Origin of the sequence: Izhakiella australiensis (assembly GCF_002006995.1) — a bacterium.
GTDB classification, from domain to species: domain Bacteria; phylum Pseudomonadota; class Gammaproteobacteria; order Enterobacterales; family Enterobacteriaceae; genus Izhakiella; species Izhakiella australiensis.
Genome location: NZ_MRUL01000012.1, coordinates 56,465 through 146,326, shown reverse-complemented (window position 1 = coordinate 146,326; position 89,862 = coordinate 56,465). Strand labels below are relative to the sequence as shown.

Here is an 89,862-nt window from a genome sequence, read left to right as displayed (position 1 = left end):
CGTAGCGCCGATGGTAGTGTGGGGTCTCCCCATGCGAGAGTAGGGAACTGCCAGGCATCATATAAAGAAGAAGCCCCGTGCGAAAGCGCGGGGCTTTTTTGCGTCTGCGGCGGAGCCTCCCCGGCGCGTATTACCCTTCGGGCAAATCCGCCGGGGTATTTATGTTGGCAAAACAGCGCTCTTCATCTTCCAGTAATACCCCATGGCCGCCGGCCTCCGTCAGAAACTGCATTAAACGACGTTTGCCGCCGGCAAGACAGGCTTATAAATCCGGGCGTAAAGCGGAGCTGAACGATAAATTTCTTTTACCTGTCTATCCGCTAATCTGGCTATTTTTTGCTGCCAGTAAGGGGATTACAACCGGCTGAAAATGAACAGAACCACGCCGGGTTCACAAAAATCGCTGCTGCTGAAATAAAGTATTTCCTTGATATTGTGAAGCCAGGCTTTACTGAACGCTTCATATTCATCTGGCTGATTATCGGCAGGGAACGATCAGAGGTATTACCATGGCGGAAGTGACTAATATAAAGCCCAAACCTGAAACCCCGGGAGCGGATAACATCGAACATATGAGCGTGCGACAACGTATCTGGGCAATCTTTGGCGCATCGTCAGGCAATTTGGTTGAGTGGTTTGATTTTTACGTCTATTCCTTTTTCTCTCTCTATTTCGCGCAGGCGTTTTTTCCTACCGGCGACAGCACGACACAGCTATTAAAAACAGCGGGGGTATTTGCCGCAGGATTTTTGATGCGTCCGATCGGCGGCTGGCTATTCGGCTTTATCGCGGATAAATATGGCCGTAAAAAATCAATGCTGATCTCGGTATTTATGATGTGCTTCGGCTCGCTGGTCATTGCCTGCCTGCCGGGCTACGCGACAATCGGCGTGGCGGCTCCGGTGCTCCTGCTGCTGGCGCGGATGTTTCAGGGACTGTCGGTTGGCGGCGAATACGGCACCAGCGCAACCTATATGAGCGAAGTGGCAGAGGAAGGTAAAAAAGGATTTTATGCGGCTTTTCAGTATGTCACGCTCATCGGCGGCCAATTGCTGGCGGTACTGACGGTTGTCATTCTACAGTTTATCCTTGATGACAATGAGCTGAAAAGCTGGGGATGGCGCATCCCTTTTTTCATGGGGGCGGTACTCGCGGTAGTGGCGGTGCTATTGCGTCGATCGCTTAATGAAACCTCTGATAGCCAAATCCGGGCGCGCAAAGATGCCGGAACGCTGAGCGGTCTATGGAAGCACCGTCGGGCATTTTTGATGGTATTAGGCTTTACCGCCGGAGGCTCCCTGAGCTTTTATACCTTTACTACCTATATGCAAAAATATCTGGTCAACACCTCAGGGATGGATGCCAGAACCGCCAGCGGCCTGATGACCGGGGCGCTATTTATTTTTATGATGTTGCAGCCGATTATTGGCGGATTATCCGATAAGATCGGTCGCCGCAGCTCTATGCTGTTGTTTGGCGGCTTGTCGGCGATATGTACGGTTCCAATTCTGACGCTGCTACAAAGCGTTACCAATCCGTGGATTGCGTTTGCGCTGGTTATGCTGGCGCTGGTGATTACCAGCTTCTACACCGCTATCAGCGGCATTCTGAAAGCCGAAATGTTCCCCCCTGAAGTGCGGGCGCTCGGTGTGGGGCTGTCTTATGCTCTGGCAAATGCGATATTTGGTGGATCAGCGGAGTACGTTGCGCTTTCGCTGAAGGCGGCGGGCAGCGAAACCAGCTTCTTCTGGTACGTGTCGGCAATGGGCGCTCTGGCTTTCCTGGTATCACTTCTGCTTCATCGCCGGGGGAAGGGGCTTAAGCTGTAGTTAGTGGCTAAGCGTCCATAATGTGTAGCCGGTGGCAGCGCCGGCTACGTCCCAGCTAAAATCCTTCCAGCTCCAGCCTGAACCTAAGGGACGGCTGTCATAAGCTTCTTTTCCTGCACCGATACTTAACGAAAAAAGCAAACCAATGCCCGCACTGTGACTGTCGCTTATATGCTGGCGTCTGGCATATTCGCTGCCTGCTGCGGCGAGCAGGCCTGAAGCGACAAAGTGCTCCGCTTTATCCTTGCCGGTCCAGCCGTCGCTAGCCATATGGCTACAGCCGCAGCAGCTGAGAATTAAAAGCAGGCAGTAAAGACGCATGGCAGCTCCATAAAAAAAAGCCCCGCCAGAGCAGGACTTTATCAGTTACAGAATACGGCTGATTAGCTTATCAATACGAATGCGCCGCAGCCGGCGTATCAGCTTACGCACTTTAACCGGATAATCTGCGATGCTTTCCAGATCGCGGAAATGTTGCACGATGGTGGTATGGGTGCGAATTAGCGCCAGCTCGCTGGTACGCTGTTCGCTCAGCTGATGCTGCGGATCGTGAATAAGAATGGCATTTTCCAGGTCGAGCCGCCAGGCGCGCGGATTCAGGTTATTACCGGTGACCATCATCCATTCTTCATCCACCCAGACACCTTTAAGGTGATAGCTGTTTTCCCCGTCCTTCCACAAGCGCACCGTGAGCTGCTGGTTATTAATAAAATATTGTAAACGACTGAGGAAGCGGCGCAGGTTAATTTCATAAAGATAGGGCAGTGCGCCGATAATTTTAAACGGCCGGTCGGGGGGGAGATAAAAATCATTAGCGGTTTTATCACCGACAATGATTTCAACCTGTTTGCCCTGGCGCAGCAGACCGATGATATTGCGCACCAGAATGGCGGGCAGATTGAAATAAGGCGTGCAGATAGTGAGCCTGTTGGTGGTACAGGGCATCAGATGATAGATCGTCTTATTCAATAAGCTGCGTTTGCCAAGGCCGACCAGCGGGGTTACCGATAGCTGGTTATTATCGGCGTCGGATTGATAACGATAGTCGATACCGCGCAGGTCCTGGCGAAACTGCCGGGTTTCATTTTTAATTTCAGGACTTTTAGGCCGTTCCGTACGGTCCAGGCGGTGAACGGCATCGGCTTCGATGAGGTGCTGACGGACCCAGGAAACCATGGAGTCGGCCAGCGCCGGGTTAGCGATGAGCTGGTAACGATCGTAGCGGTATTTATCGTGCTGATGAAGATAGACATCGTTCAGGCTGGCCCCGGTATAAATCACCGTATCATCGACAATCGACCCTTTAAGATGCAGTACGCCCAGCGCCTCGCGGGTGTTAACCGGCACGCCGTAAACGGGGATTTCAGTATCCGGATGCTGGCGCGCCATCCCGCAATACCAGTCAGCATTGGTGGCGCCCTGTTTGTCACCAATACGCCCGCGCTGCGCCCGGTGCCAGTCAACCAGCACGCAGATATCAAGCTCGGGGCGCGCCTGCTTAGCAGCATAGAGTGCAGACAGAACGGCTCGTCCGCCGTCATCATTTTCCAGATAGAGAGCGACAATACAGATACGCAGTCTGGCGCTGGCGATCTTATCCAGCAAAGCCTGACGAAAATCGGCAGCGGTATAAAGCGTGGTGAAATCTGCTGCGGATTGAGCCAGTTTAGGCAACTGAGCAAGGTGCTGTTGGTGTTTATTACGCTTGAGCTTGGTCAACATCACAGTACGCTTCTTCTCTGTTCATAATGGCCTCTTTTGCCATAAAATCATAAGCCTGACTGCAAATAATATCATTAGTATGAAGCAATGGCGTGTGATTTACGTTTCAAAAGATCCTCTTCCCGCTTCTGGTAATGACAGCGACAGGCCGACGATTCCGTCATTGAGCTGAATATCGACGCTGAAACCCAGCTTACGGGCGAGGGCGATCATTCCCTGATTGTGGGGCATGGTGATGCCATTTAGCTGCTTCAGACCATGCTCGCGGGTGTAGGCAATCATCTTTTCCAGTAGCCTGCGTCCCATTCCCAGGCCTTTGAGATCGGAGCGAACCAGCACGGAGAATTCAGCATCAATGTTGTCCGCATCGGAGATTGCTCTGGTTACGCCGATGATCTCTTGCCGATTATTTAACTCTCTCACTGCGACGATCGCCATTTCCCGATCGTAGTCGATTTGCGTCATATTAGCCAAATCATCATGGGTGAACTCATTGATCTCGCTGAAATAGCGATAATAGAGATCCTCTTTGGTGACCTGGCTGATAAAGCGCTGCAGCAGCGGTTCATCTTCAGGCAAAATTGGCCTGAACAGACAGCTGAGCCCGTTTTTTAGCGTGACGGGTTCTTCCAGGTGGTGCGGATAAGGACGGATTGCCAGGCGAGCTTCGGCATCGCCGCTGAATGGCGCCAGCGTCATGGTTACATCCAGCATTGTGAACGTCTCGCCACCGGCCAGCAGCGGATGAATATCCAGCCGGCGAACTTCCGGACAGTCGATAATCAGGTTTGAGACTTTTACCAGAACCTGACTAAGCTGGGTGATATCTAAAGGTTGCAGCGCCCCCCGGCTGCGCAGCTTGCCGCCGTTAATCGCCTGAATAACCAGGTAGCGGGCGAGCGTCATATTCAACGGCGGCAGGGCCACGACCGCCTGGCGGTCCGGCTGCCAGTCAGATCCGCCTTCGCCCAGCAGGATCAGCGGGCCAAACACCGGGTCGTGTTCGACCTGAATGCGCAGCTCCTGAGCGCCGGCGCGGTTTGCCATACTCTGAACCAGCAATCCTTCAATTCGGGCCGCAGGCCAGGCTTGCCTGACGCGGTCAAGAATCGCATCGGCTGCGCGCTGAACCTCCTCTGCGGTACGCAAATAGAGCATGACGCCCTGAACCTCTGATTTATGCGCAATATCAGCGGAGCGCAGCTTAAGTGCAACCGGATAGCCAATCTGATTCGCAATTTGCACGGCTTCGACGCTATCGCTGGCAATCCAGGTCGGCAGTACGCTCAGGCCATAAGCCTGAAAAATATCCCGCACCTCATGGGTATCAAGAGAGAGATCGCCAGCGCTGAGCGCCTGTTGAATTAGCTGATGCGCCTGGGCCGAGTCCTGGGTAAGCGAGGGAGGAAGCGCTGGCGTTTCGCGCAGCAGCTGCTGATTGCGGCGATATTCCACCATATGCATAAAGGCGCTGATGGTCCCCTCAGGCGTACGGTAGGTTGGCATATGCGCTTCACTGAACAGGCGACGTGATTCCTGTGATGAATATTCGCCGCACCAATTAGTCAATAACGTTACCTGGGCGGCGCGCGGATGCTTATTAATCTGCTCGATAAGCTGCTTTGCGGTGGGCGTTGCCGGCGCGGCGGCGCTGGGCGCATGGATAATCATCAATGCATCAAAGCTGTGGCTGTCGAGCAGGGTGTTAATCACGCAGAGGTAGCGCTCAGGGCTGGCATCGTCCTGAAGATCCAGCGGATTGGCAATGTTGAACTCAGCCGGTAAAACCGCCTTTAATGCAGCGCACAGCGGTTCATCGGGCTGGGCAAGCTGACCGCTGCGGGCATAGAGAGCATCCAGCGCCAGCGCCGCCGGCGCTGCACCGTTACTGACGATCATCAGCCGATCGCCGCGCAGCGGGCGCATATGACTGAGGGTTTCCACGGCGGAAAACAGCTCGTGGGTATCCCGCACGCGCAGCAGCCCGGCCCGCTGGATAGCGGCATCCCAGGCGGCATCCATCCCTGATGGCGTTCGCAGTAGCTGCTGTGCTTGCGGACTACTGCCGCTTTTTATCACCAGAATAGGCTTATTACGTGAGGCGCTGCGTGCTGCAGAGACGAAACGTCTCGCATCGCTGAGGCTTTCAAGGTGCAATAAAATAGCGGCGGTTTTACCGTCCCTGGCGAGAAAATCGAGCAGGTCATCGACGTCAATATCCAGGCTGTCGCCAAGGGCAATAAACCATGAAAAACCCAGCTGGCGCTGCTGCGCCCAGTCAAGGATAGTGTTGGAAACCGCTGCCGATTGGGAAATAAAAGCGACTTTACCCGGCAGGATAGGAACCGGCGAGAAGCTGGCGTTCAGTCCCTGCCAGGGCGCCAGCAAACCCAGACTGTTTGGCCCCAGCAGACGCATCTGGAAGCGGGCGGCGCAGGCGCGAAGATCCTCCTGTTGCGCCGCCGGCGCGGAAAGAATAATCGCCGCTTTACACCCCCGCTCGCCAAGTGCTTCAAGCAGGGCGAGGTTGCGGCTGGCGTTGGTGCATATGATTGCCAGGTCCGGCGCCAGAGGCAGGCTGGCGATATCCGGCCAGGCCAGCACGCCGCAAACGGCTTTATAGCGTGGGGTGACGGGCAGCACCGGCCCCTGAAAGCCACCATCAAGCAAGTTGCGCATCATCAGCCAGCCCGCACGCTGCGGCCTGGCCGAAGCGCCGATGACGGCGATTGATTTTGGTCTGAGTAGTGCTTCCAGCCCGCGTTGGCTCATAGTGCGCTCCTGGCAGTGAGAATCAGAATGATTTTAAACTTTTTCTCTGTCTTTTGCCGTGATATGCACAGGACGAAACGGTTTTCCGGCGAGGTAGCGATCGCGAAATAGCAGAAAATGTTGCGAAAGTGCCTGGGCTGCGTGGTGGTCGCCTGCCTGCGCCAGCAGCGTCGCTGCGACTTCAGCGGTACAATGCTGGCCGGGAGCATGGGCCTGGCGCAGGGAGTAAGCTGAAGGGGTCGTCACGTCAACTGACATGACGGGAAATTTATCCAGCCAGGGACTTTTGCGAAACATTTTCCGCGCTTCGGTCCAGGTGCCATCCAGCATAATAAACAGCGGCGGTTTGCCCTGCACCGGGGGGGTATTTTCCACCTGTCTGCCCGGGGAGGCATAGCTGGCGGGAAACACGACAAAGGGTTGATAGCGGGCGTCGTTGACCGCGCTGAGCAGGGCCGGACTTATCCCGGTTCGTGACCAGCCGAAGGCGAGGGTATCGGGGAGAATATCGGCAATTAAACGCCCGGTATTGCTGGGCTTCATCGGTTCGGTATCGAACATCACCAGGCAAAACCGGCTGCGTGCCTGCTGTACGGCCACGGCTGAGCACAGACAGTTTATCTGCGGCAGCAGGCAGCGCTGACAGCGGCGCACGCGATTGCCTCTGGCAAGAAAGGGGCGGGTGGCGCGGGCCAGGCGCTCGGCACGCAGGCGAAGAACGGCGTTTTCAGTCATCATCAATAGTGGCTAAAAACCCCATTCTATCCTGGCTGGCGTAAAGAGACAGTATTAAACCGTCTCGTCCAGCCACTCGCTGAAAGGCGCCTTCGGCATTGCGCCGTTGAGCATATCCACCATCTGCCCGTCTTTGAAGGCCATAATGGTTGGAATGCTGCGAATACCAAAGCGGCTACTTAGCGCCGGCTCTGCTTCCGTATTCACTTTAAGAAAGCGTATTTTACCGCTGCGCTCCGATGCCAGCTCTTCATAGACTGGCGCAAAGTTTACGCAGGGGCCGCACCAGGGCGCCCAGAAGTCAATCACCACCGGCAGCTCATCCTGTAAATATTTATCCAGCGTGGCGGCAGTCGCGTTGATGACGTCTTTAGCGAACAGCTCAGCGCTGCATCGGCCGCATTTTACCCCTTGATTGACGCGTTCAGCAGGCAGGCGATTGGTTGTCTGGCAGGAAGGACAGACTGTATTCATTTTTTACCTCGTCAGCGCAGAAAATCACTGCGAAAAGCTGATTTTGTAAACTACAGGTTGCTCAGTATGTTCATTGAGCGTTCGGGCAACAATGTGATTCGCTCAATGGTTATAATAGCTGATAGCTTTTAGCTAAAGGTGATAGCTAACTCAGGGAACATCAGGTAATCTGCGCGCTTCGCGCTCAGCCAGGGGGAGAAATCGATGAACGACGAGCTGAAGGGTAAAAGTGGCAAGGTTAAAGTGATGTATGTCCGCGGTGATGAAGAAAAAGAAAACCGGGGACAGAATCCGCGCACCGGTAAGGGAGGCGCCCGCCCGCCAAAAGAAAGCGGCCGGCGTTCCGATCGCCATGAAAGCAAAGGTCGCGGCCCGCGTGAGCACAGCGATACCTATGAATCCTCACCGTGGCGTACCGTCAGTCGCGCGCCAGCTGATGACAATAAACCCGACCATCGGGGGATCAGCGGCAAAAGTTTTATCGATCCGGAACAGCTGCGCCGTCAGCGTCTGGAAGAAACCCGCGTATATGGCGAAAATGCCTGTCAGGCGCTATTTAACAGCCGGCCTGAAGCTATCGTCCGCGCCTGGTTTATACAGAGTGTCACGCCGCGTTTTCGCAATGCGCTCAAGTGGCTGGCCGCTAACCGCAAGGCGTACCACGTTGTCGATGATGCGGAGCTGACCAAGGCTTCGGGCACTGAGCACCACGGCGGCGTTTGCTTCCTGATTAAAAAACGCATGGGAATGCCGGTTGCCGACTGGCTGGCGCAGGCGGCAGAGCAGGATTGCGTGCTGGCGCTGGAAGATATTGGCAATCCGCACAACGTTGGCGGCATCATGCGCAGCTGTGCGCATTTTGGCATAAAAGGCGTGCTGGTTGATGATGCGGCGGTGCTGGAATCCGGCGCGGCAGTGCGTACCGCAGAAGGCGGCGCTGAACATATTCAGGCCATCGGCGCCGACGATTTTGCCAACGGACTTGATGCCTTCCGTAAAGCGGGTTACACCATCGTGACGACCTCAAGCCATAAAGGCGTGACGCTAAATAGCGCGACGCTGCCGCAGAAAATGGTGTTAGTGCTGGGCCAGGAGCGTGACGGTCTGTCCGACAGCGCTTTCCAGCGTGGCGATCTGGCCGTTTCGATAGGCGGTACCGGCAATGTTGAAAGCCTGAATGTCTCGGTTGCTACCGGTATTCTGCTGGCTGAATGGTGGCGTCAGAATAACTGATAGCGCGTGGCGCCATCGATAAAGCGAGATAAAAAAAACCGGATGTTTTCAGCATCCGGTTTTTTTTCGTCACCAGCTAGTGGGCGCCGCCGCCGCCGCCGCCCGAACCGAAAGGCGGACGGGCAAACCAGATAAGCACCAGCAGAACCAGGAAAACCCCGGCCGAGGCCCAGAATATCTCGTTTGCTGAGATTATCAGGCCCTGGTTGGTTATCTGCTGTGCAATCCAGGCAGAGGCCTGATCGTGCGTCATACCCAGCGACTGCAGCTTATCGTACATTTGCTGTGCGTTGGGATTATACGGCGTGACCGATTCTGTTAGCTGCGCGTGATGCATTGATTCGCGATCTGTCCACATTGTGGTGGTGATCGAGGTTCCGATGGAGCCCGCCAGCGTACGCACAAAGTTAGACAGGCTGGAGGCCGCCGCCATTCGTTCGCGGGGTAAACCGGAGAGCGTGATGGTCGTCAGCGGCATAAAAAAGCAGGCGACGGCGAAGCCCTGAATAAACTGCGGCCAGGCCGAGGCGCCAAAGTCCATGCCAGGTTCGAAGGTATAAGCGCGCCAGTAAAAGCAGACGGCATACATAATGAAGCTGAAGGTGACCAGCCGGCGCATATCCAGCTTGTGGGCAAAGCGGCCGATAATCGGCGACAGTATGACCGGGATGATGCCAACCGGTGCTGACGCCAGACCGGCCCAGGTGGCCGTGTAGCCGTATACCTCCTGTAGCAGCTGAGGCAGCAGCACGATCGAGCCAAAGTAAAGCATATAGGCGAGGCTGATCGAAAGGCAGCCGATGGTGAAGTTTCGCCCGGTAAACAGCGACAGATCGACGATAGGGTGCTTATCGGTTAGCTCCCATACCAACAGCACTATCAGCGCGACGACCGCCACCGCCGTCAGAACGATAATCTCCGTAGAGCTAAACCAGTCGAGTTCTTTACCGCGATCGAGCATCACCTGCAGCGAACCAACGCCGATCACCAGCAGTACCAGACCGACCATATCGATAGGCGCAATGCTGATTGGCGTTTCGCGACCGCGCAAGGTTTGCAGCGTAAGAAGTACCACAACGACGCCAATCGGCACGTTAATAAAGAAGATCCAGCCCCAGTGATAATTGTCGCTGATCCAGCCTCCGAGAATCGGACCGCAGATCGGCGCAACGATGACGGTCATTGCCCACAGCGACAGCGCAATGCTGCGTTTAGCCGGCGGGTAGTTATTCAGTAGCAAGCTTTGCGACAGCGGGATCAAGGGGCCGGCGACGATCCCCTGAATAACGCGAAAGAAAATCAGGGTAGTCAGACTTTCCGATATGCCGCATAGCCAGGAAGCAACGGCGAAGGCGCCGGTCGCCCAGATAAACAGCTTCACCTCGCCCACGCGGCGGGCAAGCCAGCCGGTAATAGGAATTGAAATAGCATTCGCTACCCCAAACGAGGTGATAACCCAGGTTCCCTGGGAGTTAGACGCGCCGAGGTTACCTGAGATGGTTGGGATCGCAACGTTGGCGATGGTGGAGTCCAGTACCTGCATAAAGGTCGCCAGCGACAGCGCGATCGTCATCAGAACCAGCGGCATCCCCTCAAGCGGTTTTTGTTGCATGACAACCTCTCGCGTGATTAACCCGCATTGGCTTTAATGATCTCGCTTATCAGCTGGTTCACCGGCGCCAGATTGAGCGCCAGCGCATTGCTGACGTAAGCCGGCGTACTGCGCACCTTGGTGGCCAGCACCGCGCCTTGCATATCGGTGGTATCCACGTTTACCAGCGCGGAAAGTCCAATACGCAGCGGATGCTGTTTCAGTTCCTGAGGGTCCAGCTCGATGCGCACCGGCAGGCGCTGAACCACTTTGATCCAGTTACCGGTGGCATTCTGCGCCGGCAGCAGTGAGAAGGCGCTGCCGGTTCCCATATCCAGGCCCACCACCTTGCCGTGATAAACGACATCATCGCCGTAAATATCGCTGACCACCGTGGCCGCCTGGCCGATGCGAACTTTCGCCAACTGGGTTTCTTTGAAGTTTGCATCAACCCATAGCCCCGTAGAAGGCACGATAGCCATCAGCGGTGTGGACGGAGAGATCTGCGAGCCAACCTGAACGCTACGACGCGAAACGTAGCCGTCCACCGGACTGACGATTTGCGTGCGCTGCAGCGCCAGCCATGCGTCGCGCAGTTCGGCTGAGGCCTGTTGAACCGCGGGCTGATTTGCCAGAGAGGTGTTGAGGATCATTGCCTGATTAGCGTTATATTGCTGAATTGCTACGTCGAGCTGTGCTTTGGCGCTGGCAACCGCATCGCGGGCATGCTGCAGCTCTTCGCGACCAATCAGGTTAGCGCTGCCAAGAGGGACGCGACGGCGCAAATCAGACTCAGCCTGATCCAGTGCGGTTTTTTGCAGTTCGATATTGGCCTGATACTGTTTACCGTTAATCATCAGCTGATGAGTCTGACGTACGCTGGTAGCCAGCGCGGTTTTTGCTTTCTCAAATGCCTGCTGCGCATCGGTTTGGTCGAGTGTAACCAGCACATCGCCTTTTTTAACGAAGTCAGTATCGTCAAACACCACTTTATCGACGCTGCCGGAGACCTGGGCCATAACCTGAACCTGGTTACCCGCGACATAGGCATCGTCAGTTTCTTCAAAGTGGCGCAGCACCAGAAACCAGTAAACTAACCAGGCAACGCCAATCACGATAAACAGCACAGTCAGTAAAACCAGCGTGCGCTTACGTTTATTTTTATTAGCCTTGGACTGCTGTGGTGTCTGCATCTCCGCATTCACACTCATCGTACTCTCCTGTTTGCCTAATCATCCGGAGAGAACATCCTTATTCAAATATCCGGCGCGAAAAATGCCAGCGCGAATGCGCTGGCATAAGACATGAAATCTGGGCGCTTAACATAGCGACTTACTGGTAAAAATATGTCGCACAATATGCTATTAGTGGCAGGCGTTATTGCTGTATTGAGGCGATATTAACGCGACAAATTGCTGATAACTTCTTCTTCGTCCATTTTATCTAGCCGATTCAAAAGCTTGCGGGTGATCGTCTCCAGCTGCGTTTTTTCGCTGCCGTTCAGTGAATCCCACAGTAGCTGCAGGCACTGATGCTGAGGCGGCAGAACCTGCTGCAGGAATTCATTACCCTTTGCGGTGAGGCTAAGGTGCAGACAGCGGCGATCGTTATCGCTTTCGCGGCGTTCAATCCAGCCGCGTTTTTCCAGCTCATCGGCGATGCGCGTAGCATTGGTGCGAGAGGAGCCGAGGGCGGAGCTCAGTTCAGAAGGCTGAATACTTTGATCTTCCTGCGCGTCCAGGGTGATTAATGCCATAAACAGGGTTTCGTTAATCCCTTGAGCTTTCAGCATTTTATTACGATTTTCTAGCAGTTTTCCCTGCATGTGCATGCACAGACGGGTCAGCATAATTTCTTGCAGAGGAAAATCTTTGTGGCGACTGGCGCGAAAATTTAGCATTTGCTCAATGGGCGTAAACGAGCTTTCCATTATAAGGGGACCTCACTTGTTGCAACGGGTAGTAACAATGGTGTAATCCGAGGTGTTTTCAGATTGCATGCCGCGCAAACTGTTTGCGTTACGCATTTCACCATCCTGATAACCGAGTCACTCCCTAACCCAGTGGCAATGCAGCCTGAGTCCTGGCTGCGGGTTAAAAAAACAAAAAACTGAATGGGCTTTTTCAGCGGCTTTAACCGCAACTTTTCGCCGTCAATACGTTGACGAGATTTCTCGTTAGCAGCTAAATAATTTCCTGTGAAAAAATAACCAGCATGAATAAGTGTCTGCATAACAATACCAGACACCACCAGCGGATAACAGTTCAGAGAGCCTGATAAGTCTGACTTTTACGCGGTCTGCGCCGCTTTTTGCGCACAAGGTTATCTGTAATGCGAACCCTGCACCGGGTTTTACGGCGCCGGGCTCCGGCATTAAGGGCATAAAAAAAGCGACCTTGCGGTCGCTTAGGTGATCGGATGATATCAGCGTCAGTGAATTATTTTGCCGCTGCCTGCGCGTCGCTAATCCACTTATCAAACATTACCTGATGGGCTTTGATCCAGCCATCGACCTGAGCATTGATCGCATCTTCCGATGACTGGCCGTCGTGCATGCGTGCGTTCTGGGCGTTGATATCCGCCAGCGGCAGCTTCATTTCAGCAAACAGTTTCGCTGCGGCCGGGTTTTTCGCCGCCCACTCCTTGTTAGCCACGATATGCATGGTATTCACCGGGAAGCCGTAGTTAGCGCCGTTTGGCAACTTGGTTTCTACGCCGCTCTGTTTACCCGGCAGCGATGAGAAGGGCACCTGCAGCCACACAACGTCACGTCCAGGTTTTAACACGTCGCTTACCCAGTAAGGTGTCCATGTGTAATAAAGGACAGGCTTACCCTGTTTGAAGCGGGTGATGGTATCGGCAATCATCGCGGAATAGTTGCCCTGGTTATGCTCTACGGTATCGGTCAGACCGTACGCTTTAACCTGGTGATTAATCACGGCCTCGCAGCCCCAGCCGGGTGTGCAGCCGGTCAGGTCGGCTTTGCCATCGCCATTGGTATCAAACAGCTTCGCAATCTTAGGATCTTTAAGCTGAGCGATATTGGTAATGTGGTATTTTTCGGCGGTTTTCTTATCAATCAGATAGCCCTGCGCCGCGCCCTGTACGAAGGTTCCCTGACGATAAAACTTGTTATCGCCGCCTGCGGAGGCGTACATATCGTCATGCAGCGGCTTCCAGTTGGTAGCGATATAGGTTGCATCGCCGGCTGCAATGGTCGTGTAGGCGACGTTGTAATCCACTTCGCTGGGCTTCTCTACGCTATAGCCCAGCTTTTCCAGCGCCCGGCTGACCAGCAGTGTCTGAAAAGTTTCTTCCGCGATGGCGCTTTGCACCGGTTTTACCGTAATGCCTTTACCTGGTTGGTCGGCGGCGGAAACATGTAAGGTGGCCAGCGAAGTAAACGCGGCAGCAATTAAAGCAGTCTTGCGCATAACGTATCCTTTTATTAATGATTGTCAGTGCATGGGACGCTGGCGGCGCAGGTTTCTACGCCGCCGGAAAATTAACGTTTAAAGGGGCGAACCAGCAGGCCAATCGGCCCGGTGGTGTACCAATGGCGATTACCGCGGCTGCGTCCATCCCGACCTAACGACTGCGTCAGACGGTCAAGAATGATGGCGAGAATCACGATGCCTACGCCACCTACAGTTGCCAGCCCCATATCGAGACGACCAATACCGCGCAGCACCATCTGACCAAGGCCGCCGACGGCAATCATCGAGGCAATAACCACCATCGAGAGCGCCAGCATCAGCGTCTGGTTTATACCGGCCATAATGGTCGGCATCGCCAGCGGCAGCTGCACTTTAAACAGCAGCTGGCGTGAATTGGCGCCGAAGGCTTCCGCCGCCTCGATAAGGTCTGCGGGAACCTGTTTAATACCCAGAATCGTCAGGCGCACCACCGGCGGCAGAGCAAAGATAATGGTGACGACGACGCCGGGTACGTTACCGATGCCAAACAGCATCACGATAGGCACCAGGTAGACGAATGCAGGCGTGGTTTGCATCGCATCGAGCAGCGGGCGAATAAAGCGCGCCGCGCGTTCACTGCGCGCCAGCCAGATGCCGAGGGGCAGGCCGATGACGATGCAAAACAGCAGGGCGGTCAGCACCAGCGCCAGCGTCACCATCGCCTGTGACCAGGCGCCGATGGCGCCGATAGCAATCAGTGAAATCAGGGTGGCAACGCCCATTGCCGGACTGGCCAGCTGCCAGGCGATCAGCGCAAAAATGACGATCGCCACCGGCGCAGGCATCCCCATCAGCAGGTGCTGGAAAGCGCTAAGAATATAATCTACCGGTACGCGGATCCCCTGAAATAGCGGGCGGAAGTGCGACACTATCCAGTCGATACCTTCGGTAACCCAATGGTCGAGCGGGATCAGTTTTTTATGGAACGGGTCCATAAAACTAAAGTGCTCCGCCTGCGGTGCCGGTGCGCTGTTCAGCCAGTCGCTACCGCCGCCGCTGCCGCCGGTCGGATCGCTCCAGGTATTACCGGCCTGATGGGCTGCGCTATCGCCGCCATGCTGGCTGGCGCTATCAGCGCCGGAAGAACCGGCGCCGGACCAGGGATCGCTGCTCTGGCTGTTAGCGGCTGCGCTATCGCCGCCTTGCTGGCTGGCGTTATCAGCGCCGGAAGAACCGGCACTGGACCAGGGATCGCTGCTCTGGCTGTTAGCGGCTGCGCTATCACCGCCTTGCTGGCTGGCGTTATCAGCGCCGCTTTGCGCGGCGTTCTGGCTATCGGCAGAGGCCGTTTGCCACGGATTTGCATCTTGTTTACTCATTGGTCGCCCCCTCACGGTCCAGCGCCTGCAGCAGCATGCCTTTGGAAATAATGCCGACGTAACGATTATCCTCATCAACCACCGGTACCGCGCAGGGCGCCTGGGCAACATGAGAAAGCAGATCGTTCAGTGAGGTATCTGCCGGAACCGGAGCCGGCTCCGGCAGCATGGCGTGCTCAAGTCCTGCGCCGGCGGCGAGGGCTGATTTCAACGATTCGATGGAAACCACACCGAGGAATTTCTGGCGCTCCAGGATATAGCCAAATTCGCGATCCTCATCCTGCAACACTTTTATTGCCGAACGCGGACCAAAGCCGGGCGATTTTCTCATCAGCGCCGAGGCGCTGCGTCGGGCAATATCCCTGGCGCTGAATACGTGGCTGATATCCACGCCGCGGAAGAAGGTGCGAACATAATCGTTGGCAGGATTATTGAGTATTTCATCGGGCGTACCAACCTGCACCACTTCACCGCCTTGCATAATGGCAATTCGATCGCCGATGCGCATTGCTTCATCAAGGTCATGGGAAATAAATACGATGGTGCGCTGATGACGGGACTGCAAATTAATTAATTCATCCTGCATTTCTGTACGAATTAATGGGTCGAGGGCAGAAAAGGCCTCATCCATTAATAATATATCAGGATTGATTGCCAGTGCGCGTGCCAGGCCAACGCGCTGACGCATACCGCCGGAAAGTTCATCAGGATAAGCGTTGGCATAATTTTCCAGCCCGACCTGACGCAGCGCATCTAATGCTTTTTGCTGTCTTTCTTCAAGCGGCACGCCGGCTAATTCCATACCGAAGGCGGTATTATTCAGCACTGTCATATGCGGCATCAGCGCAAATGACTGGAATACCATGCTGATTTTATTTCGTCTTACCTGGCGCAGTTCCCGGTCAGATATTTTGGCGATATCGACGCCATCAATAATCACCTGACCACGGGTAGGTTCTATCAGACGATTGAGAAGGCGAACCATAGTGGATTTCCCTGAACCGGATAATCCCATGATGACAAATATCTCGCCTTCTTCAATGGCCAGACTGGCGTCTTTTACGCCGAGCGATAGCCCGGTTTTTTCCAGTAATGCCTCCTTGCTGATTCCTTTCTCTATGTGCTTAAAAGCACGCTCCGGATGATCTCCAAATACTTTATATAAATTTTTAACTTCAAGTTTAATCGTCATTCGATAATTAAATCCTGGTTAAGGGTGATAATTCGTTGTTTTGTACATTTCTCTGGTGGAAATTAACAGCCTATAACCGTAGCACATTGAGGTCCGATGACAACCCTTGACATTTGCCTGATTTTCACTGAGCCGAAGTGAAAATGCGACATAACGCCAGTAATGATAAGGCTTAACAGGGCATTAAATTATTTCAGAGAAGATTGAATAATTTTTTTGGGAAAAGTCTTAATTGACGGTGAATGGCTGTAATAATAAGGAAATAATGAAAGTAATTCCCCCTGAAATACGACGTAGTTTTGTCAGGAATTATTGGTCTTTATCGACTGAAATTTATCAAAATAATTTGGCTTAAGTTTGAAAGCGGCGGTTTGCGTCAACCGCCGTGCCGATAAGTTTAAAATGCCCAGTCTTCGTCCTGCGTTTCTTCTACTTTCCCCATTACATAGGAAGAGCCGGAGCCGGAGAAGAAATCGTGATTTTCATCGGCATTTGGCGATAGCGCAGCCAGGATTGCCGGATTAACGTCGGCCATATCCGCCGGGAACAGTGGATCGTAGCCGAGGTTCATCAAGGCTTTGTTGGCGTTATAATGCAGAAACTTCTTCACGTCTTCAGCCCAGGGAACGTCGGCGTAAAGTTCATCGGTGTAGATCAGCTCATTTTCATACAGCGACATCAGCAGCGTAATGGCAAACTGCTGCAGCTCTTCACGGCGTTCAGCGGAGACCTTCTGCAACGCCCGCTGATATTTATAGCCAATGTAATAGCCGTGTACCGCTTCATCTTTGATGATCAGGCGTATCAGGTCGGCGGTATTGGTCAGCTTGCCGCGGCTGGAGAAGTACATCGGCAGCCAGAAACCAGAATAAAACAGAAATGATTCCAGAAAGACGCTGGCGATTTTCTTCTTCAGCGGGTCGTCTGCGTGGTAATGGGCCAGCACGATCCCGGCTTTGCGCTGCAACGCCTCATTGGCCTCACTCCAGGCATAGGCGGCGTCTACGTCCGGCGTCTGGCATAAGGTTGAAAAGATCGAGCTGTAAGAGCGGGCGTGAACCGCTTCCATAAAGCTGATATTAGAAAATACCGCCTCCTCATGAGGCGTAATGGCATCGGCCATCAGCGCAGGCGCGCCGACGGTATTTTGCAGCGTATCAAGCAGCGTCAGGCCGGTAAACACCCGGATAGTTAGCTGCTGTTCATCGCGACTCAGGCTCTGCCATGCCGGGATATCATTCGACAACGGCACCTTTTCCGGCAGCCAGAAGTTAGCGGTCAGCCGGTTCCATACCTCCAGATCTTTTTCATCTTCAATCTGGTTCCAGTTCACCGCCCGCAGGCGGTGGTGTGTACTGTTCATATTATCACTCCGGATTCATAGTGCGCAGGAGACACAGCCTTCCACTTCGGTGCCTTCCAACGCCAGCTGGCGCAGGCGGATGTAGTAAAGGGTTTTAATGCCTTTTTTCCAGGCGTAAATCTGCGCCTTGTTAATATCGCGGGTGGTGGCGGTATCGCGGAAAAATAGCGTCAGTGACAGCCCCTGATCGACGTGGCGCGTGGCCTCGGCATAGGTGTCAATAATGGCCTGCGGCCCAATCTCATAGGCATCCTGGTAGAGATGAAGATTATCATTGGTCATATAGGGGGCAGGGTAATAGACGCGGCCGGTTTTGCCCTCTTTACGTATTTCAATACGGGAAACGATCGGGTGAATGCTGGAGGTCGCATGATTAATGTAAGAGATGGAGCCGGTCGGCGGGATCGCCTGCAAATTCTGGTTATACAGCCCGTCACGCATCACCTCTTCACGCAAGGTTTGCCACTGTTCGCGGGTGGGCAGATGAAAATTGAAGCGCTCAAACAGCGCGCTAACCTCAGGCGTGCGTGGCGTCCAGTTCTGCTCAATATAGCGCTCAAAATATTCGCCGCTGGCATAGCGGGAATGGCTAAAACCGGCAAAACGCTCACCGCGCTCGCGCGCCAGGCGATTTGAGGTGCGTAGCGCCAAATAAGTGATGGTGCAGAAATAGAGGTTGGTAAAATCCAGCGCTGCCGGCGAACCGTAAGCAATCCCTTCGCGCGCCAGAAAGCCGTGCAGGTTCATCTGACCAAGCCCGATGGCGTGTGATTTCGCATTGCCTTCCGCCACGGACGGCACCGAGCCGATATGACTCATATCAGAGACGGCGCTCAATCCGCGTACCGCCATTTCAACCGTGCGGGCAAAGTCGCTTGAGTCCATGGCACGCGCAATGTTCAGCGAGCCAAGGTTGCAGGAAATATCTTTACCAACCCGGCGATAGCTCAGGTCATCGTTAAATTCCGACGGCGAATTAACCTGCAGGATTTCAGAGCAAAGGTTGCTCATGTTTATCCGCCCGGCGATCGGATTCGCGCGGTTAACGTTGTCTTCAAACATGATATAGGGATAGCCGGATTCAAACTGAATCTCCGCCAGCGTCTGGAAAAAATCGCGGGCGTTAATATAGCGGCGGCTGACGCGATCGTCTGTCAGCAGCTGATCATAGTGTTCATTAATGCTGATATCGGCAAAGGGCATGCCGTACAGGCGCTCAACGTCATAGGGGGAGAACAGCGCCATCTGCTGGTTATCCTTCGCCAGCTGGAAGGTGATGTCGGGGATCACCACGCCAAGCGAGAGGGTTTTGATACGAATTTTTTCGTCAGCGTTTTCCCGCTTGGTATCTAAAAAGCGCAGAATATCAGGATGATGAGCATGCAGATAGACCGCGCCGGCACCCTGACGCGCGCCCAGCTGATTGGCATAAGAGAAGGCATCTTCCAGCATTTTCATCACCGGAATAACGCCCGATGATTGATTTTCTATACGCTTAATCGGCGCGCCTGATTCGCGCAGATTTGACAACAAAAATGCCACGCCGCCGCCGCGTTTGGACAGCTGAAGCGCCGAGTTAACCGAACGGCCAATCGACTCCATATTATCTTCAATGCGCAGCAGGAAGCAGGATACCAGCTCGCCGCGCTGCTGCTTGCCGCAGTTAAGAAAGGTCGGCGTCGCCGGCTGAAAGCGGCCGCTGAGCATCTCCTCCATGAGCGATAAAGCGAACGCGGCGTCGCCCTGCGCCAGGGTGAGCGCGACCATGCAGACCCGGTCAGCAAACGTTTCCAGATAGCGCTTGCCGTCAAAGGTTTTCAGGGTATAGCTGGTGTAAAACTTCCAGGCGCCGAGAAAGGTCTGGAAGTGAAAATCATAATCATATGCCTGCTGAAAAAGCTGACAGATAAAGGTGAAATCATAGGCATTCAGCACCGAGGCTTCGTAGTAGCCTTCATCAACCAGATACTGCAGACGTTCAGCGATGCTGCCAAAGTTGACGCTATTCGGGATCACATGCTGATGAAAATAGTGGCGTATCGCCTCGCGATCTTTTTCGAACTGAATATTGCCATCGTCATCATACAGATTCAGCAAAGCGTTCAGCGCGTGATAATCGCCGCTATCGGTGACGCTGCGGTTCAGCGCCTGGGTTGTCGTTGCCAAAATGTTTTCACTCCCCGGTGAATATTAACGAGGTCGGTTTCGCTGCCCATCAGTTCAAAACGATACAGCCAGGGAACCTGACACTTGCGCGCTATAATGTCGCCGGCAAGGCCAAACGCCGCACCGAAATTACGGTTGCCGGCAGCGATCACGCCCCGTAGCCGCGTACGGTTGTGCTCATCATTGAGAAACTGAATGACTTGTTTTGGCACCGCGCCTTTGACGGTGCCGCCACCATAGCTGGGCACCACCAGGATAAAAGGGTGGTCGACCTGCAGCTGTTGATCTCCGGCCAGCGGAATGCGCGCTGCCGGTAATCCCAGTCTTTCAATAAAACGCTGGGTGTTACCGGACTGACTGGAGAAATAAACCAGCGGGTGCATGGGATTATCCTGCAAGCGCCAGCTGTGCCTGAAGGGCGGCAATTTTATCCGGGCGGAATCCGCTCCAGTGTTCTTCATTGGCCATTACCACCGGCGCCTGGCGATAACCAAGGTTACGTAAGGATTCTACCGCCTGCGGATCGTTATCGAGATGAATCAGTTCATAGGGCAGGCCTTTACTGTCCATGGCGTTTTTTGTCGCGTTGCACTGGACACAGTTGTCTTTAGTGTAAATAATAATGCGCATGATTCGTATTTCCCTCTCGCAGCGAAGTTGTGATCTGAATGTGCGATAAAGACACTATCAGATCGCCTCTGTCATCAATATGTAGCGTGGTTCCTCTGGAAAAGATACTAGATGTAGTTTTTATCGAATGCAACCACGCAATATATAGTGGTATGCGAATTTTCTTAGAGAAGCCCCGTAGGCTGCGGTTTGCGGCAACAATAAAAAAAATCCCCGCCGAAGCGGGGATTTTTACAAACTGTCAGCCTGAGCTGTCGGAGGTTAGTTACGTCCGGTGGTGCTGACCAGCAGGGCGCCAACGAATACACCCAACGCGGTGCCGATGCCAATACCATGCCAGGGCTTATCGTGTACGTAGGTGTCAACGTGACCGCCTGCGTCTTTCGCCGCTTGAGTGACCCGGTTATTGCCGTTTAAACGCGCCCGCGTTTGCTTGAGAAGCTTCTCAGCACGCGAGCGTGCGGCATCCATTTCGTCCTGCGTTTTACTGCCGTATGATTTCAGTAAATCGTCCAGGCTATCAGCCAGTGCCGTGACGTCCTGGTTAATATCAATGTCTTCGTTTTTGTTCGTTCGGTTAAACATTTTTCTCTCCGTTACGTGTAAAACGTATTATTAACTATAGAACATTCTGCGGGCGATCGGCGTAAAGCCCCGGCTTCAGAGCGGTTTATGGATTAATCCGAAAGCCCTGGGGCCTGGCGCTGTTATAGGCTTACAGCGATTTTGAAGAACCTGGCATTGAGGACTGAGCATGTATTTACGACCTGATGAGGTAGCACGAGTATTGGAAAGGGCCGGATTTGAGGTCGATACCATTACGCAAAAAACCTATGGCTATCGCCGTGGCGATGATTATGTCTATGTTAACCGTGAAGCCCGCATGGGGCGGACCGCGCTGATTATTCATCCGACGTTAAAAGAAAGAAGCCTTAATTTCGCCGACCCGTCGTCAGACATTAAAACCTGCGATCACTATACCCGCTTCCCCCTCTATCTGGTTGGCGACAGCAACAACCACTACGGCATTCCACACGGTTTTAGCTCCCGCATGGCCCTTGAGCGCTATCTCGAACATATGTTTGGTTGATTAAGCACCCGGTGATATCGCGAAATTGATTCAGTGACTCCCTCTGAGGCGGGCAGGGCGGATAATCGACTACAAATTTGTTTTACTTTGCAGGTCGATCGCGAACGTATTTGGTGAAAAGCTGGCGTCCAGCGCTTAGACTTAACGGATAAACCCGCAACGGAAATAATTATGAAAGCGCTGATTCTGGCTCTGGGATCCCTCTGGTTTTTAAGCGGCTGCGCGACCATTGTCGGCAATGAGTCGCAAAACGTGACGATCAATACTCAACCGCCCGGTGCGCGCTTTGTGGTTCAGGATGAAACCGGGCGGATTGTCGCCCAGGGCATCACGCCAAAAACGGTGGTTCTGGCGAAGTCTAACGGCAGCTATTTCGGCAAAAAAAGCTATCAGGTCATGCTTGAGCGTCCGGGCTATGTTCCGCAGACGTTACCGCTGACGGCGCGCGTGAACCTGTGGTACGTACTCGGCAATATTCCGCTGGGCGGCATCCCGGGCTGGCTGCTGGTCGATCCGTTCTACGGCGGCATGTACGATATTCAGCCGGAGCTATTGCAACGCACTATGAGCCCGGTAGGCGCCCGCGGTTAGGGGAGAGCTGAAGCTTGATCATGGCGAACGGCTAACAGGTGGGATGCGGCGCATCCCGCCTGTTTGTTACTGGGCGGTTGGTTTTAATAAGTTTTTGCCAGGCGCCGGCTTATGTTTTTCCATATAGCGATCCTGAAAAATACACATGCGGATGGTGTTGCGGTATTCACCATTAATAAAGAATTCGTGCCTTAGCTCACCTTCAACTTCAAATCCCAGCTTGGTGTAAATATGGATGGCCTTGGCGTTTTCTTTATCAACGATCAGATAAAGTTTGTAGAGGTTTAATACCGAGAAACCATAATCCATAGCCAGTTTAACCGCCCGGCTTGCCAGTCCTTTACCTTGATGTTCGGGGGCGATAATTATCTGAAATTCAGCGCGGCGATGAATGTGGTTAATCTCAACCAGCTCGACCAGACCCGCCTTATCGCCATCATGCTCCAGCACAAAGCGGCGTTCGCTTTGGTCATGAATATGCTTGTCATAAAGATCTGATAGCTCGACAAAAGCCTCATAGGGCTCTTCAAACCAGTAACGCATGACATTTGCGTTATTGTCTAACTGATGGACAAAAGTCAGATCCTCGCGCTCCAGCGGGCGAAGCTTAATATTCAGATCTGTCAGTTGGGCAGGCATAAAAATTCCTTTCAAAGCAGGCGTATTGCTGCTTTTCCAGTATAGCGGCTGGTGGAGGAAGATATAAATAGCTATTGCAGGAAATAAATCAGGGCGTCTGCCAGATACGCCCTGATTAACAGTCAGTATGACGATTAGAAGTTATAACCTACGACCAGGTAATAACCGAAGCCGGTAGATTTAACCTCAAACGGACCTTTGCCGAAGTTCAGGTTCGCACCGTCATCCCATTGTCCGCCATTGTGGAAATAACGGGCAACCAGTGAATAATGCCAGTGATCGTAACCTAACGAAAGAATATGGCTTGAGGCGATGGAGTTGCTGGTGCGGTTCGCGCTATCGCCCAGATCAGATCCCCAGTCAAAGTTCGTAAAGCCGATATAGCTCAGATGACCGCCCCACAGTTCGGTAATCGGCACCATATATTTAATTTTGAAACGGTAACCATCCCAGCTGTTTTCATTGGCGGCACCGTAGTTTTCCCACTGATATTTCGCATAGACGTTCAACGACAGGCCGACGTCGCTGTGGGTATCAATATCGGTACCGAGACCCATATACCAGGTATTCTGGCGGCTGCCGCGGTTATCGCCCATGTCATAGATGTAGTTGTTAGCAAAATACCACTCTTTGAACGGGCCAAATGCCAGGCTGGTGCCCGTCAGCTTATCGATAGAGAAGCGCGGTTCAATTTCCATAAACAGCGGGGAGCCGTCATCCCAAATTCCTTTATCATTGCCGTTACCAGCGCCGAAGAATTTTGGTACGTCGACATAGCCGTAAAAATCAAACCAGTCTTTGTGGGCAAAGGCTTCATATTCCAGATAAACGTCATTATTCAGCTGCGGCCCGAAGCGGGTGTGATAGCTGCCAACCACGTTGACGCTCTGGTGCCACCAGTCGGAAAGATATTCCGGGTTACTGTCTGCAGTCGCGCTCCAGGAAGCCGCCGCAAGTACGCTCGCCATGATGATTTTATATTTCATTCTATTACCACATGCTTAATATGCCTGGCGTAGGTCTCTGTCAGACAGAACCGATCGCCTGGAAGGTTAACAGAGGTGAATTAAACCGCGTTTTCACCTCTCAAGATCGCTGCGGCAGTGTGCCTGCAGACGTGCTTAAGAAAATAGATTTTCCTCACACTTGTCAATTTTTGTTTCATTTATTTTTATATTTTTAGTGATTAAAATCACGCTTTATCCTGGTTGTAAATACCGTGTAAGGAATAGCCTTGACGTTGCCCGGTAAACGGTTGCGTAGGTGCCGATCGCGGCAGAGGCTGTTAAGCGGGCTGGGGGAGACAGAGAAAAGCGCGGGATATGGCCGGCGCTGGCCTGCACTGCCAGATTTTAGCGGGGGATAGCTGGCCGCGCGGGATGTGTCGGCGCTAGCCTGTACTGGCAGATTTTAGTGGGAGATCGCTGGCGCTCAGGCGGCTTTAGCCAGCCGGATGCCAAACAGACGGCGACAAAAGTCGAGGAAGTAGCCATAAACACCGCCCAGCAGCATCGAAGCCAGCAGATTGGCGCTGACGGCGGCAATAATTTGCTGCAGGCTCGCACCGATGCTGAGCAGTATCAGTGCATAAACCGGCGACTGAAAGCTGACGTAAGCAATGACGTCCGCCAGCGAGCGCAGCCAGCTTGCCGGACTGGCCTGACGCGCTTTTGCCAACAGCGCATCGCGCCACACGCCGTAAGGCCAGGCAATAACAACGTTGACCGGGATAGCAAACAGGCGCGATGAAAGAGAACGATCAAAACTCATTCCGCTAATAAAGATCTCGGTGATCATGCCGGTAACAAAGCAATAAACGACCATTGCCACGATATCGGCCACGGCATGACGCATACGGAAAGGAGAGATCATAAACTGCACCTTGCAATTTTAACCAGTATTTAACAATGCGACCAACCAATAATGCAGTGTTTATTACTGGGTTTTCAGCTTAGTTGTAAAATATATCGCTGGGTGTTTTCTGGCAATTGGCGAAAGATCTTTATTTTCAGGCATTTTGTCGATGAAATGCTGTACGAGGGGGGAATGTGATATAGATCGCGCGATTTAATAAGCGGTTTTATATAAAATTCATATAAATCATTATGATAACAAAGTTACTTTTATCAGCCCGGATAACGTTCAGCGACTACCGCGCGCGGTTAAAAGTGGGCATAGTAAAAAGCGTTTTTAAGGGATGCCAGAAATGACAAACAACAGATTAGATGGAATGGGACTGCGCAGGCTGGGTGCTGCGGCGCTAGTTTTGGCGGGAACGCTGCTGGCTGGCTGTGCCCAACAGCAGGCGGGGCAATCAGAAGTTTACCGGACCTATGCCAAAATCGTAGCGAATAAAGTGTGTATTACCCTGCCGCATTTGCGTAGTGAAGAGAAGCTGTTCAGCATCTACATCAGCGAACGCGGTAATCCGAACCGATTTATCATCCGCCAGTACCCCTGGCAAAAAGGCAAGTACCTGGCGGCGGTGCCGGGTAAATGCGTTAACGACTTTAATTTCCCTTACGTCATCGGCCGTGGTTATGATGTGGCGATTCAGGTCGCCGATCCGGCCGTTGCCACCGCGAGTGGCGCAACGCAAGGACGCGTATACAGCGGCGCATTTGCCCTGTGGCGCGCCGGGACAAAACTGCATGTGGTGCCGGTGATATAACGCGTTCCGCCGCAATGCGACTTTCACCGGCGGCGGGGCCGGACGGGCGGCGACGCCACGGCTCCGGCCTGCGTCGCCAGCACAATGCGGCTACCAGCTGGAAGTATCGGGCCTTTGGCCAAAACCGGTCCCTGAATCGGTGCTGTTATCAACCCTGCCACGATCGCGCAGCCGCTGTTCGCGAAGCTGCTGGTGTACCCAGTGGCGGTATTCCGGGGTCGGATAGCCGACGTCGCGATAGAGGTTATCACCATAGGGCGGCGGTGCATGGTTTAGCTGTGGATTTTGCCGCCAGTCGGATGCCTCCCGCCCGGAAGTGATGCCGCCGTCCGCGCAGGATGCGCACAGCAGCACAGCGCTAATGCAAAATGCCTTATTCAGAACGCTCAAGTTTCCTCCTTGAAGGTCATGCTGGTTAACGATTCTGGCAGCCAAAAGCCATATTATAAAATCATCCCTGAAAATCGGTGGGAAGATTAAAACAATGTCATCAGGCTCACCCGGACATAATGATATTACGCGAAACAGGCGGACTTGAATAAATAAGCTTACTTAAAGATAAATCCCTGGTCGGCCAGCGTACTGGCAATCTTGTAATAGCGGTTGGTAGTGTAGGTTTCGGCCAGCGATGCGCTATAGCTTTTCATTTTCTCCAGTCCCTGATTGTCCCACCATGCCCGCAGCTGGCGATCGTAAGTATCAACGCCGTCTTTCACTTTCTGGCTATCGTAGCGTTCTCGCATGGCAAAACTTTCAACGGGAACCCTTGGCTTAGTCTTTGGTAGATGATCCCGGTCAATCACGCCGATCGTCATGCCGGCGATAGGATAAGTTTTGGCCGGTAATTCAAGTAACCTAACCATCTTTTCAGGATAGTAGCGAATGCCGCCAATCGCCGTCGTACCATAGCCAAGGCTGATCGTCGCCGTTTGTAACGCGTTCAGCATAATGCCGGCGTCGAAGGAGCCGACGATAATACCCTCCGCCGCTTGTTCGACAATCTGCTGAGCGTCGCCGCGAGAAACGGCGTAGGCGGTACGGTTGAAATCAATCAGTAAGGTAATGAAAACGTCCGCACAGGCCACCTGAGACTAGCCGCCGGCTAGCTCAGCAATCTTTTTAATTTTTCCTTTATCCCGAACAACGATCAATGAAATCTGCTGACCATTAACTGAAGATGGCGCCTGCTGCGCAGCCTGAATAATATTACATAAATCATCGTCGCTGATCTTTTCCCCGGTAAAGCGCCGAATTGATCGACGCTGGCGCATTAATTCTAACGTGCTGTTCAGACTGGTCATGATAATGTCCTCCGATTATTCGCTTATTTTTTTGGTTGCTGTAAAACGTCATTTCAAACGCCTCTGGAAAGGGCTCAACGTTCAGTCGTGTCATTACAGTCTGATTAACGTTCCGGTGGAATAAGATTGAGCGTTATAACTATCTTAACTAAAGGTTAACGACATGATTCCCAGGCAGCTGCCTCATTTTATTGCCGTGGTTAATACCGGGAGCTTTTCCGGCGCCGCGCGCGAAATGGGGATTTCTCCGGCGGCGCTTAGCAAAGCGATAACGGCGCTGGAGAGCTCGCTGAACAGCCGGCTTTTTTCCCGCTCGACCCATGCGGTAAAACTGACCGCCGACGGGCAGGAGTTCTATGACAATATTGCACCGCTGTTTCAGGCGATTAGCGAGCAGATAGACCATACCCGCCAGCGAAAAGAGCAGGCTTCCGGCGTGATAAGGGTTAATTTGCCTAATGAAATGGGGTTGAACGTTATTTATCCGCAGCTGCTGGCGTTTCAGTCAGCCTATCCCGATATTATTCTTGATCTGCACTTCAACGACCGCGTTATCGATCTTCTTGAGCATCGCTTTGACTTAGGGATCGGTAATAACATTAATCAGGACAGCCGCCTGATTGCCCGACCGCTGTATAAAATGAGGATGGTGACCGTCGCCAGCCGGGATTATCTTGACGGTCGCCCCACACCACGCAGTCCGCAAGCGCTTTCCGGTCACAACTGCATTGCCTATCGCTCCCCCAGCTCGGGCAGGCTATTACCCTGGATTTTTTCGCAGGGTGATAACAACCTGCAGTTTGTGCCGGCCGGTAATCTCATCGTTAACTCGTCCAGCGCTATCGTTCAGTCCGTTTTACGCGGGCAGGGCATTGCCACGCTGCCCTGGGATTACGTCAGTGCCGCCGTGGCCGAAGGGCGCTGCATCCGGCTGCTGGCCGGATACGAACCCGCGCCTGTCGTGCTGTGGCTCTATTATCCGTCGAAAACCTTTCTACCGGCGCGAATAAGGCTGCTCATTAACTGGCTGAACGACAATATTGGCGCCGCTGATACGAGGACTTAGTGCGGCCTCAGGCCTTGCAGGGTTGCCTGCGCGCCCTGCGCCAGCAGCTGCTGATAGGCATCGGTAAGCGCATTGACAAAATCCTGGTTGCCGGACAGGTCATGAGCAAAAATAGCCTCAATAGCCAACAGGGCGCCAACGCGCTCCGGCGCGCTGGCATACTGCTGGTGGATCGCCTTAAACTGCGGCGCCAGCGGGTCGATCACCTCGATGGCGCCGCCTTGCTGGTCAGTGCCGCTGATGTAGCGCATCCAGCCGGCAACGCCAAGGATTAGCAGGGGAGGCAGCTGTCCCTGCGCCAGATGCTGACGAAGTGAATCCAGCAGGCGCTGCGGCAACTTCTGACTGCCATCCATTGCTATTTGCCGGGTCAGATGCCTGAGGGAAGGGTTAGCGAAGCGTTCGATCAGCCGCTGCGCGTACGCGTTGAGATCGATACCCGGCGGCATGGTCAGGGTCGGCGCCTGCTCATCAAGCATCAGGCTCAGCGTCGCTGCGCGCCAGGCCGGATTAGCCATTGTCGCGGCAATGGTGTCATAGCCGCCCAGACAGCCGAGGTAGGCGAGAAAGGAGTGGCTGGCATTGAGCATGCGTAGCTTCATCAGTTCAAACGGCTTCACATCACTCACAAACTGCGCGCCCACCCGATCCCAGTCCGGCCGGCCGTTAACGAAATTATCCTCGATTACCCACTGACGAAACGGCTCGCAGGCGATAGCGCAGGGATCGTAAACGCCAAGTTGATCGGCGATTTGCTCAAGCGCTTGTTCCGTCGCGGCCGGCACTATGCGATCAACCATGGTGCAGGGAAAGGTCACGTTAGCGTCAATCCATTGCGCCAGCTGCTGGTCGCGGGCCGCGGCCAGCTGTAATACGGCGGTTCTGGCTACGTGGCCATTTTCCCGCACGTTGTCGCAGGACAGCACGCTAAACGCCTTCAGGCCGCGCTGGCGACGCCTGTTCAGCGCTTCAACGATATAACCAATGGCTGACTGCGGCTGCTGTGGATGCGACAGATCGTTTTTATCAGCGGGCTATTAAAATCCAGATTGCCGCTGGATGCTTCAGTGCAGTAGCCCTTTTCCGTAATGGTCAGCGAGACGATCGCCGTTTCTGTACGCGCCATCGCTTCCAGGATCCCTTCACAGCCATCAGCGCCGGGGTGTAACGCCTCCTTAATCGCGCCGATCACTTCCTGGCGGGTGTGCTCGGCTCCGCGCTCTGCGACGCAATACAGCAGGTTTTGCGCCTTAAGGTTTTCAATCAGCTGCGCACCGGCACCGCTGCGCAGGTTAACCTCGCAAATCCCCCAGTCGCCGTTGCCGCTCGCCAGCAGCAGATGGGTATACAGCGCCTGATGCGCCCGATGAAAGGCGCCGCATCCCAGATGCACGATGCGGGATACCAGGCGCGATGGATCCCACTGCGGCCGGGAAACGCTGATCGCGGCGTTGGCAATATTCTGTTGCATGCTGGCTCCTGTTATCGACAAGCCTGCTGGCCGTCGGGTCGGAAAATAAGCGCCAGCGCGCCCAAAAGACAATGGCAGCGCGCTGCTTCGTTTAGCTGTGACTAAATTTGTGCAATGTGCGATTTTTGTCAACCAGTTTATTGAAATTGGTTGACCAATATCGCTGCCGTACTTTGTAACGATAAAGACTGAAGGGAAGAGGCAGCCGCTGAGGCGGGCAGAAATGATTAGCGGGCGGTAACGCGAAGTAGGGCAGGTGGCCGAGCCGTAGAAACAAGAAAAGCCGCAATGGCGGCTTTTCTGCAAAGCGAGTCAGGCATTATTCACTGACTTTTTTCTTCAAAGACTGCGCACCTTCTTTGGTTTTGTTCCAGCCTTTTTCAGTACCTTCTTTGGTTGCATCCCAACCTTTTTCAGTGCCCTGCTTGGTTTTGTTCCAGGCTTTTTGCGAGCCTTCACTCACCTTGCTGCTGGTACTGTTGCTTTTACCTTCAGCCGCATGCTTGGATTTGAGCTTCAGCTCGCTTCCTTTATCCTGGGCTTGATGCAGCTTCTCCTTGGCGGTGTTTTCACCTTTGTGGGCAGCGGCAACGGTGTCATCAGTCGCATGTGTGGTAGCGGCAAAAACCGGGGCTGCCAGCAGAATTGCAGAAAGTGTCATCACTGTTTTTTTCATAATATCCTCATTAAACGGTATTCGCTTTATCAGCATAACAAGCGTAGTACAGCAAAAAGCTTCGTGCTTTAAGAATAAACCGTAAATGAATCATCGCGTTCCGTATAACGCCAACTTGCCTGCGTTTTTCCCTAAGGCAAATAAAGCCCGCCGGCAGCCGATCCGCCCGGCAAACCTTCGCGCCGGTCAGCGCTGGCGCTTTAGGTCCGGTGATAATTTAACTGCCATAAAGCAGGGCGATATCCTACAGCAAACAGTATAAGCCTGAAATATTGCTGCGAGTTGGGCAGATGCCTGGTGTGCAGCGCACCGGCCGAGCCGCCGTTTGTGCTTAGCGAACCCTGAGAACAATTTTTCCCTGAATATGGCCCTGCGCCGCGCGTTGATGCGCCTGTCGGGCGGCGCAGAGTGGATAGATACTGTCTACGATGACGCGCAGTTTTCCCGTCTCCAGCAAGCGACCTAGCTCGGCCAGCTGGGCCCCATTGGAACGTACCTGGGTTGCCGAAACCGTAACCGCCAACTTTTCGGCCTCGCTGGCCGCGGAAAATCCCAGTGGGAAAATGGGAAACAGGGCGCCGCCGGGTCTCAGCGTTGGCAAAAAGCGCGCCGTAGCCTGACCGCCTACCGCATCGAGTACCAGATCGGCATCGCGAATCACCTCTACCGGCTGGGTTGTTTGGTAATCAAAGAATTGATCGGCGCCGAGCTCTTTTAACAGCGCTTCATGCCTGCCTGAGGCAATAGCCAGGGTGCGCGCGCCCTTTAATTTCGCCACCTGAACGGCAAAGTGGCCTACGCCGCCAGCGGCGCCGTTAATCACCACCGTTTTACCCGCCAGCGGCACCGGCTGATGCTGAGCAGGCTGGAGTGGATTTTGTTCGCTATGTCCGATATCGACCAGAAACTGCCAGGCCGTAAGCAGCGACATCGGCGCGCCGGCGGCGTGAATATGATCGAGACTGGCGGGCTTATGGGCTATCTCCGTGGCCGGGACGTTAACATATTCGGCATAGGCGCTACTTTCGCCGGCAAGGCCTGTGGGAAAGCGCACCATGGCATAGACCTCGTCGCCGATATGAAAACCGTTAACATCGTCAGCAACTGCAACGATAACGCCCGATACATCCGTGCCCGGAATAAAGGGAAAAGTGACCCTGGGCTGCCATTCCGCCGGCAGCATGTTGTAGCCTTCGCGCAGATACCAGTCAGGGGGATTAATGCCTGCCGCATGAACCTCGATCAGCACTTCACCAGCTTTTATTTCTGGCCGGGGTGCATCTTCATAGCAAAGTACTTCAGGAGCACCGAATGCATGCTGGCGGATTGCTTTCATCGTTTTTACCCTCATGGCTTTCTCCACTAACTAAAAAAGTTTACTATGTTCGGAGCAGTGCTCCACAATATACGGAGCGCTGCTCCTTTTTGTCAAGGAGGCTTATGAGAGTCGACGCTAAAAAAAACTACGAGCATTTACTTATTACCGCGCGAGAAGTGTTTGCCCAGCAGGGGGCCGGGGCATCACTGCGCGATGTAGCCCGTAAAGCTGAGGTCGGTCTCGGTACGCTGTACCGGCATTTCCCCAACCGCGAAGCGTTGCTTGAAGCTTTGCTGCGCACCAGCTTTGATGCGCTGGCAGCGAAAGCAAGGGAGCTCGAGTCCGCCGCGCAAGCGGGAGAAGCCCTGACCTGTTGGCTACAGGAAATTATTCTGTTTACGCACCAGCATCGCGGCGTTATCGCTCTGATGATGAGTGCGATTGAAGATCATGACTCGGCGCTGCATAGCTCTTGCGTAACGCTGCGTGCGGCGGGGGCTTCGCTCCTTCTGCGTGCTCAGGAGCAGGGGCTGGCCCGGCAAGATCTTAACGGCTCGGAACTATTCGACCTGATTGCCGCGCTGGCCTGGCTGCGCGACCAGCCCTCCCACGCCCCGCGCAGTGACCGGCTGTTTCAGGTGATCGCTGACGCCATCCTGCCGGGCGCCAGCGCGCGATAATTTCACTTATGTGCAGGCGAACCGCCAGCCGTTCGCCTGCCTGCACAAATCTTCCAGATAATTAGCAAAACGCACGGCACAGTGGAGGGAATAAATAAAGGAGCCTGCTGTGAGCCTGATGCCGTTTTTGCTGTTCTCGTTTGTCGCCTCGATTACGCCGGGGCCGACCAATATCCTTATTCTCGCCAATAGCCAGCGCTATGGCGTCAAGCGGACCCTGCCGGCGGTATTCAGCGCCTGCCTGGCGGCAAGCCTGATTGTTCTGCTCTCCGGCGCCGGCGTCGGAGAAGTGCTGCAACACCACCCGCTGGTACGTAGGGTAATGAGCTGGGCAGGAGTGCTGTGGCTAAGCTGGATGAGCTGGCAACTCTTTAAGGCGCCGGCGGCAAATTTAACCACCCGCTCCCATAAACCGTTCTCCACACGCGCCGCCGCGCTGCTGCAGGCGGTTAACCCAAAAACGTGGATGATGACGCTGGCCGTGATCGGCGTATTTGCCCCTGGCGGAAACCATACGCTGCAGGATATTGCATTAATGGCGCTCTGGTTTTTCCTGATCTCGCTGGTTTGCCTGTCCTGCTGGGCCTGGTTGGGGAAAGTGGTAAATAAATTGTTCCGCACCGCCAGAACCCTGCTTATTTTTCAACGCCTGATGGCGCTGTGCCTGTTTATTTCAGCCTGGGCCGGCGTGCTGAGTTATTAGGTTTGGGGTGGTCGGCGGCGCTTTATTATTTACCGGCTGCCCGCCAGTGGTGGACGCGGCCTCGCTGCATGCCGGATGCAGCCTAACCCCTGCAGCGTTGTCTCGATGGCTTCATCCAGCGGAGTATGCGGCTCTGCGCCTAAGAACGTCACGAGCTTGGTGTTATCCATGCGTACCGGCTGACGCCACAGATAGCGCATTTCCAAAATCTCGCGCAGGGTTGTACTGAAAGGCGCGGCCAGATACGTGAGCCACCAGGGAAATGACTGTATTTTTGCCGCACCGCCATAACTGGCTACGGTGCGCTGAATCGCACGGGACATTGTGCTGCCGTCAGGATCCCAATGACCTTGCATTTGGAAGCAGGCAAAAGGTTCAAGCTCGTCGCGTCGGGCGAGCAGGGCCGCGACCGTTGCTGCCATATCAGGCAGATAGGCCCACTGATGGCCAATGCCGGGCGTACCTGGATTGTTAATCACAGTCGGCAGGCTGCCGGGCTTGACCAATCCTTGTGAAAACCAGTTATTGCCGGCATGGGGGCCAAAAAAATCACCCGCACGGACGATTAATACCCGCCCACCCCGCTGTGACCAGGCTGCCAGCTCCTGCTCCATTTCAACGCGTATCGCGCCTTTTCTTGTCAGCGGCCTTTGTCGGGCGTTTTCTCGTATCAGCGGAAAGGCGTCCGGACCATAGTTATACAGCGTGCCGGGAAGAACAATCAGGGCGTTATTTTGCTCGGCTGCCTTAATGGTGTTACGCACCATAGGCAACACCAAGCCTTTCCAGTTCCGGTAGCCTGGCGGGTTGACCGCATGAACAATCACATCACAGCCCGACGCCGCTGCCTTGACCTGTTCCGGATCGAGCACATCGCCCGGTGTCCATTGAATACCATTCCGCTGTTCACTGCCTTGTAACCCACGTTTTAGTGCCCGAACATCCCACTTTTCCTCTATCAGCCGGCGTGCAGTTTCGCTGCCAATGCCGCCCGTGGCGCCGAGAATTAAAACCTTGCCTTTGGTTTCCATCTTTATTAGCCCTGTGCTGATTGCGGCTTGACAGGCTACGTACAGCTAGTGCTAAATGGAATTGCATATCATAACCTATCATCTATACAAATTTGTATGTCAAAACCGATTCCCTGGGAGTGGTACCGAACATTTCTGGCTGTGCTAAGAGAGGGATCGCTCTCCGGCGCATCACGCGTGCTTGCAATTACACAACCCACCGCCGGACGTCATATCGCCGCGCTGGAGTCCGCGCTGGATCAGGTATTGTTTACCCGCTCTCAGACTGGCTTGCTGGCTACCGATGCAGCGCTGGCGTTACGGGGACTCGCTGAAACGATGGAAAGCACCGCCAGTGCATTGACGCGTACCGCCACCAACTTTAGTCGCAACGGCACAACCCTGCGTGGCGTCGTCCGTGTCGCTGCCAGCGAAGTTATTGGCATCGAGGTACTGCCGTCTCTTATCGCCCGAATCAGGGAAGCTTATCCGCAGATTGTGATTGAATTAGTTTTATCTAACCGACTGCAGGATTTGCTGCACAGGGAAGCCGATATTGCGATACGCATGACAGCGCCGCAGCAGGAGCAATTAATCGCGCGCCGTATTGGCAGTATTGAGCTTGGCATATACGCGTCGGCTGCATATCTTGCCCGGCATGGTTCGCCTGAAACGCCTGAAGATCTGCGGGCGCATTCACTGGTGGGATTTGATCAGGACACGCCCTATATCCGTGAGGCACAGCAGCGCTATCCCCTGTTAACCCGTGATATCTTTTCCCTGCACACCGACAGCGACGTGGCGCAATTGAATTTGATTCGCGCCGGTGCAGGTATTGGCATATGCCAGTTACAGCTTGCCAATCGATATATTCCGCTGCAGAGGCTACTCGCCGATTACTTCTCTTACTATCTTGATACGTGGGTGGTTATGCATGAAGACCTGCGCAATAGTCGTTGCTGCAAAGCCGTCTTCGATATTTTGGCTGAAGGAATGCAGCAGTATATTAGCCAGGTGGAGTGAGGATGGATTACTCGCAAGGGTTAGAAGCTACACTGAAGCGGTCAACAAAAACTGGCCACGGTTTTAGAGTTTTTCCAGTATCGGTTTTTCGATTCGTTTGGTGGTAACCCACCGTTATATTCATGCGGTCTGAGCGCGCTGTAATATCTAACGATATAGTTCGTTATGGCGTGAGTTGCATCGCTGAAGCTTACGTAACCCATCACTGGCACCCATTCGTTCTTCAGACTCCGGAAGAAGCGTTCCATTGGACTGTTATCCCAGCAGTTTCCGCGACGACTCATACTTTGTTTGATCCGCTATCGCCACAGTAACTGCCGGAACTGCCTGCTCGTATAATGACTGCCCTGGTCACTGTGGAACATCACTCCAACGGGCTTACCGCGCGTTTCCCATGCCATTTCCAGCGCCTTCATGGTGAGTCTGCTGTCCGGCGAGAACGACATTGCCCAGCCCACTGGTTTTCTTGCGAATAAGTCGAGAACAACGGCGAGGTACGCCCAACGCTTACCTGTCCAGATATAGGTCACATCACCGCACCACACCTGGTTTGGCTCTGTCACTGAGAACTGCCGCTCAGGGTGATTTGGGATAGCGACGTGCTCATAACCACCACGTTTATACCGATGAGCCGGCTGCTGACAACTGACCAGCCCCAACTCTTTCATTAGCCTGCCAGCAAGCCAGCGCCCCATCTGGTAGCCTCTGTGGGTTGCCATTGTGGCGATGCTTCTTGCTCCGGCCGAACCCTGACTGATGCTATGTAGCTCAAGTACCTGACTGCGCAATACTGCCCGTTTTCCGTCTGGTTTTTCAGGGCGTTTTTTCCAGTATTTGTCGCTGCTGCGATGAACCCCGAACACGTGGCAGAGAATGACCACAGGGTAACGCGCTCTGAGCTTCCCGATTAACGAGAACTGTTCAGGGAGTCTGACATCAAGAGCGCGGTAGCCTTTTTTAATATTTCGTTTTCCATTTCAATACGTTGCAGCTTTTTCTTCCGCTCGCGTATTTCGATTTGTTCCGGTGTTATCGGAGAGGCTTTTGGTGTTTTGCCCTGACGCTCTTCACGCAGTTGCTTGACCCATTTCGTCATCGTGGAAAGACCGACATCCATAGCCTTAGCGGCATCTGAGACAGTGTAGTTTTGATCGACAACCAGCTGAGCGGATTCACGTTTGAATTCAGGACTAAAATTTCTTCTTTTCATTGGGACACCTGTGTTGTTCTGAGGTGATCATATCACCTCTATTCAGGTGGCCAAATTCAGTAAACCACTTCATGGCGTCAAGTCTAAAAAATTCAGGGGTAATTTCACCGACAAGAAGTTGAGGCAGGCGGTTAGTTAGGCGTTACCGCTTTTCTCTCAGTCAAGATAGCCTCTTGGGGATTTTGCTACATTTCAGATAGGGGATTATTTAAACTCAAATTCATCTGTGAACCTAACTATATCGCCGTTTTTTTGTGGCTGATATTTACCATCATACGTTGTAAAGATTGTGCCTAAATTCTTGCTATTACTGACAGAGAAAACAGCATCTTTATCAATACAGTTTAGCGGTGGTGGCATATCATCAAAGCATAGCCTGTCATAACCATCTGTTTCTTTATAGCCATCGCCGAATAACCAGAAAATCACAGTAAAATTACCATCTTTTTTTGGTTGAGGGATGTCATATTTTTCTTTCAGTATATCTTTATTTTTTAGCCACCAGTTTATTTTCCCCTTATCTGTCAGAGGGAAACTCTTGACTAAAACATAGCTATGATTACCGTTGTCATGAACCGCAACAACCTTTACCGGGCGCAGTGATATCCAAAGCCAGTAACCCAGCAGAACACAGCCAGTCAGGAAAACCAAAATCAAGATTTTTTTATTTTTTACTGTCATCGCGTCCTCCAGCAATTTCTATGGTGGCTTCCATATTGGTCATGAACGGCTTAAAGGGAAGAGATCAATGCTGGTGTAGGCCGGACAGGAGAATGATTTTGTTGCAGTCTCTACGCGAGAGGTGAGGTAATTATTTGTCTTTGATTTTCACCATTTCACCATTTTCCTTTGTACGATAGAACCCATCATTAACGCCAAAAAGTATATGTTTACTCCTGTCATTCCAGACAGTGAAGGCCTTATCTTTTTCAATGCAATTTATCGGCGGCTTCATATCGCCAAAACATAAATAATCATAGCCATCGGTCTCTTTATATCCATCGCCAAAATACCAAAAAATAACTTCAAAAAAGCCATCGCTATCTGGTGTTGGGATGCCATATTTTTTTTTAAGCATGTCTTTGTTTTTAAACCACCATTCTATTTTTCCTTTGTCCGTAATCGGGAAATTCTTTACTAAAACAGAGCTATAGTTACCGTCTTTATGAACTTCCACAATTCTTACTGGACGTAATGTTAGCCAGAGAATGTAGCTCAGAGCTATACAAAAGAAGAGCAACAGATAAAAAATAACCTTCTTATTTTTACACATCGTGACGTCCTCCTGTTATTTCCACTGTCGCTTCCATATTGGTCATAAAAGGCTTGTAGCCAAATAACTTGTACCGCTGGAGCAAAAACCAGATGCGGAAGAAATTAAAAGTGCGAAATTTCTCTTTTAAAATGTCATCATCATCCAAACCAAAGTGGTCTTGTACTTTATAATGTACTACTGCCCGGTAGCGCTCATTATCGATCTGTAAAGTCTTTAAAGTAATGTGGGTTGCCCATGTATCGTGAACAGTTATGCCCATGCCGTTAAAATTATCTTTGAGCCTGTCAAATTTAGGGAGTTTCCCGAAAGCTATCGCTTTACGTAAGTCATCTTTATTTTTCATAGGGTAATTTTTATTATCCCAGTCAATAAACGTATTAAAGGCTTTATCTAATCGCAAACGTGTACTGTTTTCACTGGAAGTATCTCTAACTATTTGCTCCTTCAACGCTCTGTCCAGCGATATATCCCGGAAGGGTGCACCGTTGCGATACTGCATATGAGTGATCATCTTTTCGATCAAATATCGGTATGGCCCATACAGCGAAAACTGACGGGATAACATGCGGAATTCATCAAACAGGATAGTGGCGCACTGCTCTCGAGTAATCTTATCGCCTGCCGGACGCATACTACAGCAGAACATGGAGCGTGGATTATCAAAGGCAGAATGCTTGGTCAATGTCCAGGGATCAGCTCGATCAGAAATGTAATTCAACCCGTAATGTGTTTTTAACTGTATTTCAGTTAGATCCCCGTAGCGCATATCTCTGGCGCTATAATCGTCCATCCAGTTTTGGGTTTTGAATATGGTGCAGGGAAGCTGTAGTGCGGCCATCGTGATACATTCCTTGTCTTATCGTCCGTTGCTGCCTATACAGGGAATAATACATTTTGCCAGGGAGCGGGTAAACATAGCCATGTTTTATCCTATTTTATCCAGCTTCTCTGGCTGCATCCTGTTCATAAGGAGATTTTCGGTTTTTTTGATCTGATAACGCGAAGGCCAGATGTCGTCGGCATAGTCCTCTGTTACGCTGGCTTTCTTCACATTCCACCAACGTTCGGCAACTAACAAGAAAGTGTTGATTTTGGCCTCTTCTGAATTTCTGACCTGTTCTTTCTGATGTTCTTGGGGATCAATGTCTTTCGCCAATAAAACTTTAGATTCGGCTCTGAGTTTACGTGCATCAGAAAGCGAGACTGCAGGGGAGGCACCGAAGCTCTGTTTGGTTCGCTGCTTGGTTAGAGGCCGGTAGTAACGGAACTGCCAGAGCTTACTACCGCTGGACTTGATTAATAGAGTAAGCCCGTCGCCATCATACAGCTGGTAATCGGCATCTTTAGGTTTGGCGGCTTTGATTTCCGTATCGGTTAACGGCTTGGTTTTTCTTGCCATGGGGGAGTCTCCATGCGTTTAGGCCCAACGAAAACAATAGAGCTTTTCGTTGGGCCTATCAATGGGCCTAAAAGGTTCGGATTTAATTAGTTGGCATCAGACTTCGCGGGACAAATTGAGGGCACAAAAAAGCCCGCAGGGCTTGCGCCGTGCGGGCTTTCAGGACTTCATCGGATGACTCTGGTAATCACCGATGGAGAATTTTGGTGGAGCTGGCGGGAGTTGAACCCGCGTCCGAAATTACTACACCGTCGGCACTACATGCTTAGTCCAGTCTTTACATTTGCCGGTTAGCTGCGGACGGACACGCTACTAACTGACTAGCCTGATTGGATTTAACGCTTCAACCCCAGGCAGGGCATCCACGCGATCTCTTTTGGGTTTGACCTCTCTTGATCCCCGTCCTAAGAGCGGAGGCTAGGGAGAGAGGACACCTTCAGTTTCTTAGGCTGATTAAGCTGCGAGCGCAGCAGGTGCAAATTCGTCGTTATTTGCGACTATTTTTTTGCGGCTTTTTACGAGGCAAACCGCCCCTCGGCATGCTCCTTGGGCTTCGCAAATCCCGTCGAATCCAGAATCAGCCCCAAGTAGACGAGTAGTATAGCAAAAAACTATATGGCAACGCCAGCGACTTAGCGGTTGGCGTTCTTCATAATGCGTGCTTTATCCAGCTTCCACTCGCGATCTTTAATGTCATCGCGCTTATCGTGCTCTTTTTTACCGCGCGCTACGCCAATTTTCAGTTTGGCCCATGCATTTTTCCAGTACATGGACAGGGCGACGACGGTATAGCCTTCGCGGTTTACGCGGCCGTAAAGCGAATCCAGCTCGCGCTGCTTAAGCAGCAATTTACGGCTGCGGGTTGGGTCACAAACGATATGTGATGAGGCAACCGAAAGCGGCTGGAAGGTTGAGCCAAAAAGATAGGCTTCGCCTTCGCGCAGCAGGATGTAGCTGTCGCTAATATTTGCTTTGCCAGCGCGTAATGATTTTACTTCCCATCCTTGCAGCGAAAGCCCCGCTTCAAACTCTTCTTCGATGAAATATTCATGGCGGGCGCGTTTGTTCAGAGCAATGGTGGCTGAACCGGGTTTATGTGCTTTTTTCTTTGTCATAGTGAAACGTAGTCTACCTGAAGCAGGTTCAAATGGCATCCCCTGAACCAACCGGGGCGGGATAGCAGCGTATTCTAGCACGCTCCATCAGGTGCGGAATTTTTGTTTACATCGGGTCGATGGTATTATTTTACAATTAATGTTCAACAGGAATGGTTATGTCCCAGATTAGTCGTTCTGCACTGGTTCCTTACAGCGCTGAACAAATGTATAAACTGGTTAACGATGTGGGTTCCTATCCCCAGTTCCTTCCGGGCTGTACCGGAAGTCGCGTGCTTGATGCCAGTCAGCAGCAAATGACAGCGGCGGTGGACGTTTCAAAAGCCGGCATCAGTAAAACCTTCGTAACGCGCAACACGCTGGTAGATAATCAAAGTATTCAGATGCAGCTGGTCGATGGGCCTTTTCGCAAGCTCACCGGCGGCTGGCGTTTCGTTTCCCTGAGCGAGGATGCCTGCAAGGTGGAGCTCAATCTTGAGTTTGAATTCACCAATATGCTGGTCGAGCTGGCTTTCGGACGCATCTTTAAGGAGCTGGCAGGTAGCATGGTGCAGGCATTTACCCAGCGTGCCAAAGAGGTTTACAGTGTCTGATATTGCCGTTGAGGTGGTTTATGCCCTGCCGGAAAAACAGTATCTGTATACGGTAAAAGTGGCGCAGGGCGCCACCGTGGCCGAGGCAATCCAGCGCTCCGGCATCCTTGAACTACGGCCCGAGATTGACCTTAGTCAGAATAAAGTGGGCGTTTTTAGCCGCCCGGTGAAGCTGACTGATACGCTGGACGCCGGCGATCGGGTGGAGATTTACCGGCCGCTGCTTGCTGACCCGAAAGAGCTGCGCCGTCAGCGCGCCGAGCGCGCGGCTAAAAAATAAGGTGGCGCAGAGTTTAACGCGATAAAAAAAACCGGCCTGGGCCGGTTTTTTACACTGTGCAAAAAATTACTGATCGTGCAGCGATTCATCTTCGCGGCAGTCGCCTTCGGCGCAGTGGCCGTACAGATAAAGGCTGTGGTTGGTTAGCTTAATGCCATGGCGCGTAGCGATTTCACGCTGGCGCGATTCAATTGATTCATCGCTGAACTCAATCACCTTACCGCAGTCAAGGCAGATGAGGTGGTCATGGTGATGCTGCTGAGTCAGTTCAAAAACGGATTTGCCGCCTTCAAAATTATGGCGGGTGACGATTCCTGCGTCATCGAACTGGTTAAGCACGCGATAAACCGTTGCCAGTCCAATCTCTTCACCCATGTCAATCAGACGTTTATACAAGTCTTCCGCACTGACGTGATGGGACTCAGGTTCCTGAAGCACTTCCAGAATTTTCAGTCGCGGAAGTGTGACTTTCAGGCCGGCCTTCTTTAATGCGGTGTTGTTGTCAGTCATGCGGATATTGTCCTGTTACTTTTCAGTTCATTTTAGGGCTGTAAATTGGCATTACTGGTCCTGCCGAACGAAATTGCGTCTCATTATAGAACCGATGAGGTGAAATGAAAATGACCGGGGGGCAATTCCTCTGACAAGAGTAAGGTTTTTTTTGCGATGCCTTGACGCCGCGCCCGACCATGCTGCTTTGACATTTTGCTGCCTCATCAAGCGTGACCGGGGTAATAACGGGCGCTGAGAACACTTTTTTCCAGTATGGGTATTTTACAGTTATGCAGGTAAAAGTTACAAAAATGTATCTATTACTTCTATAGGAAAATCCAATAATGGGATGTGAGAGCGATCCCACATCCATACCTCTGAGCGGTCAGGCTTCGATAATAGACTGCAGCTGCAGTTCTTCATACAGCTGTTTGACCCACTTGTCGACACGCTCATTCGTCAGCTCCGGCTGGCGGTCTTCATCGATCGCCAGACCGATGAAATGATCGTCATCCGCCAGTCCCTTCGAGGCTTCAAAATGGTAGCCAGCGACAGGCCAGTGGCCGACAATGATTGCACCATTAGGTTCTATAATGTCGCGAATAGTTCCCATCGCATCGCAGAAATATTCTGCATAGTCTTCCTGATCGCCGCAGCCAAAGAGCGCGACGAGCTTGCCGGTGAAGTCAACTTCTTCCAGCGTGGGGAAGAAATCATCCCAGTCGCACTGGGCTTCGCCGTAGTACCAGGTGGGGATGCCCAGTAGCAGAATATCAAAGGCCTCCAGATCTTCTTTGCTGCTTTTAGCGATATCGTGAACCTCTGCAACCTCTTTACCCAGCTGCTTTTGGATCATTTTTGCAATGTTTTCAGTATTGCCTGTATCGCTGCCAAAGAAAATGCCTACGATTGCCATGTGTCTGATAACCTCTTGATACTCAATGATACGGCGACTGCCTTAAAAATAGATAAAGCCAATAATAGCAGAGCGCGTCAGGGGGATAAATCTGTAATGCGGCCAGGTTTGTCGCTTTGTGCCTTCTGCGCCGTCTATTTTTCGCTGTCAGCCAGCTGCGCCGTCAGCATTTCTTCAATCAATTCGCTGCGGCTGATCTGTCGGGATTCGGCCAGCTGGTTCAGCGCATCGACCGCTTCCGCCGTCAGTTTCAATTCGACGCGACGTAAACCACGCACCTTGTCGCGCTTGAGCTGATTACGTTTGTTAATGCGTAACTGCTCGTCGCGGGACAGCGGGTTAGTCTTCGGTCGTCCCGGACGGCGCTCATCTGCAAACAGATCGATTGTCGTGCGGTCAGTGTTTTCTTTTGCCATAGCGTTGTTCGGGGTTGGAAGTCATAACCACTAGCGGAGTCTGCCGCCGGGGCAGAAAAATTAGCGCGACATCATACCCCAGGCGGCGGAGAGAGAACAATCGGGAAATCGTTGTTTTTTAAAGCGCAAAAAAGCGTCGCAGCGCAGCTAATACCGCCTGCGGTTTTTCAGCGTGAACCCAGTGACCCGCCCCGGCGATGACATGCGCCCTGGCCGCTGGAAACTGCGCCAGCAGGGCATCGCGGTATTCATCTTTAAGGTAGTCTGAGCGTTCACCGCGAATGAAAAGCGCCGGGCCATGCCAGGCAGGCAGCGGCTGCCAGCCGATGAGGGTAGGGTAATTATTCCACAGCGCCTCGACATTAAAGCGCCACTCACCGCGCTCGAAAGATTTCAGCAGAAACTGGATAACGCCCTCTTCATTAACCGAGTGACGCATAATCGCGCTGGCTTCGCTGCGCGTGGTGACGCCGGCTTGAGTAACGGCGCGCAGCGCGGCGAATACGTCATCGTGATGACGCTGTTGATAAGCCACCGGCGCAATATCCATTACCGCCAGCTGGCCGATGCGCTCTGGCGCAAGGGCGGTCAGCGCCATGGCGATTTTTCCTCCCATTGAGTGGCCAACAACATCAACCTGCTCAAGGTTATGACGATCAAGCGTATCGATCAGATCGCCCGCCATCGCGGTATAGTCCATTTCGTCGCTGCGCGGCGAGAGGCCGTGATTGCGCACATCAACCATGATTACCGGGCGCTGGTGCTGTATGTCGCGCGCCAGAACGCCGAGGTTGTCGAGGTTGCCGAACAGGCCGTGGATAAGCACCAGCGGACGATGTTGGGCTGGGGATTGTTCAGTTAACAGGCGGGCGTTCAAATTCATAACAAAGTTCTTACGGCTAACGGGAGCGCTTAGGTTATCATGATTTCCATCTGCGCTGCCCGTTGGGAATCGGAAGTATTGTTCTGCTTTGCGGCATAGTCTGACTTTTGCCTGCAACGCGTTGTGATGCTACACCCCGGCAGGATTTAACTTTATAATCCTCACGTTAGCGCCGCTTTACGCTGAAGCATCGCTGTTGGCTTCAGCCGGGACTGGCGTTGAGCGAAGCAACAATCGTACTGGATAAAGATGAAAACGATAGAAGTCGACGAAGATCTATACCGCTATATTGCCAGCCACACCCAGCATATTGGCGAAAGCGCCTCGGATATTTTGCGGCGTATGCTGAAATTTACGCCCGGGAGCGCAAACGCGCCTGCTGCGGAGGTGGCGAATCTAAGCAAGGAGGCGGATAAGGCGGTTAGTCGTCCCCAGGATCGCGTTCGCGCTGTGCGTGAACTGCTGCTTTCTGATGAGTATGCCGAGCAGAAAAAAGCAGTAAATCGCTTTATGCTGGTCCTCTCGACGCTCTATTCGTTAGACGCCAGTGCGTTTAAAGCAGCGACTGAATCGCTGCATGGCCGTACGCGGACTTATTTTGCCGGCGATGAGCAAACGTTGCTTCAGAATGGAGCCCAGACCAAGCCGAAGCACGTTCCCGGCACGCCGTACTGGGTAATTACCAACACCAACACAGGTCGTAAACGCAGCATGGTCGAACATATTATGTCGGCGATGCAGCTACCGGCAGAGCTGGCAGAGCGCGTTTGCGGCACCATTTAATGAAGCGTCTCAGGGAGTCGTGTCAATGGCTAACCACCCACGCGCCGGTCAACCGACCCGGCAGAGCGATTTAATTAACGTTGCACAGTTAACGTCTCAGTACTACGTCCTGAAGCCGGAAACCGGCAATGCAGAGCACGCGGTAAAATTTGGCACTTCTGGCCATCGCGGCAGTGCGGCCCGTCATAGCTTTAATGAAGTGCATATTCTTGCTATCGCTCAGGCGATAGCCGAAGAGCGCAAAAAGAACGGCATTACCGGCCCGTGCTATGTCGGTAAAGATACCCATGCCCTTTCCGAGCCGGCGATTATTTCGGTGCTGGAAGTGCTGGCCGCCAACGGCGTCGATGTTATCGTGCAGCAGGAAAATGGCTACACGCCGACGCCCGCGATTTCAAATGCAATCCTTGAACACAATAAGCGCGGCGGTGCGCAGGCTGACGGGATTGTCATCACCCCATCTCATAACCCGCCGGATGATGGCGGGATTAAATACAATCCGCCAAACGGCGGCCCGGCAGATACCAACGTGACGAAAGTCGTGGAAGAGCGGGCGAATCAGCTGATTGCCGGCGGGCTGAAAGAGGTCAAACGCCTGCCGCTCGATCAGGCCTGGGCAAGTGGGCGTATCCTTGAGCAGGATCTTATTCAGCCCTACGTCGAGGGGTTGGCGCAGGTTATCGATTTTGCCGCGATTCAGAAAGCGAATCTGAACATTGGCGTCGATCCGCTTGGTGGTTCGGGTATGGCTTACTGGCAGCGTATCGCTGAGCATTACAAGCTGAACCTGACTATCGTAAACGACGCTATCGACCAGACTTTCCGCTTTATGCATCTGGATAAAGACGGCGCGGTGCGTATGGACTGCTCTTCAGAATGCGCCATGGCCGGCCTGCTGGCGCTGCGCGATAAGTTTGATCTGGCATTCGGTAATGACCCGGACTATGACCGCCACGGTATCGTTACCCCGGCGGGCCTGATGAATCCTAACCACTATCTTGCCGTGGCGATCAACTACCTTTTCCAGCATCGTCCGCAGTGGGGCAAAGAGGTTGCCGTAGGTAAAACCCTGGTCTCCAGCGCGATGATCGACCGGGTGGTTAATGATATTGGCCGCAAGCTGGTGGAAGTGCCGGTTGGCTTTAAATGGTTTGTTGATGGCCTGTTTGACGGCAGCTTCGGGTTTGGTGGCGAAGAGAGCGCCGGCGCTTCTTTCCTGCGCTTTGACGGCACGCCCTGGTCTACCGATAAAGACGGCATTATTCTCTGTCTGCTGGCGGCGGAAATTACGGCGGTAACCGGTAAAAATCCGCAGCAGCACTATGACGAGCTGGCCGCTCGCTTCGGCGCGCCGAGCTATAACCGCCTGCAGGCGGCGGCAACCTCCGCACAGAAAGCGGCATTGTCTAAGCTGTCGCCGGAAATGGTGAGCGCGGATACGCTGGCCGGCGATGCGATTACCGATCGTCTGACGGCGGCGCCGGGTAACGGCGCATCCATCGGCGGACTGAAAGTGATGACCAAAAACGGCTGGTTTGCTGCTCGTCCGTCCGGTACTGAAGATGCCTATAAAATCTATTGCGAAAGCTTCCTGGGCGAAGAACACCGCCTGCTTATTGAGAAAGAAGCGGTTGAAATCGTCAGTGAAGTGCTGAAAAACGCCTGATTTTATCGTCGCCGGAGTGAGATCTCTGGTTTGAGGCGATGAATAAAACCCCGGTCGGCGGTATGCCCGAGCGGGGTTTTTTTATGGCATAAAGCGATAGCCGACGCCGGTTTCGGTAAGCAGATAGCGCGGCTGCGCCGGGGTGATTTCCAGCTTTTGGCGCAGATGGCCCATATAGATACGCAAATAGTGATTATGTTCCACCGCGTTCGGCCCCCAGACTTCATTCAATAGCTGGCGCTGGGTAAGCACTTTTCCCGGATGGGTCATCAGCGCGGCCAGCAGGCGAAATTCAATCGGCGTCAGATGAAGATGCTCATTGCCCCGGGTTACCCGGCGTTCCGCAAGGTTCAGGGTAATTTCGCCAAGCTGAATCGTGCTGCCGACGGCGCCTTGTGCGCTATTTCTGTGGCGCAGCGCGACCCGTACCCTTGCCATTAGCTCACCGGTGCCAAAGGGTTTGGTGAGAAAGTCATTGGCGCCGGCATCCAGCGCGGTAATTTTATCCTGCTCATCGTTGCGCGCTGATAGCACGATAATCGGCACCGACGACCATTGACGCACGTCGCGAATAAACAGATTGCCGTCGCCGTCCGGCAGGCCGAGATCGAGAATCACTAAATCCGGTTGGCGGGTGGCGGTCTCAATTAATCCGCGCTGCAACGTTTCCGCTTCAAAAACCCGTAGTGACTCGGACTCAAGCGTAATACGCAGGAAGCGGCGGATCTCTTTTTCATCTTCGACGATAAGAATGCTGGTCTGGTTCTGGCTCATCTGGCATCTGCATAATCGTTAATTTAGCTGGCAATTAATCTAACAAAAAAACGCCTGCCGCGTTGTTAAAGGCGCAGTAAATAATATCGGATAAATCGTGATTTAGTTAACATTGAATTAACCTTTAAATTACCAAAGTGAAACTTAATTTCATCATGGGGCTAAAAAAGCACGATTTGGCTGTTTGATGTGGTCGGATGAGTAGTTTTTTTACACAAAAGACGGTATTATTTTACGCAATCAAGAGCCGTTCACAGCAGGAGGATATATGGCGCTCTATCAATCATATTCACCACTTCATATTTTTTTGCGCCGCCTGACTGCGGTGACCATCGGCGTGCTGGCGCTGCCTTTTATGCTGCGTCGCCGCGATCGCGCCCGCTTTTACAGCTATTTGCACCGCTACTGGATAAAAACCAGCAACAAACCGGTCTGGCTGTCACAGGCTGAATCTACCGGCGCCTATTACTATTAATTGCCGGTTTCAGTCGTTAGCAAAATAATCCCCAATCCCGCCGCTGGCGGGATTTTTTTTACCCCTCGTCATGCCGGCATGGCCATTATTTAACGCCAGCGGGGAGACTTTAGGCTACACTCTAACTTATACAGTTATGAAAAGGTTGTACAAGTATGAGTGAGAAAATCCCCGTAGGAATCAGTGCTTGCCTGCTCGGTAAAAATGTTCGCTTTGATGGCGGACACAAACGCTGTGACTTTGCCACCAACGAGCTGGCGCCTTACATGCGCTATGAACCCGTCTGCCCGGAAATTGCCATTGGGCTGGATACGCCGCGCCCGGCGCTGCGGCTTACTGAACAGCCAGAAGGGGAGGTGTCGCTAGTTTTTAGCAACGGCGAGGGCGAGCCGCTGACCGAACAAATGCGGGCTTTCTCGCAACAAAAGGCGGCCTCGCTGGGCCATCTTTGCGGCTACATTGTCTGCGCAAAATCGCCAAGTTGCGGCATGGAGCGGGTAAGACTTTATCAGCCTGACAGCAATATTAATCGTAAAGCCGGGCGCGGTTTATTCACCGCCGAACTGATGGCGGCGATGCCGTGGCTGCCGGTGGAAGAAGAGGGGCGCCTGAACGATGCCGCCATCCGGGAAAACTTCGTTGAGCGCGTCTACACGCTGCACGAGTTAAACCGCCTGTGGCGTAGCGGACTGACCCGGGCGAAGCTGATGGATTTTCACAGCCGCTACAAGCTGTCTTTACTGGCCCATAACCAGCAGGAGTATCGCGATCTTGGGCGCTTCGTCGCCGCCATGGACAGCTGGGATTCGCTGGAAGAGTACGCGGGTGAATACCGTCAGCGCCTGATGGATTTAATGAAAAATCAGGCCACCCGCAGCAACCATACCAACGTACTGATGCACGTGCAGGGCTATTTCCGCCGTGAGTTAAGCTCGCCGCAGCGTCAGGAGCTGGCTTCGCTCATCGATCACTACCGGCGCGGATTGCAGCCGCTATTGGCGCCGATCACCTTGCTGAAACACTATATGGCGGAGTATCCCAACAGCTGGCTGGCACAGCAGCGCTACTTCGAACCCTATCCGGAAGCCCTGCGGCTGCGTTACGGTCACTGATTAACGCGAAGGAGTTTTATGAAGACCCATCTGGTCTGGCTACGTAACGATCTGAGAATTCATGATAACTATGCGTTACACGCTGCATGTCGCGACGCTCAGGCAAAAGTTATCGCGCTATTTATTGCTACTCCCGGCCAGTGGCAAAAGCATGGAATGGCACCGAGGCAGGCGGAATTTCTCTGGCATAGCCTGCAGGATGTACAGGCGGCGCTGGCACAAAAAGGCATCGCCCTCTATCAGGAAACCAGCAGCGATTTTGCTGGCGCGGTGGAAAGCCTGATGGCTTTTTGTAAAAAGCACCATGTTGAGCGCGTGTTTTATAACTATCAGTATGAAGTCAATGAACGCGACCGCGACGTGCAGGCTGAACGCGAACTGAACAAGGCTGACATTGAGGTGCAGGGATTCGATGACAGCCTGCTGTTTGCGCCGGGAACCATACAGACCGGCGGCCAGGCAATGTACAAAGTGTTTACGCCGTTCTCCAAAGCGGTGATTAAACGTTTGCAGCAGGAGCTGCCTGTCTGCGTCAACGCGCCCGCTGCCCGTGAAGGGGCGCCGCTGGCGCGTAAACCGGCGCTGAAAAAATTTGATTATCCCTGCCAGGGTTACGACCAAACCCTGTTTCCTGCCGGCGAAGACGCGGCCCTTAAGCGACTGCGCCAGTTCTGCAAGACCCCTGTCGGCGAGTATCCCGACCGGCGTGATATCCCGGCGCAGGATGGCACCAGTCGGCTGTCGGTTTACCTGGCGCTGGGGGTGCTTTCTCCGCGTCAGTGTTTGCACCGGGTACTGGCCGAGCATCCGCAGGCGCTGGACGGCGATCGGGCTTTTGTCTGGCTGAATGAAATCATCTGGCGCGAATTTTACCGCCACCTGCTGGTGGCCTGGCCGGCTTTGTGTAAACACCAGCCGTTCGTTGACTGGACGCGTAATATCCGCTGGCAGAAAAACGATCGCCATCTGCAAGCCTGGCGTGAGGGGCAGACCGGTTATCCTATCGTTGATGCGGCGATGCGTCAGCTTAAAACCCTGGGATGGATGCATAACCGACTGCGCATGATCAGCGCCAGCTTTCTGGTTAAAGACCTGCTGCTCGACTGGCGCATCGGCGAGCGTCATTTTATTGAGCAGCTGATCGACGGCGATCTGGCGGCTAATAATGGCGGCTGGCAGTGGGCGGCATCAACCGGCACCGACGCCGCGCCCTATTTTCGTATTTTCAATCCAACCACCCAGAGCGAACGCTTTGATGCCGGCGGTGATTTTATCCGCCGCTGGGTTCCTGAGTTGAAAGACGTGCCGGACAACGGTATCCATGCACCTCATGAATGGGCGAAAAAAAATCAGCAAAAACTCGCATATCCGGCGCCAATTGTGGAACATAAAGCAGCAAGAAAACAAACGCTGGATGCCTTTGAGGCAGCAAAGAATTAACAGGATATCTGATGCGCAATAGCGAACTGGAACAGATTGTTAACCGGCAGTTGAACACTGCCAGCTTTCAGGATTACGCCCCCAACGGATTGCAGGTTGAAGGCCGCCCGGAAATTAAGCGCATTGTGACGGGGGTTACCGCCTGCCAGGCGCTGCTGGACGAGGCGGTGCGCCTGCAAGCGGATGCGGTGCTGGTCCATCACGGTTATTTCTGGAAATCGGAGCCCGCGGTTATCAGCGGCATGAAACGCCAGCGTCTGAAAACGCTGCTGACCAACGATATTAATCTGTTTGGCTGGCATCTGCCGCTGGATGCGCATCCGACGCTCGGCAACAATGCGCAGCTGGCCAGCCTGTTGGATATCGAGGTCCGCGGCGAAATTATGCCGCTGGTCCCCTGGGGAGAGCTAACCACACCGCTGGACGGCGCGGCGTTTGCCCGGCACATCGGCGAGAAGCTCCATCGCCCGCCGCTACACTGCGGTGACAACGCGCCGGCGACGATTCGCCGCGTGGCCTGGTGTACCGGCGGTGGTCAGGGCTTTATCGACGAGGCGGCGGCCTTTGGCGTTGATGCTTTTATCAGCGGTGAGGTGTCCGAAAAAACCATTCATACCGCGCGCGAGTGCGGCCTGCATTTTTACGCCGCCGGCCACCATGCCACCGAACGTGCTGGTATTCGCGCTCTGGGTGAGTGGCTGGCAAAGGAACACCAGCTGGATGTCACCTTTATCGATATCGATAATCCGGCGTGAGCAGGGCAGGGACTGGTCGCAATATGCTATGCGTCGCCGGTCCACAAGCTATCGCTTTCCCGATCGTGGTGCGTCACAGAGCAAAGAAAGCTGAGGAGTTGCAATGAAAACGATACTGATTACCGCCTTTGAGCCGTTTGACGGCGAAACGCTGAACCCGTCATGGGAAGCGGTACGTCAGCTGGATAGGCGCGAGCTGGTGGGCGCAACGGTTATCGCGCGCCAGCTGCCCTGTGCGTTCGGGCAATCGCTGACGGTGCTGCAGCAAACGATTGAAAGCGTGCAGCCCGTAATGGTGCTGGCCGTCGGCCAGGCAGGCGGGCGGGCAGAGGTCAGCGTCGAGCGCATCGGCATTAACGTTGACGATGCGCGCATTGCCGATAATTGCGGTCAGCAGCCCATTGACCGGCCAATCGCCGCAGAAGGGCCGGCAGCGTATTTTGCTACCTTGCCGATCAAAGCCATGGTCGCCGCGATTCGCGAAGCGGGTATTCCGGCGGCGGTATCGCAAACCGCCGGCACCTACGTATGCAACCATGTGATGTACGGTTTGCTGCACTACCTGCATCAGCACAGGCCGCAGGTGCGCGGCGGCTTTATTCACATACCTTACCTGCCGGAGCAGGCGGTTGCCCATCCGGGGCAGGCCAGTATGTCAGCCGATAGCGTTATTCGCGCGCTGGAAGCCGCATTAACCGCCGCGCTCAGCGTTGAAGAAGACATCCGCCAGACGGGCGGCGCCACGCACTAATCACGGAGCGATTATGCCAGAGGGACCGGAAATAAGGCGGGTGGCCGACCAGCTGGAGGAGGCGGTCGGACAGCAAGCGCTGACGGAAGTGTGGTTTGCTATGCCGGCGCTGAAAACCTATGCGCCGGCGCTGGAAGGCGAACATATAACGGATATCGCAACGCGCGGTAAGGCAATGCTCACCCACTTCAGCAATGGCCTGACGCTTTACAGCCATAACCAGCTGTACGGGGTCTGGCGCATTGCTGAGGCTGACGAGACGCTGGATACCCGGCGGGTACTGCGGGTTAAACTGGCCACGCGTGAGAAACAGGCGCTGCTGTACAGCGCCTCGGATATTGAGCTGCTCAACGCCCAGGGGCTGGTGGAACATCCCTTTTTGCAGCGGGTCGGGCCGGACGTGCTTGATCCTCGTCTCAATGTGGCGCAGGTCGCCGAACGATTGCTATCGGCGCGCTTTCGCTGTCGCCAGTTCAGCGGACTGCTGCTCGACCAGGCATTTCTCGCCGGGCTGGGTAACTATCTGCGGGTGGAGATCCTCTGGCACGCCGGGCTGCTGGCGACGCATCGTAGTATGGATTTGACGCCGCAGCAGTGCCAGACGCTGTCTCAGGCGTTGATTGCGGTGCCGCGGCTTTCTTATCAGACGCGCGGGACCATGGATAAAGAGGGAACGTTTCGCTTCGAAGTGTTCCACCGCCAGGGGAAAAAGTGCCGGCGCTGTGGTGAGGCTATTCAGAAACAGACGCTGTCTTCGCGGCCGTTCTTCTGGTGTCCGGGCTGTCAGAAATAAAAACGGACGCCGCAGCGTCCGTTTTTCATCGCAGTGAAAAGCCGTTTTACTTCAGATTGGACTTAAAGCTGCGTTTCTCATAGCCGGTGTAGAGCTGGCGTGGACGCGCGATCTTCATACCTTCGTCGTGCATCTCTTTCCAGTGGGCAATCCAGCCGACGGTACGCGCCATGGCGAAAATGGCGGTAAACATGGAAATCGGAATACCCATCGCTTTCAGAATCAGCCCGGAGTAGAAGTCGACGTTCGGGTAGAGCTTACGTTCGATGAAGTAGGGGTCATTGAGCGCAATATGCTCCAGCTCCATGGCGACTTCAAGCAGGTCATCCTTCATCCCCAGCTCCTGCAGCACTTCATGGCAGGTTTCGCGCATTACGGTGGCGCGTGGGTCATAGTTTTTGTAAACGCGGTGACCAAAGCCCATCAGGCGGAAAGAGTCATTTTTATCTTTCGCCCGGCGCAGGAATTCCGGGATATGTTCGACGGTTTCGATCTCTTCCAGCATCCGCAGACAGGCTTCGTTAGCGCCACCGTGCGCCGGTCCCCACAGCGAGGCGATACCCGCAGCGATACAGGCGAACGGATTCGCTCCGGAAGAGCCCGCGGTACGCACGGTCGATGTGGAGGCGTTCTGCTCGTGATCGGCATGCAGGATCAGGATACGATCCATGGCTTTTTCCAGTACCGGGTTCACCTTATAGTCTTCACAAGGCGTGGAGAACATCATGTGGAGGAAGTTACCGGCATAGGAGAGATCGTTACGAGGATAAACAAAAGGCTGGCCAATCGAGTATTTGTAACACATCGCGGTTACGGTTGGCATTTTGGAGAGTAGTCGGAACGCTGCGATTTCGCGATGGCGCTCGATATTAACGTCCATGGCGTCATGGTAAAATGCCGCCAGCGCGCCGGTAACGCCACACATCACGGCCATCGGGTGCGAGTCACGACGGAAACCGCGGAACAGATGGGTTATCTGCTCATGGATCATGGTGTGACGGGTGACGATGGTTTTGAATTCCTCGAACTGTTTTTTGTTAGGTGCTTCGCCATTCAGCAAAATGTAACAAACTTCAAGGTAATTTGAATGTGTTGCCAGCTCATCAATAGGAAAGCCGCGGTGCAGCAGGATACCTTCATCGCCATCAATGTACGTAATTTTTGACTCGCAGGACGCTGTAGAAGTGAACCCCGGATCGAAGGTAAACAGATCGTTAGAGCCCAGATTGCGTACATCTACGACATCCTGGCCGAGGGTGCCTTTCAGCACTTTCAGCTCGATAGGCGTTCCACCTTCAAGGGTAAGCGTTGCTTTTTTATCAGCCATTTACAGTCTCCTTAGCGCCTTATAGTTGGAATCTTCGTCCTCTGAAATGCACCATGTCCGGTACTGCTTTCGCCGGGTGCCGCGCTGGTTACTCTGAGGCGTTTGCCTTCGGGTACAGAATCAAGCGCGCATGTCAGCATGAGGGCACGATAATTTTGCGTTTCAAGGATGTTAAAGATTCGATGTGATCATGACTTACTCATACAGCTTTAACCAAAACCTGATAATTCAATGTTTTTTTACTCTACAGATAAGCGTTATAGATTAACAAGATGCTCAATGTTACATAACTTGTGCTTAGGGGAAAGTGTATCCCCATAACTTTTCCGCATCATAGATTTTTTATGCGCTCGTTTGTAACAAAATTGTTGAACTTTTGTCAAATCAGATAATTAAATTTATGTAAAATATGGAAACCGTGAAAGAGATCACTGTTTCACCTAAATGTGACCAAAGAGTTTGTAGGGGAATTGTAATAAGAATGTGAAACCCCTATACTTCGGCCAGGTCTCCGGAATTCCCTGACACCAGGAGCCACCCAGCGTTTTACCGCGTCAATAACACTGGATGTTGCTGTTTTGGTGACGGTGCTCGATTTAGACGATTGTATTGTCTGGCTAGCCTTCAGGACCGGAGGAAGCAAAATAAAAAAAGCTGTGTGGGCTAAACCGTGAAAAAACAAAGACCTGTCAACTTGGATCTCACTACGATCCGGTTTCCCGTTACCGCAATTGCATCCATTCTCCACCGCGTATCAGGCGTCATCACTTTTGTTGCCGTCGGCATACTGCTCTGGTTGCTGGGTCTCTCGCTCTCATCTCCCGAAGGTTTCATGCAGGCTGCGGCCATCATGGACAGCTTTATCGTCAAATTCATCGTTTGGGGCATCCTCACTGCGCTGGCTTATCACATCGCCGGTGGGATACGTCACATGCTGATGGACTTCGGCATTCTGGGAGAAACACTGGAAGCCGGAACGCGTTCCGCACAAATCTCTTTTGTTGTCACTGTCGTGCTATCTATTCTGGCTGGAGTCCTCGTATGGTAAGCAATGCTTCTGCACTGGGGCGTAATGGTATTCATGACTGGCTGCTGCTACGCGGCGCGGCCATGATAATCGCGCTTTATGTGCTCTATATTCTCGCTTTCGTCATTATGTCCGCACCGCTGACCTATGACGTTTGGCACGGATTCTTTGCATCTAACTTCACTAAAGTATTTACCCTTCTGACGTTATTTTCCATTCTGGTGCATGGCTGGATTGGTATGTGGCAAGTGTTGACCGACTACGTTAAGTCGGTTGCCGGCCGTTTGCTACTGCAACTGGCTGTTGTCATTGTGCTATTTGTTTATGCGATTTATGGAACCGTTGTGGTGTGGGGTGTGTGATGAAATTACCTGTCAGAGAGTTTGATGCCGTAGTCGTAGGCGCTGGCGGGGCAGGGATGCGTGCTGCACTGCAAATTTCCCAGTCCGGTCAAACTTGCGCGCTACTGTCTAAAGTTTTTCCAACCCGTTCCCATACGGTATCGGCTCAGGGCGGTATTACCGTTGCCCTGGGTAATACCCATGAAGATAACTGGGAATGGCACATGTATGACACCGTTAAAGGTTCCGACTATATTGGCGACCAGGACGCGATCGAATATATGTGTAAAACCGGTCCGGAAGCCATTCTGGAACTGGAACATATGGGACTGCCTTTTTCCCGTCTTGACGATGGGAGCATTTATCAGCGCCCGTTCGGCGGACAGTCGAAAAATTTTGGCGGCGAGCAGGCTGCGCGCACCGCAGCGGCGGCTGACCGTACCGGGCATGCGCTGCTGCATACCCTCTACCAGCAGAACCTGAAAAACAAAACCACTATTTTCTCCGAATGGTATGCACTTGATCTGGTGAAGAATGCTGACGGCGCCGTCGTAGGTTGCACCGCGCTCTGTATCGAAACCGGTGAAGTGGTTTACTTCAAAGCGAAGGCGACGGTGCTGGCTACTGGCGGCGCCGGGCGTATTTTCCAGTCCACCACCAATGCGCATATCAACACCGGCGATGGCGTTGGTATGGCGCTGCGCGCTGGCGTACCGGTGCAGGACATGGAAATGTGGCAGTTCCACCCGACCGGGATTGCCGGTGCCGGCGTGTTGGTTACCGAAGGGTGCCGCGGCGAAGGGGGTTATCTGCTGAATAAACACGGCGAACGCTTTATGGAGCGCTACGCGCCTAACGCCAAAGACCTTGCCGGTCGCGATGTGGTCGCCCGCTCAATGATGATTGAGATCCGTGAAGGCCGCGGCTGTGAAGGTCCGTGGGGGCCGCACATTAAGCTCAAATTGGATCATCTGGGTAAAGAGGTGCTGGAAGCGCGCCTGCCGGGCATTCTCGAACTGTCGCGGACGTTTGCCCACGTGGATCCGGTGAAAGAGCCGATCCCGGTTATCCCAACCTGCCACTATATGATGGGCGGCATTCCGACCCGCGTCTCCGGTCAGGCGCTCGGTGTCAATGAGCAGGGCGAAGACGTGTTGATCCCCGGACTGTTTGCCGTGGGTGAGATTGCCTGCGTATCTGTTCACGGTGCTAACCGTCTTGGCGGCAACTCGCTGCTGGATCTGGTGGTGTTCGGCCGCGCTGCCGGCCTTCATCTGCAGGAATCTATTGCCCAGCAGGGTGAGCTGAAAGAGGCCACCGAGGAAGAAATTGACGCCGCGCTGGCGCGCTATAACCGCTGGGACAACAACACCTCCGGCGAAGATCCGGCTGAGCTGCGCAAAGCGCTGCAAACCTGTATGCAGCATAACTTCTCGGTGTTCCGTGAAGGCGATGCGATGGCGAAGGGTCTGCAGGAGCTGAAGGTGCTGCGCGAGCGACTGAAAAACGCCCGTCTCGACGACCGCTCCAGCGACTTCAACACCCAGCGCGTTGAGTGCCTGGAGTTGGATAACCTGATGGAAACCGCTTACGCCACGGCCGTTGCGGCGAACTTCCGTACCGAAAGTCGCGGCGCTCACAGCCGTTTTGACTACCCGGATCGTGATGACGCCAACTGGCTGTGCCATAGCCTGTATGTGCCGCAATCGGAAAGCATGACGCGCCGCGAGGTGAACATGCAGCCGAAACTGCGCGCCGCGTTCCCGCCAAAAGCGCGTACCTACTAATTGCGGAGAGAAAACGATGAGACTCGAATTTTCCATTTATCGTTATAACCCGGACGTTGATGACGCGCCGCGTATGCAGGACTATTCGCTGGAAGCGGAAGACGGGCGCGACATGATGCTGCTGGACGTTCTGATGCGGCTGAAAGATAAAGACCCGACCCTGGCTTTCCGCCGCTCATGCCGCGAAGGCGTTTGTGGTTCAGACGGCCTGAATATGAACGGTAAAAACGGTCTGGCCTGCATTACGCCGGTTTCCGCACTGGGCAACGGCAAGAAGAAAATCGTCATTCGCCCGCTGCCGGGTCTGCCGGTTATTCGCGACCTGGTCGTTGATATGAGTCAGTTTTATGCTCAGTATGAGAAGATCAAACCGTTTCTGCTTAACAACGGGGAGAATCCTCCAGCACGTGAGCATCTGCAGTCGCCGACCCAGCGTGAAAAACTGGATGGCCTGTACGAATGTATCCTCTGCGCCTGCTGTTCGACTTCCTGTCCATCATTCTGGTGGAATCCGGACAAGTTCATCGGGCCTGCGGGGCTGCTGGCGGCTTATCGCTTCCTGATTGACAGCCGTGATACCGAAACCAATCAGCGTCTTGATAATCTTAACGATGCTTTCAGCGTATTCCGGTGCCATAGCATCATGAACTGCGTCAATGTATGCCCTAAAGGGTTGAACCCGACCCGTGCTATCGGCCATATCAAATCGATGTTGCTGCAGCGCGGTGCTTAACTAAGTTGGTTCAGAACTAAGTTGATTCAGACGGGCGAATACGCCCGTCTGCTAACGGAAACCCTTGTAAGGTTTGTCTGCAACCGCCGACAGACAGGCCTTACCAGGGTTCCCTTACGGGACGAAGTGAGATGTATTTCGACTCGTATCGTTGAACTTTTACTACGGCAAGCCGTTAACGCGGCGCGGGGTTCTAAGGGATCCCATTAATCACCACGGCGAAAAAAAGCAGAAAATGCTTAAGGGCATCAACATGCAGAACAGCGCGATGAAACCCTGGCTGGACTCTTCCTGGCTGGCTGGCGCAAACCAGTCCTACATAGAGCAGCTCTATGAGGATTATCTCACCGATCCTGACTCTGTGGATGCGGTCTGGAAGACCCTTTTCCAGCAGTTACCCGGCACCGGGGTCAAACCTGAACAGTTCCACTCCCAAACGCGTGATTATTTCCGTCGTCTGGCGAAAGACAGCACGCGCTATACCGCTTCAGTCTCCGATCCCGCAACCAATTCGAAACAGGTTAAAGTCCTGCAGTTGATCAACGCTTATCGTTTCCGCGGCCATCAACATGCGAATCTTGATCCCCTCGGCTTGTGGAAGCAGGAAACGGTTGCCGATCTCGATCCGGCTTTTCATGAACTGAACGCCGAAGACTTCCAGGAATCGTTTAACGTCGGTTCCTTTGCTATCGGCAAAGAGACGATGAAGCTGGCTGATTTGGTTGCCGCGCTTAAGCAAACCTACTGCGGTTCGGTCGGCGCCGAATATATGCATATTACCAGCACCGAAGAGAAACGTTGGATCCAGCAGCGTATTGAATCCGTTGTTGGCCTGCCGAGCTTTTCCACCGAGGAGAAGAAGGGCTTCCTCAAGCAGCTTACCGCTGCGGAAGGCCTCGAGCGCTATCTCGGCGCTAAATTCCCGGGTGCGAAGCGCTTCTCGCTGGAAGGCGGCGATGCGCTGGTGCCGATGCTCAATGACATGATCCACCATGCCGGTAAAACGGGCACCCGCGAAGTGGTGCTTGGCATGGCGCACCGCGGACGCCTGAACGTTCTGATTAACGTGCTGGGTAAAAAACCGCAGGACCTGTTCGACGAGTTCTCCGGTAAACATAAAGAGCATCTCGGTACCGGCGACGTGAAATACCACATGGGCTTTTCGTCAGATGTGGAAACGGAAGGCGGTATGGTGCATCTGGCACTGGCGTTCAACCCGTCGCATCTGGAAATCGTCAGCCCGGTGGTCATGGGCTCGGTGCGCGCCCGTCTCGATCGCCTGGACAAGCCGGGTAGCAACCAGGTTCTGCCGATCACCATTCACGGCGATGCCGCTGTGACCGGGCAGGGCGTGGTGCAGGAGACGCTGAACATGTCTCTGGCGCGCGGCTATGAAGTTGGCGGTACGGTGCGTATCGTTATCAACAACCAGGTGGGTTTTACCACCTCTAATCCGCGCGATGCGCGTTCAACACCATACTGTACCGATATCGGTAAAATGGTGCAGGCACCGATTTTCCACGTTAATGCCGATGACCCGGAAGCGGTCGCTTTTGTTACCCGCCTGGCGCTGGATTATCGCAATACCTTTAAGCGCGATGTATTTATCGACCTGTTCTGCTATCGCCGTCATGGTCATAACGAAGCTGATGAGCCAAGCGCCACGCAGCCGTTGATGTACCAGAAAATTAAAAAGCATCCGACGCCGCGTAAAATTTATGCAGATCGTCTGGAAGCCGCTGGCGTAGTGAAAACGGAAGATTCAACCGAAATGGTTAATCTCTATCGCGACGCGCTGGATGCTGGTGAATGCGTGGTGCCTGCGTGGCGTCCGATGAGCCTGCACTCTTTCACCTGGTCGCCTTATCTTAACCATGAGTGGGATGAGAGCTATCCGGAAACCGTAGAAATGAAGCGCGTTCAGGAGCTGGCGAAGCGCATCAGTCAGGTGCCGGAAAGCGTGGAAATGCAGTCGCGCGTCGCGAAGATTTACAACGATCGCGCCGAGATGGCGGCGGGCAACAAGCCGTTCGACTGGGGCGGCGCTGAAAACCTCGCCTATGCCACGCTGGTGGATGAAGGCATTCCGGTTCGCCTGTCCGGTGAGGATAGCGGGCGCGGGACTTTCTTCCATCGCCATGCGGTGATCCACAACCAGGCCAACGGTTCGACCTACACGCCGCTGCACCATATTCACAGCGGTCAGGGCGAGTTTAAAGTCTGGGACTCGGTGCTTTCTGAGGAAGCGGTGCTGGCGTTTGAATATGGCTATGCCACAGCGGAACCGCGTACCCTGACTATCTGGGAAGCGCAGTTCGGCGACTTCGCCAACGGCGCCCAGGTGGTTATTGACCAGTTCATCAGCTCCGGCGAGCAAAAATGGGGGCGGATGTGCGGCCTGGTTATGCTGTTGCCGCACGGCTATGAAGGTCAGGGGCCAGAGCACTCATCTGCCCGCCTCGAACGCTATCTGCAGCTTTGCGCAGAGCAGAATATGCAGGTTTGCGTGCCTTCAACGCCGGCTCAGGTGTATCACATGCTGCGCCGTCAGGCGCTGCGCGGAATGCGCCGTCCGCTGGTGGTGATGTCGCCCAAATCTCTGCTGCGCCATCCTCAGGCGATTTCCAGCCTTGAAGAACTGGCCAGCGGCGCGTTCCAGCCGGCTATCGGTGAAATCGATGATCTGGATCCGCAGGGCGTTAAGCGCGTCGTGCTCTGTTCCGGTAAGGTCTACTATGACCTGTTAGAGAAACGCCGTAAGAACGATCAGACTAACGTCGCTATTGTGCGTATCGAACAGCTCTATCCGTTCCCGCAAAAGGTGCTGCAGGATGTATTACAGCCCTATGCGCACGTTCATGATTTTGTGTGGTGTCAGGAAGAGCCGCTGAACCAGGGTGCCTGGTACTGCAGTCAGCACCATTTCCGTGAAGCGGTGCCCTTTGGGGCTTCATTACGTTATGCCGGTCGCCCAGCGTCGGCTTCGCCAGCCGTAGGCTATATGTCCGTTCACCAGCAGCAGCAGCAAGATCTGGTTAATGATGCGCTGAACGTTGATTAATTAAAGGATAAATAATGAGTAGCGTAGATATTCTTGTTCCCGACCTGCCTGAATCCGTTGCCGATGCAACAGTCGCAACCTGGCACAAAAAACCCGGTGATAGCGTTAAGCGGGATGAAGTGCTGGTAGAAATTGAAACCGACAAGGTTGTACTGGAAGTACCGGCGGTAGCCGATGGCGTTCTGGAAACGATACTTGAGGACGAAGGTGCTACCGTTACCTCGCGTCAGGCGCTGGGTCGCCTGAAAGAGGGCAACAGCGCAGGTAAAGAAACCTCGGCGAAAGTAGAAACCAAAGAGTCGACGCCTGCTGATCGTCAGACTGCTTCGCTGGAAGATGGCGAAAGCAATGATGCGCTCAGCCCGGCGATTCGTCGTTTGATCGCCGAACACAACCTCGATGCCTCAGCAATTAAAGGCAGCGGCGTTGGCGGTCGTATCACGCGCGAAGATGTTGAAAAACACCTGGCGAAAAAACCGGCGGAAGGCAAAGCCGCGCCGGCAGCTGCCAGCGCCGCTCAGGCGCCAGCATTGGGTAACCGCAGCGAGAAGCGCGTGCCGATGACCCGTCTGCGTAAGCGCGTTGCTGAACGCCTGCTGGAGGCTAAAAACAGCACCGCGATGCTGACAACCTTCAACGAAGTCAACATGAAGCCGATTATGGATCTGCGCAAGCAGTACGGCGACGTGTTTGAAAAACGTCACGGCGTTCGCCTCGGCTTTATGTCCTTCTACATCAAAGCGGTGGTTGAAGCGCTGAAACGCTTCCCGGAAGTTAACGCCTCGATTGACGGCGAAGATGTGGTTTATCACAACTACTTTGACGTCAGCATCGCCGTTTCAACCCCACGTGGACTGGTAACGCCGGTTCTGCGCGATGTTGATGCGCTGGGCATGGCTGATATCGAGAAGAAAATCAAAGAGCTGGCGGTTAAAGGTCGTGACGGTAAGCTGACGGTTGATGAACTGACTGGCGGTAATTTCACCATCACCAACGGCGGCGTCTTTGGTTCGCTGATGTCCACCCCGATCATCAACCCGCCGCAGAGTGCCATCCTCGGGATGCACGCTATTAAAGATCGGCCGATGGCGGTCAACGGTCAGGTCGCGATCCTGCCGATGATGTATCTGGCGCTCTCCTACGATCACCGCCTGATCGATGGACGTGAGTCTGTGGGATACCTGGTGGCGATTAAAGAGCTGCTGGAAGATCCGACCCGTCTGTTGCTGGAGGTGTAATCCGTCCGGGCGCGTTGGTGTAATGCGCCCATGATTCTATGGGGTCACTGCTAAGCAGTGACCACTCATTTTCGACCTGAATGGATAGAACATCATGAACTTACACGAATATCAGGCCAAACAACTGTTTGCCCGGTACGGTCTGCCGGCTCCGACTGGTTATGCCTGCACAACCCCGCGTGAAGCTGAAGAGGCGGCATCAAAGATCGGTGCCGGTCCCTGGGTGGTGAAATGTCAGGTACATGCCGGCGGCCGCGGTAAAGCGGGCGGCGTAAAAGTTGTGAAAAGCAAGGAAGATATCCGTGCTTTCGCTGAAAACTGGCTGGGTAAGCGCCTGGTGACCTACCAGACTGATGCGGATGGACAGCCGGTTAACCAGATTCTGGTTGAAGCGGCGACTGATATTGATCAGGAGCTTTATCTGGGTGCGGTAGTCGATCGCAGTTCGCGCCGGGTGGTTTTCATGGCCTCAACTGAAGGCGGCGTGGAAATCGAGAAGGTTGCGGAAGAAACCCCGGACCTGATCCACAAAATGTCACTGGACCCGCTAACCGGCCCGCAGCCGTGGCAGGGACGCGAGCTGGCGTTTAAGCTGGGTCTGTCCGGCAAGCAGGTCAGCCAGTTCACGAAAATTTTCATGGGCCTGGCGACGCTGTTCCTCGAACGCGATCTGGCGCTGGTGGAAATTAACCCGCTGGTGATCACCAAAGAAGGCGATCTGGTGTGCCTCGACGGCAAGCTGGGCGCCGATAGCAACGCGATGTTCCGCCAGCCGGAGCTGCGCGAAATGCGCGATCCGAGCCAGGAAGACCCGCGTGAAGCGCATGCGGCGCAGTGGGAACTTAACTACGTGGCGCTGGACGGCAATATCGGCTGTATGGTGAACGGCGCCGGTCTGGCAATGGGCACCATGGACATCGTTAAACACCACGGCGGCCAGCCGGCTAACTTCCTTGACGTGGGCGGTGGCGCAACCAAAGAGCGCGTAACCGAAGCGTTCAAAATCATCCTCTCCGATGACTCAGTAAAAGCGGTATTCGTTAACATTTTCGGCGGCATCGTTCGCTGTGACCTGATTGCCGATGGCATTATCGGCGCCGTTGCCGAAGTTGGCGTCAACGTGCCGGTTGTCGTGCGCCTGGAAGGTAACAATGCAGAACTGGGCGCTGAGCGTCTGGCGGAAAGCGGTTTAAACATTATTGCAGCAAACAGCCTGACTGACGCGGCGCAGCGCGTTGTTGCCGCAGCGGAGGGTAAATAATGTCCATTTTGATCGACAAAAACACCAAAGTAATCTGCCAGGGCTTCACCGGCGGACAGGGTACCTTCCATTCAGAGCAGGCGCTGGCTTACGGTACGCAGCTGGTTGGCGGCGTTACGCCGGGTAAAGGCGGTACGACTCATCTTGGCCTGCCGGTATTTAATACCGTGCGCGAAGCGGTGCAGGCCACCGGCGCCACCGCAACGGTCATTTACGTCCCCGCGCCGTTCTGTAAAGACGGCATCCTGGAAGCGATTGATGCGGGCATCAAGCTTATCATCACCATCACCGAAGGGATTCCAACGCTGGATATGCTGACGGTTAAAGTGAAGCTGGATGAAGCCGGCGTGCGTATGATTGGACCGAACTGCCCGGGCGTCATCACTCCAGGCGAATGCAAAATCGGCATCATGCCTGGCCATATTCACAAGCCTGGCCGCGTGGGCATCGTTTCCCGTTCTGGCACCCTGACCTATGAAGCGGTAAAACAAACCACCGATATCGGTTACGGTCAGTCTACCTGTGTGGGCATCGGCGGTGACCCGATTCCAGGCTCTAACTTCATCGACATCCTGAAAATGTTCCAGGACGACGCGCAAACCGAAGCTATCGTAATGATCGGCGAAATCGGCGGCAGCGCGGAAGAGGAAGCGGCTGCCTTTATTAAGGAGCACGTGACCAAGCCGGTGGTCGGCTACATTGCGGGTGTAACGGCGCCTAAAGGCAAGCGCATGGGCCATGCCGGCGCTATTATCGCTGGCGGTAAGGGCACTGCGGATGAGAAGTTTGCGGCTCTTGAAGCGGCGGGCGTTAAAACGGTTCGCAGCCTGGCTGATATCGGCGACGCCGTTAAAGCGGTGCTGCCTGCTAAATAATAATTAAAATATACTCGACATACTGGCCGCCTTCGGGCGGCCTTTTTTTTGCCACGCTCACAAAAAAACCATTTTTAGCCTTTTACCACGCCAGAATGCGCTAAACAGCCTATCCTTACTGCAGGATGGCATTTCCTGTTTTGGGTTTGAAGTCAGCGTTGGGCTATGATTAGCGCGAAAAAATAACAGCTGGCAGAAAGTGGGAAAGAGGAGGAAATAAGGCGGACAAGTTAAATATATGTGAATCACATTGTTAATATAAAATAACATTAGGTTATGTTTAAGATGATTTTGCAGCCTTGGGTAAACATATATTTAACATCAATGTAATCCGTTGCGTAAATCGTATTTATACCTTGATTTGAGTCAAGAAGTTGGTATTTATATGCGATGTTTGTGGTGGAAAAGGCTGAAATTTTCCGATTAAATTGTTCTGTATCAATCTGAAGAACATACCGATTAATTAAAAAATTGCGCTATATACAGTTTTAATCCGGATAGGGATTACCCGATTTTCTGACGGATGTTCCGGAAATGGCTATTCCGGTTGGTTAATATGTCACTCATAACGATTTAATCAAGATTGGAGGTAGCACCCGTGGTGTTTACCTCCGTAGTGTTATTTGAGCAGGCTAAAGTTTATCCGGGCGCGCTGATCGCATAAATACGTACCGGGTGCTGAAAGCCAGGAGCAAGGAGTCAAGATGTTTGATATCGTCGAGCTGTCGCGCTTACAGTTTGCTTTGACGGCGCTATATCATTTCCTCTTCGTCCCGCTAACGCTAGGTATGGCGTTTTTGCTGGCGATAATGGAAACGGTCTATGTGCTGTCCGGCAAGCAAATCTATAAAGACATGACCAAGTTCTGGGGCAAGTTATTTGGTATTAACTTTGCGCTGGGCGTGGCGACCGGTCTGACCATGGAATTTCAGTTCGGTACTAACTGGTCCTATTATTCCCACTACGTCGGCGATATCTTCGGCGCTCCGCTGGCAATTGAAGGCCTGATGGCTTTCTTCCTTGAATCCACATTCGTTGGGCTGTTCTTTTTTGGCTGGGACCGGCTGAGCAAAGTGCAGCATATGGCGGTTACCTGGCTGGTCGCGCTAGGTTCTAACCTCTCGGCGCTGTGGATTCTGGTCGCCAACGGCTGGATGCAAAACCCCGTGGCTTCTGAATTCAACTACGAAACTATGCGCATGGAAATGGTCAGCTTTGCCGACCTGATATTTAACCCGGTTGCGCAGGTTAAGTTCGTTCATACCGTCGCGGCCGGTTACACCACCGGCGCCATGTTTATTCTCGGCGTCAGCGCTTACTACATGCTGCGTGGCCGCGACTTCGCCTTTGCTAAGCGTTCATTCGCCATCGCGGCAAGCTTTGGCATGGCGGCTGTGCTGTCGGTTATCGTGCTCGGCGATGAGTCCGGCTACGAAATCGGCGACGTGCAAAAAACCAAGCTGGCGGCGATTGAGGCAGAGTGGGAAACCCAGCCTGCTCCGGCGGCCTTTACCCTGTTTGGCATTCCGCATCAGGAGTCTGAAAAGAACAGCTATGCGATCAAGATTCCCTATGCGCTGGGGCTGATTGCCACCCGATCTCTGGATAAGCCGGTCATCGGCCTGAAGGAGCTGATGGCGCAGCATGAAATCCGCATTCGCAACGGTATGAAGGCCTATCAGCTGCTGCAGGAGCTGCGTAGCGGCAATACCGACCCGGCCGTACGCGAAGCGTTTGAAAAATCCAAGCAGGATCTGGGATATGGTCTGCTGCTGAAACGCTATACCTCTAACGTGGCCAACGCCAGTGAAGAGCAGATCGCCAAAGCGACGAAGGACTCCATCCCCGATGTGGCGCCTGTCTACTTCTCATTCCGTATCATGGTGCTGTGCGGCGTGCTGATGCTGCTGATTATCGGCTGTTCCTTCTGGTCGGTGCTGCGTAATCGCATTGGTAAAAGTACCTTCCTGCTGCGCTGCGCGCTGTACGGCATTCCGCTGCCGTGGATCGCCGTAGAGTCCGGCTGGTTTGTTGCCGAATACGGCCGCCAGCCCTGGGCCATCGGTGAAATTCTGCCAACTGCGGTGGCGAACTCCTCGCTAACGGTTGGCGATGTATTGTTCTCGATGTTCCTGATCTGTGGTCTTTATACGCTGTTTTTAGTGGCTGAAATGTACCTGATGTTCAAATATGCGCGTCTGGGTCCAAGCAGCCTGAAAACCGGGCGTTATCATTATGAGCAGTCAAACGTAGCCTCACAGCCGGTTCGTTAAGACAGGAGTCCACGAGATGTTAGATTATCAAGTATTGCGTTTTATCTGGTGGCTACTGGTCGGGGTGCTGTTTATTGGCTTCGCCGTCACCGACGGATTTGATATGGGCGTCGGTATGCTGTCGCGCCTGATTGGGCGGACTGATACCGAGCGCCGCATCATGATTAACAGCATTGCGCCGCACTGGGACGGCAACCAGGTATGGTTGATCACTGCCGGGGGCGCGCTGTTCGCCGCCTGGCCGATGGTATATGCCGCGGCCTTTTCCGGATTCTATGTCGCCATGATTCTGGTGCTGGCTTCGCTGTTCTTCCGGCCGGTGGGTTTTGATTACCGTTCCAAGATTGAAGATGTGCGCTGGCGTGGCATGTGGGATATCGGCATTTTCATCGGTAGCCTGGTGCCGCCGCTGGTTATCGGCGTCGCGTTTGGCAACCTGCTGAAAGGCGTGCCTTTCCATTTTGATAACGACCTGCGCCTGTTCTATACCGGTAATTTCTTCCAGCTGCTGAATCCGTTTGGCCTGCTGACCGGCATCGTCAGTCTGATGATGTTTTTGACTCAGGGCGCGACCTATCTGCAGATGCGTACCAACGGCGAACTGAATCTGCGCTCGCGCACCTTCGCTCAGGTTTCCTCACTGGTCATGATGGTGTGCTTCATTCTGGCAGGCGTCTGGGTGGTGTATGGCATCGAAGGCTATGTGATCACGTCTGCGATCGGCCCCGATGGCGTATCTAATCCGCTGAATAAAGAAGTGGCTCGTCAGGCCGGTGCATGGCTGGTGAATTTCCACAATGCGCCCGTGCTGTGGTTGTTCCCTGTACTGGGCGTGGTGTTGCCGCTGCTGACGACGCTTTGTTCTCGGGTTGGCAAGGGAGCCTGGGCGTTTCTGTTCTCTTCGCTGACCATCGCTTGCGTCATCATGACCGTCGGTATTGCGCTGTTCCCGTTCATCATGCCGTCAAGTACGTCGATGTCCAGCAGCCTGACCATCTGGGATGCAACCTCCAGTCAGCTGACGCTGCAGGTGATGCTGTATGCGGCGATTATCTTTGTACCGATTATTCTGGCGTACACCATCTGGTGTTACTACAAAATGTTCGGACGCATCACTAAAGAGCATATCGAGAGCAACACGCACTCGCTTTACTAAGTTAAGGAGACGCAACATGTGGTATTTCGCCTGGATTCTTGGCACTTTGCTGGCATGCGCCTTCGGTATTATTACGGCGCTGGCGCTTGAGCATATCGAAACGCTTAAAGCAAAAGAATGAAAATGCTGATTGCGCAAATATGGCAGCACATGGACAGAAGGCCGTTACGCCTGCTGTCCCTGCTGCTGGCGCTGTGGCTGGCCGGCTGTCTGTTCTGGGCGCCGGCGCGCTTCGCCTCCCATACCAGCACGCTGTCTCTCTGGCAGGGACTGATTATCATGTGGGGAATATGTGCGAGTGTGGTTTTTGGCGTTGGGTTTCAGCCGCAAAGGCTGCGCTGGAAAACGCTGTTCCTGCCGTTACCGGCGGTAGTGGTCGTGGCCTGCGGGCTGGCTTTCTTCTATTTCTGATAATCTCCGGGGCGCGATTGCCGCGCCTCACTATTTTTTCTTCGCTCTGTCCAGTTTTGTCAGCTTTTGTCTAAGAATCATCTCGAAAATCTTTCTGGTTGTTAGTAACAGATATTTATTTTATTTACCCTCGGTGAATCCATTCCAAAGGCGTTGGCTCTTGCGTATAGTAGCAACGTTTTTGGTTTTAACGTCAACGTGCATTACCAGGATGTAAAGTGAGTACAGCGTTGTTTCGATGGCCGGTACGGGTTTACTACGAAGACACTGACGCCGGCGGTGTGGTTTACCATGCCAGCTACATTGCTTTTTACGAACGGGCCAGAACGGAAATGCTGCGTCAGCATCACTTCAACCAGCAGGTTTTGTTAGCGCAACAGGTTGCTTTTGTCGTCCGGCGCATGACGGTGGAATATCATGCTGCTGCCCGGCTTGACGACCTGCTGGAAGTACAGTGTGAAGTTGCTGCGATGTCTCGCGCTACCATGACGTTTGCCCAACGAATTATTAATGCGGACGGTCGGCTGCTGAATGAGGCAGAAGTCCTGATCGCCTGCATCAATCCATATCAGATGAAGCCTATCGCGCTTCCTAAGTCTATTGTCGCGGAGTTCAAGCAGTGACTGACATGAACATTATTGATTTGTTCCTGAAGGCCAGCCTTCTGGTGAAACTTATCATGTTGATTTTGATCGGCTTCTCAATCGCTTCCTGGGCGGTAATCATTCAAAGAACGCGGATTCTGAACTCCGCAGGGCGTGAAGCCGATGCGTTTGAAGACAAGTTCTGGTCCGGGATTGAACTATCCCGCCTTTATCAGGAGAGCCAGGCGCGTCGCGATGAGCTTTCAGGCTCGGAACAAATTTTCTATGCCGGTTTTAAAGAGTTCGCCCGATTGCATCGGGCGAACAGCCACGCGCCTGAAGCGGTGGTCGAGGGCGCGTCGCGGGCGATGCGCATTTCCATGAACCGCGAGCTTGAGGCGCTGGAAACGCACATTCCATTCCTCGGCACCGTCGGTTCAATCAGCCCCTATATCGGCCTGTTTGGTACGGTCTGGGGGATCATGCACGCCTTTATAGCGCTCGGCGCGGTTAAGCAGGCAACGTTGCAGATGGTCGCACCCGGTATCGCTGAGGCGCTTATCGCCACGGCTATTGGCCTTTTTGCCGCCATTCCTGCCGTTATGGCCTATAACCGCCTTAATCAGCGGGTAAATAAGCTTGAACTTAGCTATGACAACTTCATGGAAGAGTTTACCGCGATTTTGCACCGTCAGGCTTTCTCCAGCGAGAACAGTAAATAAGCAGGAGGTAGCGTATGGCCAGAACCCGAGGTCGTAACAGTCGCGCGCTGAAGTCGGAAATCAATATTGTTCCACTGCTTGATGTGCTGTTGGTACTGCTGCTTATTTTTATGGCAACGGCGCCCATCATCACGCAAAGCGTCGAGGTAGATTTACCTGATGCAACGGATTCTAAAACGGTTTCAAATGACGATAACCCGCCGGTTATCCTCGAAGTGTCCGGCGTCGGGCAGTACAGCCTGGTCGTCGATCACGATCGAATGACGCAGTTACCGCCCGAGCAAGTGATTGCAGAAGCGCAGCGTCGTATGGAAGCGAATCCGAAAACTGTCTTCCTGATTGGGGGAGCAAAGGACGTGCCTTACGATGAAATTATCAAGGCGTTGAATCTGCTGCATCAGGCGGGTGTTAAATCCGTGGGCCTGATGACGCGCCCGATTTAATTCAGCGAACCAGTTTGGGAAAGCGAGAGTGTCGAAGGCAACTGAGCAGAACGATAAGTTAAAACGGGCGATAATCATTTCGGTAGTGCTGCATATTTTGCTGATTGCGCTGCTGATCTGGAGCTCGTTTGACGAAAATATTGATGCCAGCGCCGGTGGCGGCGGTGGCGACATTGATGCCGTAATGGTCGATCCCGGTGCGGTTGTAGACCAGTATAATCGCCAGCAGAACCAGCAGGCAGATAGCCAGCGCGCCGAGCAGCAGCGAAATAAACAGGCTAAGCAGCAGGCTGAAGAATTACAGCAAAAACAGGCCGCAGAACAACAGCGTCTGAAAGAGATGGAAAAAGAGCGCCTGCAGGCTCAGGAGCAGGCGAAGCAGCAGGCAGAAAAACAGGCCGAGCAGCAGCGTCAGGCTGAGCAGGCCGCGAAGCAGGCTCAGGAGCAGCAGAAGACGGCTGAAGCCGCTGCCGCCAAGGCTAAAGCGGATGCTAAAGCACAGGCTGATGCGCAGGCGAAAGCCGCCGCGGACGCTAAAGCGAAGGCCGACGCCGAAGCAAAAAAAGCCGCCGCTGCTGCTAAGAAGCAAGCGGAAGAAGAGGCCAAACAGGCTGCTGAGAAGGCGGCGAAGCAGAAAGCTGCTCAGGAAGCTAAAGCTGCCGCAGAGGCAAAAGAAAAAGCGGCGGCGAAAGCCAAAGCTGAAGCCGAAGCAAAGGCCAAAGCGGACGCTGAGAAAAAGGCCGCGGCAGCAGCGAAAGCTAAAGCCGCTGCGGCGGCAAAGAAAGAAACGGGTGAAGTAGACGATCTGCTTGGCGGTCTGGCTTCCGGTAAAAATGCGCCGAAGCAAGGCAAGGGCGGTGCCGCCGCCGGACAGGGTAATCAGACTAAAGCCGGGGTGAATGGCGCGGATGTCAGTAACTATGCCAGCCAGATTCAGTCGGCGATTCAGAGTAAGTTTTACGATGCCGATTCTTTTAAAGGGCAGGAGTGCACGTTGAAAGTCAGGCTGGCGCCCAACGGCGGATCGTTGATTGACGTTCAGGCTCAGGGCGGCGATTCTGCCTTGTGTCAGGCGGCATTATCCGCTGCGCGGCAGGCGATTATTCCGAAACCGCCCAGCCAGGCGGTGTATGAGGCGCTTAAAAACGCCCCGGTTTATTTTAAGCCGCAATAATTACTAACGCATGGTGTTTGGATCTGCTATCCGCATGCCATACTCTTAAAGCTGGTTTGTCATCATAGTTGCTAAAAGACTGCTATTTATCGTGGACGTTTGGTTCAGATAAGGGAGAAAAGATGAAGCAGGTATTTCGTATCGCGTTAAGCTTTTTACTGCTGTTTGCAGCCGCGCTGCATGCAGAAGTCCGAATCGAAATCACCCAGGGGGTCAATACGGCCCGTCCTATCGGGGTGGTGCCTTTTAAATGGCAGGGCGCCGGTGCGCCCCCACAGGATATTGCCGGTATTATCGCAGCTGACCTGCGTAACAGCGGTAAATTTAATCCGCTGGACCAGTCGCGTTTGCCTCAGCAGCCAACCTCTGCGGCTGAAGTGCAGCCAGCGGCATGGACCGCGCTGGGAATCGACGCGGTGGTTGTCGGCCAGATCCAGCCGGGCGCCGATGGCAGCTACACCGTCTCCTGGCAGCTGGTTGATACCTCCGGTTCTCCAGGCACCGTACTGGCGCAGAACCAATATAAGGTGACCAGCCAGTGGCTGCGCTATGCGGCCCACACTGCCAGTGATGAGGTTTTCCAGAAGCTTACCGGTATTAAAGGTGCCTTCAGGACGCGCATCGCTTATGTTGTTCAGACCAACGGCGGCAAATATCCCTATGAGCTGCGCGTGTCAGACTATGATGGCTACAATCAGTTTGTCGTGCATAAAGCATCTGAACCGCTGATGTCGCCTGCCTGGTCACCGGATGGCAAACGACTGGCCTATGTCACCTTTGAAAGCGGACGCTCTGCGCTGGTTATTCAGACTCTGGCGACCGGTGCTATTCAGAAAGTCGCTTCTTTCCCCGGACACAATGGCGCGCCGGCCTTTTCTCCGGACGGCACCAAGCTGGCCTTCGCGCTGTCAAAAACCGGCAGTCTGAATCTGTATGTGATGGATCTCGCTTCAGGGCAGATTCGCCAAATTACCGATGCCTCATACAACAGCACCGAACCTTCATGGTTCCCCGACAACCAGACGCTGGTTTATACCTCTGACCAGGCTGGGCGTCCGCAAATTTATAAAATTAATATTAACGGTGGAGCCCCGCAGCGCCTGACCTGGAATGGTCCACAGAATCAGGACGCCGATGTGAGCTTCGACGGTAAATCAATGGTGATGATTAGCACGGTTAGCGGTTCGCAACACGTCACCCGACAGGATCTGGAAACGGGAGCCGTTCAGACTTTAACGGACACGTTCCTGGATGAAACGCCAAGTCTGGCGCCGAATGGCACAATGGTTATCTACAGCTCTACTCAGGGTATGGGATCGGTGCTTAATCTGGTGTCGACCGATGGTCGTTTTAAAGCGCGTCTTCCGGCGACTGATGGACAGGTCAAAGCACCTGCCTGGTCTCCGTATCTGTGATGCATATTAAATATGTATAGCAAACAAACAATAATAGGAATGAAACAATGCAACTGAACAAAGTGCTGAAAGGCTTTATGCTGGCACTGCCAGTTATCGCCGTAGCTGCATGTAGCTCACACAAAAATAATAACAATGACCAGTCCGGCATGGGTGCTGATGGCGCTAACGGTTCGGGAATGACCAACGGCGACATGTCTTCATCTGAGCAGGCGCGTCTGCAAATGCAGCAGCTGCAACGCAACAACATCGTCTACTTTGGTCTGGACAAATACGGCGTAACGCCTGAATACATGCAGGTGCTCGACCAGCACGCTGCATTCCTGCGTAGCAACCCGTCTTATAAAGTGACTATTGAAGGTCACGCTGACGAACGTGGCACGCCGGAATACAACATCGCGCTGGGCGAACGTCGTGCAAACGCCGTTAAAATGTACCTGCAGGGTAAAGGCGTTGCCGCTGACCAGATGTCTATCGTTTCTTACGGAAAAGAAAAACCAGCCGTACTGGGCCACGACGAAGCAGCCTATGCTAAAAACCGTCGTGCCGTACTGGTTTACTAAGAGAGCAACATGATTAGTAACTTCAGATCTCGTTTACTGAGTCTGTCGTTATTGATTGGCGTAGCGGCCCTCGGGGCCGCTAATGCCCAGGCGTCAATCAGTAGCGTTGGCTCTGGCTCGGTGGAAGACCGCGTCACAACCCTTGAGCGCATTTCTAATGGGCAGGCTCAACTTCTGCAGCAGCTTCAGCAGCAGCTCTCCTCAACGCAAAGCGATATGGATTCCCTGCGCGGTCAGATTCAGGAAAATCAGTATCAGCTTAGCCAACTGGCGGAACGCCAAAAAGATCTCTATCAGCAGATGGACAAACTGAGCAGTGCCGGCAGCAGTAACGGCGCTCAGCAATCTGCGGGTGACTCCGGCACGGCGGCCGGTGCGGTTAACAGTGCGGCAGGTAACGAAGCCGCAGCCAGTAGCGGCGTAGATGCGGCAGCGGCGACGCAAAGCGGCGATGCTAACACCGACTACAACGCGGCGGTGGCACTGGTTCTGGAGAAAAAGCAGTACGATAAGGCAATCAGCGCCTTCCAGGCTTTTGTTAAAAAATACCCTGACTCAACTTATATTCCCAATGCCAACTACTGGTTAGGGCAGCTAAGTTACAACAAGGGTAAAAAAGACGACGCGGCTTACTACTTCGCGACCGTGGTGAAAGATTATCCTAAATCACCCAAAAGCGCCGACGCCTTGTATAAGGTAGGTATTATCATGCAGGAGAAGGGCGATAGCGGCAAAGCTAAAGCCGTTTACCAGCAGGTGATCAAACAATACCCGAATACCGAGGCGGCCAAACAAGCGCAAAAACGCCTTTCTTCCTCGTGATAATGATGGTTTGACCAGATTTCGTTGCATTTCTGGTCATACCGCATGAAAGGTAAGCAGTTGGCGGAGTTATTGAAAAATAAGGGTTGCGCTGAAACTTCAAATCAGTAATATATGCCGCCGTTGCCGGGACATTTGTAAAGTGGTCCGGTAGGTTAGCAAAGTGGGTCGTTAGCTCAGTTGGTAGAGCAGTTGACTTTTAATCAATTGGTCGCAGGTTCGAATCCTGCACGACCCACCACTTTAAGCAGCGTTAGTATCGTCGTTGCTTAACGCAGTACAGATAAAGCAGCAATGGGTCGTTAGCTCAGTCGGTAGAGCAGTTGACTTTTAATCAATTGGTCGCAGGTTCGAATCCTGCACGACCCACCATTGTAGAGAGGCGCCCTAAAGGCGCCTTTTTGCTTTTGTAAAATCGATAACTTTATTTCACCTACGGTGGGCTGTTTATTTCACCCACGGTGGAGTATTCCGTTCGCCTGCACGGCCAGTGCCATAGTTGCCCGCCGCTGCGGGCGACCGGCAAGGGGCCATCAAACGTCATGGCCCCTTGACCCCGGACTTTGGGCAGTTTCTGCGTGGCTGCGCTATGCCCTCGCTACTTCAGCCCGCCGTACGGGCCGTTCGCGATGCGTTCCCGACGCAGCGCTTACTTTCGCCGCCTCCCTGCGGCTCACCCTGGCGGGCTTCATTCGTTCGGCGCAGAAAAGCCTGTTGGCGCAGGTTTGCTGAAACGGCATCCGTTTTTAATCGATAACGGCGTTAGGGCTGGTTTGTTGCTGTTCACCAGCGGTGGAGTATTCCGTTCGCCTGCGCGGCCAGTGCCATAGTTGCCCGCTGCTGCGGGCGACCGGCAAGGGGCCATCAAACGTTATGGCCCCTTGACCCCGTACTTCCGGCAGTTTCTGCGTGGCTGCGTCCGACCCTCACGCATGTAGCCCGCCGTACGGGCCGTTCGCGATGCGTTCCCGACGCAGCGCTTACTTTCGCCGCCTCCCTGCGGCTCACCCTGGCGGACTTCATTCGTTCGGCGCAGAAAAGCCTGTTGGCACAGGGTTGTGGGAAACGGCATCCGTTTTTTAATCGATAACGGCGTTAGGGCTGCGCTTGTTGAAAACGGCATTCGTTTTTTATTAAAAAAGCAAAAACCAGGTTGCTGACATCCAGCCCGGCGCAGACCTGCTTTTATCTTTTTACTTAGGGAGGAGAAGGCCCGGCTGATTTCAGCAGGCTCGCGGCCATGGATGGCCGTGTGCCAGGCCACACGGACGTGCTTGCTCCGGTGCGGAAAGCAGCCGGGCCTTCTGTGACCTGGGTGCCGGGCATGCAGCAATGAGGGGCTGCCATTTGCGCGCCAGGCCACACGGATGTGCTTGTGCCGGTGCGGAAAGCAGCCGGGCCTTCTGTGACCTGGGTGCCGGGCATGCAGCAATGAGGGATGCCGTTTGCGCGCCAGGCCACACGGATGTGCTTGTGCCGGTGCGGAAAGCAGTTGGGTCTTCTGTGACCGGCCTGCCGGGCTTGCAGCAATGAGCGTCTGTCCAGCAAGTGCTCCGTTTTCGCCCGGGCAGTTTAAACGACACGCCGGTTACTCGTGGTACATCTGACTGCGTCCGCCATCAATAAGTATATCGCTGGCGTTGATAAAGCGCGCTTCGTCAGAAGCCAGAAACAGCGCGGTATAAGCGACTTCATCCGGTTCGCCGATGCGCTTACATGGTAGCAGCGCGGCCTGACGCTCGCGCTCGGCTTGTGGGTCCGGGCAACTTGCCAGCCAGGCCTCGGCGGCGGGGGTCATGATCAGTCCGGGGGAGATACTGTTGATGCGGATACCTTGCGCAGCATATTCCACGCCCAGCGACCGGGTCAGGCCAATCAAGCCATGTTTAGCAACCGGGTAGGGGAACGCGCCGGGAATAATCCTGTGTCCATGTACCGAAGCAACGTTGACAATATTGCCATACTGACGAGCAAGCATATCCGGCAGCACGCTGCGAATCAGATTGTAGGGGCCTTTCAGATTGGTCTCCATGCAGCGCTGCCAGTCCTCCTCTTTCAGTACCAGCGGATCGGAAAATACGTTCACCCCCGCGCAGTTGATCAAAATATCAATGCGACCAAAGGTTTTTTGCACCTGCAGCACCGCGCTTTGCACCTGATCTGGCTGCGTCACGTCCGCTGTGCAGGCAATACATTGCTGGCCGTACTGCTTCAGCTCCGCCGCCAGTATTTCGCTAGCGGAGGCGTCAAGATCGAACAGCGCCACGCTGGCCCCCTCGCGCGCGAACAGCCTGGCAATTGCGCTACCAATGCCGCTGCCTGCACCGGTAATAATGGCGGTTTTGTTATGTAATCGAGCAGACATAATCGCTTCCTTATGATGTCGGTAACACCAGCCAGTCGGCTAACTGGAAAGTCTTGCCGCCGCGTTGTAGCGTAATCAGCGGCCAGCTGTCGCTGCGGGTCAGCGCGCGCACGCCGCTGCGGGTAACTAAAAAAGTGTCTTCGCTTTTCACGCCGCTCAGGGTGGGGTTCCATGCCACAGCAGTGTCCGCCTGTATCTCGCCTTGGGTTTCTGGCGTAACAATCCAGTCGCGACAGCCATAGCCCGCCGGGCCGCCCTGGTGGTGATCGCGCCAGGCATCGGGGTAGCCATATTGTTGATAGGTTTGCACAATATCGCCAAATACCGCTGACCAGCGGCGCTGCGGTTGCGTGGCGTGCAGAATGTCGGCATGGATATTGGCCAGCGCCATAATGTGTTGACGTAGCGCCGCATCCGGCTCGCCAATGTGTACCAGCCGCGAAAGGCTGACATGCAGACCCTCACGCTCGGCGCCCAGCGTAATCAGCATTTTCTCTACCAGCTTCCTGCGCGTTGGCACCGGATGTTTGAAGGCAGCAATACGTTCATCGGCGGCTATCAGCGTACATACCGGGCGGATACCGCGCGACAAACAGGCGGCGGCAATCTCCGCTTCAACCTGCCATTCAGTAACGCCTGCCCGCAAGCGGCAAGCCACACTTTCGACGATGCGCGCCGTTTCTTCGCCGAGCGTCTGATAGCGCCGCTGTTCGTTGTGATGAAGTCCCTGGCGTAGCGCAATAATGCGCGACTGGATATCCGTGCTGCCGGCGACAGGGCTATCACTGCCGATGCTGCCCGCGGGTAACAGGGCATTGAATGACTGACACCACGGAAAGCTTTGCGTGTTGCAGGCAAACGGCAGCGGCTCCTCCGCCAGAATGCGTGGCAGTTCGTTTTCGGGGGCCAGCAGGGTAACGCTATCGCGGGTAATCAACAGGCTGGCGACGCCGGTTTCGGCGCGTTCCACAACGTAATAGCTGGCGCCGTCGGTCAGCCAGGCGATGTTATCGCGCCGCGTCAGCAACACGGCATCGAGCTTCCACTCCGCCAGCGTATTTTGCAGGCGCGTCAGTTTTTCACTCATCGTGGGCTTCCTTCTCCGGCGTTGCCTGCGTCCGCAATAGCAATTCACCGGCGCGATGTGCCACTGCCATCACAATAGCATTGGTGTTGCCGCTAATGATGTTGGGCATCATTGATGCATCGACCACGCGCAGCCGCTTAACGCCGCGTACCCGCAGATCATCGGTGAGTACCGCCAGCGGGTCGTCGTCGTGACCCATGCGGCAGGTACCGACCGGATGATAGCCGGTTTTCACCATACGTTTGCAGTGAGCGGCGAGCGCTTCATCCGAGGTCGTCTCAGCGCCGGGAAAAATCTCAGCATTGACCATGTCGCCTATTGGCGTGGCGGCAATCACATTGCGTGCAAAGCGAAACCCGGCAAGCGTGCGCGCCAGGTCATCCGGGTGGCCGAAAATTTGCGTATCGATAACCGGTAAACTGCTGGCGCTGGCATCGCGCAGCGTCACCTGACCGCTGGCTTTAGGGCGTAGCAGCAGCGAATTCACGGTCACGCCGTGGCCGGGATCGGCGCCCATTACGTCACGATCCAGATAAACCGTCGGGACGCAGAACATCTGAATAGTCGGTGTGGCGTTGAAATCGAGCGGGTCGAAGAAGGCGCAGGTTTCCACGCCGGTGGTGGTCACCGGGCCGGATTTAAACAGCATATATTGCAGACCGGCTTTAACCATCGGCCAGCCACGGTCCTGACCGTAGTAACCGAATGCCCCGTTAGTGCTGGCGACCACCGGCACTTCATAATGATCCTGCAGATTTTTACCCACGCCCGCTAAGTGGTGGCGCAGCGTAATACCATGCTGTTTGAGCTGTTCCTGCGGGCCGATACCGGAAAGCATCAGCAGTTTCGGTGTCTGATAGGCGCCAGCCGCCAGAATGACCTCCTGTCGCGCGCGTGCCTGGTGGGAATGCCCCTCCTTGCTATAGCGTACGCCGCTGGCGCTGTCGCCTTCGAACAGAATCTCTTCGGCCTGTGCGTTGGTGATAATCGTCAGGCGAGGGTCGTCGCGCAGCGGGTTAATAAAGGCATCAACCACGCTGCAACGCTGACGCGTCTCGCCGTTAATGGTGTGCTGCATAAAGCCGACGCCAAACGGATTACCGCGATTAAAATCAGGTGTATAGGGAATACCAAGCCCCTGCATCGTTTTCACGAAAGCGCGGCTGAGCGGGCTGAAATGACCAAGATGCGACACTTTCATTGGTCCGCCGACTCCGTGAAGCGGGGCGCCAAGGTGATCGTTATCTTCAATGGCGGTAAAATGCGGCAGCAGCGCATCCCACGACCAGTCGATGCCCTGTTTACCCAGCGCGGCGTTCCAGTCGTCGTAATCCTGGCGATGGCCACGCATGTAGACCATGGCATTGACCGTCGAGCCGCCGCCCAGCACTTTGGCCTGCGGCACAATCACCCCACGGCCGTCAAGCTGCGGCTGGGGTTCGGTCTGGTGCAGGGTAAGATATTTATCGCTGGCGAGGAACTTCATGTAGCCTGCCGGCATCTTCAGCACGGGATGGTATTCATCGCGACCGGCTTCCAGCAGCAGCACGCGCGCATTGCCTTCCCGTACCAGTCGGGCGGCGACGATGCAGCCCGCGCTGCCGCCGCCTATCACAATGTAATCGAACTCTTTCATGTCTCTCCCTTTACTCAGAAGCAACGGAATCTAAACGACGTAAACGCTGGGCCACGGGATTGTGCTGTTCGCCCGGGTCCAGGGGGCTGAGCAGAAAACACCAGGAAACGATAGCGCTGACCAGATATAAAAAGGCATAGCCCCATAACGCCGAGCGTACCGACCAGCGCATTGAGCGCACCGTACAGCGCCGGGCCAAAGAAGGTCGAAAGCCCGGCGGCAAAACAGTAAATTGCCATGGCGTTACCTTTGTCTTTGGGTTGACACAGTGAGGAGAATAGCGCGGCGGCCGGAACATACCCGCACAGTGTGATGCCATATAAACAGGCGCATATCACGCTGAGAATAAAGCTGCCGTGGCTCCATTGCGGGACGAAGTACATCAACAGCATGGAAATGCCGGACCCGAGGCCGCCAAATACCGTCAACACTTTGCGCCAGCCGATGCGATCGCTGAGCTTGCCGATAATCGGGTTAAAACTCATGCCGACCAGCCCCATGATGGTGATCAGGCTGAGATATTCGGTTTGCGTAAAGCCGATTTGTTCGGTGAAAAAGCCAGGTAAAAAGATAAAGAAGCCGAAATAGGGCGTGGTATTGATGATGCGCACCAGGGCCGCAGCGGAGATACGCGGCTCACGCCACAGAATATCGATACCGCCCATCAGCGTGCGCCAGGTCCCCTGATGGCGGTGCTCTTCATCCAGTAATGATTGATAACCACGGCGCTCTTTTAATGCCACCAGCATGACGATCAACCCCAGCGCCACCAGGCCGAGCGACAGCCAGAAGGTGGCATATTCACCGAACAGCCTGATAGAGAAGATCGCGACCAGTGAGCCGAGGGTAGGCAAGCCGCCGGTAAACGCCAGCCAGAACCAGCCGGTTGCCGAGCCGCGCATATCCGCCGGCGCCGCTGCCTGAATCCATACCAGAAAGGCATAGGCAAACATCGGATAAGCCACGCCGCGCAGGCCGTAAGTGACCGCCAGCAACAGCACGCTATGTGTTGGCAGCGCCACGGCGAGGAACAGCACTTCAAAAACAATCCAAATCAGGCCGCCCGCCAGCATGACTTTTCGCGGGCCAATCAGCGTGGAAAGCGAACCGGCCAGCCAGGAACCGAGCGTGACGGTGACGCCGTAAAAGGCGATCACGGCGGCGGCGATATTGAGCGAGAAGCCATTTTTATGCAGATAAGGTGCGAGATAGTTGGATTCCACGCCGTCGCCAATCATAAACAGCAGTACGGCGATATAGCCCCATGCCAGCGTCGGCGGAATGCCGAGGCGGATCAGCCATGGACGGTTTGCAGGTGATATTGTCATTCTATTTTCCCCGGTAAGATTTTTATTTTAACGCAGGTAGATAAATCGCTCGCCCGGCATCAGCAGGTGGAATTTTTTGCCGGGATAGCGCGTCAGCATGTCGTCAACAAACCAGGCTGGATTGTCGCGATTGCAGCTGAACAGATCGTAATGGCAGGGCAGCAGCAGATCGCTGTCCAGCGCGTGATGCAGGTCGGCGGCATCGCGAAAACTCATATTCGGCATAATGCCGCGCTTCAGGCGGGCATAGTCGCCGCCGTTAATCGGGAGCACGTTGATGTGAGGCCGCAGTTTTTGCATCTGCGCCCGTAATTCAGGCGTCACCAGGGTGTCGCCGCTGTGCCACAGGCTGACGCCGTCGCTGCTGATAAAATAACCGAGGTAGCGATCATTACCTTCAGCGTCACGTTCATAATCGCTGTGCGCTGCGGCAACCGGCAGGATGCTAAAGTGCCCGGCATCAATGCGCAGGCCGGTTTTCGCCGCGCGCGCATTGCTAAGGGGCAAGCGGGCGATATCCGGCGCGGGCAACCAGATCGGTAAATCAGGCGCGGCGGCGGCAAGGGGTTCGAGGGTCTCCAGGTCCAGATGATCGTCGTGAAAATGGCTGATCAGCACCAGGTCACAGACGCTCAGGGCCTGCGGCGGCAGCACCGGCGGGAAATTGCGCACGAACTCAGTATCGGGATGGTTGCGCTCAATGGCATTGCTCAGATAGGGGTCAATCGCCAGCACATCGCCAGCATGATTTTTAATGATCAGACCTGCCTGGCCCAGGCTCCATATTGCTAATCCTTGCGCGGGTACTTCAGTACGTGTCAGTTCCTGCGCCAGCTGCTGAGCATCGCGTAAGATAAATGCCATATTGACCCCCTTTTAGCGTAATGAGCACGGACTCTAAAGCAATTGTTGTGCCCTGGATGGCGTAACCATCACAGAAGTCAGTAAACACTGTTTAGTAAAATGACGGTGACCGACGGAAAAGGAGCGGGATGTGAAGCGGGTCGGGCTGAATAATCACCAGGTGCGTAAACATAATAAAGCTTTATTTATGAACCTGTTGTGGCGCAATAAGCGCCTGAGTAAATCGCAACTGGCACAGCTGAGTGGGTTGACCATCCCGGCGGCGAGTAAAATTTTGCAGGCACTGCTGGCAGAAGGAAAAGTGCAACATTCCGCGGCTGCCCTCAGCGCGCGCGGAAAAAGTAGCGGCAGTTTTCAGCTGCCCTCTGAGGGGGAATGGACGCTGTGCCTGTGCGTGAAACCCACCAGCATTGAATGGCAACTGGCAGATGCTCAGCTGGTAGCGCAGGGCGAATATCAACACATTACCATCAACACCCTGATACCGGAGCAGCTGCTGACAGAAATTGAAACGGTATGGCGACAGACCTGTAAACGGTGGCCGAAACGGCGCATCAGGCTGGCGCTGGCGGTGCATGGCCAGGTCGATCCGGTTACCGGCGTGTCGCAGCATATGCCGCAGGCCGCGTGGAAAAGCCCGCTACAGCTGAAATTCCTGTTAGAAGAGAGGCTGGGGGTGGACGTTCGGGTTGATAATGACTGCGTGATGCTGGCGCTGGCGGAAAAGTGGCTTAACAGCAACGCCCTCAGCGAGTTCTGCGTGATTAACGTTGATTATGGTATTGGTTCATCGTTCGTCATCAACGGCGAAATCTTTCGCGGTAACCTCTATGGTAGCGGTCAAATCGGCCATACCACCCTCGATCCTGGCGGCAAACGCTGTAACTGCGGCCGTCAGGGCTGCCTGGAAACGGTGGCGTCGCTCAGTACCTTAAAACAGCTGGCGCAGCAGCGCGCGCCTGATTCGCCGCCCCCTACCAGTCGTCAACTGCTGGCGGCATGGCAGACGGGGGAACCGTGGATAATCGCCTGGGCGCAGCGTAGCGCGGAGGCGATTGGCATGAGCCTGTATAACTTCCTCAACACGCTGAATATTAATCAGATATGGCTGTATGGCCGCAGCTGTACTTTTGGCGAAAGCTGGTTGCAAACCATTGTGCGTCAAATCGACTTCAATCCGTTTGATCCCCGTGATGCGCTGAAAAGCAAAGCCACTAACGTGCATTTTGGTCAGCTGGATCGCGCACATCAGGTGCTGGGGATTGGTTATCTCTATGTCGAAGCCGATCCCGCTGCCGTATAGTGCAACATCGTTCACTCAGCTGCTGGCGTACCGTTGCTGCCTGTCTGATGCGCTTTAGTTTTAGCCTCAGCCGCTTTTTTCGCTGGCTGCGACAGGTTTTTCCAGATATGCAATACGGCGTAGCTGCGCCAGGGACGCCATGATTGCGATATGGCCTCAGCCTGTTTTGCACTGACCCCGCCTAGGTTATTTCTCACGGCAATATCTTCTTTCGGAAACGCATCCGGCCAGCGTAGAGCGCGCATGGCAATATAGCTTGCCGTCCACGGACCAATTCCCGGCAGGGCGCAAAGCTGGCCGATGACCTCTTGCGGCGGCGCACCGGCCTCCAGTCGCAGCTCACCGCGCTGGCAGGCGGCGGCCAGCGCCAGGATGCATCTTGCTCTGGCGCTAACGATCCCCAGCCGGGCAATATCATCGACGCTGGCCTCGCTAATTCTTTCTGGCAGCGGCGACAGGCGATTCAGCTGCGGCAGCGGCGTCACAAACGGTTCACCAAAGGTGTTGGCAAAGCGGCAGGCCAGCGTGGTGGCCGCTTTTACCGTAACCTGCTGACCGAGAATGGCGCGCACGACCATTTCGAAGCCATCAAAAGCGCCGGGCACGCGCAAGCCGGGATTTTTTTCCAGACTGGCGCGCAGCAGCGGCTGCTGTGCTAAATGGGCGGCTATCGCCTGCGGCTGAGCGCTGAGATCAAACAGATTGCGCAGACGCTGCAGCATCGCTGGCAGCACCGGACTGAGGCTATGGCTGAACTGCACGCTGAGCGCGCTTTTGGCGCTATTATGGCTAACGCGCAGCCAGCCGTGATGATCGCCAATGCGCACCGTGCGGGCGTAGCTGTCATTATCGACATATTCCACGCCCTCGATCATACGCAAGCTGAGAAATTCCAGCATCGCCTGCCAGTCATAAGGAGGGCGATAGCTTAGCAGCAGGGTTGAGGTGTCGTTGCTGAGCGAGGCGCTGTTACTTTCCGCCACGACTTTGCGCAGCCGGCTGGGCGGCATGCGATAGCGCTGACGAAAGACATCATTAAAGCGACGCAGGCTGGCAAAGCCGCTGGCAAAGGCAATTTCGGTAACCGACAGATGGGTCTCGGTTAGCAGCTGTTTGGCGAGCAGCAGCCGGCGCGTTTGCTTTAATTCCAGCGGGGAAACCCCCAGCTCAGCCTGCACAATACGGCGTAGCTGACGCAGGCTGATAGCAAAGTATTGCGCCACGTCCTCCAGGCTGGTCTGGCCGTTGCTCAGGCTTTCATCGAGGCACTGAATGACCCTTTCGGCAACCTGATGGGCATGGTCTACCGGCGCGTTGCCGGGCGCCAGCTCGGGCCGACAGCGCAGGCAGGGTCGAAAGGCCGCTTTTTCCGCCGCGCTGGCGCTGGCGAAAAACAGGCAGTTTTCTTCCCTGGGGGGCTTTACCGGACAAACCGGCCGGCAGTAGATGCCGGTGGAGGTAACGCCAACAAAAAATACGCCATCGAAACGCGTATCTCGCGATGTAAGCGCCTGATAAGCAATGTGACGTTCAATCATGGAACCTCCTACGAGGGAAGAAATGACGCCAGTGTAACGAGGTGAAAGCGCTGAAACTGGCTGTTTTCGGACAGCACAAGCCATTTTATACTGGTGTCCGAAAACAGCCAGTATCCCGTTGCGAACGCGTAATAATGGACAGGATTAACCAACCTGCAGGAGAAAGTAAAATGGGCTACTACCGTAAAACCGTCGTCACCCCGGTAGGTGAGCTGGAGCTGATCGCCAGTGATAAAGGGCTGTCAGCCATTTTGTGGGAAAACGAAGGGGCGATACGCATTAAGCGCACGCCAATAGTTGATCGGCCCGACCATCCTGTTTTGCTGCAAACGGCCCGGCAGCTTAAAGAGTACTTTGCCGGTGAACGGCGGGTATTTGATCTGCCGCTTGATTTTAGCGGCACGGATTTCCAGAAAAAAGTGTGGGCCGCGCTGCTGACTATTCCGTTTGGGGAAACCCGTAGTTACGCCGAAATAGCCGCTCAGGTCGGCAGTCCGGCGGCGGTACGGGCCGTAGGCGCCGCCAACGGTAAAAATCCGGTCAGTATCGTCGCGCCTTGCCATCGGGTCATTGGTAGCAATGGCAAACTGACCGGTTTTGCCGGTGGTCTGGAGGTTAAAGCGTTTTTACTGAGCCTGGAAAACACCACGCTGCTGTAGTCGGACGAAGAACCGCTTTTGTACACCAGGGGAATAATAAGTTTGCTGGTCAGAATGGGCTATCTTGTTTAGTATATAAAACAAACCGAGCGAAATATCGCCAGAATAAGGCGAAACACGCGATGGCTAGTTCAATGAAAAAAACGAGATAGCAATATGAGCCTGATGTTTGATCCTGAAAGTGCAATTTATCCGTTTCCGCCAAAGCCCGCGCGGCTCAGCGCGGCTGAAAAGGCCGGCTATCGCACGCGTATCAAGCGGTTACTGCGTGAGCAGGATGCTGTCATGGTGGCGCACTACTATACCGACCCTGAAATTCAGGCGCTGGCGGAGGAAACCGGTGGCTGCGTGGCGGATTCGCTGGAAATGGCGCGTTTCGGCAGTCAGCATCCGGCATCCACGCTGCTGGTGGCCGGGGTGCGTTTTATGGGCGAGACAGCAAAAATTCTCAGCCCGGAAAAGCGCATTCTGATGCCTACGCTGTACGCCGAATGTTCGCTTGACTTAGGCTGTCCCGCGGATGCCTTCAGCGCTTTTTGCGACCAGCATCCGGATCGCACTGTGGTGGTCTATGCCAATACCTCCGCTGCGGTAAAAGCCCGGGCCGACTGGGTAGTCACCTCCAGCATCGCGGTTGATCTGATTGAACATCTCGACAGCCTCGGCGAGAAAATTCTCTGGGCACCCGATCGCCATCTCGGACGCTACGTCGCGCGGCAGACCGGCGCAGATATTCTCTGCTGGCAGGGCGCATGCATCGTGCATGACGAATTTAAAACCCAGGCGCTGCAAAATATGAAAGCGCTGTTTCCGGGAGCCGCGGTGCTGGTTCATCCTGAATCGCCGCAGGCGGTGGTTGATCTGGCCGATGCAGTCGGATCAACCAGCCAGCTCATTCAGGCAGCGAAGCGCCTGCCGCATGCGCAGATGATAGTGGCAACCGATCGCGGCATTTTCTACAAAATGCAGCAGGCGGTGCCGGATAAAGAGTTACTGGAGGCGCCGACGGCCGGTGAAGGCGCAACCTGTCGCAGCTGCGCGCACTGTCCGTGGATGGCGATGAATGGCCTGGCGGCCATCGTCAACGGTCTGGAGCAGGGGGGCATTGAGCATGAAATCCAGGTCGCCCCCGGGCTGCGAACGGCTGCATTGCGCCCGCTGGAACGTATGCTAACCTTTGCTGCAGGTCTGAAACGATAAGCGTATTTCAGCGCATTAAGGATCATAACGGATGGATTTTTTTAGCACGCAAAATATTCTGTTTCATATTCCGCTGGGTGCGGGGGGCTACGATCTCTCCTGGATTGAAGCGATTGGTACCCTGGCAGGCCTGCTGTGTATCTGGTTTGCCAGTCTGGAAAAGATTATTAACTATCCGTTTGGCTTGCTTAACGTGACGCTGTTTGCGGTGATTTTTTTTCAAATTCAACTTTACGCCAGCCTGCTGCTACAGCTGTTCTTTTTTGCCGCTAATATCTACGGTTGGTATGCCTGGAGCCGGCAAACCAATGACAACCAGGCCGCGTTGAAAATACGCTGGCTTCCCCTGCCTAAAGCGCTGGCCTGGCTGGCAATATGCGCGATTGCTATCGGCCTGATGACGGTGTTTATCAATCCGGTATTCGCCTTTCTTACCCGACTGGCGGTGGCAATCATGGGAGCGATGGGGTTAACGGTGGCAATGCCCCAGCTGCAGCCCGACGCCTTTCCCTTCTGGGATTCCTGCATGATGGTGCTGTCGGTGGCCGCGATGATTCTGATGACGCGGAAATACGTCGAAAACTGGCTGCTGTGGCTGGTTATCAACGTAATAAGCGTGATGATATTTTCCCGCCAGGGCGTGTACGCCATGGCGCTGGAATACGTCATCCTGACGCTGATTGCGCTGAACGGCAGCTGGCTATGGATAAAGAGCGCTCGCCAGCATGGCTCACAGGCGCTTTCTTAGTGATGATGATGTGAGTGATGCTGTTGCTGCGTGCTCAGGGTTAGCTGGCAGTCAGCAGTATCGCAGCGCTGATATTCCATCTGCACCGTTGCGTGTTCAATCTGGTAGTGCTGGTGCAAAAATTGATGGATGCGCTGCAGCAGCGCATCGTGATCGTAAGGTGGGATCACCTGAACGTGCAGAGTAATAACCGGCTTTTCCCCGACCTGCCATAAATGGACGTGGTGGACGTTGCGCACCTCCGGAATGGAGCTGACCAGCGTCCGCGCCAGCTTATCGGCATCCAGCGCCTGCGGCGAACCTTCGAGCAGCTCATGCAGACTTTCCCGCAGCAGCGTCCAGGCGCTGCGCAGAATCAGCAACGATACCAGAACCGACAGAATAGGGTCGGCAGCCGTCCAGCCGGTAAAAATAATGATGAGCGCGGCAGCAATGGCGCCCACCGAGCCGAGCAGATCGCCCAGCACGTGTAGCGCGGCGGCGCGCACATTGAGGTTTTTCTCCCCGCCGCCGCGATGCAGCAGCCAGAATGACAGCAGATTTGCCAGCAGTCCGGCGATGGCAACCCCCATCATCAGGCCGCCTTCTACCGGTTGCGGATGGTAGAAGCGAATGACCGCTTCCCAGACGATCAGCAGGGTAATGACCAGCAGGGCAATCGCGTTGACAAACGCCGCCAGCGTGGTCAGCCGTAGCAGGCCAAAAGTATGGCGGCTGTTGGGTTTACGCTGAGCAAACTGCATGGCCATCAGCGCCATCAACAGCGCGGCGGTATCGGTAAGCATATGACCGGCATCCGCCAGCAGCGCCAGCGAGCCGGAGAGCACGCCGCCGATAACCTCGGCCACCATAAACAGTGCAGTAACCGCAAAGGCCGCCAGCAGTCGCGAGCGGTTGGCATCATCGCCATGGTGAGAATGTGAGTGATTATGCGCCATCGTTTTCCAGTCTGGATACCAGCTTATCGCATAATGATAACAGTAAATTGAGCGCACGTTTGTCGAGTTGTTGCTGGTCCGCTCCCTGAATCAACCGCTGGCAGAGCGCTTCACCCTGCGTATATCCCAGCAGCAGCCAGCTGCCTTTCAGCCGGTGCGCGCTGGCGGCCAGCTGCGGCCACTGCTGAAGGCTGGCTGTCTGGCTGAGCAACTGGCGATCCTGGTTGAGGGTCGCCAGCAGTGTCGCCCGTAGCCGCTGCTGATAATGGCTGCCCTGACCGGCAAGCTGATTCAGCCTTGTCGCTAAATCGTCAAAATCATCGGCGGCGCCGGGCTGGAGCAGGCGCTGAATATCATCCAAAGCGATAGGTTTTACCAGGACGCCATCCGTCAGGACCTGCACCTCAGGTTGCGAAATGATGCGCGCGTCTGCCGAGCAAAAAATCAGTCGGGTATGGTGCGGCGTGTTGCGCTCCATGCGGCGCAGAATGCGCGCTACCGTCACGCCGTCCGGCTTTGGCATCGAATAATCGATGAAGATTAAATCAAACGGTCGCTGCTGCGCGGCCTGCAGCAGCGCTCGTCCCTCGCCGTAGACCTCTGCCTGAATACCGCAGTGGGCCAGCTGTTGCTCCATCACCAGCAGGTTGGTGGGATGATCATCAACGATAGCAATCCGCTGTGGCGCTAACCTCTGATGCTCAGCCGCCAGCGCCAGGTCGGGGGAAGGCATTGGGTGGGGCAGCTCAAGCGGTAGCTGAACCAGTACGGTGGTTCCCAGACCAACGGCGGACTCCAGTTGAATTTTGCCCCCCATGCGGGTAACAATTTCCCGACAGATGGACAGCCCCAGCCCGCTGCCCTGAACCGAAAGCTGGCGTCCTGAAGGCGGTTGGTACCAGGGTTCAAACAGGCGGATTTGTTCCTCAGGCGGAATGCCGCTGCCGCTGTCGACTACCTGCAGATGAATGTGCTGTTGCTGCTCCAGTACCGCCAGGGTTACGCGAATTTCTCCCGTCCGGGTGAATTTCAGCGCATTGCTGATCAGATTGTTGGCAACCTGCTGCAAACGTCCGCCGTCAAGCGTGACCCATTCAGGCAGCGCCGTTATTGCCTCCACGATAAGCTGCGGCCCGCCCGGGCGTAATAGCGGCTGATAGAACGCTGACAGATGGGCTATCCAACGGCGTAGGTCAAAAGGACGTGGCGTCAGGGTGAAGGTATTATTTTCCACCCTGGCATGATCCTGCAGATCATTGAGCAGCGTCATCAGACCAGCGGCGCTGCGCTGAATGACCGCCAGGTTATTCGCGCCGGGATGCCGCGCTGCCTCAACCTCAAGCAGTCCGAGGATAGCTTGCATCGGCGTGCGCAGCTCGTGGCTGACGGTCGCCAGAAACTGACTTTTCATCGCATTTGCGCGCCGCGCTTCTTCCCGTTCCAGCTCCAGCTGCCGGCGCTGGCGTCTTTCCCGCCGCTGCTCCAGGTAACGACGGACTAATAAAGCCAGCAGAAAGACGATGGCGAACAGGGCGGCAATCAACACGAATACCGAGACCGGGCGCATTTGCGTTCTGCTATTTTGTGCCGGATTGCTGCCGTTACTCCAGCTTTCGCGCATTCGCTGCTGGGTGCTGGCGGGGATCTGCTGCAGACTTTTATTCAGCAGCGTGCGCAGCAGCGGCTGCTGTCGCGCAAGGCCAAAGGCCACCGGCCATGCGGTATCGCTGGCGGCAAACGCCAGCCGCAGGCTGTCAGCATAGCCGGACTCCAGCTGGGCGCGTGCGGAAAAGACGTTATCTACCAGCGCATTCAACTGCCCGTTTGCCAGCGCATCATACAGCGCTTTACGATCGCTGAAACTGACCAGATGAGCGCCCGCAGGCACCATATGGCGAGCAATATCGCCGTCCAGAATACCAATGCGCTGAGCGTTCAAATCCTGCCAGCGCGAGACCCCATGACTTGCGTTGTTGACATAAACGCCCCACAGCGCTCTCCAGACGGGCAGGGTATTGCCCTGCATATTATCGTCGCCGGTCAGCGGGCGCATCAGCTGAATCATTGCCCGGCCGCTATCGACCAGTGCCGCTGCCTGATGAGGATTACTCACCCAAACGGGCTTGAAACGCAGCCCGGTATTCTGGCCGATGACTTGCAGCAGCTCCACGCTGTAGCCGGCGGCATCACCGTTGGCCTGGCGGTAGCTCCACGGGTAATCATCGCTGACGGCGGCATAGGTTACCTGAGGATGCTCGGCGATCCAGCCGCGCTCCATGGCGGTCAACGATGCGGTGTTACTGTCCTGATAGCGCGGCAGCTGGCTGCTCCAGCGTTCCTGAATGCCATTCACCACTTCAACGGGCAAAGCGCGCAGCGCCTCATCCAGACAGCGGATCAGCCGCAGGTCGCGACCAACAGCCTGCAGGCTGAGCATCCCCGCATCGGGCGATGAGGCAAGCTGATAAATTTGGCCCTGCTGCAGCTGGGACAGCAGAAAGCCCGCGCTGGTCTCATCGGCAACCACATAATCAGCTTGCTGATTGAGCAACATATACAGCGCCTGCAGATCGTTATCGCGAATCAGCCAGCGATGCTGGCGGGCGAAATCCTGCGCCAGCAGCCGGTAGCTTTCGCTGCTGATAGCAATGCGGGCGCTGGCGGAATTAAACATCACCTGACGCGCGTTATTGCGATTGCGATAAATACGCAGCGGGCTGCTGAACCATGGCTGAGTGGCAAAGTAGCCTTTAGCCAGCGGCTGTGACGCCACGCCAAAGGCGACGTCTAACAGCCCGTTATTCATGGCGGTCATCAGGCTGCCAGGGGAGGCATAGGGGGTAATGCGGAAACTCAGCCCGCTAATCTGATGCAGCGCTACCAGGTAATCGGCATTGATACCGTATAAATCGTTGCCGACGACAATATTTCGCGGCGCGCTGCTGTCTTGCAGAATACCGACGCGGATAATCTGCTCTGCTGGCGGGTCAGGGGGAGACGCGGGCATCATCGACGGCGCCATCATCAGGCTGCTTATCGGGTGCAGATCGGCACGAGCCGTTATGGTCATGCTCAACAGTACCAGCATCAGCAGCAGGCAGCGGATCACTGCT

General features: G+C 54.3%; 87 protein-coding genes, 2 tRNA genes, 1 other RNA gene and 3 pseudogenes (1 of these 93 running past the window's edge). 44 read left to right on the top strand and 49 right to left on the bottom strand.

Going from position 1 to position 89,862, the window contains the following annotated elements:
- Window positions 1-509 precede the first annotated feature (509 nt).
- Entirely contained in the window at window positions 510-1,829 is a 1,320-nt protein-coding gene (locus tag BTJ39_RS16620; RefSeq protein WP_078003808.1) for an MFS family transporter, read from the top strand.
- Here the strand turns inward: BTJ39_RS16620 and BTJ39_RS16615 are convergent, their stop codons facing one another.
- The 5 genes from BTJ39_RS16615 to trxC all read right to left on the bottom strand — a co-directional run bounded on the left by BTJ39_RS16615 (window position 1,830) and on the right by trxC (window position 7,532).
- Window positions 1,830-2,150, bottom strand: a complete 321-nt coding sequence (locus BTJ39_RS16615) for a YfiM family lipoprotein (protein WP_078003807.1) — start codon at window positions 2,148-2,150, stop codon at window positions 1,830-1,832.
- Between the two features lie 45 nt (window positions 2,151-2,195).
- Complete coding sequence (gene pssA, locus BTJ39_RS16610) at window positions 2,196-3,551, bottom strand: CDP-diacylglycerol--serine O-phosphatidyltransferase (protein WP_078003806.1); 1,356 nt, start codon at window positions 3,549-3,551, stop codon at window positions 2,196-2,198.
- Window positions 3,552-3,650: 99 nt separating this feature from the next.
- Window positions 3,651-6,323: a bifunctional acetate--CoA ligase family protein/GNAT family N-acetyltransferase gene (locus BTJ39_RS16605; RefSeq protein ID WP_078003805.1), complete on the bottom strand. Its 2,673-nt coding sequence runs from the start codon at window positions 6,321-6,323 to the stop codon at window positions 3,651-3,653.
- 33 nt (window positions 6,324-6,356) lie between these two features.
- The gene (locus tag BTJ39_RS16600) at window positions 6,357-7,058 is read right to left on the bottom strand and encodes a tRNA-uridine aminocarboxypropyltransferase (RefSeq protein WP_078003815.1); all 702 of its coding nucleotides are present in this window, start codon (window positions 7,056-7,058) and stop codon (window positions 6,357-6,359) included.
- A 54-nt stretch (window positions 7,059-7,112) separates the two neighbouring features.
- Window positions 7,113-7,532, bottom strand: coding sequence for a thioredoxin TrxC (gene trxC / locus BTJ39_RS16595; RefSeq protein WP_078003804.1), 420 nt, complete (start codon window positions 7,530-7,532; stop codon window positions 7,113-7,115).
- A 204-nt stretch (window positions 7,533-7,736) separates the two neighbouring features.
- Here trxC and BTJ39_RS16590 point away from each other — a divergent pair, with 204 nt between their 5' ends.
- On the top strand, window positions 7,737-8,765 hold the full coding sequence (locus tag BTJ39_RS16590; RefSeq protein WP_078003803.1) for a tRNA/rRNA methyltransferase: 1,029 nt from the start codon (window positions 7,737-7,739) through the stop codon (window positions 8,763-8,765).
- 76 nt (window positions 8,766-8,841) lie between these two features.
- Here the strand turns inward: BTJ39_RS16590 and emrB are convergent, their stop codons facing one another.
- From emrB to BTJ39_RS16535, 12 genes are all read right to left on the bottom strand, one after another.
- Entirely contained in the window at window positions 8,842-10,377 is a 1,536-nt protein-coding gene (gene emrB / locus BTJ39_RS16585) for a multidrug efflux MFS transporter permease subunit EmrB (protein WP_078003802.1), read from the bottom strand.
- A 17-nt stretch (window positions 10,378-10,394) separates the two neighbouring features.
- The gene (gene emrA, locus BTJ39_RS16580) at window positions 10,395-11,567 is read right to left on the bottom strand and encodes a multidrug efflux MFS transporter periplasmic adaptor subunit EmrA (protein ID WP_078003801.1); all 1,173 of its coding nucleotides are present in this window, start codon (window positions 11,565-11,567) and stop codon (window positions 10,395-10,397) included.
- Between the two features lie 188 nt (window positions 11,568-11,755).
- Window positions 11,756-12,286: a transcriptional repressor MprA gene (mprA, locus tag BTJ39_RS16575; protein WP_078003800.1), complete on the bottom strand. Its 531-nt coding sequence runs from the start codon at window positions 12,284-12,286 to the stop codon at window positions 11,756-11,758.
- A complete protein-coding gene (locus BTJ39_RS24610) occupies window positions 12,286-12,588 on the bottom strand; it encodes a hypothetical protein (RefSeq protein ID WP_139356365.1) in 303 nt (100 codons plus the stop codon). Before BTJ39_RS24610 ends, mprA begins: the two co-directional genes overlap by 1 nt.
- A gap of 206 nt (window positions 12,589-12,794) precedes the next feature.
- Window positions 12,795-13,790: a glycine betaine/L-proline ABC transporter substrate-binding protein ProX gene (gene proX, locus BTJ39_RS16570; RefSeq protein WP_078003799.1), complete on the bottom strand. Its 996-nt coding sequence runs from the start codon at window positions 13,788-13,790 to the stop codon at window positions 12,795-12,797.
- A 71-nt stretch (window positions 13,791-13,861) separates the two neighbouring features.
- The gene (gene proW, locus BTJ39_RS16565) at window positions 13,862-15,151 is read right to left on the bottom strand and encodes a glycine betaine/L-proline ABC transporter permease ProW (RefSeq protein ID WP_078003798.1); all 1,290 of its coding nucleotides are present in this window, start codon (window positions 15,149-15,151) and stop codon (window positions 13,862-13,864) included.
- Window positions 15,144-16,343: a glycine betaine/L-proline ABC transporter ATP-binding protein ProV gene (proV, locus tag BTJ39_RS16560; RefSeq protein ID WP_078003797.1), complete on the bottom strand. Its 1,200-nt coding sequence runs from the start codon at window positions 16,341-16,343 to the stop codon at window positions 15,144-15,146. The genes proW and proV overlap by 8 nt, the downstream gene beginning before the upstream one ends.
- A 397-nt stretch (window positions 16,344-16,740) precedes the next feature.
- Window positions 16,741-17,706, bottom strand: coding sequence for a class 1b ribonucleoside-diphosphate reductase subunit beta (gene nrdF / locus BTJ39_RS16555; protein ID WP_078003796.1), 966 nt, complete (start codon window positions 17,704-17,706; stop codon window positions 16,741-16,743).
- A gap of 15 nt (window positions 17,707-17,721) precedes the next feature.
- Complete coding sequence (gene nrdE, locus BTJ39_RS16550) at window positions 17,722-19,872, bottom strand: class 1b ribonucleoside-diphosphate reductase subunit alpha (protein WP_078003795.1); 2,151 nt, start codon at window positions 19,870-19,872, stop codon at window positions 17,722-17,724.
- The gene (nrdI, locus tag BTJ39_RS16545; RefSeq protein WP_078003794.1) at window positions 19,848-20,255 is read right to left on the bottom strand and encodes a class Ib ribonucleoside-diphosphate reductase assembly flavoprotein NrdI; all 408 of its coding nucleotides are present in this window, start codon (window positions 20,253-20,255) and stop codon (window positions 19,848-19,850) included. Before nrdI ends, nrdE begins: the two co-directional genes overlap by 25 nt.
- 4 nt (window positions 20,256-20,259) lie before the next feature.
- Complete coding sequence (nrdH, locus tag BTJ39_RS16540) at window positions 20,260-20,502, bottom strand: glutaredoxin-like protein NrdH (protein WP_078003793.1); 243 nt, start codon at window positions 20,500-20,502, stop codon at window positions 20,260-20,262.
- A 261-nt stretch (window positions 20,503-20,763) separates the two neighbouring features.
- Window positions 20,764-21,087, bottom strand: coding sequence for a DUF883 family protein (locus tag BTJ39_RS16535; protein ID WP_078003792.1), 324 nt, complete (start codon window positions 21,085-21,087; stop codon window positions 20,764-20,766).
- Between the two features lie 169 nt (window positions 21,088-21,256).
- Here BTJ39_RS16535 and BTJ39_RS16530 point away from each other — a divergent pair, with 169 nt between their 5' ends.
- Window positions 21,257-21,592 (top strand): DUF2002 family protein, encoded by a 336-nt coding sequence (locus BTJ39_RS16530; protein ID WP_078003791.1) that lies wholly within the window; start codon window positions 21,257-21,259, stop codon window positions 21,590-21,592.
- 171 nt (window positions 21,593-21,763) lie between these two features.
- Complete coding sequence (locus BTJ39_RS16525) at window positions 21,764-22,183, top strand: peptidase associated/transthyretin-like domain-containing protein (RefSeq protein ID WP_078003790.1); 420 nt, start codon at window positions 21,764-21,766, stop codon at window positions 22,181-22,183.
- A gap of 66 nt (window positions 22,184-22,249) precedes the next feature.
- On the opposite strand, the gene speG is transcribed toward BTJ39_RS16525, so the two are convergent.
- The 3 genes from speG to BTJ39_RS16510 form a co-directional block, all read right to left on the bottom strand.
- Window positions 22,250-22,822 carry a spermidine N1-acetyltransferase gene (gene speG, locus BTJ39_RS16520; RefSeq protein WP_078003789.1) on the bottom strand — a complete coding sequence of 191 codons (573 nt, stop codon included), beginning with the start codon at window positions 22,820-22,822 and terminating at the stop codon, window positions 22,250-22,252.
- Between the two features lie 134 nt (window positions 22,823-22,956).
- On the bottom strand, window positions 22,957-23,790 hold the full coding sequence (locus BTJ39_RS16515; protein WP_422386044.1) for a nucleoside-specific channel-forming protein Tsx: 834 nt from the start codon (window positions 23,788-23,790) through the stop codon (window positions 22,957-22,959).
- A gap of 463 nt (window positions 23,791-24,253) precedes the next feature.
- The gene (locus BTJ39_RS16510; RefSeq protein WP_078003787.1) at window positions 24,254-24,694 is read right to left on the bottom strand and encodes an L-alanine exporter AlaE; all 441 of its coding nucleotides are present in this window, start codon (window positions 24,692-24,694) and stop codon (window positions 24,254-24,256) included.
- A 334-nt stretch (window positions 24,695-25,028) separates the two neighbouring features.
- Between BTJ39_RS16510 and BTJ39_RS16505 the strand changes: the two genes are divergently transcribed.
- The gene (locus BTJ39_RS16505) at window positions 25,029-25,493 is read left to right on the top strand and encodes a putative T6SS immunity periplasmic lipoprotein (protein WP_139356364.1); all 465 of its coding nucleotides are present in this window, start codon (window positions 25,029-25,031) and stop codon (window positions 25,491-25,493) included.
- 90 nt (window positions 25,494-25,583) lie between these two features.
- On the opposite strand, the gene BTJ39_RS16500 is transcribed toward BTJ39_RS16505, so the two are convergent.
- The 3 genes from BTJ39_RS16500 to BTJ39_RS16490 all read right to left on the bottom strand — a co-directional run bounded on the left by BTJ39_RS16500 (window position 25,584) and on the right by BTJ39_RS16490 (window position 26,794).
- Window positions 25,584-25,883 (bottom strand): hypothetical protein, encoded by a 300-nt coding sequence (locus tag BTJ39_RS16500; protein WP_078003785.1) that lies wholly within the window; start codon window positions 25,881-25,883, stop codon window positions 25,584-25,586.
- A gap of 158 nt (window positions 25,884-26,041) precedes the next feature.
- Window positions 26,042-26,578, bottom strand: coding sequence for a nitroreductase family protein (locus BTJ39_RS16495; protein ID WP_078003784.1), 537 nt, complete (start codon window positions 26,576-26,578; stop codon window positions 26,042-26,044).
- Between the two features lie 6 nt (window positions 26,579-26,584).
- Complete coding sequence (locus tag BTJ39_RS16490) at window positions 26,585-26,794, bottom strand: nitroreductase family protein (RefSeq protein WP_078003783.1); 210 nt, start codon at window positions 26,792-26,794, stop codon at window positions 26,585-26,587.
- A 163-nt stretch (window positions 26,795-26,957) separates the two neighbouring features.
- Between BTJ39_RS16490 and BTJ39_RS16485 the strand changes: the two genes are divergently transcribed.
- Window positions 26,958-27,860, top strand: a complete 903-nt coding sequence (locus BTJ39_RS16485) for a LysR family transcriptional regulator (protein WP_078003782.1) — start codon at window positions 26,958-26,960, stop codon at window positions 27,858-27,860.
- Here BTJ39_RS16485 and BTJ39_RS16480 read toward each other — a convergent pair.
- The 3 genes and pseudogenes from BTJ39_RS16480 to BTJ39_RS16470 all read right to left on the bottom strand — a co-directional run bounded on the left by BTJ39_RS16480 (window position 27,857) and on the right by BTJ39_RS16470 (window position 31,358).
- Window positions 27,857-29,331 (bottom strand): annotated as a pseudogene (locus BTJ39_RS16480) (fructuronate reductase). The gene BTJ39_RS16485 and the pseudogene BTJ39_RS16480 overlap by 4 nt on opposite strands.
- A gap of 319 nt (window positions 29,332-29,650) precedes the next feature.
- Window positions 29,651-30,007 (bottom strand): hypothetical protein, encoded by a 357-nt coding sequence (locus BTJ39_RS16475; RefSeq protein ID WP_078003814.1) that lies wholly within the window; start codon window positions 30,005-30,007, stop codon window positions 29,651-29,653.
- 331 nt (window positions 30,008-30,338) lie between these two features.
- Window positions 30,339-31,358 carry an NADP-dependent oxidoreductase gene (locus BTJ39_RS16470; RefSeq protein ID WP_078003781.1) on the bottom strand — a complete coding sequence of 340 codons (1,020 nt, stop codon included), beginning with the start codon at window positions 31,356-31,358 and terminating at the stop codon, window positions 30,339-30,341.
- 89 nt (window positions 31,359-31,447) lie between these two features.
- Between BTJ39_RS16470 and BTJ39_RS16465 the strand changes: the two genes are divergently transcribed.
- Window positions 31,448-32,005 (top strand): TetR/AcrR family transcriptional regulator, encoded by a 558-nt coding sequence (locus BTJ39_RS16465; RefSeq protein WP_078003780.1) that lies wholly within the window; start codon window positions 31,448-31,450, stop codon window positions 32,003-32,005.
- A gap of 109 nt (window positions 32,006-32,114) precedes the next feature.
- Window positions 32,115-32,708 carry a LysE family translocator gene (locus tag BTJ39_RS16460; RefSeq protein WP_078003779.1) on the top strand — a complete coding sequence of 198 codons (594 nt, stop codon included), beginning with the start codon at window positions 32,115-32,117 and terminating at the stop codon, window positions 32,706-32,708.
- 29 nt (window positions 32,709-32,737) lie between these two features.
- Here BTJ39_RS16460 and BTJ39_RS16455 read toward each other — a convergent pair whose 3' ends face one another.
- Window positions 32,738-33,739 (bottom strand): NAD-dependent epimerase/dehydratase family protein, encoded by a 1,002-nt coding sequence (locus BTJ39_RS16455; RefSeq protein ID WP_078003778.1) that lies wholly within the window; start codon window positions 33,737-33,739, stop codon window positions 32,738-32,740.
- 96 nt (window positions 33,740-33,835) lie between these two features.
- Here BTJ39_RS16455 and BTJ39_RS16450 point away from each other — a divergent pair, with 96 nt between their 5' ends.
- Complete coding sequence (locus tag BTJ39_RS16450) at window positions 33,836-34,741, top strand: LysR family transcriptional regulator (RefSeq protein WP_078003777.1); 906 nt, start codon at window positions 33,836-33,838, stop codon at window positions 34,739-34,741.
- Window positions 34,742-34,782: 41 nt separating this feature from the next.
- On the opposite strand, the pseudogene BTJ39_RS16445 reads toward BTJ39_RS16450, so the two are convergent.
- The 7 genes and pseudogenes from BTJ39_RS16445 to smpB form a co-directional block, all read right to left on the bottom strand.
- Window positions 34,783-35,951, bottom strand: a pseudogene (locus BTJ39_RS16445) (IS3 family transposase).
- Window positions 35,952-36,155: 204 nt separating this feature from the next.
- Window positions 36,156-36,632, bottom strand: a complete 477-nt coding sequence (locus BTJ39_RS16440; protein WP_078003776.1) for a DUF943 family protein — start codon at window positions 36,630-36,632, stop codon at window positions 36,156-36,158.
- Between the two features lie 130 nt (window positions 36,633-36,762).
- Entirely contained in the window at window positions 36,763-37,224 is a 462-nt protein-coding gene (locus tag BTJ39_RS16435; protein WP_078003775.1) for a DUF943 family protein, read from the bottom strand.
- Window positions 37,217-38,065, bottom strand: a complete 849-nt coding sequence (locus BTJ39_RS16430; RefSeq protein ID WP_078003774.1) for a YPO3983 family protein — start codon at window positions 38,063-38,065, stop codon at window positions 37,217-37,219. The genes BTJ39_RS16435 and BTJ39_RS16430 overlap by 8 nt, the downstream gene beginning before the upstream one ends.
- 162 nt (window positions 38,066-38,227) lie before the next feature.
- Window positions 38,228-38,626 (bottom strand): annotated as a pseudogene (locus tag BTJ39_RS16425) (integrase arm-type DNA-binding domain-containing protein); the annotation flags it as partial.
- A 204-nt stretch (window positions 38,627-38,830) separates the two neighbouring features.
- Window positions 38,831-39,211, bottom strand: a transfer-messenger RNA (tmRNA) gene (ssrA, locus tag BTJ39_RS16420).
- 47 nt (window positions 39,212-39,258) lie between these two features.
- Complete coding sequence (gene smpB, locus BTJ39_RS16415; RefSeq protein WP_078003773.1) at window positions 39,259-39,741, bottom strand: SsrA-binding protein SmpB; 483 nt, start codon at window positions 39,739-39,741, stop codon at window positions 39,259-39,261.
- Window positions 39,742-39,899: 158 nt separating this feature from the next.
- Here smpB and BTJ39_RS16410 point away from each other — a divergent pair, with 158 nt between their 5' ends.
- Together BTJ39_RS16410 and BTJ39_RS16405 are read left to right on the top strand one after the other, a co-directional pair.
- On the top strand, window positions 39,900-40,334 hold the full coding sequence (locus tag BTJ39_RS16410) for a type II toxin-antitoxin system RatA family toxin (protein ID WP_078003772.1): 435 nt from the start codon (window positions 39,900-39,902) through the stop codon (window positions 40,332-40,334).
- Window positions 40,327-40,614, top strand: a complete 288-nt coding sequence (locus BTJ39_RS16405; protein WP_078003771.1) for an RnfH family protein — start codon at window positions 40,327-40,329, stop codon at window positions 40,612-40,614. The genes BTJ39_RS16410 and BTJ39_RS16405 overlap by 8 nt, the downstream gene beginning before the upstream one ends.
- Before the next feature lie 66 nt (window positions 40,615-40,680).
- On the opposite strand, the gene fur is transcribed toward BTJ39_RS16405, so the two are convergent.
- The 4 genes from fur to ybfF form a co-directional block, all read right to left on the bottom strand.
- Entirely contained in the window at window positions 40,681-41,124 is a 444-nt protein-coding gene (gene fur, locus BTJ39_RS16400; protein ID WP_078003770.1) for a ferric iron uptake transcriptional regulator, read from the bottom strand.
- Between the two features lie 367 nt (window positions 41,125-41,491).
- A complete protein-coding gene (fldA, locus tag BTJ39_RS16395; protein WP_078003769.1) occupies window positions 41,492-42,022 on the bottom strand; it encodes a flavodoxin FldA in 531 nt (176 codons plus the stop codon).
- Between the two features lie 134 nt (window positions 42,023-42,156).
- Window positions 42,157-42,438, bottom strand: a complete 282-nt coding sequence (gene ybfE, locus BTJ39_RS16390; RefSeq protein WP_078003768.1) for a LexA regulated protein — start codon at window positions 42,436-42,438, stop codon at window positions 42,157-42,159.
- Between the two features lie 118 nt (window positions 42,439-42,556).
- Window positions 42,557-43,321 carry an esterase gene (ybfF, locus tag BTJ39_RS16385; protein WP_078003767.1) on the bottom strand — a complete coding sequence of 255 codons (765 nt, stop codon included), beginning with the start codon at window positions 43,319-43,321 and terminating at the stop codon, window positions 42,557-42,559.
- A gap of 249 nt (window positions 43,322-43,570) precedes the next feature.
- On the opposite strand from ybfF, the gene seqA reads away from it, so the two are divergent.
- The gene (seqA, locus tag BTJ39_RS16380; RefSeq protein ID WP_078003766.1) at window positions 43,571-44,104 is read left to right on the top strand and encodes a replication initiation negative regulator SeqA; all 534 of its coding nucleotides are present in this window, start codon (window positions 43,571-43,573) and stop codon (window positions 44,102-44,104) included.
- 25 nt (window positions 44,105-44,129) lie between these two features.
- Window positions 44,130-45,770: a phosphoglucomutase (alpha-D-glucose-1,6-bisphosphate-dependent) gene (gene pgm / locus BTJ39_RS16375; RefSeq protein ID WP_078003765.1), complete on the top strand. Its 1,641-nt coding sequence runs from the start codon at window positions 44,130-44,132 to the stop codon at window positions 45,768-45,770.
- An 81-nt stretch (window positions 45,771-45,851) separates the two neighbouring features.
- Here the strand turns inward: pgm and kdpE are convergent, their stop codons facing one another.
- Complete coding sequence (gene kdpE / locus BTJ39_RS16370) at window positions 45,852-46,544, bottom strand: two-component system response regulator KdpE (protein WP_078003764.1); 693 nt, start codon at window positions 46,542-46,544, stop codon at window positions 45,852-45,854.
- Window positions 46,545-46,812: 268 nt separating this feature from the next.
- On the opposite strand from kdpE, the gene BTJ39_RS16365 reads away from it, so the two are divergent.
- The 6 genes from BTJ39_RS16365 to nei all read left to right on the top strand — a co-directional run bounded on the left by BTJ39_RS16365 (window position 46,813) and on the right by nei (window position 51,870).
- A complete protein-coding gene (locus tag BTJ39_RS16365; RefSeq protein WP_078003763.1) occupies window positions 46,813-47,019 on the top strand; it encodes a DUF2517 family protein in 207 nt (68 codons plus the stop codon).
- A gap of 155 nt (window positions 47,020-47,174) precedes the next feature.
- Window positions 47,175-48,131, top strand: coding sequence for a YbgA family protein (locus tag BTJ39_RS16360; RefSeq protein ID WP_078003762.1), 957 nt, complete (start codon window positions 47,175-47,177; stop codon window positions 48,129-48,131).
- Window positions 48,132-48,149: 18 nt separating this feature from the next.
- Entirely contained in the window at window positions 48,150-49,571 is a 1,422-nt protein-coding gene (gene phrB / locus BTJ39_RS16355; RefSeq protein WP_078003761.1) for a deoxyribodipyrimidine photo-lyase, read from the top strand.
- Window positions 49,572-49,582: 11 nt separating this feature from the next.
- Window positions 49,583-50,326: a type 2 GTP cyclohydrolase I gene (locus BTJ39_RS16350; RefSeq protein WP_078003760.1), complete on the top strand. Its 744-nt coding sequence runs from the start codon at window positions 49,583-49,585 to the stop codon at window positions 50,324-50,326.
- Between the two features lie 103 nt (window positions 50,327-50,429).
- Window positions 50,430-51,077, top strand: a complete 648-nt coding sequence (gene pcp, locus BTJ39_RS16345; protein WP_078003759.1) for a pyroglutamyl-peptidase I — start codon at window positions 50,430-50,432, stop codon at window positions 51,075-51,077.
- Between the two features lie 13 nt (window positions 51,078-51,090).
- On the top strand, window positions 51,091-51,870 hold the full coding sequence (nei, locus tag BTJ39_RS16340; RefSeq protein WP_078003758.1) for an endonuclease VIII: 780 nt from the start codon (window positions 51,091-51,093) through the stop codon (window positions 51,868-51,870).
- Between the two features lie 46 nt (window positions 51,871-51,916).
- Here nei and BTJ39_RS16335 read toward each other — a convergent pair whose 3' ends face one another.
- Window positions 51,917-53,197, bottom strand: a complete 1,281-nt coding sequence (locus BTJ39_RS16335) for a citrate synthase (RefSeq protein WP_078003757.1) — start codon at window positions 53,195-53,197, stop codon at window positions 51,917-51,919.
- A 670-nt stretch (window positions 53,198-53,867) separates the two neighbouring features.
- Here BTJ39_RS16335 and sdhC point away from each other — a divergent pair.
- The 21 genes from sdhC (at window position 53,868) to BTJ39_RS16230 (ending at window position 73,455) form a co-directional block, all read left to right on the top strand.
- The gene (gene sdhC, locus BTJ39_RS16330; protein WP_078003756.1) at window positions 53,868-54,245 is read left to right on the top strand and encodes a succinate dehydrogenase cytochrome b556 subunit; all 378 of its coding nucleotides are present in this window, start codon (window positions 53,868-53,870) and stop codon (window positions 54,243-54,245) included.
- Entirely contained in the window at window positions 54,239-54,586 is a 348-nt protein-coding gene (sdhD, locus tag BTJ39_RS16325; RefSeq protein ID WP_078003755.1) for a succinate dehydrogenase membrane anchor subunit, read from the top strand. The genes sdhC and sdhD overlap by 7 nt, the downstream gene beginning before the upstream one ends.
- The gene (sdhA, locus tag BTJ39_RS16320; protein WP_078003754.1) at window positions 54,586-56,352 is read left to right on the top strand and encodes a succinate dehydrogenase flavoprotein subunit; all 1,767 of its coding nucleotides are present in this window, start codon (window positions 54,586-54,588) and stop codon (window positions 56,350-56,352) included. Before sdhD ends, sdhA begins: the two co-directional genes overlap by 1 nt.
- 16 nt (window positions 56,353-56,368) lie before the next feature.
- Entirely contained in the window at window positions 56,369-57,085 is a 717-nt protein-coding gene (locus BTJ39_RS16315) for a succinate dehydrogenase iron-sulfur subunit (protein ID WP_078003753.1), read from the top strand.
- Between the two features lie 253 nt (window positions 57,086-57,338).
- Complete coding sequence (gene sucA, locus BTJ39_RS16310; protein ID WP_078003813.1) at window positions 57,339-60,146, top strand: 2-oxoglutarate dehydrogenase E1 component; 2,808 nt, start codon at window positions 57,339-57,341, stop codon at window positions 60,144-60,146.
- 14 nt (window positions 60,147-60,160) lie between these two features.
- Window positions 60,161-61,384, top strand: a complete 1,224-nt coding sequence (odhB, locus tag BTJ39_RS16305; RefSeq protein WP_078003752.1) for a 2-oxoglutarate dehydrogenase complex dihydrolipoyllysine-residue succinyltransferase — start codon at window positions 60,161-60,163, stop codon at window positions 61,382-61,384.
- Between the two features lie 94 nt (window positions 61,385-61,478).
- Window positions 61,479-62,645, top strand: a complete 1,167-nt coding sequence (gene sucC / locus BTJ39_RS16300; RefSeq protein ID WP_078003751.1) for an ADP-forming succinate--CoA ligase subunit beta — start codon at window positions 61,479-61,481, stop codon at window positions 62,643-62,645.
- Window positions 62,645-63,520, top strand: a complete 876-nt coding sequence (gene sucD, locus BTJ39_RS16295) for a succinate--CoA ligase subunit alpha (protein ID WP_078003750.1) — start codon at window positions 62,645-62,647, stop codon at window positions 63,518-63,520. Before sucC ends, sucD begins: the two co-directional genes overlap by 1 nt.
- Before the next feature lie 704 nt (window positions 63,521-64,224).
- Complete coding sequence (cydA, locus tag BTJ39_RS16290) at window positions 64,225-65,793, top strand: cytochrome ubiquinol oxidase subunit I (protein ID WP_078003749.1); 1,569 nt, start codon at window positions 64,225-64,227, stop codon at window positions 65,791-65,793.
- A 16-nt stretch (window positions 65,794-65,809) separates the two neighbouring features.
- Window positions 65,810-66,949, top strand: coding sequence for a cytochrome d ubiquinol oxidase subunit II (cydB, locus tag BTJ39_RS16285; RefSeq protein WP_078003748.1), 1,140 nt, complete (start codon window positions 65,810-65,812; stop codon window positions 66,947-66,949).
- Between the two features lie 16 nt (window positions 66,950-66,965).
- Entirely contained in the window at window positions 66,966-67,070 is a 105-nt protein-coding gene (gene cydX / locus BTJ39_RS16280; RefSeq protein WP_078003747.1) for a cytochrome bd-I oxidase subunit CydX, read from the top strand.
- Window positions 67,067-67,360: a cyd operon protein YbgE gene (gene ybgE / locus BTJ39_RS16275; protein ID WP_078003746.1), complete on the top strand. Its 294-nt coding sequence runs from the start codon at window positions 67,067-67,069 to the stop codon at window positions 67,358-67,360. Before cydX ends, ybgE begins: the two co-directional genes overlap by 4 nt.
- A 218-nt stretch (window positions 67,361-67,578) precedes the next feature.
- Window positions 67,579-67,983, top strand: a complete 405-nt coding sequence (gene ybgC / locus BTJ39_RS16270) for a tol-pal system-associated acyl-CoA thioesterase (protein WP_078003745.1) — start codon at window positions 67,579-67,581, stop codon at window positions 67,981-67,983.
- Window positions 67,980-68,666, top strand: coding sequence for a Tol-Pal system protein TolQ (tolQ, locus tag BTJ39_RS16265; RefSeq protein ID WP_078003744.1), 687 nt, complete (start codon window positions 67,980-67,982; stop codon window positions 68,664-68,666). Before ybgC ends, tolQ begins: the two co-directional genes overlap by 4 nt.
- 14 nt (window positions 68,667-68,680) lie before the next feature.
- Complete coding sequence (gene tolR / locus BTJ39_RS16260; protein ID WP_078003743.1) at window positions 68,681-69,109, top strand: colicin uptake protein TolR; 429 nt, start codon at window positions 68,681-68,683, stop codon at window positions 69,107-69,109.
- Between the two features lie 28 nt (window positions 69,110-69,137).
- The gene (tolA, locus tag BTJ39_RS16255; RefSeq protein ID WP_078003742.1) at window positions 69,138-70,283 is read left to right on the top strand and encodes a cell envelope integrity protein TolA; all 1,146 of its coding nucleotides are present in this window, start codon (window positions 69,138-69,140) and stop codon (window positions 70,281-70,283) included.
- A gap of 122 nt (window positions 70,284-70,405) precedes the next feature.
- Window positions 70,406-71,698 carry a Tol-Pal system beta propeller repeat protein TolB gene (tolB, locus tag BTJ39_RS16250; RefSeq protein ID WP_078003741.1) on the top strand — a complete coding sequence of 431 codons (1,293 nt, stop codon included), beginning with the start codon at window positions 70,406-70,408 and terminating at the stop codon, window positions 71,696-71,698.
- Window positions 71,699-71,745: 47 nt separating this feature from the next.
- On the top strand, window positions 71,746-72,261 hold the full coding sequence (gene pal / locus BTJ39_RS16245) for a peptidoglycan-associated lipoprotein Pal (RefSeq protein WP_078003740.1): 516 nt from the start codon (window positions 71,746-71,748) through the stop codon (window positions 72,259-72,261).
- Window positions 72,262-72,270: 9 nt separating this feature from the next.
- Window positions 72,271-73,083 (top strand): cell division protein CpoB, encoded by an 813-nt coding sequence (gene cpoB / locus BTJ39_RS16240; protein WP_078003739.1) that lies wholly within the window; start codon window positions 72,271-72,273, stop codon window positions 73,081-73,083.
- A gap of 165 nt (window positions 73,084-73,248) precedes the next feature.
- A tRNA-Lys gene (locus BTJ39_RS16235) sits at window positions 73,249-73,324 on the top strand.
- A gap of 55 nt (window positions 73,325-73,379) precedes the next feature.
- A tRNA-Lys gene (locus tag BTJ39_RS16230) sits at window positions 73,380-73,455 on the top strand.
- Between the two features lie 1,216 nt (window positions 73,456-74,671).
- Here the strand turns inward: BTJ39_RS16230 and BTJ39_RS16225 are convergent.
- The 5 genes from BTJ39_RS16225 to BTJ39_RS16205 are packed head-to-tail and all read right to left on the bottom strand — an operon-like array spanning window position 74,672 to window position 80,363.
- The gene (locus tag BTJ39_RS16225) at window positions 74,672-75,448 is read right to left on the bottom strand and encodes an SDR family oxidoreductase (protein WP_078003738.1); all 777 of its coding nucleotides are present in this window, start codon (window positions 75,446-75,448) and stop codon (window positions 74,672-74,674) included.
- A gap of 10 nt (window positions 75,449-75,458) precedes the next feature.
- The gene (locus BTJ39_RS16220) at window positions 75,459-76,535 is read right to left on the bottom strand and encodes a M24 family metallopeptidase (protein ID WP_078003737.1); all 1,077 of its coding nucleotides are present in this window, start codon (window positions 76,533-76,535) and stop codon (window positions 75,459-75,461) included.
- Window positions 76,528-78,171: a GMC family oxidoreductase gene (locus tag BTJ39_RS16215; protein ID WP_078003736.1), complete on the bottom strand. Its 1,644-nt coding sequence runs from the start codon at window positions 78,169-78,171 to the stop codon at window positions 76,528-76,530. The genes BTJ39_RS16220 and BTJ39_RS16215 overlap by 8 nt, the downstream gene beginning before the upstream one ends.
- 14 nt (window positions 78,172-78,185) lie before the next feature.
- On the bottom strand, window positions 78,186-79,499 hold the full coding sequence (locus BTJ39_RS16210) for an MFS transporter (RefSeq protein WP_078003735.1): 1,314 nt from the start codon (window positions 79,497-79,499) through the stop codon (window positions 78,186-78,188).
- A gap of 27 nt (window positions 79,500-79,526) precedes the next feature.
- Complete coding sequence (locus tag BTJ39_RS16205) at window positions 79,527-80,363, bottom strand: MBL fold metallo-hydrolase (RefSeq protein ID WP_078003734.1); 837 nt, start codon at window positions 80,361-80,363, stop codon at window positions 79,527-79,529.
- A gap of 130 nt (window positions 80,364-80,493) precedes the next feature.
- Between BTJ39_RS16205 and BTJ39_RS16200 the strand changes: the two genes are divergently transcribed.
- Window positions 80,494-81,666, top strand: coding sequence for an ROK family transcriptional regulator (locus BTJ39_RS16200; protein ID WP_078003733.1), 1,173 nt, complete (start codon window positions 80,494-80,496; stop codon window positions 81,664-81,666).
- A gap of 11 nt (window positions 81,667-81,677) precedes the next feature.
- Here BTJ39_RS16200 and BTJ39_RS16195 read toward each other — a convergent pair whose 3' ends face one another.
- Window positions 81,678-83,204: a DNA-3-methyladenine glycosylase 2 family protein gene (locus tag BTJ39_RS16195; protein WP_078003732.1), complete on the bottom strand. Its 1,527-nt coding sequence runs from the start codon at window positions 83,202-83,204 to the stop codon at window positions 81,678-81,680.
- 170 nt (window positions 83,205-83,374) lie between these two features.
- On the opposite strand from BTJ39_RS16195, the gene BTJ39_RS16190 reads away from it, so the two are divergent.
- From BTJ39_RS16190 to pnuC, 3 genes are all read left to right on the top strand, one after another.
- Complete coding sequence (locus BTJ39_RS16190; protein ID WP_078003731.1) at window positions 83,375-83,863, top strand: methylated-DNA--[protein]-cysteine S-methyltransferase; 489 nt, start codon at window positions 83,375-83,377, stop codon at window positions 83,861-83,863.
- A gap of 156 nt (window positions 83,864-84,019) precedes the next feature.
- The gene (gene nadA, locus BTJ39_RS16185) at window positions 84,020-85,063 is read left to right on the top strand and encodes a quinolinate synthase NadA (RefSeq protein WP_078003730.1); all 1,044 of its coding nucleotides are present in this window, start codon (window positions 84,020-84,022) and stop codon (window positions 85,061-85,063) included.
- Between the two features lie 31 nt (window positions 85,064-85,094).
- On the top strand, window positions 85,095-85,811 hold the full coding sequence (gene pnuC / locus BTJ39_RS16180) for a nicotinamide riboside transporter PnuC (protein WP_078003729.1): 717 nt from the start codon (window positions 85,095-85,097) through the stop codon (window positions 85,809-85,811).
- Here the strand turns inward: pnuC and zitB are convergent.
- The 3 genes in view from zitB to BTJ39_RS16165 are tightly spaced (at most 17 nt apart) and all read right to left on the bottom strand, a layout consistent with a single transcriptional unit that may run on beyond the window.
- Window positions 85,808-86,749 carry a CDF family zinc transporter ZitB gene (zitB, locus tag BTJ39_RS16175; protein ID WP_078003728.1) on the bottom strand — a complete coding sequence of 314 codons (942 nt, stop codon included), beginning with the start codon at window positions 86,747-86,749 and terminating at the stop codon, window positions 85,808-85,810. The two genes, pnuC and zitB, sit on opposite strands and share 4 nt — an antisense overlap.
- A complete protein-coding gene (locus tag BTJ39_RS16170) occupies window positions 86,739-89,837 on the bottom strand; it encodes an ATP-binding protein (RefSeq protein ID WP_241825931.1) in 3,099 nt (1,032 codons plus the stop codon). Before BTJ39_RS16170 ends, zitB begins: the two co-directional genes overlap by 11 nt.
- 17 nt (window positions 89,838-89,854) lie before the next feature.
- Window positions 89,855-89,862 carry the final stretch of a response regulator transcription factor gene (locus BTJ39_RS16165; protein ID WP_078003726.1) on the bottom strand. Its footprint extends 580 nt past the window's final position, so only the last 8 of its 588 coding nucleotides appear in the window; its start codon lies beyond the right edge, outside the window; it ends in the stop codon at window positions 89,855-89,857.

Coding starts and splice junctions, on each gene's coding strand:
- BTJ39_RS16620 (WP_078003808.1), top strand. CDS start 510: ATGGCGGAAGTGACTAATATAAAGCCCAAACCTGAAACCCCGGGAGCG.
- BTJ39_RS16615 (WP_078003807.1), bottom strand. CDS start 2,150: ATGCGTCTTTACTGCCTGCTTTTAATTCTCAGCTGCTGCGGCTGTAGC.
- pssA (WP_078003806.1), bottom strand. CDS start 3,551: ATGTTGACCAAGCTCAAGCGTAATAAACACCAACAGCACCTTGCTCAG.
- BTJ39_RS16605 (WP_078003805.1), bottom strand. CDS start 6,323: ATGAGCCAACGCGGGCTGGAAGCACTACTCAGACCAAAATCAATCGCC.
- BTJ39_RS16600 (WP_078003815.1), bottom strand. CDS start 7,058: ATGACTGAAAACGCCGTTCTTCGCCTGCGTGCCGAGCGCCTGGCCCGC.
- trxC (WP_078003804.1), bottom strand. CDS start 7,532: ATGAATACAGTCTGTCCTTCCTGCCAGACAACCAATCGCCTGCCTGCT.
- BTJ39_RS16590 (WP_078003803.1), top strand. CDS start 7,737: ATGAACGACGAGCTGAAGGGTAAAAGTGGCAAGGTTAAAGTGATGTAT.
- emrB (WP_078003802.1), bottom strand. CDS start 10,377: ATGCAACAAAAACCGCTTGAGGGGATGCCGCTGGTTCTGATGACGATC.
- emrA (WP_078003801.1), bottom strand. CDS start 11,567: ATGAGTGTGAATGCGGAGATGCAGACACCACAGCAGTCCAAGGCTAAT.
- mprA (WP_078003800.1), bottom strand. CDS start 12,286: ATGGAAAGCTCGTTTACGCCCATTGAGCAAATGCTAAATTTTCGCGCC.
- BTJ39_RS24610 (WP_139356365.1), bottom strand. CDS start 12,588: ATGCAGACACTTATTCATGCTGGTTATTTTTTCACAGGAAATTATTTA.
- proX (WP_078003799.1), bottom strand. CDS start 13,790: ATGCGCAAGACTGCTTTAATTGCTGCCGCGTTTACTTCGCTGGCCACC.
- proW (WP_078003798.1), bottom strand. CDS start 15,151: ATGAGTAAACAAGATGCAAATCCGTGGCAAACGGCCTCTGCCGATAGC.
- proV (WP_078003797.1), bottom strand. CDS start 16,343: ATGACGATTAAACTTGAAGTTAAAAATTTATATAAAGTATTTGGAGAT.
- nrdF (WP_078003796.1), bottom strand. CDS start 17,706: ATGAACAGTACACACCACCGCCTGCGGGCGGTGAACTGGAACCAGATT.
- nrdI (WP_078003794.1), bottom strand. CDS start 20,255: ATGCACCCGCTGGTTTATTTCTCCAGTCAGTCCGGTAACACCCAGCGT.
- nrdH (WP_078003793.1), bottom strand. CDS start 20,502: ATGCGCATTATTATTTACACTAAAGACAACTGTGTCCAGTGCAACGCG.
- BTJ39_RS16535 (WP_078003792.1), bottom strand. CDS start 21,087: ATGTTTAACCGAACGAACAAAAACGAAGACATTGATATTAACCAGGAC.
- BTJ39_RS16530 (WP_078003791.1), top strand. CDS start 21,257: ATGTATTTACGACCTGATGAGGTAGCACGAGTATTGGAAAGGGCCGGA.
- BTJ39_RS16525 (WP_078003790.1), top strand. CDS start 21,764: ATGAAAGCGCTGATTCTGGCTCTGGGATCCCTCTGGTTTTTAAGCGGC.
- speG (WP_078003789.1), bottom strand. CDS start 22,822: ATGCCTGCCCAACTGACAGATCTGAATATTAAGCTTCGCCCGCTGGAG.
- BTJ39_RS16515 (WP_422386044.1), bottom strand. CDS start 23,790: ATGGCGAGCGTACTTGCGGCGGCTTCCTGGAGCGCGACTGCAGACAGT.
- BTJ39_RS16510 (WP_078003787.1), bottom strand. CDS start 24,694: ATGATCTCTCCTTTCCGTATGCGTCATGCCGTGGCCGATATCGTGGCA.
- BTJ39_RS16505 (WP_139356364.1), top strand. CDS start 25,029: ATGACAAACAACAGATTAGATGGAATGGGACTGCGCAGGCTGGGTGCT.
- BTJ39_RS16490 (WP_078003783.1), bottom strand. CDS start 26,794: ATGACCAGTCTGAACAGCACGTTAGAATTAATGCGCCAGCGTCGATCA.
- BTJ39_RS16485 (WP_078003782.1), top strand. CDS start 26,958: ATGATTCCCAGGCAGCTGCCTCATTTTATTGCCGTGGTTAATACCGGG.
- BTJ39_RS16475 (WP_078003814.1), bottom strand. CDS start 30,007: ATGAAAAAAACAGTGATGACACTTTCTGCAATTCTGCTGGCAGCCCCG.
- BTJ39_RS16470 (WP_078003781.1), bottom strand. CDS start 31,358: ATGAGGGTAAAAACGATGAAAGCAATCCGCCAGCATGCATTCGGTGCT.
- BTJ39_RS16465 (WP_078003780.1), top strand. CDS start 31,448: ATGAGAGTCGACGCTAAAAAAAACTACGAGCATTTACTTATTACCGCG.
- BTJ39_RS16455 (WP_078003778.1), bottom strand. CDS start 33,739: ATGGAAACCAAAGGCAAGGTTTTAATTCTCGGCGCCACGGGCGGCATT.
- BTJ39_RS16450 (WP_078003777.1), top strand. CDS start 33,836: ATGTCAAAACCGATTCCCTGGGAGTGGTACCGAACATTTCTGGCTGTG.
- BTJ39_RS16440 (WP_078003776.1), bottom strand. CDS start 36,632: ATGACAGTAAAAAATAAAAAAATCTTGATTTTGGTTTTCCTGACTGGC.
- BTJ39_RS16435 (WP_078003775.1), bottom strand. CDS start 37,224: ATGTGTAAAAATAAGAAGGTTATTTTTTATCTGTTGCTCTTCTTTTGT.
- BTJ39_RS16430 (WP_078003774.1), bottom strand. CDS start 38,065: ATGGCCGCACTACAGCTTCCCTGCACCATATTCAAAACCCAAAACTGG.
- smpB (WP_078003773.1), bottom strand. CDS start 39,741: ATGACAAAGAAAAAAGCACATAAACCCGGTTCAGCCACCATTGCTCTG.
- BTJ39_RS16410 (WP_078003772.1), top strand. CDS start 39,900: ATGTCCCAGATTAGTCGTTCTGCACTGGTTCCTTACAGCGCTGAACAA.
- fur (WP_078003770.1), bottom strand. CDS start 41,124: ATGACTGACAACAACACCGCATTAAAGAAGGCCGGCCTGAAAGTCACA.
- fldA (WP_078003769.1), bottom strand. CDS start 42,022: ATGGCAATCGTAGGCATTTTCTTTGGCAGCGATACAGGCAATACTGAA.
- ybfE (WP_078003768.1), bottom strand. CDS start 42,438: ATGGCAAAAGAAAACACTGACCGCACGACAATCGATCTGTTTGCAGAT.
- ybfF (WP_078003767.1), bottom strand. CDS start 43,321: ATGAATTTGAACGCCCGCCTGTTAACTGAACAATCCCCAGCCCAACAT.
- seqA (WP_078003766.1), top strand. CDS start 43,571: ATGAAAACGATAGAAGTCGACGAAGATCTATACCGCTATATTGCCAGC.
- pgm (WP_078003765.1), top strand. CDS start 44,130: ATGGCTAACCACCCACGCGCCGGTCAACCGACCCGGCAGAGCGATTTA.
- kdpE (WP_078003764.1), bottom strand. CDS start 46,544: ATGAGCCAGAACCAGACCAGCATTCTTATCGTCGAAGATGAAAAAGAG.
- BTJ39_RS16365 (WP_078003763.1), top strand. CDS start 46,813: ATGGCGCTCTATCAATCATATTCACCACTTCATATTTTTTTGCGCCGC.
- BTJ39_RS16360 (WP_078003762.1), top strand. CDS start 47,175: ATGAGTGAGAAAATCCCCGTAGGAATCAGTGCTTGCCTGCTCGGTAAA.
- phrB (WP_078003761.1), top strand. CDS start 48,150: ATGAAGACCCATCTGGTCTGGCTACGTAACGATCTGAGAATTCATGAT.
- BTJ39_RS16350 (WP_078003760.1), top strand. CDS start 49,583: ATGCGCAATAGCGAACTGGAACAGATTGTTAACCGGCAGTTGAACACT.
- pcp (WP_078003759.1), top strand. CDS start 50,430: ATGAAAACGATACTGATTACCGCCTTTGAGCCGTTTGACGGCGAAACG.
- nei (WP_078003758.1), top strand. CDS start 51,091: ATGCCAGAGGGACCGGAAATAAGGCGGGTGGCCGACCAGCTGGAGGAG.
- BTJ39_RS16335 (WP_078003757.1), bottom strand. CDS start 53,197: ATGGCTGATAAAAAAGCAACGCTTACCCTTGAAGGTGGAACGCCTATC.
- sdhD (WP_078003755.1), top strand. CDS start 54,239: ATGGTAAGCAATGCTTCTGCACTGGGGCGTAATGGTATTCATGACTGG.
- sdhA (WP_078003754.1), top strand. CDS start 54,586: ATGAAATTACCTGTCAGAGAGTTTGATGCCGTAGTCGTAGGCGCTGGC.
- BTJ39_RS16315 (WP_078003753.1), top strand. CDS start 56,369: ATGAGACTCGAATTTTCCATTTATCGTTATAACCCGGACGTTGATGAC.
- sucA (WP_078003813.1), top strand. CDS start 57,339: ATGCAGAACAGCGCGATGAAACCCTGGCTGGACTCTTCCTGGCTGGCT.
- odhB (WP_078003752.1), top strand. CDS start 60,161: ATGAGTAGCGTAGATATTCTTGTTCCCGACCTGCCTGAATCCGTTGCC.
- sucC (WP_078003751.1), top strand. CDS start 61,479: ATGAACTTACACGAATATCAGGCCAAACAACTGTTTGCCCGGTACGGT.
- sucD (WP_078003750.1), top strand. CDS start 62,645: ATGTCCATTTTGATCGACAAAAACACCAAAGTAATCTGCCAGGGCTTC.
- cydA (WP_078003749.1), top strand. CDS start 64,225: ATGTTTGATATCGTCGAGCTGTCGCGCTTACAGTTTGCTTTGACGGCG.
- cydB (WP_078003748.1), top strand. CDS start 65,810: ATGTTAGATTATCAAGTATTGCGTTTTATCTGGTGGCTACTGGTCGGG.
- cydX (WP_078003747.1), top strand. CDS start 66,966: ATGTGGTATTTCGCCTGGATTCTTGGCACTTTGCTGGCATGCGCCTTC.
- ybgE (WP_078003746.1), top strand. CDS start 67,067: ATGAAAATGCTGATTGCGCAAATATGGCAGCACATGGACAGAAGGCCG.
- tolR (WP_078003743.1), top strand. CDS start 68,681: ATGGCCAGAACCCGAGGTCGTAACAGTCGCGCGCTGAAGTCGGAAATC.
- tolB (WP_078003741.1), top strand. CDS start 70,406: ATGAAGCAGGTATTTCGTATCGCGTTAAGCTTTTTACTGCTGTTTGCA.
- pal (WP_078003740.1), top strand. CDS start 71,746: ATGCAACTGAACAAAGTGCTGAAAGGCTTTATGCTGGCACTGCCAGTT.
- cpoB (WP_078003739.1), top strand. CDS start 72,271: ATGATTAGTAACTTCAGATCTCGTTTACTGAGTCTGTCGTTATTGATT.
- BTJ39_RS16225 (WP_078003738.1), bottom strand. CDS start 75,448: ATGTCTGCTCGATTACATAACAAAACCGCCATTATTACCGGTGCAGGC.
- BTJ39_RS16220 (WP_078003737.1), bottom strand. CDS start 76,535: ATGAGTGAAAAACTGACGCGCCTGCAAAATACGCTGGCGGAGTGGAAG.
- BTJ39_RS16215 (WP_078003736.1), bottom strand. CDS start 78,171: ATGAAAGAGTTCGATTACATTGTGATAGGCGGCGGCAGCGCGGGCTGC.
- BTJ39_RS16210 (WP_078003735.1), bottom strand. CDS start 79,499: ATGACAATATCACCTGCAAACCGTCCATGGCTGATCCGCCTCGGCATT.
- BTJ39_RS16205 (WP_078003734.1), bottom strand. CDS start 80,363: ATGGCATTTATCTTACGCGATGCTCAGCAGCTGGCGCAGGAACTGACA.
- BTJ39_RS16195 (WP_078003732.1), bottom strand. CDS start 83,204: ATGATTGAACGTCACATTGCTTATCAGGCGCTTACATCGCGAGATACG.
- BTJ39_RS16190 (WP_078003731.1), top strand. CDS start 83,375: ATGGGCTACTACCGTAAAACCGTCGTCACCCCGGTAGGTGAGCTGGAG.
- nadA (WP_078003730.1), top strand. CDS start 84,020: ATGAGCCTGATGTTTGATCCTGAAAGTGCAATTTATCCGTTTCCGCCA.
- pnuC (WP_078003729.1), top strand. CDS start 85,095: ATGGATTTTTTTAGCACGCAAAATATTCTGTTTCATATTCCGCTGGGT.
- zitB (WP_078003728.1), bottom strand. CDS start 86,749: ATGGCGCATAATCACTCACATTCTCACCATGGCGATGATGCCAACCGC.
- BTJ39_RS16170 (WP_241825931.1), bottom strand. CDS start 89,837: ATGCTGGTACTGTTGAGCATGACCATAACGGCTCGTGCCGATCTGCAC.